This is a genomic window from Burkholderia sp. AU31624 (assembly GCF_020420065.1).
GTDB lineage: Bacteria > Pseudomonadota > Gammaproteobacteria > Burkholderiales > Burkholderiaceae > Burkholderia.
In genome coordinates, this window is the sequence record NZ_JAIZRT010000008.1 from 228,400 (window position 1) to 341,029 (window position 112,630).

Annotated in this window: 102 protein-coding genes and 3 pseudogenes (2 of these 105 running past the window's edge); 56 read left to right on the forward strand and 49 right to left on the reverse strand. The window is 67.5% G+C overall.

The genetic code is table 11. The features are described 5' to 3' along the window. A protein-coding gene (locus LGM89_RS28040) for a CoA-acylating methylmalonate-semialdehyde dehydrogenase (RefSeq protein WP_226274637.1) crosses the window boundary here: on the forward strand, positions 1–772 show its 3' portion. 746 nt of this gene lie to the left of the window's left edge; the window shows 772 of its 1,518 coding nt (coding positions 747–1,518); its start codon lies beyond the left edge, outside the window; the stop codon is at positions 770–772. A 156-nt stretch (positions 773–928) separates the two neighbouring features. Here LGM89_RS28040 and LGM89_RS28045 read toward each other — a convergent pair whose 3' ends face one another. The 5 genes from LGM89_RS28045 to LGM89_RS28065 form a co-directional block, all read right to left on the reverse strand. Beyond that, positions 929–1,303 (reverse strand): hypothetical protein, encoded by a 375-nt coding sequence (locus LGM89_RS28045; RefSeq protein WP_089427567.1) that lies wholly within the window; start codon positions 1,301–1,303, stop codon positions 929–931. Positions 1,304–1,589: 286 nt separating this feature from the next. Further along, complete coding sequence (locus tag LGM89_RS28050) at positions 1,590–2,525, reverse strand: DMT family transporter (protein ID WP_089497040.1); 936 nt, start codon at positions 2,523–2,525, stop codon at positions 1,590–1,592. Between the two features lie 125 nt (positions 2,526–2,650). Continuing rightward, entirely contained in the window at positions 2,651–3,583 is a 933-nt protein-coding gene (locus tag LGM89_RS28055) for an AEC family transporter (protein WP_226274638.1), read from the reverse strand. A gap of 182 nt (positions 3,584–3,765) precedes the next feature. Next, positions 3,766–4,650: a LysR substrate-binding domain-containing protein gene (locus LGM89_RS28060; protein WP_226274639.1), complete on the reverse strand. Its 885-nt coding sequence runs from the start codon at positions 4,648–4,650 to the stop codon at positions 3,766–3,768. 139 nt (positions 4,651–4,789) lie between these two features. Continuing rightward, entirely contained in the window at positions 4,790–5,725 is a 936-nt protein-coding gene (locus tag LGM89_RS28065) for an AraC family transcriptional regulator (RefSeq protein WP_226203450.1), read from the reverse strand. Between the two features lie 87 nt (positions 5,726–5,812). Between LGM89_RS28065 and LGM89_RS28070 the strand changes: the two genes are divergently transcribed. Together LGM89_RS28070 and LGM89_RS28075 are read left to right on the forward strand one after the other, a co-directional pair. Next, entirely contained in the window at positions 5,813–7,243 is a 1,431-nt protein-coding gene (locus LGM89_RS28070; RefSeq protein WP_226274640.1) for a cytochrome P450, read from the forward strand. A 233-nt stretch (positions 7,244–7,476) separates the two neighbouring features. After that, positions 7,477–7,794, forward strand: a complete 318-nt coding sequence (locus LGM89_RS28075; RefSeq protein WP_089442549.1) for a panthothenate synthetase — start codon at positions 7,477–7,479, stop codon at positions 7,792–7,794. A gap of 75 nt (positions 7,795–7,869) precedes the next feature. Here LGM89_RS28075 and LGM89_RS28080 read toward each other — a convergent pair whose 3' ends face one another. Continuing rightward, entirely contained in the window at positions 7,870–8,253 is a 384-nt protein-coding gene (locus tag LGM89_RS28080) for a hypothetical protein (protein ID WP_226274641.1), read from the reverse strand. A gap of 138 nt (positions 8,254–8,391) precedes the next feature. Beyond that, a complete protein-coding gene (locus tag LGM89_RS28085; protein WP_226274642.1) occupies positions 8,392–9,192 on the reverse strand; it encodes a helix-turn-helix transcriptional regulator in 801 nt (266 codons plus the stop codon). 141 nt (positions 9,193–9,333) lie between these two features. Between LGM89_RS28085 and LGM89_RS28090 the strand changes: the two genes are divergently transcribed. Continuing rightward, entirely contained in the window at positions 9,334–10,740 is a 1,407-nt protein-coding gene (locus LGM89_RS28090) for an APC family permease (protein WP_089497034.1), read from the forward strand. Between the two features lie 80 nt (positions 10,741–10,820). Then, positions 10,821–11,930, forward strand: coding sequence for a P1 family peptidase (locus LGM89_RS28095; RefSeq protein WP_226274643.1), 1,110 nt, complete (start codon positions 10,821–10,823; stop codon positions 11,928–11,930). Positions 11,931–12,074: 144 nt separating this feature from the next. Here LGM89_RS28095 and LGM89_RS28100 read toward each other — a convergent pair whose 3' ends face one another. Next, positions 12,075–12,287, reverse strand: coding sequence for a hypothetical protein (locus LGM89_RS28100; RefSeq protein ID WP_069251508.1), 213 nt, complete (start codon positions 12,285–12,287; stop codon positions 12,075–12,077). Between the two features lie 137 nt (positions 12,288–12,424). Beyond that, the gene (locus tag LGM89_RS28105; protein WP_226274644.1) at positions 12,425–14,608 is read right to left on the reverse strand and encodes an FUSC family protein; all 2,184 of its coding nucleotides are present in this window, start codon (positions 14,606–14,608) and stop codon (positions 12,425–12,427) included. 200 nt (positions 14,609–14,808) lie between these two features. Between LGM89_RS28105 and LGM89_RS28110 the strand changes: the two genes are divergently transcribed. Then, positions 14,809–15,756: a LysR family transcriptional regulator gene (locus LGM89_RS28110; RefSeq protein ID WP_089427555.1), complete on the forward strand. Its 948-nt coding sequence runs from the start codon at positions 14,809–14,811 to the stop codon at positions 15,754–15,756. A gap of 124 nt (positions 15,757–15,880) precedes the next feature. Here LGM89_RS28110 and LGM89_RS28115 read toward each other — a convergent pair whose 3' ends face one another. Beyond that, complete coding sequence (locus LGM89_RS28115) at positions 15,881–16,183, reverse strand: DUF4148 domain-containing protein (protein ID WP_226274645.1); 303 nt, start codon at positions 16,181–16,183, stop codon at positions 15,881–15,883. Positions 16,184–16,399: 216 nt separating this feature from the next. Then, positions 16,400–17,542 (reverse strand): porin, encoded by a 1,143-nt coding sequence (locus tag LGM89_RS28120; protein ID WP_226274646.1) that lies wholly within the window; start codon positions 17,540–17,542, stop codon positions 16,400–16,402. A gap of 258 nt (positions 17,543–17,800) precedes the next feature. On the opposite strand from LGM89_RS28120, the pseudogene LGM89_RS28125 reads away from it, so the two are divergent. The 3 genes and pseudogenes from LGM89_RS28125 to LGM89_RS28135 form a co-directional block, all read left to right on the forward strand. After that, a pseudogene (locus LGM89_RS28125) lies at positions 17,801–17,938 on the forward strand (cytosine deaminase); the annotation flags it as partial. 165 nt (positions 17,939–18,103) lie between these two features. Further along, positions 18,104–19,438, forward strand: a complete 1,335-nt coding sequence (locus LGM89_RS28130; RefSeq protein ID WP_089498134.1) for a chloride channel protein — start codon at positions 18,104–18,106, stop codon at positions 19,436–19,438. Between the two features lie 209 nt (positions 19,439–19,647). Next, positions 19,648–20,970 carry a TIGR00366 family protein gene (locus LGM89_RS28135; protein WP_039367294.1) on the forward strand — a complete coding sequence of 441 codons (1,323 nt, stop codon included), beginning with the start codon at positions 19,648–19,650 and terminating at the stop codon, positions 20,968–20,970. A gap of 65 nt (positions 20,971–21,035) precedes the next feature. Here the strand turns inward: LGM89_RS28135 and LGM89_RS28140 are convergent, their stop codons facing one another. From LGM89_RS28140 to LGM89_RS28160, 5 genes are all read right to left on the reverse strand, one after another. After that, on the reverse strand, positions 21,036–22,364 hold the full coding sequence (locus LGM89_RS28140) for an MFS transporter (RefSeq protein ID WP_226274647.1): 1,329 nt from the start codon (positions 22,362–22,364) through the stop codon (positions 21,036–21,038). A gap of 222 nt (positions 22,365–22,586) precedes the next feature. Continuing rightward, positions 22,587–23,519 carry a 3-keto-5-aminohexanoate cleavage protein gene (locus LGM89_RS28145; RefSeq protein ID WP_089497027.1) on the reverse strand — a complete coding sequence of 311 codons (933 nt, stop codon included), beginning with the start codon at positions 23,517–23,519 and terminating at the stop codon, positions 22,587–22,589. A 35-nt stretch (positions 23,520–23,554) separates the two neighbouring features. Beyond that, positions 23,555–24,361, reverse strand: coding sequence for an SDR family oxidoreductase (locus tag LGM89_RS28150; protein WP_089497026.1), 807 nt, complete (start codon positions 24,359–24,361; stop codon positions 23,555–23,557). Positions 24,362–24,433: 72 nt separating this feature from the next. Beyond that, the gene (locus LGM89_RS28155) at positions 24,434–25,144 is read right to left on the reverse strand and encodes a GntR family transcriptional regulator (protein WP_226274648.1); all 711 of its coding nucleotides are present in this window, start codon (positions 25,142–25,144) and stop codon (positions 24,434–24,436) included. A 274-nt stretch (positions 25,145–25,418) separates the two neighbouring features. Next, the gene (locus LGM89_RS28160) at positions 25,419–26,210 is read right to left on the reverse strand and encodes an IclR family transcriptional regulator (RefSeq protein ID WP_226274649.1); all 792 of its coding nucleotides are present in this window, start codon (positions 26,208–26,210) and stop codon (positions 25,419–25,421) included. Positions 26,211–26,371: 161 nt separating this feature from the next. Here LGM89_RS28160 and LGM89_RS28165 point away from each other — a divergent pair, with 161 nt between their 5' ends. The 5 genes from LGM89_RS28165 to LGM89_RS28185 all read left to right on the forward strand — a co-directional run bounded on the left by LGM89_RS28165 (position 26,372) and on the right by LGM89_RS28185 (position 30,764). Next, on the forward strand, positions 26,372–27,148 hold the full coding sequence (locus tag LGM89_RS28165) for an ABC transporter substrate-binding protein (RefSeq protein ID WP_226274650.1): 777 nt from the start codon (positions 26,372–26,374) through the stop codon (positions 27,146–27,148). An 88-nt stretch (positions 27,149–27,236) separates the two neighbouring features. Beyond that, positions 27,237–27,893: an amino acid ABC transporter permease gene (locus LGM89_RS28170; protein ID WP_046547751.1), complete on the forward strand. Its 657-nt coding sequence runs from the start codon at positions 27,237–27,239 to the stop codon at positions 27,891–27,893. Further along, positions 27,890–28,645 (forward strand): amino acid ABC transporter ATP-binding protein, encoded by a 756-nt coding sequence (locus LGM89_RS28175; protein WP_089442530.1) that lies wholly within the window; start codon positions 27,890–27,892, stop codon positions 28,643–28,645. Before LGM89_RS28170 ends, LGM89_RS28175 begins: the two co-directional genes overlap by 4 nt. Next, positions 28,642–29,952: an NAD(P)/FAD-dependent oxidoreductase gene (locus tag LGM89_RS28180; RefSeq protein ID WP_226274651.1), complete on the forward strand. Its 1,311-nt coding sequence runs from the start codon at positions 28,642–28,644 to the stop codon at positions 29,950–29,952. The genes LGM89_RS28175 and LGM89_RS28180 overlap by 4 nt, the downstream gene beginning before the upstream one ends. Positions 29,953–30,032: 80 nt before the next feature. Then, entirely contained in the window at positions 30,033–30,764 is a 732-nt protein-coding gene (locus LGM89_RS28185) for a class I SAM-dependent methyltransferase (protein WP_226274652.1), read from the forward strand. Positions 30,765–30,788: 24 nt separating this feature from the next. Here LGM89_RS28185 and LGM89_RS28190 read toward each other — a convergent pair whose 3' ends face one another. Both LGM89_RS28190 and LGM89_RS28195 read right to left on the reverse strand, forming a co-directional pair. After that, positions 30,789–32,210, reverse strand: coding sequence for a cytochrome-c peroxidase (locus tag LGM89_RS28190; protein WP_226274653.1), 1,422 nt, complete (start codon positions 32,208–32,210; stop codon positions 30,789–30,791). Between the two features lie 95 nt (positions 32,211–32,305). Beyond that, positions 32,306–33,979, reverse strand: coding sequence for a phospholipase C (locus tag LGM89_RS28195; RefSeq protein ID WP_226203427.1), 1,674 nt, complete (start codon positions 33,977–33,979; stop codon positions 32,306–32,308). 349 nt (positions 33,980–34,328) lie between these two features. Here LGM89_RS28195 and LGM89_RS28200 point away from each other — a divergent pair, with 349 nt between their 5' ends. Continuing rightward, entirely contained in the window at positions 34,329–35,240 is a 912-nt protein-coding gene (locus tag LGM89_RS28200; protein WP_226274654.1) for an EamA family transporter, read from the forward strand. A gap of 415 nt (positions 35,241–35,655) precedes the next feature. Here the strand turns inward: LGM89_RS28200 and LGM89_RS28205 are convergent, their stop codons facing one another. Both LGM89_RS28205 and LGM89_RS28210 read right to left on the reverse strand, forming a co-directional pair. After that, complete coding sequence (locus LGM89_RS28205) at positions 35,656–37,581, reverse strand: hypothetical protein (RefSeq protein WP_144023108.1); 1,926 nt, start codon at positions 37,579–37,581, stop codon at positions 35,656–35,658. Then, positions 37,578–41,078, reverse strand: a complete 3,501-nt coding sequence (locus LGM89_RS28210; protein WP_226274655.1) for a hypothetical protein — start codon at positions 41,076–41,078, stop codon at positions 37,578–37,580. The genes LGM89_RS28205 and LGM89_RS28210 overlap by 4 nt, the downstream gene beginning before the upstream one ends. 117 nt (positions 41,079–41,195) lie before the next feature. Here LGM89_RS28210 and LGM89_RS28215 point away from each other — a divergent pair, with 117 nt between their 5' ends. Next, entirely contained in the window at positions 41,196–41,624 is a 429-nt protein-coding gene (locus LGM89_RS28215; protein WP_226274656.1) for a hypothetical protein, read from the forward strand. A 379-nt stretch (positions 41,625–42,003) separates the two neighbouring features. On the opposite strand, the gene LGM89_RS28220 is transcribed toward LGM89_RS28215, so the two are convergent. Continuing rightward, a complete protein-coding gene (locus LGM89_RS28220) occupies positions 42,004–42,477 on the reverse strand; it encodes an Lrp/AsnC family transcriptional regulator (protein WP_039367332.1) in 474 nt (157 codons plus the stop codon). 319 nt (positions 42,478–42,796) lie between these two features. Between LGM89_RS28220 and LGM89_RS28225 the strand changes: the two genes are divergently transcribed. The 6 genes from LGM89_RS28225 (at position 42,797) to LGM89_RS28250 (ending at position 47,182) form a co-directional block, all read left to right on the forward strand. Next, a complete protein-coding gene (locus LGM89_RS28225; RefSeq protein WP_069251526.1) occupies positions 42,797–44,182 on the forward strand; it encodes an amino acid permease in 1,386 nt (461 codons plus the stop codon). A gap of 46 nt (positions 44,183–44,228) precedes the next feature. Then, positions 44,229–45,431, forward strand: coding sequence for an amino acid aminotransferase (locus tag LGM89_RS28230; RefSeq protein WP_226274657.1), 1,203 nt, complete (start codon positions 44,229–44,231; stop codon positions 45,429–45,431). A 162-nt stretch (positions 45,432–45,593) separates the two neighbouring features. Next, the gene (locus LGM89_RS28235) at positions 45,594–45,992 is read left to right on the forward strand and encodes a DUF488 domain-containing protein (RefSeq protein WP_226274658.1); all 399 of its coding nucleotides are present in this window, start codon (positions 45,594–45,596) and stop codon (positions 45,990–45,992) included. Between the two features lie 138 nt (positions 45,993–46,130). After that, complete coding sequence (locus tag LGM89_RS28240) at positions 46,131–46,421, forward strand: DUF1488 domain-containing protein (RefSeq protein ID WP_226274659.1); 291 nt, start codon at positions 46,131–46,133, stop codon at positions 46,419–46,421. Between the two features lie 16 nt (positions 46,422–46,437). Further along, entirely contained in the window at positions 46,438–46,677 is a 240-nt protein-coding gene (locus tag LGM89_RS28245) for a UDP-glucose 4-epimerase (protein WP_089497012.1), read from the forward strand. Between the two features lie 154 nt (positions 46,678–46,831). After that, entirely contained in the window at positions 46,832–47,182 is a 351-nt protein-coding gene (locus tag LGM89_RS28250; RefSeq protein ID WP_226274660.1) for a metal ABC transporter ATPase, read from the forward strand. Between the two features lie 45 nt (positions 47,183–47,227). Here LGM89_RS28250 and LGM89_RS28255 read toward each other — a convergent pair whose 3' ends face one another. The 3 genes from LGM89_RS28255 to lhpI form a co-directional block, all read right to left on the reverse strand. After that, positions 47,228–48,007, reverse strand: coding sequence for a helix-turn-helix domain-containing protein (locus tag LGM89_RS28255; RefSeq protein ID WP_226274661.1), 780 nt, complete (start codon positions 48,005–48,007; stop codon positions 47,228–47,230). A gap of 16 nt (positions 48,008–48,023) precedes the next feature. Next, positions 48,024–48,428, reverse strand: a complete 405-nt coding sequence (locus LGM89_RS28260) for a response regulator transcription factor (RefSeq protein WP_226274662.1) — start codon at positions 48,426–48,428, stop codon at positions 48,024–48,026. A 169-nt stretch (positions 48,429–48,597) separates the two neighbouring features. Next, positions 48,598–49,533, reverse strand: coding sequence for a bifunctional Delta(1)-pyrroline-2-carboxylate/Delta(1)-piperideine-2-carboxylate reductase (gene lhpI, locus LGM89_RS28265; RefSeq protein WP_226274663.1), 936 nt, complete (start codon positions 49,531–49,533; stop codon positions 48,598–48,600). Positions 49,534–49,795: 262 nt separating this feature from the next. Here lhpI and LGM89_RS28270 point away from each other — a divergent pair, with 262 nt between their 5' ends. From LGM89_RS28270 to LGM89_RS28295, 6 genes are all read left to right on the forward strand, one after another. Then, positions 49,796–50,533, forward strand: coding sequence for a FadR/GntR family transcriptional regulator (locus LGM89_RS28270; RefSeq protein ID WP_226203419.1), 738 nt, complete (start codon positions 49,796–49,798; stop codon positions 50,531–50,533). Between the two features lie 121 nt (positions 50,534–50,654). Then, entirely contained in the window at positions 50,655–51,776 is a 1,122-nt protein-coding gene (locus LGM89_RS28275) for a branched-chain amino acid ABC transporter substrate-binding protein (RefSeq protein WP_226274664.1), read from the forward strand. 65 nt (positions 51,777–51,841) lie between these two features. Then, positions 51,842–52,849 carry a trans-3-hydroxy-L-proline dehydratase gene (gene lhpH, locus LGM89_RS28280; protein ID WP_089432659.1) on the forward strand — a complete coding sequence of 336 codons (1,008 nt, stop codon included), beginning with the start codon at positions 51,842–51,844 and terminating at the stop codon, positions 52,847–52,849. 155 nt (positions 52,850–53,004) lie between these two features. Next, positions 53,005–55,593: a penicillin-binding protein 1A gene (locus LGM89_RS28285; RefSeq protein WP_226274665.1), complete on the forward strand. Its 2,589-nt coding sequence runs from the start codon at positions 53,005–53,007 to the stop codon at positions 55,591–55,593. A 79-nt stretch (positions 55,594–55,672) separates the two neighbouring features. Further along, positions 55,673–56,554: a PilZ domain-containing protein gene (locus LGM89_RS28290; protein WP_226274666.1), complete on the forward strand. Its 882-nt coding sequence runs from the start codon at positions 55,673–55,675 to the stop codon at positions 56,552–56,554. Between the two features lie 223 nt (positions 56,555–56,777). Continuing rightward, positions 56,778–57,107 carry a DUF4148 domain-containing protein gene (locus LGM89_RS28295; protein WP_069251539.1) on the forward strand — a complete coding sequence of 110 codons (330 nt, stop codon included), beginning with the start codon at positions 56,778–56,780 and terminating at the stop codon, positions 57,105–57,107. Between the two features lie 132 nt (positions 57,108–57,239). On the opposite strand, the gene LGM89_RS28300 is transcribed toward LGM89_RS28295, so the two are convergent. From LGM89_RS28300 to LGM89_RS28310, 3 genes are read right to left on the reverse strand one after another with little or no spacing between them, the layout of a single operon-like run. Next, complete coding sequence (locus tag LGM89_RS28300) at positions 57,240–58,133, reverse strand: DMT family transporter (protein WP_226274667.1); 894 nt, start codon at positions 58,131–58,133, stop codon at positions 57,240–57,242. Between the two features lie 8 nt (positions 58,134–58,141). Continuing rightward, positions 58,142–58,930: a DUF2182 domain-containing protein gene (locus tag LGM89_RS28305; RefSeq protein ID WP_089498132.1), complete on the reverse strand. Its 789-nt coding sequence runs from the start codon at positions 58,928–58,930 to the stop codon at positions 58,142–58,144. Positions 58,931–58,953: 23 nt separating this feature from the next. Beyond that, on the reverse strand, positions 58,954–59,556 hold the full coding sequence (locus tag LGM89_RS28310) for a DUF1326 domain-containing protein (RefSeq protein WP_089458173.1): 603 nt from the start codon (positions 59,554–59,556) through the stop codon (positions 58,954–58,956). 346 nt (positions 59,557–59,902) lie between these two features. On the opposite strand from LGM89_RS28310, the gene LGM89_RS28315 reads away from it, so the two are divergent. Then, positions 59,903–60,307 (forward strand): lysozyme inhibitor LprI family protein, encoded by a 405-nt coding sequence (locus LGM89_RS28315; RefSeq protein WP_226274668.1) that lies wholly within the window; start codon positions 59,903–59,905, stop codon positions 60,305–60,307. 96 nt (positions 60,308–60,403) lie between these two features. Here the strand turns inward: LGM89_RS28315 and LGM89_RS28320 are convergent, their stop codons facing one another. After that, positions 60,404–61,051 carry a response regulator transcription factor gene (locus LGM89_RS28320; RefSeq protein ID WP_006483707.1) on the reverse strand — a complete coding sequence of 216 codons (648 nt, stop codon included), beginning with the start codon at positions 61,049–61,051 and terminating at the stop codon, positions 60,404–60,406. Continuing rightward, positions 61,048–63,156: a PAS domain-containing sensor histidine kinase gene (locus LGM89_RS28325; protein ID WP_226274669.1), complete on the reverse strand. Its 2,109-nt coding sequence runs from the start codon at positions 63,154–63,156 to the stop codon at positions 61,048–61,050. The genes LGM89_RS28320 and LGM89_RS28325 overlap by 4 nt, the downstream gene beginning before the upstream one ends. A gap of 323 nt (positions 63,157–63,479) precedes the next feature. Between LGM89_RS28325 and LGM89_RS28330 the strand changes: the two genes are divergently transcribed. The 5 genes from LGM89_RS28330 to LGM89_RS28350 all read left to right on the forward strand — a co-directional run bounded on the left by LGM89_RS28330 (position 63,480) and on the right by LGM89_RS28350 (position 69,015). Continuing rightward, on the forward strand, positions 63,480–63,950 hold the full coding sequence (locus LGM89_RS28330; protein WP_226274670.1) for a universal stress protein: 471 nt from the start codon (positions 63,480–63,482) through the stop codon (positions 63,948–63,950). A 366-nt stretch (positions 63,951–64,316) separates the two neighbouring features. Continuing rightward, on the forward strand, positions 64,317–64,823 hold the full coding sequence (locus tag LGM89_RS28335) for a cupin domain-containing protein (RefSeq protein ID WP_226274671.1): 507 nt from the start codon (positions 64,317–64,319) through the stop codon (positions 64,821–64,823). Between the two features lie 186 nt (positions 64,824–65,009). Next, positions 65,010–66,035: a DedA family protein/thiosulfate sulfurtransferase GlpE gene (locus tag LGM89_RS28340; protein WP_041493311.1), complete on the forward strand. Its 1,026-nt coding sequence runs from the start codon at positions 65,010–65,012 to the stop codon at positions 66,033–66,035. 443 nt (positions 66,036–66,478) lie between these two features. Continuing rightward, a complete protein-coding gene (locus LGM89_RS28345) occupies positions 66,479–67,861 on the forward strand; it encodes an amino acid permease (protein WP_089496997.1) in 1,383 nt (460 codons plus the stop codon). A 218-nt stretch (positions 67,862–68,079) separates the two neighbouring features. Next, positions 68,080–69,015 carry a universal stress protein gene (locus LGM89_RS28350; RefSeq protein ID WP_089496996.1) on the forward strand — a complete coding sequence of 312 codons (936 nt, stop codon included), beginning with the start codon at positions 68,080–68,082 and terminating at the stop codon, positions 69,013–69,015. 553 nt (positions 69,016–69,568) lie between these two features. Here LGM89_RS28350 and LGM89_RS28355 read toward each other — a convergent pair. After that, a complete protein-coding gene (locus LGM89_RS28355) occupies positions 69,569–70,003 on the reverse strand; it encodes a hypothetical protein (protein WP_089496995.1) in 435 nt (144 codons plus the stop codon). Between the two features lie 525 nt (positions 70,004–70,528). Between LGM89_RS28355 and LGM89_RS28360 the strand changes: the two genes are divergently transcribed. Both LGM89_RS28360 and LGM89_RS28365 read left to right on the forward strand, forming a co-directional pair. After that, positions 70,529–70,780 carry a DUF3562 domain-containing protein gene (locus LGM89_RS28360; RefSeq protein WP_226274672.1) on the forward strand — a complete coding sequence of 84 codons (252 nt, stop codon included), beginning with the start codon at positions 70,529–70,531 and terminating at the stop codon, positions 70,778–70,780. A 348-nt stretch (positions 70,781–71,128) separates the two neighbouring features. Continuing rightward, on the forward strand, positions 71,129–72,928 hold the full coding sequence (locus LGM89_RS28365) for a methyl-accepting chemotaxis protein (protein ID WP_089496994.1): 1,800 nt from the start codon (positions 71,129–71,131) through the stop codon (positions 72,926–72,928). A 30-nt stretch (positions 72,929–72,958) separates the two neighbouring features. Here the strand turns inward: LGM89_RS28365 and LGM89_RS28370 are convergent. After that, a pseudogene (locus tag LGM89_RS28370) lies at positions 72,959–74,006 on the reverse strand (sigma-54 interaction domain-containing protein). A gap of 384 nt (positions 74,007–74,390) precedes the next feature. Here LGM89_RS28370 and LGM89_RS28375 point away from each other — a divergent pair. Both LGM89_RS28375 and LGM89_RS28380 read left to right on the forward strand, forming a co-directional pair. After that, positions 74,391–76,382: an ATP-binding protein gene (locus LGM89_RS28375; protein WP_089496992.1), complete on the forward strand. Its 1,992-nt coding sequence runs from the start codon at positions 74,391–74,393 to the stop codon at positions 76,380–76,382. Between the two features lie 105 nt (positions 76,383–76,487). Beyond that, positions 76,488–77,099: a DUF4142 domain-containing protein gene (locus tag LGM89_RS28380; protein ID WP_413227484.1), complete on the forward strand. Its 612-nt coding sequence runs from the start codon at positions 76,488–76,490 to the stop codon at positions 77,097–77,099. 13 nt (positions 77,100–77,112) lie between these two features. Here LGM89_RS28380 and LGM89_RS28385 read toward each other — a convergent pair whose 3' ends face one another. The 3 genes from LGM89_RS28385 to LGM89_RS28395 all read right to left on the reverse strand — a co-directional run bounded on the left by LGM89_RS28385 (position 77,113) and on the right by LGM89_RS28395 (position 78,708). Continuing rightward, the gene (locus tag LGM89_RS28385) at positions 77,113–77,628 is read right to left on the reverse strand and encodes a PRC-barrel domain-containing protein (RefSeq protein WP_226274673.1); all 516 of its coding nucleotides are present in this window, start codon (positions 77,626–77,628) and stop codon (positions 77,113–77,115) included. Between the two features lie 59 nt (positions 77,629–77,687). After that, a complete protein-coding gene (locus LGM89_RS28390) occupies positions 77,688–78,119 on the reverse strand; it encodes a CBS domain-containing protein (protein WP_089442497.1) in 432 nt (143 codons plus the stop codon). Positions 78,120–78,459: 340 nt separating this feature from the next. Next, positions 78,460–78,708, reverse strand: a complete 249-nt coding sequence (locus LGM89_RS28395; protein WP_089427509.1) for a hypothetical protein — start codon at positions 78,706–78,708, stop codon at positions 78,460–78,462. Positions 78,709–78,843: 135 nt separating this feature from the next. On the opposite strand from LGM89_RS28395, the gene LGM89_RS28400 reads away from it, so the two are divergent. From LGM89_RS28400 to LGM89_RS28420, 5 genes are all read left to right on the forward strand, one after another. Then, entirely contained in the window at positions 78,844–79,143 is a 300-nt protein-coding gene (locus LGM89_RS28400; RefSeq protein WP_226274674.1) for a hypothetical protein, read from the forward strand. A 323-nt stretch (positions 79,144–79,466) separates the two neighbouring features. Beyond that, complete coding sequence (locus tag LGM89_RS28405; protein ID WP_226203386.1) at positions 79,467–79,778, forward strand: hypothetical protein; 312 nt, start codon at positions 79,467–79,469, stop codon at positions 79,776–79,778. Between the two features lie 205 nt (positions 79,779–79,983). Further along, on the forward strand, positions 79,984–80,862 hold the full coding sequence (locus tag LGM89_RS28410; RefSeq protein ID WP_089496989.1) for a MipA/OmpV family protein: 879 nt from the start codon (positions 79,984–79,986) through the stop codon (positions 80,860–80,862). A gap of 96 nt (positions 80,863–80,958) precedes the next feature. Continuing rightward, complete coding sequence (locus LGM89_RS28415) at positions 80,959–82,653, forward strand: VRR-NUC domain-containing protein (RefSeq protein WP_089496988.1); 1,695 nt, start codon at positions 80,959–80,961, stop codon at positions 82,651–82,653. Continuing rightward, positions 82,650–84,950, forward strand: a complete 2,301-nt coding sequence (locus LGM89_RS28420; RefSeq protein WP_226274675.1) for an ATP-dependent DNA helicase — start codon at positions 82,650–82,652, stop codon at positions 84,948–84,950. The genes LGM89_RS28415 and LGM89_RS28420 overlap by 4 nt, the downstream gene beginning before the upstream one ends. A gap of 105 nt (positions 84,951–85,055) precedes the next feature. On the opposite strand, the gene LGM89_RS28425 is transcribed toward LGM89_RS28420, so the two are convergent. Beyond that, positions 85,056–85,826, reverse strand: coding sequence for an IclR family transcriptional regulator C-terminal domain-containing protein (locus LGM89_RS28425; protein ID WP_089458184.1), 771 nt, complete (start codon positions 85,824–85,826; stop codon positions 85,056–85,058). A gap of 165 nt (positions 85,827–85,991) precedes the next feature. On the opposite strand from LGM89_RS28425, the gene LGM89_RS28430 reads away from it, so the two are divergent. The 3 genes from LGM89_RS28430 (at position 85,992) to LGM89_RS28440 (ending at position 87,327) form a co-directional block, all read left to right on the forward strand. Next, complete coding sequence (locus LGM89_RS28430; protein WP_089462651.1) at positions 85,992–86,225, forward strand: AbrB/MazE/SpoVT family DNA-binding domain-containing protein; 234 nt, start codon at positions 85,992–85,994, stop codon at positions 86,223–86,225. After that, entirely contained in the window at positions 86,206–86,625 is a 420-nt protein-coding gene (locus tag LGM89_RS28435; RefSeq protein ID WP_413227486.1) for a PIN domain-containing protein, read from the forward strand. The genes LGM89_RS28430 and LGM89_RS28435 overlap by 20 nt, the downstream gene beginning before the upstream one ends. Positions 86,626–86,838: 213 nt before the next feature. After that, positions 86,839–87,327 carry a hypothetical protein gene (locus LGM89_RS28440; protein ID WP_226274677.1) on the forward strand — a complete coding sequence of 163 codons (489 nt, stop codon included), beginning with the start codon at positions 86,839–86,841 and terminating at the stop codon, positions 87,325–87,327. A gap of 87 nt (positions 87,328–87,414) precedes the next feature. Here LGM89_RS28440 and LGM89_RS28445 read toward each other — a convergent pair whose 3' ends face one another. Then, the gene (locus LGM89_RS28445; protein WP_089496984.1) at positions 87,415–88,716 is read right to left on the reverse strand and encodes a UDP-N-acetylglucosamine 1-carboxyvinyltransferase; all 1,302 of its coding nucleotides are present in this window, start codon (positions 88,714–88,716) and stop codon (positions 87,415–87,417) included. 217 nt (positions 88,717–88,933) lie between these two features. Next, entirely contained in the window at positions 88,934–90,241 is a 1,308-nt protein-coding gene (gene shiA / locus LGM89_RS28450) for a shikimate transporter (protein ID WP_089496983.1), read from the reverse strand. Positions 90,242–90,596: 355 nt separating this feature from the next. On the opposite strand from shiA, the gene LGM89_RS28455 reads away from it, so the two are divergent. Continuing rightward, a complete protein-coding gene (locus tag LGM89_RS28455; RefSeq protein WP_226274678.1) occupies positions 90,597–91,724 on the forward strand; it encodes a 4-hydroxyphenylpyruvate dioxygenase family protein in 1,128 nt (375 codons plus the stop codon). An 81-nt stretch (positions 91,725–91,805) separates the two neighbouring features. Here LGM89_RS28455 and LGM89_RS28460 read toward each other — a convergent pair whose 3' ends face one another. Next, positions 91,806–93,041 carry an NADH:flavin oxidoreductase gene (locus tag LGM89_RS28460; protein WP_226274679.1) on the reverse strand — a complete coding sequence of 412 codons (1,236 nt, stop codon included), beginning with the start codon at positions 93,039–93,041 and terminating at the stop codon, positions 91,806–91,808. A 220-nt stretch (positions 93,042–93,261) separates the two neighbouring features. On the opposite strand from LGM89_RS28460, the gene LGM89_RS28465 reads away from it, so the two are divergent. Then, positions 93,262–94,491: a DUF2252 family protein gene (locus LGM89_RS28465; protein WP_089496979.1), complete on the forward strand. Its 1,230-nt coding sequence runs from the start codon at positions 93,262–93,264 to the stop codon at positions 94,489–94,491. A 26-nt stretch (positions 94,492–94,517) separates the two neighbouring features. Here LGM89_RS28465 and LGM89_RS28470 read toward each other — a convergent pair. The 3 genes and pseudogenes from LGM89_RS28470 to LGM89_RS28480 all read right to left on the reverse strand — a co-directional run. Continuing rightward, positions 94,518–94,730 (reverse strand): annotated as a pseudogene (locus tag LGM89_RS28470) (type II toxin-antitoxin system HipA family toxin); the annotation flags it as partial. A 195-nt stretch (positions 94,731–94,925) separates the two neighbouring features. Continuing rightward, the gene (gene ribBA, locus LGM89_RS28475) at positions 94,926–96,050 is read right to left on the reverse strand and encodes a bifunctional 3,4-dihydroxy-2-butanone-4-phosphate synthase/GTP cyclohydrolase II (RefSeq protein ID WP_226274680.1); all 1,125 of its coding nucleotides are present in this window, start codon (positions 96,048–96,050) and stop codon (positions 94,926–94,928) included. Continuing rightward, positions 96,047–96,985 carry an alpha/beta hydrolase gene (locus LGM89_RS28480; RefSeq protein ID WP_226274681.1) on the reverse strand — a complete coding sequence of 313 codons (939 nt, stop codon included), beginning with the start codon at positions 96,983–96,985 and terminating at the stop codon, positions 96,047–96,049. The genes ribBA and LGM89_RS28480 overlap by 4 nt, the downstream gene beginning before the upstream one ends. A gap of 281 nt (positions 96,986–97,266) precedes the next feature. On the opposite strand from LGM89_RS28480, the gene LGM89_RS28485 reads away from it, so the two are divergent. Beyond that, positions 97,267–98,457: a helix-turn-helix transcriptional regulator gene (locus LGM89_RS28485; RefSeq protein ID WP_226274682.1), complete on the forward strand. Its 1,191-nt coding sequence runs from the start codon at positions 97,267–97,269 to the stop codon at positions 98,455–98,457. Between the two features lie 180 nt (positions 98,458–98,637). On the opposite strand, the gene LGM89_RS28490 is transcribed toward LGM89_RS28485, so the two are convergent. After that, on the reverse strand, positions 98,638–99,303 hold the full coding sequence (locus LGM89_RS28490; RefSeq protein WP_226274683.1) for a cation diffusion facilitator family transporter: 666 nt from the start codon (positions 99,301–99,303) through the stop codon (positions 98,638–98,640). 201 nt (positions 99,304–99,504) lie between these two features. Continuing rightward, complete coding sequence (locus LGM89_RS28495; RefSeq protein ID WP_144023107.1) at positions 99,505–100,035, reverse strand: hypothetical protein; 531 nt, start codon at positions 100,033–100,035, stop codon at positions 99,505–99,507. 428 nt (positions 100,036–100,463) lie between these two features. Between LGM89_RS28495 and LGM89_RS28500 the strand changes: the two genes are divergently transcribed. The 6 genes from LGM89_RS28500 (at position 100,464) to LGM89_RS28525 (ending at position 108,249) form a co-directional block, all read left to right on the forward strand. Next, a complete protein-coding gene (locus LGM89_RS28500) occupies positions 100,464–103,016 on the forward strand; it encodes a hypothetical protein (RefSeq protein WP_089496972.1) in 2,553 nt (850 codons plus the stop codon). Between the two features lie 237 nt (positions 103,017–103,253). Next, complete coding sequence (locus LGM89_RS28505; RefSeq protein ID WP_226274684.1) at positions 103,254–104,345, forward strand: hypothetical protein; 1,092 nt, start codon at positions 103,254–103,256, stop codon at positions 104,343–104,345. Between the two features lie 103 nt (positions 104,346–104,448). Then, entirely contained in the window at positions 104,449–104,922 is a 474-nt protein-coding gene (locus LGM89_RS28510; RefSeq protein WP_046548532.1) for a GNAT family N-acetyltransferase, read from the forward strand. A 679-nt stretch (positions 104,923–105,601) separates the two neighbouring features. Then, entirely contained in the window at positions 105,602–106,399 is a 798-nt protein-coding gene (locus tag LGM89_RS28515) for a response regulator transcription factor (RefSeq protein WP_089496970.1), read from the forward strand. 106 nt (positions 106,400–106,505) lie between these two features. Continuing rightward, positions 106,506–107,759, forward strand: a complete 1,254-nt coding sequence (locus tag LGM89_RS28520; protein WP_226274685.1) for a hypothetical protein — start codon at positions 106,506–106,508, stop codon at positions 107,757–107,759. 58 nt (positions 107,760–107,817) lie between these two features. Further along, positions 107,818–108,249 (forward strand): outer membrane protein assembly factor BamE, encoded by a 432-nt coding sequence (locus LGM89_RS28525; protein WP_179254895.1) that lies wholly within the window; start codon positions 107,818–107,820, stop codon positions 108,247–108,249. 37 nt (positions 108,250–108,286) lie between these two features. Here the strand turns inward: LGM89_RS28525 and LGM89_RS28530 are convergent, their stop codons facing one another. Beyond that, entirely contained in the window at positions 108,287–108,916 is a 630-nt protein-coding gene (locus LGM89_RS28530) for a GNAT family N-acetyltransferase (RefSeq protein WP_226203349.1), read from the reverse strand. A 223-nt stretch (positions 108,917–109,139) separates the two neighbouring features. On the opposite strand from LGM89_RS28530, the gene LGM89_RS28535 reads away from it, so the two are divergent. After that, positions 109,140–109,994, forward strand: coding sequence for a methionyl-tRNA formyltransferase (locus LGM89_RS28535; RefSeq protein WP_089458199.1), 855 nt, complete (start codon positions 109,140–109,142; stop codon positions 109,992–109,994). 49 nt (positions 109,995–110,043) lie between these two features. On the opposite strand, the gene LGM89_RS28540 is transcribed toward LGM89_RS28535, so the two are convergent. The 5 genes from LGM89_RS28540 to LGM89_RS28560 all read right to left on the reverse strand — a co-directional run. Then, positions 110,044–110,499: a CesT family type III secretion system chaperone gene (locus LGM89_RS28540; protein WP_046547806.1), complete on the reverse strand. Its 456-nt coding sequence runs from the start codon at positions 110,497–110,499 to the stop codon at positions 110,044–110,046. 123 nt (positions 110,500–110,622) lie between these two features. Continuing rightward, a complete protein-coding gene (locus LGM89_RS28545; protein WP_046547807.1) occupies positions 110,623–110,826 on the reverse strand; it encodes a hypothetical protein in 204 nt (67 codons plus the stop codon). 93 nt (positions 110,827–110,919) lie between these two features. Continuing rightward, entirely contained in the window at positions 110,920–111,150 is a 231-nt protein-coding gene (locus LGM89_RS28550; RefSeq protein ID WP_046547808.1) for a hypothetical protein, read from the reverse strand. A 30-nt stretch (positions 111,151–111,180) separates the two neighbouring features. Beyond that, positions 111,181–112,290 (reverse strand): secretion protein, encoded by a 1,110-nt coding sequence (locus LGM89_RS28555; protein WP_226274686.1) that lies wholly within the window; start codon positions 112,288–112,290, stop codon positions 111,181–111,183. Between the two features lie 164 nt (positions 112,291–112,454). Continuing rightward, positions 112,455–112,630: the 3' portion of a hypothetical protein gene (locus tag LGM89_RS28560; RefSeq protein ID WP_226274687.1), read on the reverse strand. 646 nt of this gene lie beyond the right edge of the window; only the last 176 of its 822 coding nucleotides appear in the window; the start codon falls outside the window, past its right edge; its stop codon occupies positions 112,455–112,457.

The following is a 112,630-nucleotide window of genomic DNA, read 5'->3' on the forward strand; positions in this document are numbered from 1 at the left end:
CGTGCAGGCGCTCGGCGGCGCGAAGAACTTCGCGGTCGTGATGCCGGACGCCGACATCGGCAACGCGGTGAACGCGCTGATGGGCGCCGCGTACGGTTCGTGCGGCGAGCGCTGCATGGCGATTCCGCTGGTCGTCGCGATCGGCGACGAGACGGGCGACCAGGTCGTCGCGGGCCTGAAAGCCGAAATCGAAAAGATGAAGGTCGGCCCGGGCAACGGCGCGGGCATCGACATGGGCCCGCTCGTCACGCAGCAGCATTTCGAGAAGGTGACGGGTTTCGTCGAAGCCGGTGTGGCAGCGGGCGCGACGCTCGTCGTCGACGGCCGCGGCGTGAAGGTCGACGGTCACGACGGCGGTTACTACCTCGGCCCGTGCCTGTTCGACAACGTGAAGCCCGGCATGCCGATCTACCAGCATGAGATCTTCGGGCCCGTGCTCGGCGTGATCCGCCTGAAGTCGCTCGACGAGGCGATGGCGCTGATCGACGCGCACGAGTACGGCAACGGCACCTGCCTGTTCACGCGCGACGGCGAGGCCGCGCGCTACTTCGGCGACAACATCCAGATCGGCATGGTCGGCATCAACGTGCCGCTGCCGGTGCCGGTCGCGTACCACTCGTTCGGAGGCTGGAAGCGTTCGCTGTTCGGCGATTTGCACGCGTACGGCCCGGACGCCGTGCGCTTCTACACGAAGCGCAAGACGATCACGCAGCGCTGGCCGTCGGCCGGCGTGCGCGAAGGCACCGTGTTCAGCTTCCCGTCGAACCGCTGACGCGCCACCCGGCTGCATGCGTCGTCCGCCTGCCTGACGGCGGGCAACGCCATGCAATGCGGCCGGCGTGACCGCGACAAGGCCCGCCCGGATCGACGATCCGCGCGGGCTTTTTCTACGTCCGCGCGGCGCGCGCGGAAGACGTCGGAAGGTCGGTTACGGCGCCACCACGTGCCACATGTTCTTGAAGTTGTCGCCGTTGCGGTCGCCCTGTTTCATGTCCTTCGAGAAGAAGTACAGCGGCTTGCCCTTGTACGCCCATTGCGGGCTGCCGTCATCGCGCTTGATGATCGTGTAGGGGCCGACCGGGACATCGGTCGCGCTGGCCTTGTAGGGCGGCCAGAAGGATTCGCATTGGCCGGTGCAGGCGCTGGTGCCGGCGTTGGGCTTGTCCTGGTCGAATGCGTAGACGGTCATCCCGTTTGCGGCGACGAGCGCGCCGTTTTCGACTTTCGTGATCGAGCCTTGGGCCGACGCCGAAGCGGATGCAATGGCGAGCAGGGCGGAACTGACGAGCAGCGCGGCTTTCATGAGGGCCTCCTGTAATCCGGTGGGCGGCCGCGATGGCGCACGGGCGAGCGTGCGCCGGGATCGCGATGAATGGTGCCGGAACGCGGTGCCGTTACCGCCGGTGCGAGCGACGCAGGGTCGAGTGGCGGTGAACGGGGCGCTCCATTCACGATAGGCGGTTTTTGGCGGGGCTGCGAGAACATCGGGGGCGTATCGGCCGCGCGTGGGCGTGACACAACGGCCGTCACGCTCCGGCGCCGGGATTCGACATCCGTCCCCTTGGGCGCGAGGAGCGCATGCCGATGCGTCAGCGCCTCGCGCGATTGGTCAACGCGACGCCCGCGATCACGAGCGCACCACCGGCCAGCATCGACGGCGACAACGGCTCGCCGAGCAGCGCGACCGACAGCAGCACGCCGAACACGGGGACCAGGTTGGTGAACACGGCCGCACGGGCCGGCCCGAGTTCGCGGATGCCCTGCGAATACCAGACGAACGCGACCACCGTGCCGATCGCGCCGAGGTAGAGCATCGACGCGACGGCCTGCCACGTCAGCGGCGTGCCGCTGACGGCGGGCGAGCCGAACAGGTGCGCGCCGATCAGCAGCGCGAGGCCCCACAGCGCCGCATACGTCGTGGCCGCGAGCGGCGACAGCCCGTCGAGCGCGCGTCGGCCGATCACCGTATAGGCGGCCCAGCTCAGCACCGCGCACAGCATGAAACGTTCGCCCGAGCCGAACGTGTCGCCGAGATCGGTCAGCACCCGCAGCAAGTCGCCGCGGCTGATCACGACCAGCGCGCCGAACAGCGCGACGGCGATGCCGGCCCAGCGCGACAGCGACAGGCGCTCCCCGCGCACGACGATCGACAGCAGCACGGCAGTGGCCACCGGGTTCAGCGCGACGAACAGCGCGGTGCGGCCCGCCGGCATCCGCGCCAGTGCCGCGAAAAAGCACACGTTGTACAGGAAGATGCCGGTCGCGCCGAGCCCGAAGGTCGTCAGGATCTGGCGGCCGCTCAGCTTCGGCAGCCCGCCTTCGATCTTCCACGTCAGCACGACCAGCAGCAGCGCGGCGATCGCGAAGCGGCCGGTGGCCGCGGCGGTCGCGGACATCGTTGCGGCCAGGATCCGACCTGCGATGAATGTGCCGCCCCAGAACAGCGCGACGAGCGTGAGCTTCACGTAGATGGCCGCATGCGGCCGGGGGGCGACGAGGGCGGCGGGCGGGGCGGGAGCGTTCATGTGAAGGGTTTCTCGGTGAGCGCCTGCGGCAACGCGTGAGCGACCGCGCGCGGCCGACGATGCGGAATCGCGCGATGGCCGGCTGGCAGTCTGGATTCAGGGGGAAGGAGGGAGGCGCTGCGTCGTCAGCGAAACGCGGGCGCCGACGCGAGCGCGCTCAGCACGACCGGCATCGCGAGCGCCGCGGCGACCGTCTGGAACGCGGTGATGCCGGCCATCAGCGGTGCATCGCCGCCGAGCTGGCGCGCCATGATGTAGGACGCCGACGACGTCGGCAGCGCCTGGAACAGCAGCGCGACCGTCAGCGCCGCATCGCCGAGCCCGAACAGCCGGCCGGCGGCGAGCGTGATGAGCGGCATCGCCATGAACTTGAATGCCGACGCGACACACACCGGCTGCAGCCACGCACGCGCCGCATCGAATCTCAGTGCCGCGCCCACGCACAGCAGGCCGAGCGGCATCGACGCGACGCCGAGCGCGCGCACGGCCGGCGCGACGGCCGCGGGGAACGAGACGCCGCCGGCCTGCATCGCGATCCCGAGCGCGCACGCGACGACCAGCGGATTCGACAGGATCTGGCGCACGAGTGCCGCCGCGCCGAGCCGCGTGTCGCCGTAGCGTGCGAACACCAGCACGCACATCAGGTTGACGGTCGGGACGATCGCCGCGACGCATACGGCCGCGAGCGCGATGCCTTTTGCGCCGAACAGGCCGGCCGCGAGCGCGGTGCCGACATAGTTGTTGAAGCGCACGGCGCCCTGGAATACCGACGTGAAGCCGGCGCCGTCGACCCGCACGAACCGGCGGACCAGCAGGAGAAGCGCCGCGGCGAGTGCGGTCGAACCGACCAGCGCCGCCGCGAGCGGTAAAACGGGCAGTGATTGCAGCCGTGCGTTCGCGAGACTGTCCGTGAACAGCGCGGGCAGCAGCACGTAGTAGCACAGCCGCTCGGCCTGCGGCCAGAACGCATCGCCGATGAAGCCGGAGCGCCGCAGGCCGTGGCCTAACGCGACCAGCAGCGCAACCGGTGCCAGCGCGAGCAGGATTGGGCCGATCATCGACACGCCTTCACGCGAGCCGTGCGGGCGGTGCGGGCCGCCGCGAGCGGCTGGCACGCAAAACGGCGGAACGAGGCGGGAATCCATCCGGCGGGCACCATGGCGACACGCAATCGAAAGAGTGACGATGCCGCCAAGTTAACACGCGCAAGCAACAGGAATAATGGTTAATTATCGGGTGTTCAATGAGCAATTCTCATCGATGACGCGGTGACTTCGGCGGCCAGTGCACGTGCGAAACGCTCGGCCGGACGCGACTGGTGTTCGAGCAGGACGACCGCGCGCCCCATTTGCGGCTGTCCGAACGGCAAGCGCGTGACGGGCGGCAGCCGCGCGAGCGTCGAATCGGGGAGCGCGACGATCGCCGCGCCGAGCCCTCGCGCGACCATGCGCGCGATCGTTTCCGCGCTGTCCAGCACCATCTCCTCGCGCACGCGCACGCCGATGCGGCGCAGCTCGGCGGCGATCATGCGCCCGGCCCATGCCTGCGCATCGAAGCGGATGAACGGCAGCGAATCGAGCAGCGTGACCGCGTCGCGTTCCGCATGGTCGGGCGGCGCGAGCAGCCAGAAGCGATCCTCGTACAGCGTGGTCCACGTCAGTTCCGCCGGATGCGGGCGCACGGGGCGCGTCGTGATCGCCGCATCGAGTTCGCCGGCCGCGACGCGGTTCGCGAGTTCGGCCGACATCCCGGCCGACACGTGCACGCGCAGCCGCGGGTGCGCCGCGCGCAGCGCGAGCAGCGCGTCGGGCAGCGGGCCGGACAGCGCGGTCTGGATCGCACCGATCCGCAGGCGGCCGACCAGCTTCTTCTCGTCGCTGAGCGCGTCGGGAATCCGGTCGACCATTGCGAGCACCTGCTCGGCCTGGGCCAGCAGGATGTTGCCGGCCTCGGTGAGCACCGGCTGCCGGCGCGAGCGATCGAACAACTGCACGTTGTATTCGCTTTCGAGCGTCTTGATCTGCAGGCTCACCGCCGATTGCGTGAGGCCGATGGCTTCGCCGGCGCGTGCGAATGTACGGTGTCGGGCGATGGCGACCAGCGTTCTGAATGCGCGTAATGACATGGGTGAAGTCACATGAGGGGCGGGATGGACCGCGGACGACAGGCATGCGCAGGGTCCGCGCCCATCGTGCCCGCTCGGGTTGGATCGGGCAACCGGGAACCGGTACGGCAACGGCGGCCGAAGCGCGATCGCCGGCGCCTTACACCCACAGCCGGTACATCCAGAACGATTCGTCGTCGATGAAGCGTTGCGTGAATTCGCTCGGCGAGAACCCCGTGATGCGCTTGACCTCGCGGCTCAGGTGCGCCTGGTCGGCGAACCCTTCGTCCAGCGCCAGCGTGGCCCAGTTGAACGCGGCGCCGGCTTCGTACCGGTCGCGCGCCGCGAAGAACGCGCTTTCCGTCCTGACGAGCGTTTGCCATTCGCGCAGCGATCGGCCGCTGTAGGTCTTGATCCGCCGCTCGACCTGGCGCGGGCTGTGGGTATCCCGCCATTCGCGCGCCTGCAGCGCGAGGCGCTCGACCCAACTGCGTCCCGCATTACGTAGCGATGACAGCGGCGTCGTGGGCCGCAACGCCTGCCAGCGAGATGCAAGATGACGTTCGATCGCCGCCAGCGCATCGGCATCGCGGTCCGCGCCGGCCAGCGCATCGAGCAGCGGGTGCCAGTCGTCGCCGAGGCACGCATGGGCGTCGAGCACGCGATCGTGGATGTCCGCGAGCGCGATGCCGAACAGCGCCCGCGCCGCATCGGCGGTGAAGCAGATCATGCCGATTCGTCCGCCCGTCGGCGCCCAGGCCACGGTAGGGGCCGAATGGCTGCCCGACAGCGTCACGGCGGCACCGAAGGGGCGCCACCGGGGCCCGTCGGCCGTGGGTTCGACGAAGCCCACGTCGAGATCCCGATACCACGACACGCACACGAGCGGCGTGGCCGGAAAATGCGAGAGCCGCTGCGCGTCGCTCAAGGCGACCCCGCGCGTATCGTGCAACACGATCGCGACCACCGCGCCCTGCAGGGCAGCCGGCGCGGGGTACAGCCGTCCACGCGGCGCTCGCCCGTCGCTCGGCGCGCGAGGGGCGCGCGCCAGCGGATCGGGGCACGACGGCGGGATCGATGACGGGTCGGAGAACATGACGCTGGAGTATAGGGAGCGGCCCGACGCGTGTCGATGTCGTTTGCGTTCAAGACCGCCGCCATGCCGGTGCGGACAATCCGGCCCATGAACACGCGATCCACATCCTCATGTCCATTCCATACGGGCGCTGCTGCTGCGGCGCCCGTGCTTCACCCGCCCGGCGTATGGCCGCCGGGGCCGCCTGCCGGCCTGACGGGTTGGGGGCTGCTGCGCGCGATGTCGCGCGACCTGCTCGGCACGCTGGCCGGCTGGCAGCGCGCATACGGTGACGTCGTGCACGTGCGCGTGTGGCCCGAGCATGCGGTGGTCGTGACCGATCCCGCGCTCGTGCGCGAACTCCTGGTCACGCATCACGATGCGCTCGGGCGCTGGGAGCGTGCCGTCCGCGTGTTTGCGGAGGTCCACGGCCATAGCGTGCTGATCGCCGAAGGCGACGCGTGGCGCGGCAAGCGGCAGGCGTTGCAGCCGAATTTCATGCCGAAGGCGGTGCAGACGTTCGTGCCGTCGATCGCGGCGACGGCCGGACATGCGCTCGCGCAGTGGCCCGCGCGCGATCCGGACTGGCCGATCGAAAGCGCGCTGACGTCGCTGGCGATGGACGTGATCATGCGCACGATGTTCTCCGACGCGATCGGCGACGACGCACGTGCGGCCGAGGAAGCCGTGCGCGCGGTGAGCGCGGCGGCCAACGCCGATTTTTACTGGCCCGCGAGCACGCCGGACTGGGTGCCGTGGAAGCGCGGCAAGGCACGGGCGATGGCCGTGCTGAACGGGCTGATCGACCGGCAACTGCATGCGCGTCTCGACCTGCCGGCGCGTGCGTGGCCCGACGATCTGCTGTCGCGTCTGTTGCGGCTGCATCGGGACGACGCGCGGCGATGGCCGTTGCAGGCCGTGCACGACGAATGCATGACCGCGTTCCTCGCGGGCCACGAGACGACGGCTGGGGCACTGACCTGGTGGGCGTGGTGCATGGCGACGAATCCGGCGGCGCAGGCCGCCGCGCGCGATGAAGTGTCGCGCGTGCTGGGCGGTTGCGCACCGTCCGCCGAGACGCGAGCGTCGCTACGCTACCTGACGCACACGCTCGAGGAAACGCTGCGCCTGTATCCGTCCGCGCCGATGCTGATCAGCCGCCGCGCGTCGCGGCCGATCGTGCTGGGGCCGTGGCAGTTTCCCGCGCGGACGCTGTTCATGCTGCCGCTGCAACTCATGCAGCGCGATGCGAGATGGTTCGACGCACCCGACGTATTTCGCCCCGAGCGTTTTGCCGACGACGCGCCGGCCGCACCGCGCGGAACCTACATGCCGTTCGGCACGGGCCCGCGCGTGTGTCTCGGGCAGCATCTGGCGATGACGGAAATGACGGTCGTCGCGGCGATGATCCTGCAGCGCTACGCGTTGTCGGCGCCGCCCGGCAGGGTGCCGCCGCGGCCGGTGCTGAACGTGACGCTGCGGCCGGACCGGCCGCTGCATCTCGCGATCGCGCCGGCGGCGGATGGGTGTTCCGCGTGATGTGGTCGGCGTGGCCGGGCGAGCGTGCCGCTGAGTCGACGGCAGATATCGAACGCGACGGCAGGCTCGGCTGATTCGCGCGTCGCGAACGCTTGCCGTTCGCGACACACAACGCAATCGAATCGTCGGAATGTGAATGCGTGCCGGCCGCTGCCTTCGACGCCGCTGGCGCGGCATCGCGCAGCACCTATGCTTGAAGGGCCCAGGTCGGGCTCAGCTCAAGGAGGCGGGTCATGCGCATGCTTCTCAACATACGAATCCCTCACGAGCCGTTCAACACGCTGGTGCGCGACGGCAGCGTCGGCGACGTGATCGGGCGAATACTCGAAGCGGTCAAGCCCGAGGCCGTGTATTTCACGGAGCAGAACGGCGGGCGCGGGGCGGTCGTGATCGTCGACCTGAATGATCCGTCACAGATCCCGGCGCTCGCGGAGCCGTGGTTCCTGATGCTGAATGCGGATTGCGAGTTCCGCGTGGTGATGTTGCCGGACGATCTCAAGAACGCCGGGCTCGCGCAGATCGGCGCGACGTGGAAGTCGACACAGACGTAGCGGGAATCGGCGCATGACGATCCCCCTGCTCGAGACCCGGGCAGGCGGTTTGTTGCGCCGTCGTTCGCGTACCGGCTATCGCGCAGGCTTCGACGGTTCGGCGTTCGCTGTTTGCCCGTCCTTCGGCCGCACCAGCAACAGCAGGCCGCTCAGTGCCGCGGCAGCGACGAACACGAAAAAGCACTGTTCGTTCCATCGGCGCAGGCTGTCGGACGCCACGCCGCCGTGACTCCCGGCCGAGGCGCCGGCCTCTAGCAGGAACGTGAAGACGGCCGGCACCGGCGCTGAACCGAGATAGGCCAGGAACGCGAACTGCAGCCGGCCGCGGGTCAGGATCGACCAGACGTGCTTGCCCATCAGGCAAGCGACCAGCACCACCGGCGGGATGAGCACGATCGATGCGGCACTGATCGCGCACAGCAGCAGCCAGCCAAGTCCGATGATCGGAATGAGCGACATGAATCGGGGCTCCTGTTGTCGGGCAATCCTGTTGTCGACGGTGCATCCGCATCGGCCTTACCGGATGACCGCGGCATGCGGCGTTTCACGGAGTGTGCCCGATTCCACGCCGGTTGCCCTCCGTCGGCACCGATGCCGTCATCCGGCCGCGTCTTCCCCCAGCGCCTGGATGAAGCGCGAAAACAGCTCGGGCTGCGACGCAATCCCGAGCTTCGCGTACAAATGCCGCCGGTGCACCTTCACCGTTTCGGGGGAGATCGCCAGCCGCTCGGCAATCGCCTTCGACGAATTGCCGCGCAGCACCATTCGCGCGATCGACATCTCGCGATCGGTCAGCACGCCCGCGCCGAAGCGGGCAAGCGCCTGCTCGACCCGCGCACCGAGATCGGCATCGGGCGTCGCGCGCGCCGCGTCGCCCACGAGCCGCCAGTGCTGCCGGATCGCCGCGAGCACCCACGGCATCGCGGCCGTCAGCTTGCCGAGCGGCTCGACGTCGAACCGCGTGCCCGCACCGAGCGACAGCGACAGCAGCGTGTCGGCGTTCGGCCGCACGAGGATCTGGATCTCGTCGTCGCCGACCGCATCGCGGAAGTAGCTCAGGAAATATTCGCTCTGCCGGAACAGGTCGGGCGCGACTTCCTCGAGCCGGTAGCAGCCGTCGGCGAGCCCGTCGTGCGCGGCCTGCAGGAACGGGTCGAGCAGATACAAGCCGTTCAGGTAGAGCGGCACCGGCGATGCGACATCGGTGCCGCCGGTGTCGTATTCGTCGAGCACGAGCGGCACGCCGTCGCGGCCGATCGCGGTCGCGAGCGCGTTGTCGAACGGCACCATTTCATTGAGCAGCAGCACCAGGAACCGCCAGAAGCGCGGCTGGCCGAGATGATCGATTGCGCGGCCGAGCGCCTGGTGCATCGCGATTTCGGAAAAGAGACGATCCATACCACCACCGGAAGGGCGTAACACGAAGGGGGAATAGCGGTCCTGAAATTGGCTTCCTAGACTGCCACGCAATCAATCGGGCCCGAGTATGGGCGTTCAAAAAAAAGTGGCAAAGGATTGGCCCAAGCACAGGAGAACGAAATGGCGATGATGTCGGAATCGACGGGCACGCTGCAAGCGGCGCCTGCAACGGAAGACGCGCCGCGCGCGCTGTCGCAGACGCTCAGCGTGCGCGATGCGGTGATGATCACCGTCTCGGGCGTGACGCCCGCGAGCTCGATCTTCGTGATCGCGCCGTTCGCGATCCAGCAGGCCGGCAGCGGCGCCGTGCTGTCGTTCCTGCTCGGCGGCGTGCTCGCGCTGGCGTTCGCGCTCTGCTATGCGGAGCTCAGCGCCGCGCACCGCAGCGCCGGCGGCGAGTACGTGATGGCCAAGCGTGTGTTCGGCACGCTGCCCGGCTACCTGACCTTCATCACGGTGCTGTCCGTCAGCGTGTTCATCCCCGCCGTGCTCGCGAGCGGCGCCGCGCCCTACCTGAACAACGCGCTCGGCACGCATTTCAGCAACCAATCGGTCGCGCTGACGATCGTGCTGCTCAGCTACCTGCTCGGCATGCTGAACATCAAGACGAACGCGTGGATCACGGGCGCGTTTCTCGTCGTCGAGATCGGCGTGCTGATGCTGATCGCGGGCCTCGGCTTCGGTTCGCCGCATCGCGGCGCCGACGCGCTGATCGCGCCGGTCGTCGCGAGCGGCAACGCGCTCGTGCCGGCGACGCTGGCCGCGATCGTCCCGGCGATCGGCACCGCGATCTTCTGCTACAACGGCTTCGGCTCGGCCGCCTATCTCGCGGAAGACCTGCGCGGCGGCAACCGCAATGTCGCGAAGGCGGTGATCTACTCGCTGCTCGTGATCCTCGTCGTCGAACTGATTCCGCTCACCGCGATCGTGCTCGGTGCGCCGTCGCTGACGGAGCTGACGAAGAGCGCCGACCCGATCGGCTATGTCGTGCGTTCGCTGAGCAACCCGGCCGTGTCGCGCGTGGTCAGCGGCGGAATCTTCCTGTCGGTGTTCAACGCGATCATCGCGATCGTGATCACGATGGGCCGGCTGCTGTACAGCAGCGGCCGGCACGCGCTCTGGTCGCGCACCTGCAACCGCGCCTTCTCGACGATTCACCCGCGCTTCGAATCGCCGTGGCTCGCGACGATCGCGCTCGCGGTGCCGTCGGCGGGGCTCGTGTTCGTGTCGAGCCTCGACGAGCTGACCGCGTTCACGGTCGACCTGCTGCTGCTGATCTATCTGGTCGTCGGACTGGCCGCGCTCGCGAGCCGCTTCGTGCGCCGTGACGTCGAACATCATTACCGGATGCCGTTGTGGCCCGTGACGCCGCTCGTGGCGGTAATCGGCGCCGCGTATACGCTCTACACCACGCTCGCAACGGCCACGAAGCCGACCGACCTGATCATCATCGCGGGGCTGCTGGTCGCCGCGCTCGTGATGTATGCGGTCTGGGCGCGCCACAGCGAAGCCTTCCGCGCGCTCTGAGCGCGGGATCGAAAGCTTGCCGTACCGAAACATCGAAACACTGAATCATCGAACTACTGAAAGACTGGAGGAATTGCATCATGCGCACGAGGGATCTCGGCATCCGCATCGGACTCGGCACGCCGGGCCGCTTCAACGCGATCACGGACGTTCCGGGCGTGCGGGTCGGACATTGCACGCTGAACGTCGAGAATGGCGACGCGTCGATCCGCACCGGCGTCACCGTCATCGAGCCGCGCGCGGGCGCGGCGCACGATTCGCCGTGCTTCGCGGGCGTGCACGTGCTGAACGGCAACGGCGACGCGACGGGGCTCGAATGGATCCGCGAGGCCGGCCTGCTGACCACGCCGATCGCCTATACGAACACGCACAGCGTCGGCGCGGTGCGCGATGCGCTCGTCGCGAACGAGCGCGAAGCGGCGGCCGGCCGCGTGTACTGGTGCATGCCGGTCGTGATGGAAACCTACGACGGGCTGCTGAACGACATCTGGGGCCAGCACGTGAGCGCCGCGCATGTGCAGCGCGCGCTGGCCGCCGCGCAGTCGGGGCCGGTTGCCGAAGGCGGCGTGGGTGGCGGCACGGGGATGATCTGCCACGAGTTCAAGGGCGGCATCGGCACCGCGTCGCGCGTGCTCGCGGCCGATGCGGGCGGCTGGACCGTCGGCGCGCTCGTGCAGGCGAACTACGGCGTGCGCGAGATGCTGCGCGTGGCGGGTTATCCGGTCGGCGAAGTGCTGCGGCACGTGCCGTCGCCGTTCCGCGCGCCAGGCGCGCAAGGCGAGGCCGGGATGGGCTCGATCGTCGTGACGATCGCGACCGACGCGCCGCTGCTGCCGCACCAGTGCACGCGTCTTGCCCAGCGCGCGAGCGTCGGGCTGGCGCGGGCAGGCGGCGGTACGGAGGATTCGAGCGGCGACATCTTCCTGGCGTTCGCATCAGGCAACGACGGCCTGCCGGCGGCGAACTACGGCAGCAAGGGCGCGCCGACCACCGGCGTGAAGATGGTCAACAACGACCATATTTCCGCGCTGTTCGTCGCGGCGGCGGAAGCGGTGGAGGAAGCGATCGTGAATGCGCTCGTCGCGGGCGGCGACGTCGAGTCGCGCGGGGCGCGGGTCGAAGGGCTGGGGCAGGCGCGCTTGCTGGATGCGTTGCGCGAGGTGGGCTGGCGGCCGGGGCGCGGCGCCTGAAACGGCATGCGCCGCTTCAATCGAAGCGGCGCGGAAGGGAGCGGCGATGCGGCGATCGGCCGGGCCGCGATCGGCCGGGCCGCCGCTCGCCCATGGATGCAACGCGGGCGGTGCGGGCCTGGCCGTGACGACGCGGCGTCATGCTCAACTGCCGAAGTAGATGTTGCAGAAGCTGACGGGGCCGACACACGCGTTCGGGTCTTCCTGCTTCGATTGCGAACGATCGACACGACCGGCGGCCTTCACGGCTTCAGCGCGGTTCGCCGGTTGCTGTGCGACGTCTGCCGGTGCCGGCTGTGCGTGAGCAACAGCAGCGGTGAGCGACAGGGCAACGAGGGCGAGGTGCAGCGGCTTCATTTGGGTTTCTCCTGGGTGGGTGCCAGTCTCGCTGGCAGTGAGGACACTATAGGCTCGCACTGCTTAAAGATTAATCACCGCGGCTGTAGAGCTTATTTCCATCCGGAACAAGGATCCCGTTGCGCGCGCACCGATCGTCAATGGCGGTGCCGGTTGAACGGCGCATCCTTGTCGAGCAGCGCGCTGCGCATGAAGTGCAAGCAGCCGACGATGCGCTGCATCCGGTGCCGCTCGTCGGGCACCGCATACCACGCCTCTAGCGTGTGCTGCGCCGCGCGGATCGCCAGGTTCACCGATTTCAGCGTGCGCGCGTGGTGGCCGGGCGTCGGGTCGTCGAAGAAGCGCGGCAACTCGTGCAGCACCGCGTCGATCGAGCCGGTCCAGCGCAGCGTTTGCGGCGGTTTCGATGCGCAGAACGCGTTCAGTTCGTCGCGCAGGTCGATCACCGCGTGGCCGACCTCGAGCGTCGACAGCATCCAGCGCAGCGCGTCGCGATGCTGTCGCGTGCGCCGCACGAGCAGCGTGCGCAGTTGCGCCATCAGGTCGTGCGTGCTCGACTGGAAGCGCTGCGCGAGGCGCTCCGTCGGCCCTTCGCACGCCAGCGTGACCTGACGGCGCAGGTCGTGCGCGATGCGGCCCGTGAGCCATGGCATGTGGGTAGGAAAGACGACCGCGAACACGAGCGAGCACGCGAGCATCGCGACGACGATCGCCAGCCCGTTGTTGATCAGCAGCTCGGGCGTATAGGCGATCACGTTGTCGGGCCCCGCGAGCAGGCAGAAGAACACCGCGAAGCCGATCCCGTAGCCGGACAAGCCCGGCCGCATCGCGAGAAACGCGCCGAGGCCGAGCACCGGCGCGAGCGCGGCGCACAGCAGCGGGAACCCTTCGATGTTCGGATACACGTAGCACAGGTACACGTAGCCGACCGCGGTCGCGAACGCCGCGCCGACGCTCATCTGCGCGACGAACTTCGGCGCGCGCGGCGACGTCGAGCTGAGCGCGCACGCAATCGCGGTGGCGATCACGGCGAGCGGTCCGCTCGGCCATTCGGACGCGAGCCAGAATGCGCTCATCGCGCCGACGGCGACGATCGTGCGCAGGAACGCGAACCCGACGAAGAACGAATTGGTCTTCACCGCGTAGTGCGTGACCGAGCGTTCGAATGCATGATCGTCCTGGTCGAGCGACGCATAGGTGTCGGCGTAGCCGAGATATTCGCCGATGAAGCGGTACAGCAGCTCGATCGCGGTATCGAAGTCGAGCAGGCCGCCGGCCGCATGCGCCTCGATGGTTCGCCGCGACGCGCGGGCCGCTTTCGGCAACGCGCTGTGGAAGCGGCGCAGCTCGAGCAGTGCGTCGGCGGCCGGCGCGATGCCGCGCTGCTGCTCGTCGCGCAGCGCGGCGAAGCGTTGCGCAAGCGCATCGACGTGCGGCGCCAGCGCATCGAGCACCGCGTCGGAGCCATTGGCGCGCAATCGCTTGACGAGCTGATGCAGCGCATGCAGCCGCGTGCACGCGTTCATGAACTCGCTGTTCAGCCGCGCGAGGCGGCGGCTGCGCGCGCGAATGTGCGGATCCTCGAACGACGCGAACGCGCGGTTGGCCTCGAAGCCGACGATGTCGTCGACAAAATCGGCGAAGCGCCGCTCGAAATCGCCGCGCGCGACGTCGCCGGCGAGTGCGCCGGCCGTGAATGCCGCGAACGTCGCATGACGGGTGCCCAGCGAACGCATCAATGCCTTCGCGGAGCTGAGCGGCAGGATCAGCGCGCTGACCGCGCCCGAGCACGCGATGCCGAGTGCGACTTCCGCGGCGCGGGTCAGCGCGGACTGGAACAGCGTCTGCGGGGTCATCACGGACGGCAGGCCGATCAGCGCGGCCGTATAGCCGGCCAGCACGAAGCCGTACCAGCGGAAGTGGCGGTTGCGCACCGCGAGCGCGATGCAGGTGCCGATCCACAGCGTGATGCCGGCCATGTACAGCTCGGGCTGCTGCGCGAACAGACCGCCGAGCGCGAGCGCGGCGACGAGGCCGGCCGCCGTGCCGAGCACGCGGTAGAAGCTCTTCGCGAACACCATCCCCGACAGCGGCTGCATCAGCACGAACACGGTCGTCATCGCCGTGCGCGGCTGCGACATCTCCAGGCGCATCGCGATGCCCATCGCGAGGAGCGCCGCGAACACGGTTTTCGCGAGGTGCAGCCAGATCAGCCCGTCGCTCGCGGCCCAGTCGCGCGCCGCGTCGCCGAGTGGATCGAGCCAGGTTCTCCATCGTGCCGGTTCGATGGAAGGGCGCTCGATCGCAGGTTGTGGCTTCATGAAAAGGGGGGGGGCGGTACGGGGCCGGCACGGTGCGCGGCGCGTCCGAACGGGTCCGTTCGACTGTTGAGGCGCCGATTGTAGGAGGGCGGCGCCCGCGCATTAACGCAGCTTCGGGGAAACGATAGTTGCAGCCGGAGTAACAATCTGTCGCATCCCGTGGAGGAAAATAGCGGCTCCGCTACAGGTTGCTCACAGGAATGGATACCCTACAAAACATGCGGGTGTTTTCGCGCGTCGTCGAGACGGGCAGTTTCACCGCCGCCGCGCAATCGCTGAATTCGACGACGGGCGCGATGTCGCGCGCGGTGTCGGAGCTCGAGGCGCGCCTGCGCACCCGTCTGATGAATCGTTCGACGCGCCGTCTCGCGCTCACGTCGGCCGGCGAAAGCTATCTGCGGCGCTGCCGCCAGATCCTCGCCGACGTCGACCGCGCGGAAGAAGAGGCGAGCTGCGCGCACGAACGGCCGGCCGGCGTGCTGCGCATGCACAGCTTCGCGAGCGTCGGCCATCACTATGTGTTGCCCGCGCTGACGCGCTATCACGCGCAGTTCCCGGACGTGTCGATCGAACTGTCGTTGTCGCAGCGCATGCCCGACCTGTTCGACGGCACGAGCGACATGGCCGTCGTGACCGCGTCGTCGCTGCCCGATTCGGAACTCGTGTCGCACCTGCTCGGCTCGACCTTCAGCATCCTGTGTGCGTCGCCCGATTACGTGAAACGCCACGGCGCGCCGGTACGCCCGCAGGATCTCGCCGCGCACGCGTGCCTGACGTTGTGCACGCCGGCGTTCCCGACGCACGAATGGGTGCTCGAAGGGCCGGAAGGCGTCGAGCAGATCCACGTCGCGGGGCCGGTGCAGACCAATACGGCCGAATCGCTTGCCCTTGCCATCCGCGACGGCATCGGGATCGGCATGCTGCCGCTGTACTCGGCGATCGACGCGCTGCGCGACGGCACGCTCGTCCGCGTGCTGCCCGCGCATATCCTGCAGAAGATGAACGTGTATGCGCTGTATCCGTCGCGCCGCTTCGTCGATGCGAAGGTGCGGACCTGGGTCGAGATGCTGCGGGCCCAGGTGCCGGGGATGATCGCGCGCGACGTCGAGATGCTGAACGCGATCGATCGCGAACCGCAGGCCGCCTGAGCGGCAGGCGCGTACCGGCGCATTGCCGCACCGCCGGTGTCTTCTCTTCAAGCCAATCGAGCGAACGCAACCGCGCCGCGCCTGCATGACATCGTTCACGCGGGCGCGGCGCTTCGTCATGCCGTTACAGCGCGGGCTTGGCCGCCACGCCCGATTCCGTCGCCGGTGCGCCGGCGTGGCCGTAGGCGGCCTGCGCGGCCTTCTGTTCCGCGAGACGCTTTTCGTGGAGTCGTTCCTGCGCCGCCATGATGTCGTCCGGATAGTTGTTGATCTCGCCGCGCGCCGGGTTGTAGCCGACCGACTCGAGATCGATCAGCTCCTGCAGCACTTGCGCGCGCGTGACAGGCGACTGGGCCGACTGGGCGAAAGACAGGGCCGGTGCAACGAGCAGGACGGCAGCGGCGGCGGTAACGACGAGCGATTTCACGAGGTTCTCCTGGGGACGGGGTGGGCGGCCGGTTCGACGCGCGATGCGTGACCCCGACCTTTGCAGGCAGTCTACGCAGCGCCCCCGCGCGCAAAAACCCCGATTCCAGGCAGGCTGCCTTCCAGATGGCACAACATTGATCGACGCCGCCCGCGGCCGGCGAACCCGCGTGCGAACGCGGGTTCGTGGCCGGCGGGCGGCGACGCATCGCGCCGGTCAGAAGCGCGTGCGCATGCCGATCGTGCCGACGATCTGGTTCGCCGTGCTCGATGCGCCGCCCGAGCCGTTGATGAACGCCTGGTAGCCGCGGCCCGCTGCGTGCTGATACATCGCTTCCGCGTAGACGTCCGTGCGGCGCGACAGCTTGTAGACGGCCTGCAGGTCGACCTGGTGCCATTTCGGATCGGTGCCGTGCTTGCTGTCGGGGTTCGACACGCTGGCGTCCGTGTACACGTAGGCCGCGCCGAGGCTGACGGCCGGCGTCACCGCATAGCGCACGTTCACGTCGTAGTTGTTGAACGCGACCTGGCCGGTCGAGCCGAACGAGCCCGTGTTGTCGTACTGCGAACGCGTATAGACGAAGCCGACGGTGGCCGGGCCGAACCCGTAGCTGATGCCGCCGCCGTACGAACGCATGCGGTCCGAGCCGATCGACCAGCCGCCCTGGTTCAGGCTCTTCGCTTCGGCCGCATCGGTCGCGCCGGGGCTCGCGCTCGTCGAGCCCTTCGTGCCGTTCATCTGCAGGTACGCGCCGGCCAGCTTCAACGGGCCGTTCGTGTAGCTCGCCGCGACGCTGTACGCGCGGTTCGCGCCGAAGTTGGTCGCGTTCGAGAACGCGACCATCGCGCCGACCTTGAAGCCCGCATAGGTCTCGCTCGTGTACTTGACCGCGTTGTTGATGCGCAGCGAGTGGTTCAGGTTGTCGTTGTCGAACGGATGCGCGAAGCTCGCGTCGCCGAAATCGCCGGCCGTGGCCGACAGCGGCGCGACGAAGTCGACCATCGTGTCGTACTGGCGGCCGAGCGTCAGCGTGCCGAAGCCGTTCTGGCTCAGGCCGACGTACGCGTGGCGGCCGAACAGCTTGCCGTCCTGCCCGAGCCCGCCGTTGTTCACGTTGAAGCCGTTCTCGAGCACGAACAGCGCCTTCAGGCCGCCGCCGAGATCCTCGGTGCCGCGAAACCCGACGCGGCTGCCGTTGACGGTGCCGCTGTTCAGGCGCCACAGCGACGCGCCGTTGGCGTTGTTGGTGTAGACGATGCCGGCGTCGATCAGGCCGTACAGCGTGACCGAACTCTGTGCGTGAGCGAGCGGGGCGAACAGGGCGGCGGTGCATGCGCCGGCGATGAGGGTTTTTTTCAAGTCAGGGCTCCTGCGTGTGGGACTGGGAACGAAAGTTCGGCGCAAGTGTAGGGGCGCATCGCGCGCGCAAGGCCGCCGGGGCGGCGAGCGCACCTTTCCGGATCCCGCAAGAGTCCTTCACAAAACTGACACGATGTGCCGCGCGCGCGTGACGCCGGCGGTTTTTGCGTGATCGTGTGCGGGCGGCAGCCGTTCATCGAGGCGCGCCTGTCGCGTCGTTGCAACATGCGCGCCGTGCGGTACGGCGGTTGATCGGCGCGTCCGGCGAATCCCGTCGTGCTTGATGCGGACAGCGACGACGAAGCGGTGCGGCGACAGGCCAAGGCCACGCTGTCGATCTGTCAAGGGAGGGCGATCCTGCGGTGCGAACCTGAGCGCGTCATATATCCGGATTGAGGTGAACGGCGGGCGATTTGGGCCCGTCAGACGCCATGTATTCACAAAATGCATCAGTCAATTCGAAAAATACGTTTGTCTCATGATGGGACGCCGGCCTACGATGCGGTCCTGACGGCGGCGTGCATGTTGCGCGCCGTCTTTTCGATTCCATTCGCCGATCCCATGCGCCCCGATCTCCCATCCGCCCCCGCATCCTCCTCGCCGGCCGCCAGCCCGTTCGCGCGCGTGGCCGTCGTCGCGATCCTGACCGGCGTCGGCGCGGGCCTCGGCGGCATGCTGCTCGCACTGCTGCTGCATGCGATCCAGCACGTCGCGTACGGCTACAGCGTCGCGCACGTGATCGGCCCCGAGAGCTTCCTCACCGGCGTGACCGGCGCCGATCCGCTGCGCCGCCTCGCGGTGCTGGTCGTCTGCGGGATCGTCGCCGGCGGCGGCTGGTGGGCGTTGTACCGGTATGGCCGGCCGCTCGTCAGTATTCGCCGCGCAGTGCGTGCAGCCGATCCGCGGATGCCGGTCGTCAGCACGACGGTTCACGCGCTGCTGCAGATCGTCACCGTCGCGCTCGGCTCGCCGCTCGGCCGCGAAGTCGCGCCGCGCGAGATCGGTTCGCTGCTTGCCGGGCGGTTTGCGCACGCGGCGGGGCTCACGCCCGACGACTGCCGGCTGATGGTCGCGTGCGGTGCCGGTGCGGGGCTCGCGGCCGTCTATAACGTGCCGCTCGGCGGGGCGATCTTCGTGCTCGAAGTGCTGCTCGGCACGTTCGAACTGCGTGCGCTGGTCGTGGCGGTCGCGACGTCGGCGATCGCCGCGGCCGTTGCGTGGATCGGCCTCGGCAACGAGCACCAGTACACGGTGCCGCCGTTCGTGCTGAGCACGCCGCTGGTGGCGTGGTCGATCGTCTGCGGTCCGCTGTTCGGCCTTGCCGCGTACGGCTTCGTGCGGCTCACCACACGTGCCCGGGCGAACGCGCCGAAAGACGGGCGGTTGCCGGTGCTCGCACTGATCAACTTCGCGATGATCGGCGTGCTCGCGATGGGGTTTCCGTCATTGCTCGGCAACGGCAAGGGCCCGGCGTCGCTGGGCTTCGACGGCACGTTGACGATCGGCCTCGCCGCGGCGCTGCTCGTGCTGAAGGTGCTGATCGAGGCCGGCAGCCTGCGGGCGGGTGCGGAAGGGGGGCTGCTGACACCGGGCCTCGCGAACGGTGCGCTGCTCGGCGTCGTGCTCGGCGGGTTGTGGAGCCTTGTATGGCCGGGCGCGTCGATCGGCGGATGCGCACTGATCGGTGCGACCGCGTTTCTCGCCGCGTCGATGCAGATGCCGATCACGGCGGTCGTGCTGCTGCTCGAATTCACGCGCGCGGATCACGACAGCCTCGTGCCGATGCTGCTTGCGGTGGCCGGCTCGCTCGTTGCGTACCGGTTCGCGCAGCGGCTGGCGGAGCGGCGGGCGAATCCGGTTGCAACCATGAGCACACCTGCGACCGCCGTGCGCTGACGCACACGCTTCCGTCCTTTTCACCGGCGGTGCCGATCGCACCGCCGGTCGCTGTTTTCCTCTCCCGTTTCCCCATCCGCGCCAGCACGCGATCGTAGCCGCGTGCTCCAAAGCGCGTGCGCCGGTTCTGTGCAAGAATCCGCGCGTTTCCGCGCCTCAACCAACAACGACACGCGCGGACGTCCCTATCAGGAAACGAGGAGCTCAAGTTGATACAGCGCATTTCCCAATTCTTCACGCAGGTGGTCCACCGCGTGTTGCCCGACCCGTTGATTTTCGCGATCCTGCTGACGATCGTCACGTTCGCGCTCGCGTTCGGCCTCACGCCGAATACGCCCGTGCAACTCACGACGATGTGGGGTTCGGGTTTCTGGAACCTGCTCGCGTTCTCGATGCAAATGGTCATGATCCTCGTCACCGGTCACGCACTTGCGAGTTCGCCGCCCGTGAAGCGCATGCTCGTCGCGCTCGCGAGCACCGCGCGCACGCCGGGGCAGGGCGTGATGCTCGTTGCATTCGTCGGCGCGCTCGCGTGCGCAATCAACTGGGGCTTCGGCCTCGTGCTCGGCGCGATGCTCGCACGCGAAGTGGCGCGCCGTGTCGCCGGCAGCGATTACCGGCTGCTCGTTGCGTCCGCCTACATGGGCTTCCTGAGCTGGCACGGCGGCTTGTCGGGCTCGGTCCCGCTCGTCGCGGCCACGAAGGGCAATCCGATGGAGAAAACCATCGGGCTGATTCCCGTGTCGGAGACGATCTTCACCGGCTACAACGCGTTCATCACGATCGGCCTGATCGTGATGCTGCCGTTCCTCGCGCGCATGATGATGCCGAAGCCGGGTGACGTCGTCAGCGTCGATCCGGCGCTGCTGGCCGAACCGCCGAGCGTCGAGCGCCAGCTCGGGCCCGATGCGACGTTTGCGGAACGGCTGGAGGAAAGCCGCCTGCTGTCGGTTTTCGTCGCGGCGCTGTGTGCGGCGTTCCTCGTGCTGAAATTCGTGCAGAAGGGCTTCGCGCTCGACATCGACACCGTGAACCTCGCGTTCCTCGCGGCCGGCATCCTGCTGCACCGTACGCCGATGGCCTATGCGCGCGCGGTGGCCGGCGCGGCGCGCGGCGCATCGGGGATCATGATCCAGTTTCCGTTTTACGCGGGCATCCAGGCGCTGATGGATCACTCGGGGCTCGCGGGCGTGATCACGAAGTGGTTCGTCGATATCGCGAACGTGCATACGTTCCCGCTGCTCGCGTTCCTGAGCTCGGCCGTGATCAATTTCGCGGTGCCGTCCGGCGGCGGCCACTGGGTCGTGCAGGGTCCGTTCGTGATGCCGGCGGCCCAGGCGCTCGGCGCGGATCTCGGCAAGGCCGCGATGGCGATTGCGTACGGCGAGGCCTGGACCAACATGGCGCAGCCGTTCTGGGCGCTGCCCGCGCTGGCGATCGCCGGGCTCGGCGTGCGCGACATCATGGGGTATTGCGTGACGACGCTGCTGTTCTCGGGCGTCGTGTTCGTCGCGGGGATGTATCTGTTCTGACGGGGCGACGCGAGAGACGGGCGGCGTACACGTCCGCCTCTCGCGATCCCGAATCCGGCCGGCCGTCAGCCGTGCGACCGCGCGTCCGGCCGCTCGTGTCCGTGCCGCAACGCGAGGCTGGCGAACGCCGCGATGACGAGCGCGGCCGCCAGCAGCGTCAACCCGTTCTTCGCATTGCCGGTTGCCTGCTCGATCGCACCGACGACGGTCGGTCCGACGAAACCGCCGAGCAACCCGCACGTATTCACTAGTCCGAGTCCGCCGGCCAGTGCGTTACCGGCGAGCCGCGACGCGGGAAACGTGAAGACGATCGACTGAACGACGAAGAACATGAATGCGGCCACGCACACGCACAGGAGCCCCGCGGCAGGCGACGCATGCGCGGCGCCGACCATCCCGGCCGCCATCACGACCAGCCCCGCACACAGCATCCGGCGCGAATGCCGCGACTCGCGCGCAAAGCGCGGCAGCGTGGCGGCGCCGCACGCGGCGGCGAGCCAGGGCAGCGCGGTCAACAACCCGACCGCGAACGGCGAGAAGCGTCCCGATGCGCCGATGATGCCCGGCAGGAAGAAAATCACCGTGTAGATGGTCAACTGGTGGCAGAAGTACGCGAAGATCGCGAGCCAGATCTGCGGATCGCGCAGCGCGGCGCCGAACGTATGGCCGCCGTGCGCGCCGGCGCCCGCATCCTGCTCGGCGGCCAGCGTGCGTTCGAGTGCACGCCCGGTTTCCGGGGAGAGCCACGGCGCGGTGCTCGGACGATCCGGCAGCCGTGTCCACACGACGAATGCGAGCAGGATCGCCGGAATGCCTTCGACGACGAACAGCCATTGCCAGCCGCGGAAGCCGAGCGTGCCGTCGAGCTCGATCAGCGCGCCGGCCAGCGGCCCGCCGACGATGTTTGCGATGCACACGCCCAGCAGGAAATAGCCGGTTGCGCGCGCACGCTCCTCGCGGCCGAACCAGTACGTCAGGTACAGCATCACGCCGGGAAACAGGCCGGCTTCGGCGGCCCCGAGCAGCAGGCGCATCACGTAGAACGACGTCTCGCCGCTGACGAATGCCATCGCGACCGACAGTGCACCCCACGTGATCATGATCCGCGTGATCCAGAAGCGCGCGCCGACGCGATGCATGATCAGGTTGCTCGGAATTTCGAAGAGCGCATAGGTTAGGAAGAACAGCCCCGCGCCGAGTCCGTACGCGGCCGACGAAATGCCGAGATCGACCCCCATCGAATGTTTGGCGAACGCGATGTTGGTGCGGTCGAGGAAGCTGATCACATACGCGGCGATCAGCAGCGGCAGGAGTTTGCGGAACAGCAGCCGGTTCAGCGACGCGCTCGCGTCGCCGGCGGCGGAAGACAGGGCCTGGGCCTGATGAGTGGACATGCGGACGACTCCGGTAAGGGCGAACCGGCGCGCACGGCAAGCACGGTGCGCCGCGTTCGGCAGATGCCGCTGCGATGCATGCAGCGGATGGGCAGACGACGGAGCCGCGCCGGCAGCGCTCGAACGGAGCGGGGCGATGATGGGCGTCCTGGCGCCGGCCGGCTCGGGCCGGCGCCTTGTCACTGCGCTTGCGGATTCTGGTGTTGGGGCGCTACCCGGCGATCAGAAATTCACCGCGTCGCCGCCCTTGAGTGCGAGCATCGTGCGCGCCTCGGCCGGTGTCGCGATCTCGAGCGACAGGCCTTCAAGCACCTGTCGCATTTTCAGGACCTGCGCGGCGCTCGATTCCGCGAGCTTGCCCGGCGCGATCCACAGCGAATCCTCGAGCCCGACACGCACGTTCGCGCCCTGGGCCGCCCCGATCGTCGCCAGCGGAATCTGGTTGCGGCCTGCGCCGAGGATCGACCACACGTAATCGTTGCCGAACAGGCGGTCGGCCGTGCGGCGCATGTGCATCAGGTCTTCCGGGTGTGCGCCGATCCCGCCGAGCAGGCCGAACACACTTTGCACGAAGAACGGCGGCTTCGCGAGCCCGCGGTCGACAAAATGCGCAAGGTTGTACAGGTGCGAGATGTCGTAGCACTCGAATTCGAAGCGCGTGCCGTTCGCCCCGCAGCGCGTGAGGATCGTTTCGATATCGGCGAATGTGTTCTTGAACACGAGGTCGCGGCTCTTCTCGAGATGTTCGCGTTCCCACGGATGCCTCAGCTCGCGAAAGCGCTCGAGCATCGGGTACAGCCCGAAGTTCATCGAGCCCATGTTCAGCGATGCGACTTCGGGCTGGAAATGCAGCGCGGGCTGGAGGCGTTCGTCGACCGTCATGTGCGGGCTGCCGCCCGACGTGAGGTTGATCACCGCGTCGGTTTGCGCCTTGATGCGCGGCAGGAATTCGGCGAACACGGCCGGATCCTGGGTCGGCTTGCCGTCGGACGGATTGCGTGCGTGGAGATGCAGGATCGCTGCGCCGGCCTCGGCGGCCGCGACGGCGGCCGTTTCGATCTCGTGCGGCGTGACGGGCAGGTACGGCGACATCGACGGCGTATGGATCGCGCCGGTCGGCGCACAGGTGATGATGACTTTGCGAGCGTTGGCCACGGATGGATTCCTTTCGGTGATCGATGCAGGGTGCGTCAGAGCACTTCGACGTTGCCGCAGACGGAGATCGCCTGCCCGGTGATGCCATGCCCGCCCGGCGAGCACAGGAACAGCGCGGTCGCGGCGATCTCGGCCGGGTCGGTCATGCGCCGCAGCGAGATCTTCTCGAGATAGCGCGTCTCCATTTCGTCGTAACCGATGCCGAGCTGCTGCGCACGGGCCTGGATCACGCGGCGCATCCGCGGGCCGCGCACGATGCCGGGTTGAATGGCGTTCACGCGAATGCCGAGCGGGCCGAGTTCGATCGCGAGGCTCTTCACGAGGCCGACCACGGCCCATTTGGTTGCCGCATACGGCGTGCGGAACGCGTAACCGAGCCGGCCAGCGACCGACGACAGCGCGATGATCGCGCCGCCGTGTTTCGCGTCGCGCAGCAGCGGCACCGCGCGGCGCGCGAACTGGAATTGCGCGGTCAGGTTGATCGCGACGGTTTGTTCCCACTGCACCGGGTCGATTTCGTCGATGCCGCCGGTCGGACCGGCGATGCCGGCATTGTTGACGAGCACGTCGAGGCCGCCGAGCGTGGCCGATACGTCGGCGAACACGCGTTCGACGGCGGCCGGATCGGATACGTCGGCCAGCGTCGCGCTGATCGCGCCGGCTCCGGCGCGCGGCGGCCGGTCGGCGAGCGCTGCAATCGCGGCTTGTGACGCGTCGCATACATGCACGTGTGCGCCGCATTCGGCGAAGGCGTCCGCGATTTCAAGACCGATGCCCGATGCGCCGCCCGTCACGAGGACGCGCAGGCCGTCAAAGGGTTTCAGCAGGTCGGAAGCTGTCATACCGGGTTGTCTCCATCGTTGATGTAGTCGGATCGCGGACGCTCGCGACCGGGCGCCCGCGGCAGGCGGCCGCTACGGCTTCGCGTTCACGGTCCGCGGGGTCTGTTCCGCCCGCAGCGTCTCGGCGAGATCGTGTGCCGCGCCGCCGATGTCGAGCGCGATGCCTGCGCGCACGCCTGCGCCGTCGCGCCGTTCGAGCGCATCGACGATGGCGCGGTGCGCATCCATCGAGCGCCGCATGTGCGGGATGTCGAGCGCGACCATGTTGAGGAAGGGGCCGACGCGCATCCACAGGTTCTCGACGATCGCGAGCGTGCTTTCGCTTGCGCCGTGCGTGTAGATCCCGCTGTGGAACGCGAAATTGCTTTGCAGGTAAGCGCGCGAGCGGCCTGCCTCGGCGTGCGCCTGCATCGTCTCGCAGGTCTTGCGCACGGCCGCGATCTGCGCGCCGCTCATGCGTGCGCACGCGCGTTCGGCGATGCAGCCTTCGAGTGCGATACGCACGTCGCGCAACTCGTCGAGCATGTCGAGCGTCATCGGCGGCACGACGAGCGCGCGATTCGGGCCGTCGACCAGCGCGCGCTCGGCGTGCAGCCGGGTGAGTGCTGCGCGCACGGGCATCGTCGACGAGCCGACCGCCTCGGCGACGCTGCGCAGGCTCAGCGCCTGACCGGGCGCGAAACGGCCGCTCATCAGCGCTTCGCGCAGTTGCTGGTAGACCTTGTCGGCCATCGTTTCCTGTTCAACGGCTTTCAGTGCGGGCGTGACGATACGAGGCGCCAAGACGGGGTTCTCCGAGGTTTGATCTGTGATGTGTGATCACACTTGCAATGTGCAAAGTGTTGACGATCGAAGGCATCGAGTCAAGGCGAACGGGATCGGGGAAAACGCGGAGGAGGGTGGTTGAAGCGGTGGCCAGGCCGGCACCACGACGGGCCCGGCTACCGCGTACGAGCAGGCGCCCGGCGCGGGCAAGGCTATTGGCAGCGGCACGCGCGCGTCGTGCAACCCGGCGTGCCGCGACAGGGCGCACGCGGTGTCTGCCATGTGGCGCGTGCTACTCGAGCGTCCGGATCGAATTGCTGATGCCGCGCGCGCAGTCGATCACGGCCGGCGCGAGCTTGCGGCGCGCGTCGTCGAACGTCCAGCGGCTCGTCGGCGCCACCACGTGCACGGCGGCCACCGGCTGCCCCTGGCTGCCGAGCACGGGCGCGGCAATCGACATGTCGCCGATGAACAGCTCCTCCTGGTTGGTGGCATAGCCTTCGAGCCGCGCGCTGTCGAGCAGCGCGACGAGTTCGTCGAGCGCCGTGACCGTGTGCGGCGTGTGCAGCGGACGCGCCATGCCGTCGAGACGCGCGCGCGCGTCGCCGGGCGGCAGCGCGCTCAGGAATGCGCGGCCGGAACCGGTGCAATACATCGGGATGCGGCTGCCGATCGGCATGTGGATCGGCACGAACTTCGTCGACACGAAACGCGCGACGTACACCATCTCGTCCTCGTCCGGCTCGGTGAGGTTGGTGGTTTCGCCGGTCAGGTTCGTGAGTTCGGACAGAAACGGATTCGCCACGTCGATCAGCGTATCGGCCGCGAGATAGTTGAAGCCGATCCGCATCACGTGCGGCGTGAGCTGGTAGCGCCGCGTCACTGGATGCTTGCGGATGTAACCGAGCTTCTCGAGCGTATAGACCATCCTCTGCGCCGAGCTTTTCGTCATGCCGGCCGCGTCGGCGACTTCCGCCAGCGTCATCGTGCGCCGCTTCGCGCTGAACGCGCGCAACACGTTCAGCCCTTTCTCCAGCGACTGGTTGAACAGCAGGTCGTTTGACTGATCGGGCGACGTTTCCATGTGCAAGGGGCCGAAGCGATTCGATATCGCATCATACCGTATCGCATATCGATACTCAAAAATCTTTTTACGATATTTTTGATTCGTTTTAAGATCGAGTCATCGTCGCAGTGTCGATCCGCGACCGGCCGGCGCACCGAAGTATTCGAGAAGGAGACATCATGGTTTCGTTCATCAAGCGGTTCGGCGCACTGGCCGCCGGTTTCGCCATCTGCATCGCTTTCTGCACGGCATCGGCCGGCGCCGGTGCGGCCGAGCCCACGCTGAAGGTCGGCGCGACGGCCACCGGCGTGCCGTTCACGTTTCTCGACGTCAAGAGCAATTCGATCCAGGGGATGATGGTCGATGCGATCACCGCGGCCGGGAATTCGGCCGGGTTTCGCGTCGACGTGCAGCAGACCGTGTTCTCGGCGCTGATCCCGTCGCTCACCACGCAGAAGATCGACATCATCTCGGCCGCGATGCTGAAAACGCCGGCGCGCCAGCAGGTCGTCGACTTCTCGGACACGGTCTATACGTTCGGCGAAGGCCTGATCGTGAAGGCGGACGACCCCGGCCGCTATACGTCGATGGACGATTTCAAGGACCAGGTGGTCGGCGCGCAGGTCGGCACGGCGTTCGTCGATGCGCTCAACAAGAAGGGCATCTTCAAGGAAGTCCGGACCTACGATTCGATCGCCGACATCATGCGCGACGTCGCGCTCGGCCGCATCAAGGCCGGCTTCGCCGACCAGCCGATCGTCGCGTACCAGATCGAACACGGCGTCAACCGCCAGGTCCGGCTCGTGCCCGAATACCAGAGCGTCGTGAAGGGGCAGGTGTGCTTCATCGTGCGCAAGGGCGACACGGCGACGCTCGAACAGCTCAACGGCGCGATCCGCAAGATGAAGAGCGACGGCACGCTGCAGCAGATCCTGCAGAAGTGGCACATGAGCTGAGCGCGCGCCCGGGATTCCCGAGCGGTATCGCCCGCGCATCGCGGGCACCCACTGCGATGTGCCGCAGGGTCGTCGCATAGGAGACCTCATGTTTTTTCAGAACGCGATCGATTTCCTGCCGATCCTGCTGAAGGGGGCGGTGGTCACGATCGAGATCACGGCATGCGCGTTCGTGCTCAGCTCGGTGCTCGGGCTGATCCTCGCGTTGCTGAAGGTGTCGCCCAACCGTGCCGTGTCGACGGTCGGGAGCACGGTCGTCAACGTGATTCGCGGCCTGCCGATCATCGTGCAGCTGTTCTACATGTACTTCGTATTACCCGATCTCGGCATCCAGCTGTCGGCATTCCAGGCCGGGGTGCTCGGCCTCGGCATCGCGTATTCGGCCTACCAGGCGGAAAACTTCCGCGCGGGCATCGAGGCGATCGACCGCGGCCAGATCGAAGCCGCGCACGCGATCGGCATGCGCGGGCCGATGATCATGCGGCGCGTGGTGCTGCCGCAGGCGTTCCGCATCGCGCTGCCGCCTTACGGCAACACGCTGGTGATGCTGCTGAAGGATTCATCGGTCGCGTCGACGATCACGGTCGCGGAGATCACGCGCGCCGGCCAGCTGATCGCGTCGTCGACGTTCCAGAACATGAGCGTCTATACGCTCGTCGCGTTGCTGTATCTGGCGCTCGGCCTGCCGCTGATGTTCGGCGTGAACCGGCTCGGCAAGCGACTCTCGCTGAGGAGAAGCGCATGATCCGGATCGATGCGATACACAAGCGCTTTCAGCAGCACGCGGTGCTGAAGGGCGTCAGCCTCGACGTGCAGCAAGGTGAGGTCGTGTGCCTGATCGGGCCGTCCGGCTCGGGCAAATCGACCGTGCTGCGCTGTATCAACGGCTTCGAGACTTACGACGAAGGATCGATCACGATCGACGGCGTGAAGGTCGACGCGCATTCGAAACGGATCCACGAGCTGCGGATGCGGGTCGGCATGGTGTTCCAGCGCTTCAACCTGTTCTCGCATCGCACGGCGCTCGAGAACGTGATGGAAGGGCCGGTCCACGTGCGGCGCACGCCGGCCGCGCAAGCGCGCGAGCAGGCCCGCGCGCTGCTCGACAAGGTCGGGCTCGCGCACCGGATGAATGCGTACCCGTCCGAGCTGTCGGGCGGGCAGCAGCAGCGCGTCGCGATCGCACGCGCGCTCGCGATGGAGCCGCAGGCGATCCTGTTCGACGAACCGACGTCGGCGCTCGACCCCGAACTCGTCGGCGAAGTGCTCGGCGTGATGCGCGGCCTCGCGCGCGACGGCATGACCATGGTGGTCGTCACGCACGAAATGGCATTCGCGCGCGAGGTGGCCGATCGCGTGTGTTTCCTGCACGACGGCACCATCTGCGAAAGCGGATCCGCGCGCGACGTGCTCACGCAGCCGAAGCATCCCCGCACGCAGGAATTCCTGCGTCGACTGCTGGCGTCGGACGACGCCGCCAACCCGGATCGAACATGAGTGCAAGGAACGCGGCACCCGGATGGCCCGACGCCCAGTGGCCGGATTCGCTGTGGGCGGCGACCGCCGCGCCGGCGCCCGAAACGCCCGCGCTCGAAGCTTCCGCGTCGTGCGACGTGGCGATCGTCGGCGCCGGCTTTACGGGACTGTCGACCGCGCTTCACCTGGCCGAACGTGGCGTGAGCGTGCGCGTGATCGACGGCGCGCAGCCGGGCTGGGGCGCGTCCGGCCGCAACGGCGGGCAAGTGATCCCCGGCCTGAAATACGACCCCGACGAATTGATCCGCCGGTTCGGCGACGAAGCCGGCGAGCAGCTTGCCGCCGTGGTCGGCGGTGCGGCCGACACGGTATTCGACCTGATCGCGCGGCACGCGATCGACTGCGATGCGCGGCGCCACGGCTGGATCCAGCCGGCGCCGACCGCCGCGATGCTCGACACGGTCGCCCGGCGTGCGCGGCAATGGGCCGCGCGCGGCGCACCGGTCGAACTGCTCGGTCGCGACGAGGTCGCGCGCCGGCTCGGCACGCGTGCGTATGCGGGCGGCTGGATCGATCGCCGCGCGGGCAGCGTGCAGCCGCTCAGCTATACGCGCGGCCTCGTGCGCGCCGCGCAGGCGAGCGGGGCGATCGTGCACGGGCTGACGCGCGCCGTCGGGCTGACGCGTGCCGACGGACGCTGGCAGGTCGCGACGGCTGGCGGCGCGACGATATCGGCGGACCGCGTCGTGATCGCGACCAACGGGTACACGGACGGGCTGTGGCCGGGTTTGCGCCAGTCGGTGATCGCCGCGAACAGCTTCATCGTCGCGACGCAACCGCTCGCGCCGGAACTCGGTCGCGACATCCTCGCCGGCGGCGAGGTCGCATCGGATGCACGGCGCCTGTTGCTGTACTTCCGGCGAGATGCTGCGGGACGCCTGCTGATGGGCGGCCGCGGCCCGTTCGCGGAACCGCGTGCGACGAGCGACTGGCGCCATCTCGAGCGTGCGACGACGCTGCTGTATCCGCAACTGAAGGGGGTCCGGTTCGAGTACCGGTGGGCCGGGCGCGTTGCGATCACCGCGGATTTCATGCCCCACGTGCACGAGCCCGCGCCGGGCGTGACGATCGCGCTCGGCTACAACGGGCGCGGCATCGCGATGGCGACGACGCTCGGCAAGCATCTGGCCGCGCACCTGTCGGGCGATGCGCAACTGCCTCTGCCGTTCCGGCGCACGCCGATCCGGCCCATTCCGTTTCACGGGCTGCAGCGCTTCTACATTGCGGCCGGCGTGGCCTGGTATCGGCTGCTCGACAGCCTGTCGTGAGGCAGGCGAGACGTCGAGTCGCCACCCGCCGGCGGATCAGGCAGAATCGGCTCCCCCCAGTTTCTATCGACGGAGTCCGCATGACCGATCCGAACGAACCACCCGGCCGCCAGGCATACGCGAGCTTCGCGCAACGCTACGCCGACATCGCGCCGACGAAGGCGCACAACGCGCTCTACGAACGCCCGGCAACGATGGCGCTGCTCGGCGACGTCGACGGCCTGACGGTGCTCGACGCCGGCTGCGGGCCCGGGATCTGCAGCGAACACCTCGCACGCCTGGGCGCGACTGTGCATGCGTTCGACGTCACGCCGGAGATGGTCGCGCTGGCGAGAACGCGCTGCGAGGGCCTCGCGGTCGACGTCGTGGAGGGCGATCTGGAGGGGCCGCTCACGTGGTTGCCCGACGAAGCGTTCGACAAGATCGTCTGTTCGCTTGCGTTCGACTACGTGCGCGACCTTGCGCCGACGCTGCGCGAATTCCGGCGCGTCGCACGGCCGGGCGCCACGCTCGTGTTTTCGATGGCGCATCCGATGCGCGACTGGATGGACGAACGCACGCGCGGCGAGGGCACCTATTTCGATACGTCCCGCTTCGGCTTCCACTGGTCGGGTTTCGGCGAACCGAAACCCTATGTCGAAGCGTGGCGGCGGCCGCTCGCCGACATCCTGAACGCCGTGGCCGACAGCGGCTGGCGGCTCGACCGGTTCGTCGAGCCGAAGCCGCTGCCGGAGATGAAGGCCGCATCGGGGCGGCTTCATGCGGAGCTGTCGCTGGCCCCGGCGTTCCTCTGCATCCGCGCGCGCCGCTGATACGACGCGGCGGTCATCCCGCACTCAATGCCGAACCGGCTCGTCGTTCAGCGTGCCGAGGAACGCTTCGATATCCTTGATGTCCTGCGCCGTCATCGCGGGCTGGTCGCCCGGCTTGCGGTCGAACGGCGCATCGGTCACGTCCACGTTCGCGCGATATTTCGGCGGGATGTCGTCGTACTCGTCGACCTTGCCGTCCGCGCTGCGCGAATAGAACTTCTGCGGCGAGATGCTGCGCTCGTTGTAGAACGCCATCACCTGGTCGAGCGTATGGAACACGCCGTTGTGGAAGAACACGTGGCGCGTCGCCGAATTGCGCAGCGTCGGCGTCAGGAACATCCCGCAATACTGCGTCTGGTCCTTCAGGTCGTCGCGGAACGGCCCGCACACGCCGAGATCGTAGAACGCCGGGTTGCGGTTCTGCGCCAGCTCCTTGTTGCGCGGCGCGCCGAGCGCCTCGTACTGGTAATCGGTCAACATCGGCGGCAGCCCGTCCTTGCCGGGTTTCGACAGATGGCAGCCCGCGCAATTCGCCTTGTCCGGATCGTTGAACAGGCGCAGCCCGCGCAGTTCGGCCTGCGTGAAGCGCGCACGGCCTTCGAGCCAGCGGTCGTACTTGCTGTTGTACGGATGGAACGACGGATCTTCCACCTGGTAGCGCGCGATCGCGAACATCGCCTCCGACACCGCGAGCTGCGGGCTGTCGAACACGCGCGGGCCGAACAGTTGCTCGAGCTTCGCGCGGTGCGACGACTGCTTGAGCTTGCGCGCGACGTCGGCGACGCTCGCGTTCGCCATCTCGACCGGATTCAGCAGCGGGCCGAACGCCTGTTGCTGCAGCGTATCGGCGCGGCCATCCCAGAACAACCCGCCCTGCGGCACGAGTTGCGGCGCGGCCGACGTGCCGGCCACCTTCTGCGCCTTCACGACGCCGGCCGCGGATGCAGCCTGCTGCGCGACGCTCGGCGCGGCGTCGTTTTCACCGGCATCGGGGCCGATGCTGAAGTTCGGCTGACGGTACAGGTACATCAGCGACGGCGGCGGGCGATAGCCCTGCTGCGTCATCGCGAGGCCGCCCGGCTGCACGTCGAGCGCATTCGGCGGGCCATACGCATGATCCGGGCTGTGGCACGACGCGCACGACTGCTTGCCCGACGCGGACAGCGACGGATCGGCGAACAGCGCGCGGCCGAGCTGCGCGACCGCCGACAGCGGTTGCGCAGCGGGCCGCTGCAGCACGACCGGATGCGGGTTCGCGCCCGTCCAGTCGGCGACCACGGTGCCGATCGCCGCGGGCACCTGCGCGGGGAACGCGATCGCGAACGCGCCGTAGCCGAGCACGGCGGCGCCGATCACGAACGCCGCGCGGCGCAGCAGGCGGGAAGGGGCACGCGGCGTAGGTGTGCCGGCGGCATCGGGAGACGGAAACGCGGGGCGGGCTGTCATGCTGTCGGTCGAAAAACGGGCGTCGCACGAAGCGACGCGTTGAAATGGAAACGGCCGGCGCGTGCTGCGCCGGCCATGCGGTCACGACGTCCCGGTCAGATCGCCGGTGCCGAGCTCAATACGGTGCCGAGCGTCGGGTCGAGGTACAGCGGCGTCGTGTTCGGCTTCGACGTGAAGTCGAACAATGCGCGCAGGTCGCCCGCCGTCGCATCGAACGAGCCGCCGCCGATGCGCTGGCCGCCGAGCCAGTTGTCCTCGATGAAGCGCACGACGGACGCCTGGTCGAGCATCGTGTGGTCGACGTAGTTCTGCTTCGCGTACGGCGAGATCACGACGAGCGGAATGCGCACGCCCGGGCCGCAGCGGCCGTTCACGGTCGCGCCGTTCACGCCGGTGGTGCCGCCCGTGCCGCACTTGCCGCTGCCGTTGACCTGGTCGACCGGGTCCGACGATGCGTGCGTCGGCGCCGTGTAGACGTGGTCGTACCAGCCGTCCGAGTCGTCATAGGTGACGATCACGGCCGTGTTCTGCCAGTCCGGCTGCTGTTGCAGGAAGTTGACCACCTTCGTCACGAACGCCTGCTCGTCGAGCGGATCCGAATAGCCCGCATGCCCGTCCTGCGCGGCCGGCGCCTTCAGGTAGCTGACCGACGGGAAGTTGCCGGCCTTCACGGCGGCGAAGAAGTCGTCCGTGTCGTACTGGTGGTTCGCCGGTTCGGCGGTCTTGCCGTCGGTCTGGAAGCTCGAACCGATCGCGGCGACCGAGCTCGGGCGCGTGTGCTGCGGGTTCGCGGTCGACGCGTAGTACTGGAACCAGTTGTGGTGCGGGATGTAGTCGGCCGTCGCGGCGTTCACGGCGGTGGCGACCGTGCTGCGCGCGCAGCCCGTGGTGCCGTTGCCGTTCGTCGTCGACAGGTTGAAGCCGCCCATGAAGCCGCCCCACGTGATCTTCGCGCCGTTCAGCAGGTCGCCGATGTTCTTGCCCGTCATCATCGCCTGGTCGGTCGTGCTCGAGCACACGTCGAAGCCCGGGTCGACGTCGTTGATCATCGTGAAGCCGCCCTGGCCGTCGTTGATGTAGTACGAGGTCGCGGCGAGCGTCGACGGCTGCTTCGACGTCTTGACGATCTGCATCCCGTTGGTCTGGCCCGACACGACGTTCAGCGCGCCCGGCGTCGACGGGCCGTAGACCGTCGTGAACGTGTTGTCGCTCATCGCGAAGCGCTGCGCGTAGTTCCACAGTGCCGTCACGGTGTTGCCGTCGAAGTAGCCCATCACCTGGCCCTTCGTGCCGAACGCGCCGGCGCCGCCGGACGAGCCCTTGCCGGTGTATTTCGGGAACAGGTCGGCGAGGCCGTTGTCCTCGGCCTGCTGCTCGGCCGTGTACGCGTGGTTCTGGTCGGCGGTCGCGGCCTGCGTGCGGTCGAGGCGGAACGGGTTCGCCGCGTCGGTGCCGTTGGCCGTGTTCGTGAAGTTCGGGTTCGCGGTGAGCAGCGTGCCGGTCAGCCCGTTGATCGTCGGCGTGCCGGACTGGGCGGTGAACGCCGGTTCGCCCGACGGGTTCGTCGCGTTCGGGTAGGTGCCGAAGTAATGGTCGAACGAGATGTTTTCGCCGTAGATCACGACGACGTGCTTGATCGGCGTGGCGGTCTGCAGCGCATCCTGCGACGACACGGCAGGCGTCGACGTGGGATCGTCGCTGCCGCCGCAGGCGAACAGCGCCAGCGCCGCGGCTGCGCAGGCGGTGACGAGCAAGGCTTGACGGAACATCGGGAAACTCCAGGTAAGGTCTTCGATGGTGGAGAGCGGCCCCGTCGCCGTGTCGGTTCGGCGCGAAGCTCTTGAGCGAGCACGCGCATTGGAACAGCCCCATATGAAGATATGGGGACGGAGTGGTTTCGTCGCGATTGCGTTGCGGTATCGATTTCATTACGACGGAATGCGACGCGAAAGCCAACGGAAAGGGGTGGACCGCATGCCACCTTCACGTCACATCTCGCGGCGCATGGGCCGGTTGCCGCGGATGCCGCGCGGGGCGGGCGAAAGCGCGTCGTCGACCGGTTGGCGCACGATGCGGTGCAGCGCCCGTTTTTTGACAATCGGATGACGTATTCCTACGATGAACGCCCTGCGGCGACGATTTCGCGTGGCCGACCGTCAGCGAGTATTCACCGTGCCGATCCCCGTTCTGTTTGCCGTCCTCTGTGCGGCGTTCCTGCACGCGTCGTGGAATGCGCTCGTCCGCAGCAGCGGCGACCGGCTGCGGTCGGCCACGGTGCTGCAGATCGCGATCGGGCTGTTCGCGCTGCTGTTCCTGCCGGCCGCGGCGCCGATCACGCCCGCGAGCTGGGCGTGCGTCGTCGCGTCGGCCGTGCTGCACGTCGTCTATACGCTGCTGCTGGTGCGCGCATACGAGCACGGCGACCTCACCGTCGCGTATCCGGTCGCACGCGGCACCGCGCCGCTGCTCGTCACGCTCGGTGCGGCGGCGTTCGCGGGCGAGCGGCTGAACCCGGGCGCTCAGGCAGGGCTCGTGCTGATCTGCGCGGGCATCCTGGCGATCGGCCTGGAGCGCGGGCGCGGCGCGAAGCACCGGATGATGCAGGTGCTGCCGACCGCGTTCGCGACCGGCGTGTCGATCGCGGCCTACAGCGTGGTCGACGGGATCGGCGTGCGGGAGAGCGGCAATACGGTCGGCTATACCGCGTGGATGTTCGTGCTGACGGGCGCGATGATGGCGGCCTACTACCGGCTGCGGGCGGGGCCGCTGCGGCTGACGCAGGAGGTCGGCGAAACGGCGAAGGCCGCGTGCGGCGGCGTGTTCGCGGCGCTCGCGTACGGCATCGTGATCTGGGCGATGGATCGCGCGCCGATGGGGCCGGTGTCGGCGCTGCGCGAAACGAGCGTGGTGTTCGCGGCGCTGATCGCGCGCGTGTATCTCGGTGAGCGGCTGACGCCGCGCCGGGCGGCCGGTTGCATGGTGATCGCGGCGGGGGCGTTGCTGATCAGTGCGTTCGAAGCGGTGCGGTGAGTCGATGCGAAAGCCGTTGGTTTCGGCGAGTGCGAGAGTAATCGTTGCACGCGCAGCACGGTGGACTGTCGCTGATGGAGACTGTTGACGGAAACCGGGATGCGCTGGTGACGAGCAAGCCCCAAATGAATCCGACAAAGGCGGCAGCCAGTCGTTTCACTCAATTTCCCAGAAAAGGATTTCTGTCGAATCGACCAGATCCAAGTACCAATTTCCGCGTCGACCCCGAAGATAATCGAGCGGGTTGATCATGGACCGCACGCTGATGCGAAACCGCCAGAATGACGTGGCAGAGGGCGTGAGTGTGCACTCGGGGTAGAGCGATTCGTGACCCGATGAGGTTCATGGCCGGCATGGCGCGTCACGATCACGAAGATCGCGCCATGAAATCGCATCGGGTACGAGCGTAGTCAACTTACTTTCCGGCTATCAAACCGAAGCTCGCGTGAGCTTGCCCACAAGTCCCCCATAGCTCTGGCACGAGATGGCACATGGTTTGCACATGCGACTGCAAAGTGTCGGCGTCTTCCGCTGATAAGTCTTGTAGCGAAAGCTCAGTCAGAAATTGACCAACGTGCGTAGCCCAATCGGCCAAATCAGCATGGGCTGCACATCCCAATATTCCTACCCGAAACGTTTCATCAGCAGTAAGTCGCCCGGGGGCGACACGCCAATTGACGCGCAGTGTCGTTCGGATAGCCTCGCACAGCTTTGTGCTACGGCTGACAGCCGCAACCGAGGCTAAGCCTAGAAGGCAGGCGGGCAGGGTGACATGTTCGTCAGCCTGAATTTGGTAGTGGTAGCGCTCAAGAGCGTCAGCTACGAGACCAGCTAGATGATCGGGGATATGAAACCACAGGGACGCGTTGATCAAGCTGATGAATGTCGCGGTGTCGATCGCTCCTTTCAGCGACTCCGCTAGCCGAGCTGTTACCTCTGGCGAAAGTTCAATCTGTGAGCGAGTTCCGCCCTCGAGCGGGCCTGGTAGATGTGCCGCCGCGCGATCGATCTGATGTGTAATGACCTGTGCGACATCTCCAATGAGTCGTTCTTCCAGTCCTAAGTCTTTGGCAGCCTCCGGCGCACAATTCGCGGCCGTCCAGACTCGACCCAACAATTCGTTTTTCCATTGTTCGGCTGAACCAAGCTCCGGAAACCAACGTGGCTCAATCCGCATGTCGAGCAGAGTCTGGATTACGAAATACCTATCGCTCACGTTCTGCAGCCAGCGGACGAGTTCGGTTCGGTCCGCGACTAGTGTCAGAAAGTGGTTGCCGATCCAACTCGCGTGCGCGATAGCTGCCAGTCGGCGAGCGAAGGGTGGCCATGTCGCAAGGATGCGGCGTTTGGCCATTTGGGCGTAGATGCAGGTGAACAGGGCTGAATGGAGTCCGAACGTGTCTATCTCGTCAGTTGGTTCGCCGTCGAGAAACGCATTGATCAACGCTGCTAGCGGCTGCGTCAGTGTTGGGTGTTTTTGTACCCTCCGCAGGCCAACTTCGATTGCGCCAGTGCGGCTTATAGGATCGCCACTTTCAGCCAGTCGCAAGATTTCAGTGACTAGGACTTGCTCGTCGCCTTTCCACTCTCGTTCAATCAGCGGGCTGATAGATTGGTGGGAGCAGAGAGGCCACGCTAAGCTCAATGCTCGTCGATGACCGCCGGCGAGTAGTTTTGCTAGGAACGGAGCAGTCACCTCGGCAACATATTCTTCTAGCGTAATGGCGCCACCGATGCCGCCAACCAGCTGGCGGTAGTAGGCCTCATCTCGGGGTACAAGGGTATCAAGCGATAGATTTCCGGCTTCTAGGCTTTCGCGAATGGCTTCGGCTACTCGAATAGGTGTGTTTTGAAGCTCATCTCGGAGTGCAGTAATCTCGCGGTCCGTCGGTACTCTCTGCTCAAGCAGTACGCGCCAGCGATCTATCACATCACTTGGGAGCTGGTTATGGTCGGCAATCTGTTCGAGAGCATGAAGGCGCATCTTAACTTCAGGCGCAAGCAGAGCGAACTGGGCAACAATGAACCGTTTGTCGCCTTGCACGAGCGCAACGTTGGGCGGCTGAGATTCGCCAACAAACACGATTATCCATTCATCACCGGTGACAGTCTTAACGGTTGGAGTAGAGACTCGGTCATAGGCCGAAGCAATGGCTGGGAAAAGCTGGGATCGTAAAAACGACAAATCTTCCGAACCGAGTGTGATCGTTGCATCTGTCTCGATTTCATCCTGATCAAGAATGTCGGGCCTTGATAGCAGTTCGTGCCTGAGCAGCGGTGCGTAGCTATTGGCGAAGACCATGACACGAGCTGCCCGGAGGTATTTATCTTCGGCGATCATTTGCCGTTCTCCCAATTTTCCTTCACTACTTCACCGAATAACTCTGCCGCTGATGCGACAACTTGACGAAAGATCTCCGGTTCAGTTTCTTTGATTTCTCTGAAAATTCGCTCGTCGATCCACTGATGATAGGCGCTGTTCTTTTGCTTCAGGGCAATTGTCGGAGCGCAACAAAGTGCGTGAAGTATTCCCGCGTAGCTCATCACGGAGAACTGCGTAGCGGCACGTGGGTCAGCAATCGACGCCCACCCGCGAACGTCAAGTTGCCCAAGTAGCCATTCGCAACGGGCTTCCGCGACCTTTGGATCGTTTTCTCCGTCCCACACCGAGCTCACGGCTTGAATCAGGGCGACGATGTACTGATTGAGCCATGCGAGCTCGGTGGGAGCTTGGAGCACCTTTGCCAGCCTCAAACGCTGGGCGGCTTCTCGTATCGCCCGAAGTTCTGCGGTTTCAATCAGTGATCCATTTTCGAGCGGCGCCTGCATCACGTGATGTGCCAGCTCATCGTTAAGCACGGGTACAAAGGTGTACCCGGATCTTCTGAGTGTCGTTCGGTGCTCTCGCCCCTCATCTACACTGAGGTAGCCAGAAGCGACTAGATGTTCCACTACATCCAGGCTGGTCAGAATGGGGGTCTGTTGGTCGCCACGCGTCATATGAAGATAGCGATTTACGAAGCGATCATCGACGACAAAAGCATCAACTAACTTATCTGTAGCTAGGAAATTCAGTTGGGCTTGTGGCCGAGAATCTTCTCTATCGCGATCGGGAGACGCGATCGTTTCGATCTGGCGATCTGCTATTGCGGGGGCCAGTATCGCCCGGATGTTCTCGATGACGGCGAGTTGTTCATCGGCAAAACTTTCGTAAGCCAGAAGTTCATTGTCTCGATCATCTAGCGACTTCGTAACGTAGACCGTGAAACCTGAACCCTTTAGTTTCCCGAGGACGCCCGCTGTCCGTAGATAGCTTGTCGATAGATCGTCCAAATAGAGGCTAGCGCCGTCTCGGATGCGTGGTTCGCTCGGCCAGCGCTTCTCATGGAGTTTGAGATGCGAAAGGGCTCGTTGCTCTTCGGCTGCTGTGATCATTCCTTTTAAGCGGAGTGCCTCGACTACCGCATGACAACTGCACAAACGCGCCTCGTATTGTGTAAGGTCGACCTCCTCTTCCATTACGCTGCCAAGGCGCCGAACCGGTGTGGGGCGGACGACGTAGGCATGGTTCGGCGATTGAGTCGCGGTTTCTAGCATAGACGCCAGGTCAACTCCCACCTCTTGGACGAGGAAGGGGTTCGCCGACACTTCAGATTCAAAGATTTTCAGAGAATTGTTCGCGAGTAAGCGCTTCAGGGCCTGCGCGTCCTTGACGCGGCTAGGTTGATGGAAAGCGACGCGCTGGCGTTCCTGAAATAACCATACCAACAGTTGATCTGGAATGAGCACGCGCTCAAAGTGATCGATGACTTTCTGCAAAATGCTGAGCTGCGCGAAGGTAAAGATCGCCGTGAGATCAAGCGCTATGCGCTTCGGCTCCGTTTGGACCGTTGGCGGTCGTGCCCCGCTGAAGGCATATACAACACTGCGCCGCCGCGCGTCGGACTCCAGTCGATTGGCCGCTGGGCGCAGCAGACAATTTTCGATCATCGATTGATTTAGGGCGTAGGCCGCACCGGAAATCGTGATCTCACCGGCCCTTAACGCCGTTGAGAAATGAGTCTGGCGACGATCCCAATTTGGCTTCATCTCGTCAAACAGTTCTCTCATCGTGACCGATTTCAGAGGACCGTGATCGTCTGACTTTGCAGCCGCGCGCAGCAGCCAATCGCTGACCATCGAATCACTTTCCCATCCAGCATTTGACGCGTGGAAGTATGCCGGAGCCAAAATGTGGGGATTTTCAGGGTCAGCTTCTGTTGATGCAATGATTAGATCCTTCGCATGGGGAGAATTCACTGCCTGAGCCAATTGACCCGCATTCAGCAATTCCGCTGCAGTACGATCGCCTTTGTGTTCCCACTCGCGCGTCGCATGTTCGACCAGCGTGTTCCATTGACCAGATGCGATAGCAAGGTTGACGAAAAGAGCGCGGTCGTTGATGTGATCTCGCTCAGTGCGCAAGAGTGTCAGAATCTCTGACGCCTTGCTAAATTGGCCATCGTGATAGAGCGCCCAAGCGAGTAGCGATTGCAGATCGTTATCCTGATCAACAATGTCAGGAATATTTTCCAAGAACCCCAGAGCACGCTTATGCTCGCCGGCGCCATTAAAAGCGCGGGTTGCGCGCAACGCGTTTTGGACCGAGTGCGTCTGATTGAATAGCACCTCGACCAACGGGCATAGGTCCTGCCACGCACTCTCTTCTTCAAGAGTGTCGACGAGGTTCACGAGATCGCGTAGTTCGCCAGTCTTCTCGTATAGTTTCCGGCGCTCGGAAGCCGGGTCGGCTCCGTCCGCCTCGGCGATCATGCGTTGCAAGCGCTGATATTCCAGCGCGCCTATCTCTATCGGCATCAATTGAGCTAGAGCTGTTTTCGCTGTGTTGACCTGCCCCGATTTGCACAGTAGTTCGATTTCTATGGCGAGGAGTGGTGTGCGCTTGAGAAACTCGCTTAGCTGGCTGCGGTGTGCGGCGATGTATTCGACGGCCGCCGCGGGGGTTCCTTTCGTCATTGCGAGCGCCAGTCGAGCTAAGGCTTCGTCGGCAGTGCCTTTGCCGGTCAGTGCAACCCGCTCATTTATGCGGCGTTCTACTGTTTCGAGATCGATTTTGAGGCCGAACTGCGCGGCAAGTGGAAAGCGCCTGATCATCAGCGCATCGTTAGACATGTTTTCGCGCAAAGCTGCCAAAGCAAGATCATGAAGCTCGGGGTCGCGAAGGCGAAGCCACAAAGCCATGTCAGAACTCAGCTGCGCAGCTTCGTTGGCTCCGAATTCCTTGGCGACGGTCGCTTGCTTCTCATAGAATTCTATGGCGCAGCGTCGATCGTGCAGCGCTTGCCGATTATCTGCAATGGGGAAGTGTGCGGCATTGAGCGGAACTTGTGAGAGCGCCTGTGTCCGCAATTCCTCGGGAACGATTTGAGCGAGATGGGCTTGAGCGGCTGCATAGTTCAATACTGGCGTCTCTTCAAAGTCGGCGGCAGTAAGTAATTGAACATTCGCATACGCGTCGCTCCAGCACCCAGCAAGCTCTTGGTTCATGATGAGTGTCAGTTTGCCGTCACCACTGAAAGAGGTGAGGCTTAAGCCAGCGCTTCGTACCCAGTCAAGCGAGCCCTCGTGTCCTCTCTCATTGCTGACGATACGCAACATGACGGATCGGGATTCAGATGTTCCCAGCGGTGCAAGCAGCGCTAGGCCGGCGGTGCTCGACGAGGACTCAGCGGCCACGATACATGCGTTGGCAATGTCGGTTTCCGGAGATCCCCCAAGATCACGCGACTTCGCCAGCAGTTCCTTGGCGCGCGCGAGATTCTCATCCTGGGTGAGCATCCTGGCACACCAGGCTAATGCTCGGGCTCTAACTTCCTTGGAGCCACCGGCAAGCTCGGTGCTCTCAACACTCGCCGCTAGAGCGCGGGCTTTGTCAACGCTGGAATATCCTGCGAGATGTCGAGCTTGCCGGATACGGCGTACCTCTGCGTCGATTTGCTGATCCGTAAGCGCCACGGTGAAGGCGAATTGCTGAACTTGTTCTTGGCGATGTATGGCCTCAGCAGTGTCTCTCTGGAATTTTGCCTCGTGGTCCCGTTTCCACTGCCTCAAAAGGTCAGCGGGGTAGTTCTGATATTGGGTATCCACCATTGGATGATGGAACCCGCACAAGAGGATCAGATTGTCAGGGCTGTTCCGTTCTTCGTCGCTGAGACCGGGCTGTCCTCGTGGGCCGTTATCGGAAGCGGCATATATATGGCAGATTTGGCCCAATACAGCGTCATGAGACTGCTCAGTCCCAGAAACTATGACAGGATTTGTGCAATCGGGATGAGCGCATTGGTTGCCGCTGCTGCCGAACAAGACTTTGATGGTCTTGAGTGAATATGAACGATTTGCCATGGGGTATCTTAGCTTCCGGCAAAGGCATTAGCGCCTAGGGTGCCGTCGATCGCCTGTGGGCGATTCGCGGTGAGCGTCCACCGCGATGCGCGTTAAGGCCAATTGCGATAAAGGTTGCTGCACATTCTGCCACTCACCACATCGGGATGAATTGCCGCCAATATTTTTTTTATCGTCGGTCCCAGGCGCATTAAGGAGTGGACGACGATCGCCCATAGAAAACAAGTCGCCTATTAGACTTGTACGATTTTTCGAGAAATCTGCCAACGATTTTTGGGCGTCTTGTTAATTATTGATATGGGCAAGGACGGAGCCGACCACGTTTTCCGAGCAATCGTTGATCGCAGCCGGCGCGCTGGCGTTACGCCTCGACCGGCATCGCACTCGTGCACTTGATCTCGTCGAGGCACACGCTCGAATGCACGCCGCTCACGCCGGGAATGCGCATCAGCGTCTCGAGCAGGAACCGCGACAAGCCTTTCAGGTCGTGCGCGACGACCTTCAACACGTAGTCGATGTCGCCCGTCACCGAGAAGCACTCCTGGATCTGCGCGAGATCGGACACCAGTTTCTGGAACTTCGACAGGTCGCGAATATGCCCGCGCTCCATCGTCACGTGCACGAAAGCGGTCACGCCGAAACCGAGCGTGTCGGGGCACAGCCGGGTTTCATAGCGACGGATCGCACCGATTTCCTCCAGCCGCCGGTGGCGGCGCAGCGTCTGCGCGGGTGACAGGCCGACGGCCTTCGCCAGGTCGAGGTTCGACGCGCGGCCGTTCTCCTGCAGGATCGCGAGCAAGTGGCGATCAAGGCGATCCAGAACCGGTTCATGCATTTTTATTTCCTCATCCGTCTCCCAGATGCAATCTTATCTCATAATGTAGGGTTTGCATGAACGGGTTACGAAACCCGATTTCGCCGTCGCGACGCTAAACTGACGCCGGATTTTCGTGTGCGAGCGCAGCAAGGCGGGCGCGGCGACGGTCGGCGGCCGGTCTGGCGGGCACGCCGACGCGAATCGGGCGCCGCCACGCGAAGATTGCAGTCCCCAACCCGGCGGCTCCACGAACGGCCCCGGCACACCAAAACAGCGCCCGGCACACCGAGGCGCGCCGCACCCCGCTGCAGGCGGGCGCGGACAGAGTGGAGAAGACATGGTTTCTGGAAACGAGAGCGACGGCCTGAAGCGCGGGCTGAAGAACCGGCACATCCAGCTGATTGCGCTCGGCGGCGCGCTCGGCACGGGGCTGTTCCTCGGCATCGCGCAGACGATCAAGATGGCGGGCCCGTCCGTGCTGCTCGGCTACGCGGTGGCCGGCATCGTCGCGTTCTTCATCATGCGCCAGCTCGGCGAGATGGTCGTCGACGAGCCCGTCGCCGGCTCGTTCAGCTACTTCGCCAACAAGTACGTCGGCCACTTCACCGGCTTCCTGTCGGGCTGGAACTACTGGGTGCTGTACATCCTCGTCAGCATGGCCGAGCTGTCGGCCGTCGGGATCTACGTGCAGTACTGGTGGCCGGGCGTGCCGACCTGGGTGTCGGCGCTGGTCTTCTTCGTCGCGATCAACCTGCTCAACCTGGCCAGCGTGAAGTCGTACGGCGAGACGGAATTCTGGTTCTCGATCATCAAGGTCGCCGCGATCGTCGGCATGATCGGCTTCGGCGGCTGGCTGCTCGCGAGCGGCCATGCGGGGCCGGAGGCGAGTGTCCGGAACCTGTGGCAGCACGGCGGCTTCTTCCCGAACGGCGTGTCGGGGCTCGTGATGTCGATGGCGGCGATCATGTTCTCGTTCGGCGGGCTCGAGCTGATCGGCATCACCGCGGCCGAGGCCGACGATCCGAAGCGCAGCATTCCGCGCGCGACCAACCAGGTGATCTATCGCATCCTGATCTTCTACATCGGCGCACTCGCCGTGCTGCTGTCGCTGTATCCGTGGGAAAAGGTCGTCACCGGCGGCAGCCCGTTCGTGCTGATCTTCCACGCGCTGAGCAGCAACCTGGTGGCCAACGTGCTGAACGTGGTCGTGCTGACGGCCGCGCTGTCGGTCTACAACAGCGGCGTGTACAGCAACAGCCGGATGCTGTTCGGCCTCGCGAAGCAGGGCAATGCGCCGAAGGTGCTGTGCTCGGTGAACAAGCGCGGCATTCCGCTCGCCGCGCTCGGCGCGTCGGCGCTCGCGACCGGCGTGTGCGTGCTGGTCAACTACTTCATGCCGGGCAAGGCGTTCGAGGTGCTGATGGGCCTCGTCGTGTCGGCGCTGATCATCAACTGGGCGATGATCACGCTGATCCACCTGAAGTTCCGCCAGGCCAAGCGCGCGGCCGGGGAGGAGACTTCCTTCCGCAGTCTGGGCTATCCTTTCACGAATTACCTGTGCCTGGCATTCATGGCCGGCATTCTCGTCGTGATGTACCTGACGCCGGATCTCCGTCTGTCGGTGTACCTGATCCCGGTATGGCTCGCGGTGCTCGCGGTCGGGTATCGCTTCCGTCAGAAGAATGCAGGCTATGCGGTGCACGACGGCGCATCCGCACGCTGATACAGGCCACGACCGACCATTCTTCCAAACGAGACCGACTCAAGCCATGTTCGAACACATCGACGCGTACCCGGGCGACCCGATCCTGACGCTCAACGAGAACTTCCAGAAAGATCCGCGCGACCAGAAGGTCAACCTGAGCATCGGGATCTACTTCGACGCCGAAGGCCGGATTCCGGTGATGGGCGCCGTGCGCGAAGCCGAAATCGCGCTGCAGCGCGACAGCGGCGCGAAGCCGTACCTGCCGATGGTCGGCCTGGCCGCGTATCGCGACGCCGTGCAGGCGCTCGTGTTCGGCGCCGATCACCCGGCCCGCGCGGCCGGCCGCATCGCGACGCTGCAGACGCTCGGCGGCTCCGGCGCACTGAAGGTGGGCGCCGATTTCCTGAAGCGCTATTTCCCGGAATCGCAGGTGTGGCTCAGCGATCCGAGCTGGGAAAACCACCGCTTCATCTTCGAGCGGGCCGGCTTCACGGTGAACACGTATCCGTACTACGACGAAGCGACGGGCGGCCTGAAGTTCGACGCGATGCTCGCGGCGATCGACGCGCTGCCGGCGCGCAGCATCGTGCTGCTGCACGCGTGCTGCCACAACCCGACCGGCGTCGACCTCGATGAAGGCCAGTGGGAGAAGCTGATCGACGTGATCGAGGCGCGCGGGCTGCTGCCGTTCGTCGACATGGCGTACCAGGGCTTCGGCGCGGGCCTCGACGCGGATGCGTTCGCGGTGCGCGAACTGGCCCGCCGTGGCGTGCCGGCGCTGGTCGCGAACTCGTTCTCGAAGAACTTCTCGCTGTACGGCGAGCGCGTGGGCGGCCTGAGCGTCGTCTGCGAGGATGCCGCCGCGGCCGACCGCGTGCTCGGCCAGCTGGCCGGCGCGGTGCGCTCGAACTACAGCAACCCGCAAACCTACGGCGCGAAGGTCGTGGCAACCGTGCTCGGCACGCCCGCGCTGCGCAAGCAGTGGGAAGAGGAACTGGCGGCGATGTGCCGCCGCATCGCGCGGATGCGCCAGTCGATCCATGACGGCCTGCGCGACCACGTCAGCGGCGAGGCACTGACGCGCTACGTGAAGCAGCGCGGGATGTTCACGTACACGGGCCTGACCGAATCGCAGGTCGACGCGCTGCGCGAAGTGCACGGCGTGTACGTCCTGCGTTCGGGCCGGATGTGTGTCGCGGGCCTGAACGACTCGAACGTCGCCATCGTCGCGGATGCCATCGGCAAGGTGCTGAAGAGCGGCGTCTGAGCGCGGCGCGCTCCGGCGCGCCACGCGGCTGGCCGAACCGGCTGTCTCCGCAAGGGGGCAGCCGGTTTTTCGTTGCGCGGCCGCAATGTGCGCCACCCGGCTGACGCGGGGGCACGCACGGCGGTACGATCACGGCATCCCACGCAACTCGGAAGGAAGCACATGGGCATCCGGATCATCCAGCTCGGCACGCCGCGCGCGGCCGGCGAGGGCCTGCGGATCGGCACGGTGCGGCGGCCGCCGCGCGGCGTGCCGAAGGCGGAATTCGCGTCGCGCAACTACTATGATGTATGGCTGCCGACGTTGTCGCCGAGCCCCGAACTCGTCGCCCAGGCGCAGGCCGCCGAAACCGATGCCGAATGGAACGCGTTCCGGCGTCACTTCCGCGCGGAGATGGCGCATGGCGATGCGCCGAAGGTGCTCGACCTGCTGGCGGCGCTGTCGGCGACCACCGCGTTTTCGATCGGCTGCTATTGCGACGACGAGCGCCATTGCCACCGCGGCGTGCTGCGCGAGCTGCTCGCGGAGCGCGGCGCGGCGATCGAGCCCGACGCGGGCTGAAAGCCGTTTGCAGCGGCATCGCGCAGCCGCGCCGGCACGCCGCCGCGCCGTTATCGTGCGGCGCAGCGAACCGGTTGACGTGGGTCAAGCGTGCGGGCGCGCGCGCCACTATGCTCTTGTCATGGAGCCATCACGACGATGACAGGCCGACAGATGCAGATTGTTTTCCCGCCGGAACCCCCCGAATATTGCGCACGCGACCTGGTCGTGGCGTTTTCGGCGCTGGTCGACGGACAGTGCGTGCAGTGCGCGGTCACGGCCGAGGCGCTGGAGGATCATTTCGGCGCGCCGTCGCTGCTCGAACGCGATCTGCTGGCCGCATTCGACGCGCACCGGTCGGCGATCGAGGCGATGGCACGACGCATGCTCGAGGAAATCGGCGGCCGGCCGGTGCTGCTGCACAGCGGGCACTTCCGGCTCGGAGACTGATACCGCAGGAGGGCGCATGACACTGCAGGGCAACATTCACGAACGCGACTGGTCCGTCGAAGTCGAGACGCGCCCGTGCGAATCGGGCGAATTCCGCTGCCGCGTGTCGGTCGAGCACGGCAGCGGCGCGGCGCGTTTTCATCATACGTTCGAGCACAGCCATGCGTATCCGACCGAACGCGAGGCGATGATCGAAGGGCTGCGGGCCGGCATGACGTGGATCGAGATGAAGACGTCGCAGACCTTCAACGTATGAACGGACCCGCGCCGGCGACGGCGCGGGCAGACTATCGGCCGGCAGCGATCGCAGAAATCGCGCCGTGCCACGGGCAACGCGTGCCGCCGCCTTTCGGTGGGGGCGGCACATGCAAGGCGGTCGACGAGCGGGCGGCCCCGTCAGGAGACACGACATGGGCGTGGGCATGCAGATCGCCTGCCTGGGATTCGCGGGGACCGCCGCGGTCGAAGCCGAAGCCGGCGCGCAGTTGGTGCGGCTCGAACGGTTTCGCACGCTGCTCGACGGCTGTCACCTCGCCATTGAAGCGAGCGCCGACGCCGATGGCGCACGCGTGTACGACGTACGACTCGACCTCGTGATGCACGACACCGCGCGCTGGCCGCTGCCGCCGTGCGTCGGCGGCAACCTGGACGACGCGCTGCGCCGCGCGTTCATGCAGGCCGAACAGGCGCTGCTCGCGTGCCAGGCGGCCGGTGCAAGGGTGGGGCTGCGCAACGCGGCGGCCGATGGCGCGGTGCGATGATGCACCGCGCGCGGCGCCGCCAGGCGCGGCCTGGGTTCCGGGTTGTCAGACCCGTGCGAGCGCTTGCGAATCGATGATGCGCACGCGCTTGCCGCGCGTTTCGACCAGCGCTTCGCGATGGAACCGCGAGAACATCCGGCTCACGGTTTCGAGCTTCATCCCGAGATAGCAGCCGATTTCCTCGCGCGTCATCCGCAGGTTGAATTCCGTCGCCGAATAGCCGCGCGCCTCGAAGCGCGACGACAGGTTCAGCAGGAAATGCGCGACGCGCTGCTCGGCCGACATCGTGCCGAGCAGCAGCATCTGGCTCGATTCGCGGACGATCTCGCTGCTCAGCATCTGGTAGAGGAAGTGCTGCATCGGCTTGATCTCGCGGCACGCCGCTTCGAGCGCACCGAACGGGATGATGCACACGACGCTGTCCTCGAGCGCGATCGCGTCGCAGCAATGCTGGCCACCGCCGATGCCGTCCATCCCGAGCGTTTCACCGGCGATCTGGAAGCCCGTCACGTGTTCGCGGCCGTCGCGATGCATCATCACCGTCTTGAACGAACCCGCACGTACCGCATAGATGCTCTGGAACGGATCGTCGGTGCGGAACAGCGCGTCGCCCTGGCGCACCTGCCGGGTCGTGCAGATGATCGAGTCGAGGCGGCCGTATTCGGCCGCGGTCAGGTGCGGCGGCAGGCACATCGAGCGCATCGCGCACACCGAGCAGCGCGCGGCGGGATGTTTGGCGGCGTCGGCGCGCGTGACCGCGCGAAGCGGAATCGTCGGCCGAGGCGCGATGGATACGTCGGCGGCGCAGGGGGTGGCTGTGGACATGAGTCACTCCGGCTCGTCAGGGTTGGTGCACGCGAGCGTGCGCCAGGGATTCGATGACCTGGCATGCGGCGTCGAATTCGACGGTCTTGTCGAAGAAGTAGTCGGCTCCGGCCAACGCGCATGCCTCTCTGAATGCCGGCGCCGAGTGATTCGTCAGCACGATCGTGACGATGCGCGGCGCGGCCTTCGACAGCGTCCCGATCAGCTCGAGGCCGCTGCCGTCCGCCAGCCGCAGGTCGACGATCACCACGTCCGCCTGGCTGCTGCGGATATGGGCCCACGCGTCCTGGCCGTCTTCCGCTTCGCCGACGACGGCGACACCGCGGATCGCGCCGACGAGCAGCGCGATCCGCTGCCGGACGGCAGCGGCGTGATCGACGAGAAACACCCGGAGCGCGGCGGGTAACGGGCTGGCATTCATGCGGGCAGTATCGTGTTGCGCCGCCGAAAATGAAATCGGCCGAATTGGAAGTTGATGTAGGCCGCTGCGACGCGTTGTAGGGCGATTCCTACAACGCGTACGGGAAATCGCCGGCGCGGCTGCGAGGGGGCGATGCCGCGAGCGCGGCCGAAGGGGGGGCGTTGCCGGGTCAGCCGGCCTGGCGCGCAGCCAGCGCATCGCGCGCCGTGCGGCATGCGGCGAGATCCCACGCCGCACAGCCGACGCTCTTGAACAGCAGCGGCCCGGTGCGGTCGAATGCGCCGCCCAGCACGTCGGCGAGCGATGCGACGTGCTGCCAGTCGACCTGCGCGACGATCAGGTCGCCGGCCTCGTGGCGCGCGCCGGCCGGATCGTCGACGACCAGCCGGCTGGCGCGCACCGTGTTCGCGTCGATCTCGGCCGCGTCCGCGGTGAACGCGCCGACGCCGACCACGAGCCGGCCTGCGCGCGCGGCTTCGCGATAGACGGGCGTGCGGCTCGTCGTCAGCGTGACGACCACGTCGATCGCAGCGGGAATCGCGTCGCCGTCGAGCGGTACGAGACGCGGCGCCTGCGCGCGGTGCGCGGCACAGAATGCCGCTGCGCTGTCGGCGCGCGTGCCGCGCACGTGAAGGCGCGCTTCGGGAAAGATCGCGGCGAGCGCTTCCGCGTGATTGGCCGCCTGCTTGCCGGTGCCGATCAGCACGATGTCCTGCGGCGCGGCGCCATGCAGCGCCTGGATGCCGAGCGCGGTGATGGCCGCCGTGCGGCGCCCGGTGACCGTCGGGCCGTCGAGCGCGAAGCGCATCTCGCCGGTGGTCGCGTCGTAGGCGGTGACCTGGCCGAGGATCGTCGGCAGCCCGCGCAGGCCGTTGCCCGGGCACACGTTCACGAGCTTGTGGGTCGCGAGGTCGGGTGCGCTCGACGGCATCGACAGCATCACGCCGCCTGCCTGCAGCGGCACGACCAGGCGTTCGGGGCTGACGATCTCGCCCGCCGCATAGTCGGCGACGGCCTGCCTGAGCGTGGCGAGCAGCGCCGGGTAGTCGAGCAGCGCGGCCGTGTCGGCCGCATCGAAAACGGGAATCGGGGAAAGAGCGGTCATCGTGTACGTCGCATGCGTCGGTGAGCGTGGACGACGGGCGCATGCCGCGCCCGCCAAGAGCTGCCGGATACCGTGACACAGGGCAGTGTGGATCGAATCTATACCACTTGCTGGCCCACCTGCAACCCAGAAAATAAAGCGCCTCGCCGGTTTTGGTTCTAATATCTGTCCAGAAGGGCCGCCATGGCCTCGATGCCGGCGCGCTCCGGTATAGTGCGAACCCATTCCCGATTCACGCCCTCGACCGGGCAGGAGCCATACGATGATGTCCGCGCGTCCCGACACACTCGAAGGCGGTTTCAGGCCGCTGCAGATCTACGAGCAGGTGGCCGAGAAGATCCGCGACGAAATCCGCGCGGGGCGCTATGCCGCCGAGTCGCGGCTGCCGTCCGAGCGCGAGCTCGCAGGGCTGTTCCAGGTCGGCCGGCCGGCCGTGCGCGAGGCGCTCGGCGCACTGCAGAACGAAGGGCTCGTGTTCACGAAGCGCAATTCGGGCACCTACGTCGTCGCGTCGCCGCTCGACGTGCTCGCGGCGCGCGGCGACACGCACCGGGCGGCCGAACCCGATTTCAGCCCGACGTCGACGCTCGACGTGCGGCTGATCCTGGAGCCCGCGATCGCGCGCCTCGCGGCTGCGCACGGCCGCGCCGACCCCGGTGCCGAACGCTATCTGGCCCAGATGGAGACCATTACCGATGTCGACGATCCGCATCAGCGCGCGCTGTGGAACGAGAGCGACCGGCTGTTCCACCGCCAGCTGGCGTTGATGACCGGCGACGCGCTGATCGTGAAGATCGCGGACGAAGTCGCGAAGACGATGGACCAGCCGCTGTGGAAGCGGCTGAAGGACGACGGCATCTACGATGCGGGCCGGATCCGGCTGTACGTGTCCGAACACCGGCTGATCTACGAGGCGATCGTGTCCGGCGATGCCGATGCGGCGGCGTTCTATGTCGAGCAGCACATCCGCCGCGTGCGGCGCGACATCACGCCCAAGTGACCGTGCTGGGCTCGTTCTGGTCTGAAAAATGACCAGAATCGACATTTTTATTTTGAAATTGCTTGCATGGTAACCACGCGTATCCTACATTGGTTTCACACAAAACCAATCAGGAGACATCATGCGACACCTCGTTACCGCGCTCTCGGTGGCCATCGCCGCCGGCGCGCTGACTTCCGCGCAGGCGCAGGAAGCGGTCATGATCGGCCATTCGGCGCCGCTGACCGGTCCGCAGGCCGCGAACGGCAAGGACAATGAAAACGGCGCACGCCTGGCCGTCGACGAACTCAACAAGGCCGGCATCAAGGTCGCCGGCAAGACCGTCACCTTCAAACTGGTCTCCGACGACGACCAGGCCGATCCGAAGGCCGGCGTACAGGTGGCGCAGAACCTCGTCGACAAGGGCGTCGTCGCGGTGCTCGGGCCGTACAACTCGGGCGTCGCGATTCCCGCCTCGCGCGTGTACTCGACTGCCGGCGTGCCGATGCTGCCGGTCGCGTCGAACCCGGCACTGACCAAGCAGGGCTTCAAGAACATCTTCCGGATCGGCGCGAGCGACGAACAGCTCGGCGGCACGATGGCGACCTTCGCCGCGAAGACGCTGAACGCGAAGACCGCCGCCGTGATCGACGATCGCACCGCGTACGGGCAGGGCGTGGCCGAGCAGTTCATGAACGTCGCGAAGGCGAACGGGATCAAGATCGTCGACCAGGAATTCACGAGTTCGTCGGCCACCGATTTCCTCGGCATTCTCACCAAGATCAAGGCCAGCAACCCCGACGTGATCTTCCTCGGCGGCTATGCGGCACAGGGCGCGCCGATGGCCAAGCAGATGAAGCAGCGCGGCCTGCGCGCGAAGCTGCTCGGCGGCGACGGCATCTGCTCGGCCGACATGGGCAAGGTCGCGGGCGATGCGGCGTCGATCGTCTACTGCGCGCAGGGCGGCGTCGCGCTCGAGAAGACGGCGGCCGGGCGCGAATTCCTGAAGAAGTACCACGACACGTATCACACCGATACGCAGGTCTATGGCGTGAACTACTACGACGGGATGAAGCTGCTCGCCGACGCGATGGTCAAGGCCGGCACGACCACCGACAAGGCGAAGCTGATCGCGCAACTGGCGAAATCGAACTACACGGGCGTCGCCGGCACCTATTCGTTCGACGCGAACGGCGACCTGAAGGGCGCGCCGACCACCGTCTACGTGATCCGCAACGGCCTGCCGGAACCGTACGCGAAGTAACGGCCAGCCTGCCATCGGACGGCGGCGCGGCCGCCGTTCTTCGTTTCAACGCTTCCGATTCCCCCATGAAAATTTCCCGATCCCTTTCCACCGTCGAAGTCCATACGGGCGGTGAAGCGTTCCGCATCGTCACGAGCGGGCTGCCGCGCGCGCCCGGCGACACGATCGTCCAGCGCCGCGCGTGGCTCAAGGACAACGCCGACGAGATCCGCCGCGCGCTGATGTTCGAACCGCGCGGCCACGCCGACATGTACGGCGGCTACCTGACCGAGCCGGTGTCGCCGAACGCGGATTTCGGCGTGATCTTCGTGCACAACGAAGGCTACAGCGACCATTGCGGACACGGCGTGATCGCGCTGTCGACCGCGGCGGTCGAGCTCGGCTGGGTGCAGCGCACGGTGCCGGAAACGCGGGTCGGCATCGACGCGCCGTGCGGCTTCATCGAGGCGTTCGTCAAATGGGACGGCGAGCATGCGGGGCCGGTGCGCTTCGTCAACGTGCCGTCGTTCATCTGGCAGCGCGACGTGTCGGTCGAGACGCCGTCGTTCGGCACCGTGACCGGTGACATCGCGTACGGCGGCGCGTTCTATTTCTACGTCGACGGTGCGCCGTTCGACCTGCCGGTGCGCGAAGCGGCGGTGGAACGGCTGATCCGCTTCGGCGCGGAAGTGAAGGCCGCCGCGAACGCGAAGTACCCGGTCGTGCATCCGGAGATCCCGGAAATCAACCACATCTACGGCACGATCATCGCGAATGCGCCGCGCCACCCGGGATCGACGCAGGCGAACTGCTGCGTGTTCGCGGATCGCGAGGTCGACCGTTCGCCGACGGGTTCCGGCACCGGCGGCCGGGTCGCGCAGCTCTACCAGCGCGGGCTGCTCGCGGCCGGCGACACGCTCGTCAACGAATCGATCGTCGGCACGGTCTTCAAGGGGCGCGTGCTGCGCGAAACGACGGTCGGCGACATCCCGGCCGTGATTCCGGAAGTCGAAGGCAGCGCCCATATCTGCGGGTTCGCGAACTGGATCGTCGACGAGCGCGATCCGCTGACCTACGGTTTTCTCGTGCGCTGAGTCGCGGCGCGGCCGCCCGTTTGTCGTACCAGGCTTGGCGCGTCGTTCCCGTTGCGGGGCGCGCGCCTTTTTTGCGTGCGGACCGCCCGCGCAGCCGCCCCGGGTAGGTCGCCACCGGGCCATCGCCGTCCGGCGGCCCGCGCGAGTTTGGTACGATGCACCCTTTTCAGCCGAGCTCCACCCGCGTGAATCGCCGAAACGTGTCGTCAGTGCGTGCCTTCTGTGCCAGATGGGTCGCGCGCGCCCAACCCGTCGCGGCTGCCGCCGTCGCGCGGGTCAAGCCTCTCGCCGCCACCGCGTGGCGCCATGTCCGTCACCCGACGCGCCGCGGCGTACTGCTCGCCGGCGCCGCCGTGCCGGCGCTGTTCGTGGTGTACGTGGTCGTGCTCATCCCGTTCACGCCGGGCATCGGCGACATCCGCAAGGCGCGCGTCGACCAGCCCGCGCAGGTGCTGTCCGCCGACGGCAAGCTGCTGGCCGAATTCAAGCCGTCGAACCGCGAGTGGGTTCCGCTCAAGCAGATCTCGCCGCACATGGTCGACGCACTGATCGCGACCGAGGATCACCGTTTCTACGAGCACCACGGCCTCGACTGGAAGCGCACGGCGTCGGCCGCGCTCCACACGTTCTCGGGCAGCCGCCAGGGCGGCTCGACGATCACGCAGCAACTCGCGCGCAACTTGTATCCGGACGAGATCGGCCGTGCGCCGACGCTCACGCGCAAGGTGAAGGAGGCGATCACCGCGCTGAAGATCGAGGCGGTCTACAGCAAGGACCAGATCCTCGAGACCTACCTGAACACGGTGCCGTTCCTGTACAACGCGTACGGCGTCGAGATGGCCGCGCGCACCTATTTCGACAAGTCGGCCGACGAGCTCGACGTGCTCGACAGCGCGACGCTGGTCGGGATGCTGAAGGGCAACAGTTACTACAACCCGGTGCTGAACCCCGAGCGCGCGCTGCAGCGGCGCAATACGGTGCTCGGCCAGATGGTGAAGTACGGCAAGCTGTCGCCCGCGCAGTTTGCGCAGTTGCAGCGCCGGCCGCTGCGGATCGACTTCGAGCGCCAGAAGGAGCCGCCGGGGCCGGCGCCGCACTTCGCGCAGCAGCTGCGCAAATGGCTGATCGCGTGGGCCGACCGCAACGACTACAACATCTACTCGGACGGGCTGATCGTGCGCACGACGATCGACGCGCGGCTGCAGCAGATGGCGACGCAGGCGCTCACGCTGCAGGGCAACCAGCTGCAGGGCATCGCGAACAGCGCGTGGAGCGGCCGCGACGGCTGCGGCACCGACAACGAGGTGTTCCGCACCTTCATGCGCGAGTCGCCCGAGTACAAGGCCGCGCAGGACGCCGGCAAGGACGACGCGGCCGCGATGAAGCTGCTCGCGGCCGACCGTGGTTTCATGCGCGCGCTGTGCAAGACGAAGACCGACGTGCAGGCCGGCTTCCTCGCGATCGATCCGCGCGACGGGCAGATCCGCGCGTGGGTCGGCAGCCGCGACTTCACCCACGAGCCGTTCGACCACGTCGCGCAGGCGCGGCGCCAGCCGGGTTCGACGTTCAAGCCGTTCGTCTATGGCGTCGCGTTCGCGAACGGGATGAAGCCGGACGATACCTTCATCGACCAGCCGGTCGAGATCCCGTTGAAGGGCGGCGAGATCTGGCGGCCGAATGACGACGTGCCGCCCACCGGCAAGCCGATGACGCTGCGCGACGCGGTCGCGCTGTCGCGCAACCGGATCACCGCGCAGGTGATGGAGAAGGTCGGGCCGGCTGCCGTGGCCCGACTCGCACGGGACATGGGCGTGCGCGAAAGCCCGCTCGAACGCGTGCCGTCGCTGGCGCTCGGCACGAGCCCGGTCACGCTGAAGGAGATGGTCGCGTCGTACGCGACGATCGCGAACGGCGGGTTGTATGTCGAGCCGCAGATGGTGACGCGCATCGAGAACCGCCAGGGCGACGTGCTTGCCGAATACGCGCCGGCGCCGCCCGAGCGCGCGCTCGACGCCGAAACCGACAAGACGCTGCTCAGCGTGATGCGCGACGTCGTGACGCGCGGCACGGGCGGCAGCATCCGCACGCGCTTCGGGATCCGTGGCGACGTGGCCGGCAAGACCGGCACGACGCAGGACAACGCGGACGGCTGGTTCATCCTGATGCAGCCCGGCCTCGTCGCCGGTGCGTGGGTCGGTTTCGACGACGGCCGCGTGACGCTGCGCAGCGACTACTGGGGGCAGGGCGCGCACAGTGCGCTGCCGATCGTCGGCGATTTCTTCCAGCGTGCGCAGCGCGCCCGGCTCGTCGATACGAAGGCGAAATTCGATACCGAGCCGTCGCCGGGCTGGTTCGCGTCGCTGCGCGAACGCGCGACGGACCTGTTCGACACGTGGTTCCCGCCCGACGCGAAGAAGGCGCCCGCACCGGTCAGGACGCAGCGGGTGGAGCGGGCGCCCGAGGCGGATACCGACGAGGCGTCGGCCGCCTCGGCTGCCTCGGCGCCCGAAGCGGCATCCGGGGGCATCGTCGAGGAATGGGTGCCGGCGTCCGAAGTGGCCGCGTCGGCCGCCGCGCTGTCGGCGGGCGCGTCGCAGCCGCCACCCGCGCAGCCGCCCGCGGGGGCGAGCGCGGCCGGCGGAGGCAGCGCGGGCCTCGGCGCCGCACCGGCTGCCGCCCCTTCGACCGCACCGTCCCAGGCGCCGGCACCGGCCGCGCCCGACGCGACCGGCGCATCGCAGTAACGGAGCCGTTCAGAATTCGCGCGATGCTGCCGTAATCATGTTGTCATGACAGCTCGCGCGGTCGCTCCGCGCCGCCCCGATGAGGCTATCTACCGATTACGTCCCGCTCACGCGCGACGATCTCGCCGCCGGCGTCCCGCTCGGTTTCGATCTCTACGATGCCGACGGCGCCGCGCTACTGCCGGCCGGCACGACGCTGCGCGATGCCGCGCAGCATGCCTTCCTGTTCGACCATTTCCGGCCGGTACGGCGGCGCGACGACGCCGAAGCCGCGGCCGAGCCGCGCGCGCCTGACGCGGTGCCTCACGCGCCGCGGATGGGGTTGTCGGCGGGCGCTTCGATCGGCATCCGCCGCCGGGTCGGCACGACCCGCGGGCTGCAGCGCTGCCGGCTGATCGGCATCGCCGCGTCGGGCGCGCTGTTCGTCGAGCCGCAGCCGGCGGCCGCCCTCGACTTCGTACGGGGCGACGACATCGAGGCCGTGGCGATCGGCCGTGCCGCGGTGTCGCGGTTCGGTGCGACGGTCGAGTCGGTGCAGGCGGCGGGTGCCGCGCGGTTCCTGGTGCTGTCGCCGCCCGGCTTCGTCGACCGGCTGCGCACGCGTGCGGAGCCGCGCGTGCCGGTGCGGATCGCCGCCTGTTGCGCGGGCGGGTCGGAGGGCGCGGAAGGCCTCGGGATGGTGCACGACATCAGCTTGAGCGGCCTGTCGATTGCCGTCGACCGGCCGATCGCCGCAACCGGCGAACCCTTGCGCGTGCAGCTTCCGTACGCGGCGGGCGACCGGGTCGAGCTGCTGGCGCTCGACGGCACGGTGCGGGCCGTCCATGCCGACCCGGCCGCGCCCGCGCTGACGCTGCATCACGCGGCGTTCGGCGAGACCGGCGCCGACGACCTGATCCGCCTCAAGGCGCTGCTGTTCGACCGGCTCATGGCGCCGTCGGAAACCGACCGGCGGCGCTGATGCACGGCCGGACGCACGGGGCGCCGCGCCACGGTATTCAGCACGTGAATGCCGATAATCATCTGACGATTCGACGTATTCCGTGGCGATTGTCTGGTTTCCGTCAACAGTGAATTCGCGATTTAAGTATTTACCCTGATAGCGTCGCCTCCTAGACTTCTACTCATGCGCAACGACCCCGAGTCCGAAGCGCCTGACAAAACAATTCTGGAGGTAACCCATCATGAAATCGCTGATCAAGGCAGTTGCACTGGCCGCCCTGGTGGCCGCACCGGTCGTCTCGTTCGCCCAATCGAATCAGCAGCCGCTGACGCGCGCGCAAGTGCGCGCCGAGCTGGTCCAGCTCGAGAAGGCCGGCTACAACCCGAACGACTGGATGAACTACCCGGAGAACATCCAGGCCGCCCAGGCAAAGATCGCCGCCGCACAGAACACCGGCGCGCAAGCTGATGCAACGGGCTACGGTTCGAACCCGGCCGCGGCGTCGCAATCGGGCCAGCGCGTGGTCGTGCCGGCCGCCACCGACCGTTCGTCGGTGTTCTTCGGCCACTAAGCCAGGCAGCGCCCGCCAGGGCGCCCGGTTTGCCGTTTCATCCGAAACCCGTGCACGGTATCCGTGTACGGGTTTTGCATTTGGGCCGCTGGAATGGGCGGGGCTGCGTGAGCGTGCCGCGCCTGACGGGCATCACCGCGTGCTGCCCGCCCGCCGCGCCCGCGTCGCGAGCACGGTCGCGACGCCGCCGAGGATCGCGGCCGATGCGAGCGCGAGCCGCCAGGTCGGCTGTTCGGACAGGAGCAGCACGGCGCCGCACGCGGCGATGGGCGGGACGGACAACTGAACCGCCGCGGCGCGCATCGCCGTGAGGTGCCGTAGCGCGGCATACCAGACCACGTAGCCGAGGCCCGACGTCAGCGCACCGGAAAGCGCGGCGAGCGCGATGCCGGCCGGCGTGACGTGCACGCGCGCGGCGAGTGCGACACTCAGCGCGAGCGCCAGCGGCGCGGCGCGCAGGAAGTTGCCGGCGGTGGCCGCGACCGGATCGACGGGCCGACGGCCACGGATCGAATAGATCCCCCATGCGATGCCGGCTGCCGTCATCAGCGCGGCGCCGCGCGGCGTCGGCGCGGCGAGCCCGGGCGACACGAGATAGACCAGCCCGCCGAGCGCCGCGCCGAACCCGGCCCAGCCGGTCGCGGCAAACCGCTCGCCGGCATGCCATCCCGCCGCGAACATCGTCAGTTGCACCGCGCCGAACAGGATCAGCGCGCCGGTGGCCGCGCTGACGGTCAGATACGCAAACGAGAAGCACGTGACGTACACGAACAGCATCGCCGCAGCCGGCCAGTCGGCGGGCGGGGCGGACCGTCGTGCCCCCGCACGCGCGACGATCGCGAGCATCAGCGCGCCCGATACGAGGCGCAGGCTGCCGAAGCTGGCCGCGTCGATCCGTCCGGCCTGCAGCGCGAGCCGGCACAGCAGCGAATTCGATGCGAAAGCGAGCATCGCGATCGACGTCAGCGCGACGGCGCGCATGCCCGGCCGGACATGCCGCGCGAGGGCGGAGGCGGGCGGTCGCATCGCGGGCCTCACGCGTGGCTGGCGACGATCAGCACGGCCGCGCCGAACAACGCGGCGCCGAGCGGCGCGGTGAGCGCCTGCCCCCATGATGCGTTCTTCTCGAGGGCCATCAACGCGGCGAGCGCCAGCATCCAGCCGAGACTGCCGGCGCCGACGACGAACATCAGCAGCATCAGCGCCCAGCAGCAGCCGACGCAGAAGAGCCCATGGCTGACGCCCAATGCAAACGCGTGACGCATCGGCGTGCGGCCGCGCCAGCGGCTGATCACGAAACTGAAGGGGGTGCGGCACCGGTCGAGGCAGTGCGTCTTCAGTCCGCTGAACTGGAACGCGCCGGCGAGCGCGAAGACCGCCGCGCCGATCAACCAGCCGCGCCACGCGAGCGCCGGCACCCGCGCGACACCGGTCAGCAGCAGCCCGTGCAGCCCATGCGCGACGAGGCCGAAGCCGCTCCACGTGGCGACGTAGCCGATGCCGACGAGCGCGAGCAGGCGCGTCTGGTCGGGGCGGCTGGCGACGACGCGGGCGAACGCGTCGAACAGCGACAGCGTCGTCGGCAGCATCATCGCGAGGATCATCAGCGTCCAGCCGGCCGCGGTGAACGCGGCCGGCAGCCATAGCGCGCCGCCGGGCAGCGCGCGGCAAAGCGCGTTGAACGGTTCGGCCAACGTGCCGTCGCCGTGGTCGAGGTAGCGCCCGTAAGGACTGCGCGTCCACGCCCACAGGGTGAGCCAGGCGAACGCGACGAGACTCGCGAGCACGAGCGGAAACAGGCGCCGGTGCAGCGATGCGGCCATGACCGTGGGCGTGCGATCGCGCGTCACGCGTCGAACCGGAACGTGCTCTGCAGCGCGTTGTGATTCTTCAGGTCGACGTCGATGCCGATCGCCGCATTCTTCGACCGGTAGACGGGCGCCTTGCCGACGAACACCGGCGCGCCGGGCACCGTCGAGAACACGGTGTCGGTCAGCGTCGTCTGCGCGCCGCTCGGGCCGAGGTACGGCTCGAGTTCCGCGTGGTAGTCGGTGCCGATCGACAGCGTGCCGCGAGCCCCCTCGACATTGAACGTGATGGGCGCGCGTTCGATCGACACGACCGTGCCGATCAGTTTCGCGAGTTCGGCGATGGGGCCGCCGGCCTGGCCCGTGTAGACCCTGAGGAGCGCCTGCTCCTGCGCTTCGGACGCCGTGTCGCTGACGTAGATCGCAGCCGTCCAGTTGCCTTCGAGGATGTTGCCGGGCACCCGGCACACGGCGGCGATCGTGTTGCCGCCCACGTCGACGCCGTCGACGGTGCCCTTGTCGACATGCCACGCGACGATCGTGTCGCAGACGCCGAAATCGGGATCCTCGCCGATCCAGCACGGGCAGAGTACGCGACAGTTGCAGACCTCGAGCAGACGGCCTTCAAGGTGATAACTCATGATTCCCTCCAGGGGGCGACGGCGAAGGCACGTCGGGCCGGGGGGAGGAGGCTGGCAGACGAATCGTCACCCCGCTCGGCGATGCGAACGCGAAATGCGCTGAGGAATGCGCGGAAGCGGAGACGGGATGGATGCGATAGCGCGGGCCTGAAGCGGCGTATCGATTTTCAAGTGTAGGTGCGAAGGGGCGATATGCAAGCCGTCGCGGGCTGCGACACCGGCTGACAAGCCGGCGCGCGTGCGCTAGCATCGCGATCGGTGTCGCCCCGAGACGGCGGCCGATGCGCGACCGCGCGGCAAGCCCGGCACCGGGTTCCACGACTTCAACGAACAACAAGGAGCATCCATGCGTGTCTTGACCGGTCTGCTGTGCTCGCTCGCACTGGCGGCGAACCTCGCCCACGCGCAGGCGAATTGTGCCGACGCGACGGATCAGGGGGCGATGACGGCGTGCGCCGATCGCGCGTACAAGAAAACCGACGGGGAACTGAACCGGACGTACCAGGCCGTCACCGCGCGCCTGCGCGATACGCGGCCGCTCGCCGACAAACTCGTGAATGCGCAGCGTGCGTGGATCGCGTACCGCGATGCCGAATGCAGCTTCTCCAGCGCGAACGCCGAGGGCGGCAGCGTGTATCCGATGGTCGTGTCGACCTGCCTCGACGATCTGACGAAAGCCCGTACCGAAACGCTGAAGGGCTATCTGTCGTGCGAGGAAGGCGATCTCGCGTGCCCCGTGCCGGCGAAGTAAGCGGGTAAGCGGGGTGCTCCGCCCGGCTGCAGGCCGTGCGGCCGGCGGCACCTGAGATCCAGGCGGGGCCGGGCGTCGTCCGTTACACGTCGTCCGCTACACGTCGTCCGTTTCGTCGAGCAGCTTGTGCCGCATCGCGTAACGCACCAGCGCCGCTTCGTGCGGCATCTGCATCTTTTCCAGGATCCGCGTCTTGTAGGTGCTGACCGTCTTCGCGCTCACGCACAGCGCGTTGGCGATCTCCGTCAGCGTCTGGCCGGCGGCGATCCGCCGGAACACGTCGAATTCGCGGTCGGACAGCCGCTGGTGCGGCAGCGTCTCGGCCGGCTCGTTCAGGCTCTGCGCGAACTGCTCGGCCATCGCGAGGCTCACGTAGACGCCGCCTGACGCGACCTTCGTGACCGCGCCGACCAGTTCGGCGCTCGCGCTTTCCTTCGTCAGATACCCGGACGCGCCGGCGCGGAACGCGCGCACCGCGTACTGCTGCTCCGCGTGCATGGTCAGCACGAGGACGCGCAGCGCGGGCTTCTCGTCCTTGATCTGCTTGATCAGCTCGACGCCGTTGCGGCCCGGCATCGACAGGTCGAGCACGAGCACCTGCGCGGGCGTGGCGCGCACGAGCGCGATCGTCGACGGGCCGTCGCAGGCTTCGCCGGCCACCTCGAATCCGGTGGCGTTCTGGAGGATGTGCCGCAGACCGTCGCGTACGAGCGTATGGTCGTCGGCGATGAGCACCTTGATCATGTGATGAGCGTTTCCTGTTGGACGGTACTGAGCGGGAGCGCGACGGTGATCGAGAAACCGCGCGCGAGCGCGGTGTCGATCGTCACGCTGCCGCCCAGCATGTGGGCGCGTTCGCGAATGCCGATCAGGCCGAACGATTTGTCTTCATGGGCCGGGCCGCCGGGCGCCGAGCCGCGGCCGTTGTCCGCGACACGCAACACGCAGAAGCCTTCCTCGACGTCGAGCCGCAGCGCGACGCGCGTCGCATCCGCGTGGCGCGCGACGTTCGTCAGCGCTTCCTGGACGATCCGGAACAACGTGGTCGCGCCCGCGCTGGTGAACGTGAGCCCGCCGGTTTCGATGTGCCGCTCGACATCGATCCCGTAGCGGTTCGTGAAATCGTTCGCGAGCCATTCGATCGCCGGCACGAGGCCGAGATCGTCTAGCATCACGGGCCGCAGGTCGGCCGCGATGCGCCGCACCGACGCGACCGTCGCGTCGATCAGCCGTCGCATGCCCTGCAGGTGCGTCTGCACGTCTTCGTCGGGTTGCGTGCGACCCGGCACGCGCAGCTGCTGTTCGACCACCGACAGATCCATCTTCAGCGCGGTGAGCTGCTGGCCGAGGTCGTCGTGCAGTTCGCGCGCGATGCGGGTTTTTTCCTCTTCGCGCACGTTCTGCAGGTTCGCCGACAGTTCGCGCAATTCCTCGCGCGACTGCTTGAGCGCGTTATCGGCGCGCTGCCGCTCGGTGATGTCGCGCAGCATCACCGTATAGAGCTTGCCCGACGCGTCGCGGATCTGCGAGATCGACGCCTCGATGGGGAATTCCTCGCCGTTGGCGCGCAACCCGAACAGCACCCGCTGGCGGCCCATCTGGCGCTCGGACACGCCCGTCACGCCGAACTGGTCGACGTGCTTGGCGTGCGCGGCGCGGAACCGCTCGGGGATGAAGCGCGACAGCGGCGCACCGATCGCCTCCATCGCGGATACGCCGAACACCTGCTCGGCCATCGGATTGAAGATCACGACCGTCTGTTTTTCGTCGATCGTGATGATCGCTTCCATCGACGAACGGATGATGCCCATCATCCGCGCCTCGTTGAGGATGCCGCGGCTGCTCGCGCCCGGATCGGCGGCGGAGCGGCCGCGCAGCAGCGCATGGATCAGCACCGCGAACGCGATCGACGCGATCAGGCCCGCGGCGAGCACGGTGCCGGCCGCGCGCTGCGCGCCGGTGGCGCTCGGGCGGCCGTCCGCGGAATACGCGAGCGTCAGCACGGTACCGCCGAAATTCAGCTCGTCGGTGCGCCGCATCAGGTCGGGCGATGCCGACGCCTCGTCGGTCGTCGTTTCGACGCTGACGATCGCGCGCCGATCGCCGCCGGCGGCGATCCACACGTCGATCCCGCGTTCCGCGTCGAGCGCACGCTCGACCAGGCGCCGCGGGCTCAACGCCGCGAACAGCACGCCGTCGGCGCCGGTTTCGCGCAGGCCGGGCGGTGCGGCGGCCGCATGCGGCGACGCGGCGACCGGCAGGAACAGCGTGAAGGTGCGGGCGTCGCGGGACGTGTCGTCGTCGGCCGGGTGGACGCCGAGCGCGACGTCGCCCGTCTGCAGCGCGCGCGTGAGCGGCGCCGCATCGGACGCGCCGAAGCGTACGACCGGTGAATTCGACGCCGGTGCGCTGAGCGCGGCGGTCGCGAGCGTGCCGGCCGGCATCGGCTTCGCGCCGGCGAGGGCCGTGCGCGTCGCGGGCGGCAGCGGGGCATAGCCGATCTGGCGAACCGGCGAGCGCCCGCTGTCGAGGTCGAGCATCTCAGCATACCGGCGCCATTGTTCGGGCGTCATGCCCGGGACGAGGTTGAACGCGCCGCGCGCGCCTTCGAGCACGGCCGCGCTGGATTGCAGCTCATGGCGGAGCATCGCCGTCACATGCGTCGTGCGGCGTTCGAAACGCGTATGGACGGCGCCTTGCCACTGCTCGCGCACGAGCAGCGCGACGCCGAGCGACAGCACGGCGCCGGCGCACAGGGCAACGACGCTGGACGCGAGCGGCTGGCGTAACATGGTCTGGAGGCGCGTGGGCCCTCGGGTGTCACGCGTCGGGGTTCCACTTGCGGTCATTCGATTGGCATTCTGTTGTCAGGGGCCGCCCCCTGGCACCGGGAGCAGCACAGCAAGACCGGGCGAAACTCGCACCGGCTGCGCGCAACGTCTAATTTCAAGATGAAATTGTGCGCGATTTACATGTTTTTTGTAATGGGGTCACTGGAAATTGCGGCAACCGGCGTGAAGCAGCGGGCGCGCCGGCCGCGCTTGACGCGCATCAACGGGCGCGTCGGCACGTGGGGCAGACTGTTCGGCAGGCCATCCGGCATCGGGCCGGGTGGCGATGACGGGCCGCCGTCGCGCGACGCGCGATGCGTGCCCGGTCGGAGGGACGGACCATGTACAAGCGGATTTTCGTCGGGCTCGACGGCAGCCCGAGCGCGCGTCTCGCGCTGAACGAGGCGATCCGGATCGCGGCGGCGTCCGGCGGCGACGTGACCTGCGCGTATGTCGTCGAGCACCGGCCGCAGCTCGTCGACGTCGATGCGGGCTTCGCGGCCGCGCGCGAGGGCGAGGCGGCCGCGACCGATGCCGTGACGCCGGCGCTCGACGACGCGAAGGCCGTGCTCGCGCAGGCGCATGTATCGGGCACCGTGCGCGCGCTCGACGCGTACGGCGAGGATGTCGCCACCGTGCTGATGCGCACGGCGGCCGAAGCCGATGCCGACCTGATCGTGATGGGCACGAGCGGGCGGCATGGCCTGCGCCGGCTGCTGCTCGGCAGTGTCGCCGAATCGCTGCTGCGCGCGGCCGACCGGCCCGTGCTGCTGGTGCGGCACAGCGAGACCGGCACGTCGGCGGCTGCGTGACGCACGCGGCAACGCACCGACGTTGACGCACGCACGGTCGCGGGCGGCGGTCGTCTCGCGCATTCGTAGGATGACGGCCTGATGAAACGGAAACGCCCCGCGCACGGCGGGTGAGCGCGACTGCCGCTGCCGACACATCGACCGCGCGAGGGCGGCACGCCCGGTGTCCCCCCGCGCGATCGCGTGCCGGCGGTTGCATCCCGACATGCAGTTCTGGCAGCATCGACCGGTGTCCGCTTGTTCGCCGCGCGCATGGCCGCGGCGATCGACGCAGCAGCATCCGGCGATAGGCGACCGCGTTCGCGATGAGCGAGGCGACGCCGTCCGCCGGGTGCCCGGTTCCTTACCTTACCGACGTCATCCGCCATGCCGATATCCGCGACCGACCTGATTCGCCAGTTCGACCTGCAGCCGCATCCCGAAGGCGGCTATTTCCGCGAAACCTACCGTGCGGCCGATTCGGTCGTGCGTCCGGCCGACGGCGCGCCACGCGCCGCGTCGACCGCGATCTATTACCTGTTGTGCGACGGCGCATATTCGTCGTGGCACCGGATCCGTTCCGACGAAGTCTGGCATTTCTACGCGGGTGACCCGATCGAAGTGTGGGTGCTCGACGAGCGCGACGGGCTGACGATCCACCGGCTCGGCAACCCGCTCACGCATCCGGGCACCGTGTTCCAGGCGGTCGTGCGGGCCGGGAGCTGGTTCGGCGCGCGCTGCGCGTTGCCGGAGCATGTCGCGCTCGTCGGCTGCACGGTGGCGCCGGGCTTCGAGTTCGCGGAATTCGAGCTGGCCGACGCGGCCGCGCTGGCCGCCGCGTTTCCCGATTACTCGGAACACGTCGGGCAGCTTGCCCAGCGCACCGACATGTGACTGTCACGGCGGCGCCACCCCGGGGCGCGAAGCCCGTGCCGATGGTGCGTGTTCCGCGCGGCCGCGGCCAAACCCGTTTAGAATGCCGTGGTGCATCGGGTCGGCCGCGGGCGTGCCGCGGCGGCCGTTGCCCAGCGGTGCCGACGGCCCTCGTCGCACGGCTGCATGCCTTCCAGGAGCGCCGCCGTGTGGCACTTTCCCATTGCTATTCCATCGTCGCTCGGCCCCTGGGCCGTGTTCGCGAGCGTGTTGATCACGCAGCTCGGCGTGCCGGTGCCGGCCGTGCCGATGCTGATTCTCGGCGGCACGATGGCGGCAATGGGGCAGGCGTCCTGGGTCAGCATGTTCGCGGCGGCGATCGGCGCGACGATGCTGGCCGATTCGCTGTGGTTCTTCATGGGCCGCACGCGCGGCCGGCGCCTGCTGAATGGCCTCGTGCGCTTCTCGCTGTCGCTCGACACGACGCTGCGTTTCGCACGTAACGTCTTCGAAAGATACGGCGCGCCGCTGCTGGTGCTGTCCAAATTCCTGCCGGGCCTCGGCCTCGTGTCGGCGCCGCTGCTCGGCACGACCGCGATCGGCGTCGGCGTGTTCCTGTTCTGGGACCTGGCCGGCGCATCGCTGTGGGCCGCGTTCTGGCTGGTCGGCGGTGCGGCCATTCACGACCAGATCGTCCAGTTCGTGCTGTGGGTGCGCGCGAGCGGCGGCACGATCCTCGATGCATTCCTCGCGATCTTCATCACGTTCCTGCTGTACCGCTGGGTGCGTCGCGTGCAGTTCCGCCGCTATCTCGCGCAAGTGCGCATCTCGCCGCCGCAGCTCGTCGAAATGATGACGTCGGACGAGCCGCCGCTGATCTTCGACGCGCGGCCAAAAGCGATCCGCGAGCGCGAACCGTACCGGATCGCCGGCGCGGTGCCGGTCGATCTCGATTCGCCGGACCTGCTCGATCCGGAGATGCTGAAGCGGCCGATCGTCGTGTATTGCGTGTGCCCGAACGAAGCCACCGCGAAGCGCCTGATCGCGAAGATGCAGCGCAAGAAGATGATCCACAACATCCGCGCGCTGAAGGGCGGCCTCGATGCGTGGGAAAAGCACGGCTATCCGGTCGAGCCGATGCCGGCCGATCTCGATGCGTCGCGGTATTTCGTGCGGCCGGATCACGGTGCGATCGAAGGCGAATATACGGTGCGCGCGACACTGTCGAAATAAATCCAAGTGCGAGCGTCGCGCGCATTCGAATTCCATTACCGGTTTCACGCCCCGCGATTTTTACGAAAATCGGCTGGCGTGAAACGGCTTATCCTCCCTATAATCCCGCCTGCATAATGCGTGCGCCTGATCGCGCACCTTCGACGCGTGTTCGTTCGCGCCGAAAGCGATTGATCCCGTCGCCGTCCGTTACGCGCACAGCCGCGTTGAACGGGCCGCGCGGGCGTATTCCGTGAAAGGCCCGATCCGTTTTCCGGATTGTTTCGGAACATACGGATAATCGGCGGCGATTCCCATCGGATTGACGCAACATCCGTGTCGTTTCTAATTCAGAAAACGACGGCGGAGATTATTTCGTTTTCGGCATGCCGGGATCGGCATGAACGGTCGCGCATTGATATCGACAATGACGGCGGCCCATTCGCGGTTGCCAGGAGACGGACTTGAAACAACCAGAAGACCAGTTGCATCGAGGGCTGGAAGAGCGGCACATCAACCTGATGGCGCTCGGCGCGACGATCGGCGTCGGCCTGTTCCTCGGCTCGGCCACCGCGATCCGCGTCGCCGGCCCGGCCATCCTGCTGACCTACCTGCTGGGCGGCATCGCGATTTTCCTGATCATGCGCGCGCTCGGCGAGATGGCGATTGCCAATCCCGTCGCCGGCGCGTTCAGCCGCTACGCGCGCGACTACCTCGGGCCGCTCGCCGGCTACCTGACCGGCTGGACCTACTGGTTCGTATGGATCGTCACCTGCATGGCGGAGATCACGGCCGTCGGCGTCTACATGCACATGTGGTTCCCCGGCGTGCCGAACTGGATCTGGGCGCTCGCGGCGCTCATGGCGATGGGCTCGGTGAACTTCATCGCGGTCAAGCTGTACGGGGAATTCGAGTTCTGGTTCGCGCTGATCAAGATCGTCACGATCGTGCTGATGATCATCGGCGGCGGGTTGATGATCGCGTTCGGCATCGGCAACGGCGGTGTCGCGATCGGCCTGTCGAACCTGTGGGCGCACGGCGGTTTCATGCCGAACGGCCTGAACGGCGTGGTCGCCGCGTTGCCGATCGTGATGTTCGCGTATCTCGGCGTCGAGATGCTCGGCCTCACCGCCGGCGAGGCGCGCAACCCGGAGAAGTCGCTGACGAAGGCCGTGAACTCGGTGTTCTGGCGCGTGCTGATTTTCTACATCGGTGCGCTGTTCGTGATCATGTCGCTGTATCCGTGGGACCAGATCGGCACCCAGGGCAGCCCGTTCGTGATGACGTTCTCGCGGCTCGGCATCCCGGCGGCGGCCGGCATCATCAACTTCGTCGTGCTGACCGCGGCGCTGTCGTCGTGCAACAGCGGCCTGTTCAGCACCGCGCGGATGCTCTACAACCTCGCGCAGCAGGGCCAGGCGCCGAGCAAGCTCGGCCAGGTCAATCGCAACGGCGTGCCGGTGTACGGCGTGATCGTGTCGGTCGCGCTGCTGCTGATCGGCGTGCTGCTCAACTATCTCGCGCCGCAGCACGTGTTCACGTGGCTCACGTCGGTGTCGACGTTCGGCGCGATCTGGACGTGGTGCGTGATCCTGATCGCGCAGATGCGCTTTCGCCGCACGCTGTCGGCCGACAAGATCGCGCGCCTGCCGATCCGCGTGCCGTTCTATCCGCTCGGTTCGTTCGTCGCGCTCGGCTTTCTCGTGCTGGTCGTCGTGCTGATGGCGTTCACGCCCGACACACGCGTCGCGCTCGTGATCGGGCCGGTCTGGATCGTCCTGCTCGGCATCACGTATGCGCTGTTCTACGCGAACCGTCCGGCGGCATCGGTGCCGACGAAGTCGTAAGCCGCACGGGCAGGGGCCCGCGCGACCCTTGATCACGATCATGCACGCGCGGGCCGGACGACCTATGCTGAACGAATCGATTGTCCGCGTTTCGCGTGGCAACCCGCCGATCCCCGTGACCGCCGCGACCGCGGCGGTGGCCCGGCCGCCGTGCGCCGCTTCCGCGCGAAGCTCCCGTCGTCGTTCCGCGGCGACGCGCACGCACGGAGGCCTTCGCCATGCAGCCTGCCCAGCCCATCCCGACGCTTGCGCGGATCGCGCTGGCCGTCGATCCGACGCCCGAATCGCTGTCCGCCGCGCGCTATGCGCGCACGCTGCTGCGCCCCGGCATGCGATTGCGCATCGTCTGCGCCATCGACAACCCGCGCCTCGTGTTGCCCGACATCCCGCGCATCGACGCACTGCTGACGTCCGCGCGCGAGGACCTGATGCGCGACGCGCAAGCCATCAACGAACGGATCGCGGCGATGTTCGCCGGCAGCGGTGTCGAGGTCGAGCAGGCCATCATCGATACGTCGGTGACGGGCGGCTCGGTGGCCGATGCCTTGGTGAGCGATACGTCGGCATGGAACGCGGACGTGCTGATGGTCGGCGCGAATCCGCATCACGGGCTGCTGCGGCTCGTCGAAGGCGCGATGTCGGACACGTTGACGACACGCGTGCGCTGCGCGTTGCTGATCGTGCCGGCAGCCTACGTACGGCCGTCGGACGGCGGCCTGCAGCGGCTGATGTTCGCGGTCGACGGCAGCGAGCCGTCGCTGCACGCGGTGCGCGTCGGGCTCGGCTTCGCGACGCCGACGACGTTGCTGTATGCGGCCTACGTGATCGATCGCGCGGTTCGTCTGACGGATATCGTGCCGGTGCGCGCGCTCGAGGATGCCTATCGCGCGGAGGGCGAGGATGCGCTCGCGAAGATCGGCCCGCTGTTCCATGCGACCGGGAACCCGAGCAAGCGCGGTGTCGTCGAAACCCGCCCGACCAGCGACGACGTCGCTCATGCGCTGATGCGCGACGCCGTGCACTGGCGCGCCGAACTGCTGGTGGTCGGCACGCATGGCAGGCGCGGCATCGCCGCCTGGCTGATCGGCAGCGTGGCGCGCCGCATAGCGCATCTCGCACAGGTGCCGGTCCTCCTCGTGCGCGGTGCCGAATAAATCGTGCGATGTCGAGAGCGAAGCAGGCTTGGCTTGACCTGCATCAGAAACGGCGTGCCTCGCGCGTGAGACATTGAAGGAACGTCCGGCGACACCGCCGGTCTGTCGTGCATGTACCGCGCAGCCACGCTGCAACACGCGTGTTGATGGCGGTGATCGACGGTGCATTCACAGCCGTGACATCAATTTCCGGAGCCGCACCGTGCGATGCACGGCGCGTCATCCGACCGAGAACTCTCTGGCACGAGGGTAGGCAGCCACGGTTGCCTTGGAGGACGGGCGGGGTGCAAGTCACCCCGTCCGCTTTCCGCGTTCGTGTTGTAGTTGGCCCCGTCTGGATTGCTTTCCCCGCAGGAATCGTCGTCATGGCCGCCGCGTCGAACGGCGCGTCATGAGGCGTGATGGCGCGCGGTGGCGCCGATGCGGATCGGTGAGGATCGCGGCAGGTGCGCCGCTCGCTGTAGTACAGGCGCGGCGTGCGTCAGGCGCTGCGACGTCGTGAGACATTCAGCCGTTGCACGGCCCCCGCGCCGCCCAACGGCTGCCTGCATGCTCAGGTGAAGCGAACCATCGACCGCAGGTCGTGCCGTCGGCCGGGAGCGCGGCGCACCCGCGGACGCTGACGCCCGACATGCAGCGGCGCGCACGCGCTGCACATGCGGTTGCGCAGGCGGTTCGCGTGCGGCCAGCCGGGGCGCGCCTTGCGACGTGGCTCGGCATCGGCCGGCGCGTCGGGTGCGGCCCGCGCGCAGAGTGCCGCGGCGAACCGTTGCAACGCGAGCACCGAGCCCGCGACGCTCTGGTACTTTTCGCGGCCGATCTGCCCGTCGAGCGTGACGAGCAATCCGGCCTCGCGCGCCAGCGCAAGCAAGGTGTCGATATTGTCGGACGGAAGGTTGCCCGCCGACACGGGCTGGGCAGGCAGGGCGCGCGCTTTGCCCGACGCGCGCCGCTGGCCGTCCCGGCCCGGTAAGTTGCGATGTGCCATGATTGGTCTCCTGCGCCAGGCCCCGCATGCCGGCTCGACGGCCGGCTGAGCGATGACCCGTATGAACGTTTCGTCCATGTCACCAGTATCGTGTCGCGCCCGTGCGCTGCCAAGCAGCGCGCGCTGAAGTCGCTGTCAGGTAATGCGCGGCACCTATAGGAATCCGCTGACACGCCGGCCCGTTCGTTCGGACGAATGGGGAGCGCGCGGAGGGGATCGCTTGACGCATGATTTCGGCCGGTCTAACTTGGCCAGTGCATCGGCGTCGGGCAACGTTCCATCGTTGGCCTGTGTCAGCCGGTGCCGCGCCCCGGGGTGGCGTGGCAGGGTTTCCAGTCTCGTTCGCGGGCAGTTTGCGCCGCGAATCTTGCGCGGCCGGTTCGGGGACGGATCGGCACGGCGGCACGCAACGTGCCGTTGATCGCGCACAAACATGCGCCGGCGCATCGCACGCCGCGCCGCCGTTCAGTCTTTAAGCTTCCGGTACCTTCTTCTTTTCGTTCCTCGACCGTCAGGAGTCCGTCGATGTCCAAGGACAGTTTGCTCGATTCACTCAAGGAAGCCGCCAAACAGCGTGCGATCGGTTCGGATCAGTTGCGCGCGATGCTCGACGACGAAGTCCGCGCGCTGTCGTCCGACGCGCGGGTGCACGACTACATCCACGTATTCGCGATCCGGCACCTGCGCGAACGGATGCGCCGACAGGACGATCTCCACGACGACACGCGTGCAGATGTGCCCGCGGACGCCGATCCGCGTCCGAGCCATCGCCTGTGACGGGCGAGCGCCGCGGCGGATGCGCGGACGTGACACGATCCGTGGCCGTGGCCAGGGCCAGGGCCGGATCCTGATCGACATTCATACGTTGATCGACAGCGAACCGGCCCGTTCCAGCGCGCTTCTTTATCGCCGTGCCCGGGATCGACGGGGCCGTCGTCGCTTCCGCAGGCGGTGCGCACACGGCGCCGCACAGCACAGTCATCCTGACGATCCGCTAACAACCCGCCTTACGTTTCGTCATACTTTCACTGAATTGTCACAGCGGTCTCAAGTAAGTGGCGCGATTGCCGTTTACCCGGTGAATTCGTCCACCGGGCGTTCGCGCTCCCTTACCGAGTCGTTGCCATGCTCTCGTCCATCCGCGCCCGCATCCTTGCCGCGTGCGTTGCCATCGTCGTATTCGCGCTGGTCGCCACCACGCTCATCAACTATTTCATCGCGCGCTCGTACAACGACGACGCGATCGACCGCAACCTGACCTCCGTCGCCAGCGGCCACGTGGTCGGGATCGCCGACTGGGTCGCCACCCGGAGCCGGATGATCGCGTCGCTGCAGGATGCCGCGCTGACGCCCGATCCGCTGCCGGTGTTCAAGCAGATGGCCACGGCCGGCGGTTTCACGAACGTCTACGCGGGCTACGCCGACAAGGCGTTCCACTTCTCCGACCCGACCGGCATTCCGCCCGACTACGATCCGACCGGCCGCCCGTGGTACAAGCAGGCCGCGCAGGCCGGCAAGCCGGTCGTCACGCCGCCGTACGTCGACGCCGGCACGGGCAACCTCGTCGTCACGTTCGCGGTGCCGATCCTGCGCGATGGCGCGGTCAAGGGCGTCGTCGCGGCGGACGTCTCGATGGACACCGTGATCGCGAACGTGAAGACGATCCACCCGACGCCCGCGAGCTTCGGGATGTTGATCGACAGCAGCGGCCACGTGGTTGCCCACCCGGACGCGAAGCTCACGCTGAAGCCGGTCGCCGACGTGTCGCCCGAACTCGGCGCGACGAACGGCGCGACGATCGCGGCCGCGGCCGCGCCCGTCGAGGTGACGGTCGGCGGCGACGCGAAGCTGGTGCGCGCGCGCCCCGTGCCGGGCACGGACTGGTACGCGCTGGTGCTGCTCGACAAGAACGAAGCGACGGCCGGGATGCGCTCGCTGCTGACCGCGTCGCTGATCACGCTGCTCGTGATCGTCGGCGTGGCGTCGCTGATCATCGGCGCGATCACCGCGACCGCGTTCCGCCGCCTGTCGCAAGTGCGCCAGGCCATGGCCGCGATCGGCTCGGGCGCCGGCGACCTGACGCAGCGCCTGCCGGCCGACGGACGTGACGAAGTGGCCGACATCGCCCGCTCGTTCAACAGCTTCGTCGACAAGCTGAACGACGTGATGCGCCAGATCCGCGATGCGAGCGAATCGGTGCGCACGGCCGCGAACGAGATCGCGGCGGGCAACCAGGACCTGTCGTCGCGCACCGAATCGGCGGCGGCGAGCCTCGAGGAAACGGCCGCGTCGATGGAAGAAATCACCGCGACGGTGGGCCAATCGGCCGCCGCCGCCGGCCAGGCCGACGAACGCGCGGCGGCCGCGTCGCGGATCGCGTCGCACGGCGGCGTGGTCGTGTCGGACGTCGTTGCGACGATGGAGAAGATCGAGGAAGCCTCGGGCCGCATCGGCGACATCATCGGCGTGATCGACGGGATCGCGTTCCAGACCAACATCCTTGCGCTGAACGCGGCCGTCGAAGCGGCGCGCGCGGGCGAGCAGGGCCGCGGCTTCGCGGTCGTCGCGCAGGAAGTGCGCAGCCTCGCGCAACGCAGCGCGCAGGCCGCACGCGAAGTGAAGGTGCTGGTCGAATCGACGGTCGCGAGCGTGTCGGCCGGGTCCGGGCAGGTGCGCCAGGCGGGCGACACGATGCGCGAGATCGTGTCCAACGTATCGAACGTGACGACGATCATCTCCGAGATCACGCACGCCGCGAACGAGCAGACGCGTGGCATCCAGGAAGTGAATCGCGCGGTCACGCAGCTCGACGAAATGGTGCAGCAGAACGCGGCGCTCGTCGAACAGTCGACCGCCGCCGCGACCGCGCTGCAGTCGCAGGCGAACGCGCTGGCGACCACGGTCGGGCGGTTCAAGGTCGCTTGACGCGGCGCGCGGGAAAGACGGCCGCGCCGCTCAGGAGCGGCCGTTGTCGCGCATCAGCGCGAGCCGGTTGTAGAGCGTTTTCAGGCTGATCCCGAGCGCTTTCGCGGCGCGCGGCTTGTTGCCGTCGAAGTGGCGCAGCGTCGCCGCGATGAAGCGCTGCTGCGCATGGTGCAAGGTCGCGCCGAGCGGCAGCGCCATCGTGTTCTCCGACAGGCGCTCGGGCGGCATCGCCGGCTTCGGCAGCGTGACGTCGATGCCTTCGTCCGCCAGGATGTACGCGCGCTCGATCGTGTTGTGCAGCTCGCGGACGTTGCCGGGCCACGAATACGCGCGCAGTGCGGCGATCGCCGCGTCGGTCAGCCGCTTGTGCGCATGGTGCCGCGCGTTGAGCGCGTCGACGAATTCCAGTGCGATCGTCTCGATGTCGCTGTCGCGCTGGCGCAGCGGCGGCACGTACAGCGCGAACGCGGCGAGACGATAGAACAGGTCCTCGCGCAGCCGGCCGTCGCGCACGGCTTCGGCCGGGTTGTGGCGCGTGGCCGACACGATGCGCACGTCGAGCGCAATCGGCTCGGTGCCGCCCACTCGCACGATCACGTTCGATTCGATCGCCCGCAGCAGCTTCACCTGCAATGACGCGGGCATTTCCGCGATCTCGTCGAGCAGCAGCGTGCCGCCGCGCGCGGCTTCGAAGAACCCTTCGCGCTGCGCAATGGCACCCGTGAAGCTGCCTTTCTCGTGCCCGAACAATTGCGATTCCGCGATATCGGGCGGAATCGCGCCGCAGTTCACGGGGACGAACGGGCCGTCGCAGCGGGCACTGAGATCATGCAGCCGGCGTGCGACGATATCCTTGCCGACCCCGCTTTCGCCGGCAATCATCACGCTGGCGCGGGTCGGGGCGATCTTCTCGATGCGGCCGAGCAGCGTGCGCATCGCGGTGGACCGGCCGGACAACCGGCGGCCGTCCGCACGTTGCTTCGACCGGTTTGCGGTTTCTCCCATTGGCATGGATCGGCATGGGTGGGGCCGTTTTGAAAATCGGCACCACGCGCTCCGTTGATTGCAATATTTTCATCGACAGCGAAACGACCACGAAGGTGCCGCAAAATAGAAATTTCCAATGTACGCGGCGGGGACGGAAGAAACAGGCCATCGAGTCCTGACGCGCATCGCGGCACTCCTGTGCCATCCGGGGTCGTATCGGTGCTTTTTTACAGAATTTCGATGAAAAAGCTGGTCATGACCAACGTGCGTTGATGCAGCGCGCGACACCGGCCGGTGCTCAACCGGTTACGGCACACCCGACAGACGGAGTCAGGCAGGCAGCCATCCTGCGATACGCGCCGGGCATGCCGCTTGCGGATGCCATCAGGCTCGCCCGGCACGCTCGACGGCAGGCCGGATGGTCGACTTGCAGCATGACGCCGTGCGACCGGAGCCGGCGCGAGGCAAGGATGCAATGAGGACCCTGACCCGTGAGCTGTTACGGCAGGGTGCATGGATCGTGCTGGCCGTCGGGCTGGCGTCCGCGCTGCAGGCGTGGGCGGTTCGCGTCGTCGGCGAGCACGCGCCATTTGCGCCGCTGCCCTTTTATGCAGGCGTTGCGGCTGCCGCCTGGCTGACGTCGTTCGGCGGGGGGCTGGTCGCGGCCGCGTTGAGCGTGGCCGTGATCGGCACGCTGTGGTGGCGCGATGCGCCGCTGGCCGCGCTGCTCGTACAAGCCGGTGCGTTCGTCGCGATCAGCTTCGTCGAGTGCGTGCTCGTGATGGCCGTGAAGCCGCTGCTCGCGAACGATCGCCTGCGCGAACCCGATGACAGCGGCAACGCCGACGCCCGCGAGCCGCATCGCGAACCGGCGCCGGTCGCACCTGTGCCGGTACCCGACGACCGCCTGCTGCGCCGTGTGGTCGACGCTTCGCCCGACGCGATCGTCGGGGTCGATGCCGCACGCCGGATCACGAGCTGGAATCCGGCCGCGCGCCGGATCTTCGGCATCGACGCGGCGCAGGCCGCCGGGCGCGACGTCGCCGCGATGATCGCGCCGCGCTGGTTGCGCCGCCATCCGTTGCCCGCATCGTTCGCGAACCTGCACGCGCCGGTCGGTCCGCTCGACGTGCTGTGCGTGCGACGCGACGGGAGCCGTTTTCGGGCGACCTTCGCCGCCTCGCCGATGGTCGATGCGCAGGGCAACTGCACGGGCCTGTCGATGACGCTGCGCGACGCGCACGAACGACGCCGCGACGAGCGGCGCAACCTGCGCTCGCTGCGCGGCGCACGCGACGCACGCGCCCAGGCGGACACGTCGAACCGGCTGAAGGACGAACTGCTGGCCACGGTGTCGCACGAGCTGCGCACGCCGCTGAACGTGATCTACGGCTGGGTCGAGGTGCTGCGCAACATCGACGGCCAGGGGCTCGCGCAACAGGCCGTCGACGCGATCGATCGCAGCGCGCGGTCGCTGTCGCACATGGTGGCCGACCTGCTCGACGCGTCGTCGCTCGCGACCGGCCGGTTGCGCCTCGAGCGCGTGCCGGTCGATCTCGTGCGGATCGTGCGCGATGCCACGCGTGAACTCGACGCAACGGCACGGGCGAGCGGGCTCGAGCTGTCGACCCACTACGCGATGCCGACCTGCGTGATTCCGGCGGACCGCGAGCGCGTGCGCCAGCTCCTGTCGAACCTGTTGTCGAATGCGATCAAGTTCACGCCGCCGGGCGGGCGCATCGTCGTGGCGCTGGCCCGGGCAGGCGAGCGCGTGCGGCTGTCGGTCGCCGATACGGGGCAGGGCATTGCGCCGGAATACCTGCCGCACCTGTTCGAGACGTTCAGCCGGCCCGAACGCGCATTCGCGTCGCCGGAGCGCGGCCTCGGGCTCGGCCTGTCGATCGTGCGCCACATCGCGCAGCTGCACGGCGGCGATGTCGTGGCGACGAGCGCGGGCACGGGGCGCGGGACGACCGTCACGGTCACGCTGCCGGCTGGCTGGGACATCGACGATCCGGCCGACAACCTGCTGCACGCGGCGGCCACGCCGGAGCCGGTGACGCTCGACGGCCAGCGCGTGCTCGTCGTCGACGACGACGCGACATCGCGCGCGAGCCTCGCCGCGGCCCTCGAAACGATGGGCGCGCAGGTATCGACCGCGCAGTCGGGACACGACGCGCTCGACGCGGTGGAGCGGCAGGCGCCGAACGTCGTGCTGTCGGATCTCGCCATGCCGGACGGTGACGGCTTCTGGCTGCTCGACCGCATCCGTCATTTGCCGGGCAGCAGCGGGCATCTGCCCGTCGTCGCGGTCACGGCCCACGCCGGCAACGCCGACCGGCACCGCGTGATGGCGGCCGGGTTCGACGCGTATCTGCGCAAGCCGGTGGACATGCCGACGCTGGCGAGCGTGATCGCCGATGTCGCGCCGGACGCCGCGCACGATCGGAAAGGGCGCGGCCGCTAGCAGCCGGCGTGGCGGCTCGCCCGGTCATGACGAAGGGAGGCGGCGCGATGGGCGCAACGGCGCCCGCGCGGCCGGCCCGCTCCGTCGCGACACACGGAGGTCCGGATGAACACGAATCGAATTCATCGGCCGGCGGCGATCATGCTGGCCGCGAGCGTCGGCGCATCGATCGCCGTACTCGCTCATGCGCAGGCGTTACCCGCTTCGTCGGCCCAGGTCGCGCCGGGCGTCATCCGCCCCGGCACGACGCCCGACGAGGCCGGCATGACCCAGCGGCCGACCGGCATCGATGTCGAATTCATCGACAAGGCCGGCATGATCGGCAAGGTGGAGCGGCAGGCCAGCCAGCTCGCGCTCGATCGCTCGTCGAACCCCAACGTGAAGGCGTTCGCGCGCCGGATGGTCGACGATCACGAAGGGCTCGCAGCCGAATTGCGGGAGCTTGGCGCGACCAAGGGCGTACCGGTCCAGTCGCGGATGCTCGTCGATCCGGCCGTGACCGCGTTGCGAACCAAGGAAGGTCATGCGTTCGACACGGCCTATGTCGCGCTGGCGGGCCCGCGCGCGCATGAAGAAGCGATCCGGCTCTACGAAACAGAGGCGCGCAACGGCCGCGATCCGCAGCTTCGCGCGTTCGCGGCCAACGCGTTGCCGACGCTGAAGGCGCACCTGACCGCCGCCCGGCAACTCGCGCAGACGGTGGCGGCCGCACACTGAGCGCCGATCCGCGTTACCGCTTGCCGCCGTCAGGGCTTTCCGGCGCTTCGGGGCCGCCCGGCGACGCCTCGTACGGCGGCGAGTCGAGCGCCGTTTCGCCTTCCTCGATCAGCCAGTACGGCGAACTGCCGTAGTACGCATGCAGCGCCTCGGCCCACGCCGGATCGGCCATGGCGGGCCAGCGGTCCCTGTCGAAGCCGGGGGCTTCGCGCACGCGTTCGGTGGCGACGGGCAACACGAAGCAGCGGCGCTCGACGTCGAGCACGAGCACGTTCCACGGCACCGCGAGCAGCTTGTCGCCGCTCCCGGGCGGGCTGCCCGCCGACACGACCGCGTACGCGATCCGGCCGGAGCGCACGTCGAGCATGATGTCGGCGATCTGGCCGATGTCGTCGCCGTCCATCGTCAGCACGCGATCGCCTTCGAGCGTGCGGGCGGCCATCACGTCGGGCCCCGGCCCGCCGCCGGTCGTGCGGCGATTGCCGCCGACGATGCGCGTGTCGTCACGCGACGGTCTGTCCGTTGTCATCGAACACCTCCTGGTCGAAGCGGCACCCGGGCGGGCCACGCGGTATCAACGGGCGCCGGTCAACGCCGGCGCGGCAGCGACACGTCCTCGAGCGTATTGGCCAGCTCGTCGCGCTCGGGGCCGCCGGCGCGCGTCGCGATGTCGCCGAGCGACACGATGCCGACGAGCCGCCGGTTGCGGTCGAGCACCGGCATCCGATGCAACTGCACGTCGGCCATCCGCTGCTGGACGTCGCCGACACCGTCGTCCTCGACGCACCACTGCACGGGTTGGGACGCGACCGCCTGCACGGGCGTATCGGACGAATGGCCGTGCGACAGTCCGCGCACCGCGAGGTCGCGGTCGGTCACGATCGCGACGAGTTCGGCGCCGTCGCAAACGGGCAGCACGCCGATATCGAAGCGCCGCATCAGTTCGGCCGCGTGGCGAATCGTGTCGGTCGGCGCGACGCACACCACGTCGCGCGACATGATCTCGGTGACGCGATACATGAACGTCTCCTTCGTGAGCAAGACTATCGGGGAGCAGAAGGCGTGCCGCGCGCGGGCCGCACACGCCGGGCCTGGCCGGCGAGGCGACGGAGAAATTTGCCAGCCCGCTTGTACATCTTCCACGGCGACAGCCGCGAGCGGGCGGGGCAGGACCTCAGTGGCCGATGCCCGTCATCGCGACGATCGCGAGCACCACCGCGCTTTCGATCGCCGCCAGCGCGGCGACGCCGGCGGCGCCGCTGACTTCATGCCATCTGCGTTCAAGGCGTTTCATCAGATCAACTCCAGATTGCTCCGGCACGCGGCTGCGCCGCCGCGCAGCGCGGGCCGGTTGCCGCCGTCAGCCGTGATCGCGGGGCGGTGAAGGGACGTCCGGCGAGCGGCGTTCGTGCTTGCCGGATGGCTTGGCAGGATCGATACGGGTCGCGCCGCCCACGGCGGGCGGGTCGCTGGCCGGAAACGTCTCCTCGAGGCCCTCGTCGATGCGTTCCTCCGTCTTGTCTTTGGACGGCGGACGCGACGTGGCGAGCCAGAGCAGTCCGGCAGCCGGTGACACGGCGTCGTGGCGGCCGGGGGCGTGAACGGTCATGGTCGAACCTCCTTGGTCATGGATAGAGGCGCAAGCGCCATGCCTGCGCGGGCCGACGGCACGACGGTTGCGCGTTGGCGAAACCGCACGCTGCGCAGCCACGCGCGCCGTCGGCGTGGACGAGAGGACATCGTGATGAATGCATCCAGGGAAAGAATACGTTACGACGCGAACGTATGCGGCGGCGATTTCGCCCATGTGCGCGAGCGTTTCGACACATGGAAGCGCGAGTCGCGGGTCTATCGGCCCGAGCGGCGCATGTTCGACGGCAAGGACGAGGTTCGCGAACTGAACGACACCGTCTACGACGGCCCCGAGCGTGCGCAGCGGGCGCTCGTCGCGGAATGCACGCCGTCCGACCGGTTCGCGCTCGCGGCGCGGCTGACCGCGGAAGGCCGCACGATGTGGCTGGTGATGGCGGCCTACGACGACTGAGTGCGCGGCAGCGTCCAACCGGAGCGGGCAACCGGGCGCGCAGGAGCGGGCACGCCGCTTGCGCGCGATGCCGGCGCCATCGAGATGCGCGCGCCGTCGCGCAGGAGAGACATGAATACGCCATCCAGGCTGCACCGCCCCGAGCCGACGACGCCCGATGTCGACCCGGATCCGCCGCCGCCCGGGCACGACGATCCCGTCGATCCGCCCGTGCCAGACGGGCCGCCGCAGGGCGACCCGCCGTCGCAGCCGCCACCGATGCGGATGCCGGGAGGCGGTGCGTCACAACCGTCCGCGCGAACACTGAAAAAAGGAGGACCCTCATGGACATTCACGTGCAATCGCCAGACAAGCGCGCGATCGCTCAGGTGCTGGGCCGCTACTTCGAATCGCGCTCGTTGCGCTATCACATCGAGGAATTGCCGGGCGGCGTGCTGCAGATCGGCTTCCGCGCCAGCGGCCGCCCGGCTGCCGTCACCGTGTCGTTCGACGATGCCGCGTACGACGCCTATACGCACTGGGATGCGAGCCAGAAGCAGCTTGCGCTCGGTCGGCTCGCCGACGGCTTCTCGCGGATGATGTCGACGCGCAGCCCGGCCGCGCTGGCCGGTGACTATCACGTCGAGCGATTCTGATTCCATCCCGCTTCACCGGACTGTCCCGCGTACGGCAAAGTGCCCGCACGCAGCGGGCGCTTTGCGTCCGCGCGCGTGTCGCGTAGGATGTCCGTTAATTCAGCGCACGCTACGTTCGCGCCGCAGGCTGCCAGCCGCTGCAGCCGAAGAGGCGCAATGCGCTTCTTCACTTCGGGTTCGTTTCGCGCAACCGACGGGGACCTTGATGACTGTTGCTCGCCCTTTGCTGTCACCCGGCGCACGCCGGTTCGTTTCCGGGGTGTCGGCCTGCGCGGCGCTCGCCGCGGCCGGCGCCCGCGACGCGTCGGCCCAGACGCCTTCACCGCTCGGCGAGTGGCAATACTCGGCGGGCGTGCCGCTCCAGAAGCTGTTCGAGCCGAATGTCTCCACCTGGGATATCAGCATGGGCGCCGCGATGACACTGCAGCCGCGCTATGCGGGCTCCGATCGCTATCGCGTGATGGGCGGCCCGACGGTCGATATCCGCTATCGCGACCTGTTCTTCCTGTCGACCGGCGAAGGGCTCGGCGCGAACGTGCTGCGCGGGCCGAACTGGCGCGTGAGCCTGTCCGTCGGTTACGACCTCGGGCGCCGCTCGGCCGACGACATCCAGCACCTGAACGGCCTCGACAACATCAACGCGGCACCGGTGATGAAACTGGCGGCCGATTACGTGATCTCGAAGGAATTTCCGCTCGTGCTGCGCGCGGATATCCGGCGCAGCATCGGCGGCTCGAATGGGTGGGTCGGCGATTTCTCCGCATACATGCCGTTGCCGGGCAGCAACGAGCATTTCTTCTGGTTCGCGGGGCCGACCGTGTCGTTCGCCGATTCGCGCTACATGAACAGCTGGTTCGGCGTGAGCCAGGGCGCCGCCGCGCGTTCCGGGTTGCCGGCCTATTCGTCGGGGGCCGGGCTCAAGTCGGTCGGCGCGGGCGTGACGATGGCCTGGTTCGTGAACAAGCACTGGTTCGTGACGATCGACGGCGCGCTCGAGCAGCTCGTCGGCCGCGCCGCGCACAGCCCGATCACGCAGCAGAAGACCAACGGCGTGTTCGACATGTCGGTGAATTACCAGTTCTGAGCGGGGCCGGGAAGCCGATCGCCGACGGGGCGTGCGGCAGTTGCCGTCACATTTGATATGATTCCGACCTGTACAAATGTACAGTGATCGATCCCCGTGACGCCTGCATCGCCGACGCCCCCGGCGTTTTACTACCTGACCAATTTCGAACGCGCGCTGGCCTGGCTCGGCGCGCGTTACGCCGACCTGTTCGACGCACACGAGCACGCGTTCGTCCGCCAGTTCACGACGCTGCCGCAGGCGTCGCGCGCGCTGCTCGTGCGGATGCTGATGCGCAACGGGTCCGACTTCCGCGCCAGCAAGCTCGTCTACGACGAAATCGGCTGCGCGCTCGACGCGGTCGCGCCGCTCGTCACCCTCGGCTGGGTCGATCCGGCGCCTGCGCTGACGCTCGACGAACTGTTCGCGCTGTCGACCAAGGCCGATCTGCTGCGCATCTTTCCGGCACTCGCCGCGCATGCGGGCGAGCGCAAGCCCGACTGGCTCGAGCGGCTGCGGCCCGCGCACGACGTCGCGCAACCGCTCGACGCGTGGTGCGCGCAGGCCGGCGACCGCGTGCTGCGCGTGACGGTCGGCGCGCTGTGCGACCGGCTGCGCCTGATGTTCTTCGGCAATCTCCATCAGGACTGGAGCGAGTTCGTGCTCGCCGATCTCGGCGTGTTCCAGTATGAAAGCGTGCCGATCGCGCCGTCGTCGCGTGCGTTCCAGCAGCGCGGCGACGTCGATGCGTACCTCGCGCTGCAGATGTGTCGCGACGCGCTCGACGCGTGGCCCGACGATCTGCCGTTCGACGACCTGATGCGCGCCATCGACGCGGTTGGCTGCACCCAGCCGTGGCTTGCGACGCGTCGCGCGAAGCTGCTGTTCGCGCTCGGGCAGACGTGTGAGCGCCGGGCCGACTGGGACGGCGCGCTCGACGCGTATGCACGCAGCGCATGGCCCGGCAGCCGCCATCGGCGCATCCGCGTGCTCGAACGCTGCGGGCGTGACGACGAGGCGCTCGCGCTGGCGCTCGCCGCGCGCGGCGGCTTCGAGAGCGACGAGGAGCGCCAGCGTGTCGAGCGCATGCTGCCGCGCCTGCAGCGCCGGCTCGGCCAGCGCGTCGAACGTGCTGCCGCGGTCGCAGACGTGCCGCGCGAGACGCTCCTGATCGCGCGCCCCGATGCGTTCGTCAGTGTCGAATTCGCGGTGCGCGACCATCTTGCGCAGCCGGCTTCGCCGGTCCATTACGTCGAAAACACGCTGATCAATTCGCTGTTCGGGCTGCTGTGCTGGGAGCCCGTGTTCGCCGCGGTGCCCGGCGCGTTCTTCCACCCGTTCCAGCGCGGCCCGGCCGATCTGCACGCACCCGATTTCGTCGCGCGTCGTGCGGAAGCGTTCGCCGCGTGCTTTGCGCAGCTCGATTCGGGCGCCTATCGCGACACGATCCGCCGGCATTTCGCGACGAAGGCCGGGCTGCAATCGCCGTTCGTGTTCTGGGGCGTGCTGACGGACGCGTTGCTCGACGAGGCGCTCGCATGCCTGCCGCCCGAGCACTTGCGGCTGTGGTTCACGCGCCTGCTCGCGGATATCCGCAGCAACCGCTCGGGGTTGCCCGATCTCGTCCGCTTCTGGCCCGGCGAGCGCCGCTACGAGCTGATCGAGGTGAAAGGCCCCGGCGACCGCCTGCAGGACAACCAGACGCGCTGGCTCGCGTACTGCGTCGCGCACGGCATCCCGGTGCGCGTGATCGATGTCGAGTGGGCCGGCGAGGGCGTCGCGCACGCCGAAGCGGCGGGACTGTCCGCATGAGCTACGTCGTCGCGGTGCGGGCGATGTGCGAGTTCACCGCGCGACGCGGCGACCTCGACCTGCGCTTCACGCCCGCACCGACCGCGCTCGAAGGCATCGCCGGCCACGGCGCGGTCACGTCGAACCGCGGCGCCCGCTACGAAACCGAGATCGCGCTGACGGGCACCTGGGGCACGCTCACCGTGCGCGGCCGCGCGGACGGCTACGACCCGGTGGCGAACCGTCTCGAGGAGATCAAGACTTATCGCGGCAGCCTCGATGCGATGCCCGACAACCACCGCGCGCTGCACTGGGCGCAGGCGAAGGTCTACGCGCACCTGATGTGCGACGCGCGCAGCCTCCCGGAAATCGACGTCGCGCTCGTCTATTTCGACATCGTGTCCGAGCGCGAGACGGTGCTGACGCAAACGCTGGGCGCGGCCGAGCTTGCGACGTTCTTTGCCGAGCAGTGCGCGTGCTTCGTCGGCTGGGCCGAGCGCGAGACGGCCCATCGGGCGGCGCGCGATGCGGCGCTGCGCGCGCTGGCGTTTCCGCACGAGCAGTTCCGCAGCGGCCAGCGCGAGCTGGCGGTGGCCGTCTATCGCGCCGCACGCGACGAGCGGTGCCTGATGGCGCAGGCGCCGACCGGCATCGGCAAGACGCTCGGCACCGTGTTTCCGCTGCTGAAGGCCTGCGGCGAGGGCGAGCTCGATCATGTGTACTTCCTGACCGCGAAAACGCCCGGCCGCGCGCTCGCGCTCGAAGCGGCGACGACGCTCGGCGCCGGCACGCCCGTGCTGCCGCTGCGCGTGCTGGAACTCGTCGCGCGCGACAAGGCGTGCGAGCATCCGGACAGCGCATGCCACGGCGAATCGTGTCCGCTCGCGAAAGGCTTCTACGACCGGCTGCCGGCCGCGCGCGATGCGGCGATCGAGGCCGGGCTGCTCGACCGCGAGACCGTGCGCGCAGCGGCGCTCGCGCACGACGTGTGCCCGTACTACCTGTCGCAGGAGCTCGCGCGCTGGTCCGACATGGTGATCGGCGACTACAACTACTACTACGACGGCAGCGCAATGCTGCACACGCTCGCGCAGCAGAACCAGTGGCGCGTCGGCGTGCTCGTCGACGAAGCGCACAACCTGCTCGATCGCGCGAGGAAGATGTACAGCGCATCGCTCGATCCGTTCGCGTTCGCGGCGGCCCGCGAGATTGCGCCCGCGGCGCTGCGCAAGGCGTTCGACCGGCTCGCCCGCGCCTGGGGCTCGGTCAGCCGCGCGCAGGCCGAGCGCTATGCCGCGTATCCGGAGATCCCGGGCCCGATCGTGTCGGCCGTGCAGAACCTCGTTGCAGCAATCGGCGAACACCTGGCCGACGCGCCGCGCGCGAACGGCGATGCACTGCTGCGGTTTCATTTCGAGGCGATCCAGTTCGGCGTGCTGGCCGAAGCGTTCGACAGCGCGTCGATCTTCGACGCGACGCTGCACGGCGAACCGATGCCGCGCCAGCCGGCGCTGGACGGCGTGGCGTCGGCCGGCCGCCGGCGCCGCGTCCAGTCGACGCTGTGCGTGCGCAACGTGATTCCAGCCGGCTTTCTTGCGCCGCGCTACGAAGCCGCGTGCGCGACCGTGCTGTTCTCGGGCACGCTGAGCCCGTTTCATTTCTATCGCGACACGCTCGGGTTGCCCGGCGACACGGGCTGGCTCGACGTCGACGGGCCGTTCCGCGCCGAGCAACTGACGGTGCGCGTCGCGAGCCACGTGTCGACGCGCTGGCGCGACCGCGATCGTTCGCTCGAACCGATCGCCGACCTGATCGCCGCGCAATACGCGACACGGCCCGGCAACTATCTCGGCTTCCTGAGCAGCTTCGACTACCTGGGGCGCGTGGTCGCGCTGATGCAGACGCGGCATCCGGACGTGCCCGTCTGGGCGCAGGCGCCCGGCATGGCGGAAAGCGAGCGCGACGCCTTTCTCGCCCGCTTCGACGCTGGCGGTCGTGGCGTCGGCTTCGCGGTGCTGGGCGGGGCATTCTCGGAAGGTGTGGACCTGGTCGGCGAGCGCCTGATCGGCGCGTTCATCGCGACGCTCGGGTTGCCGCAGGTCAACGACGTCAACGAGCAGATGCGGCGTGCGATGGACGCGCGCTTCGGCAACGGCTACGACTACATGTACCTGTACCCGGGCTTGCAGAAGGTCGTGCAGGCGGCCGGGCGCGTGATCCGCACCGAGCACGACGAAGGCGTCGTGCACCTGATCGACGACCGTTACCGGCGGCGCGAAGTGCGCGACCTGCTGCCGCGGTGGTGGCGGATCGGGTGAGACGGACGAAGCGCTGCCGGCAGACTGCCGATTCCGGCAGGTGAGCGCCATCCGTCGCGTAGCGAGATCGGGCGGCCGCGGACGCGGCCTCGGTGAGTGCTGCCGCTACAGCACATTCAGCATCGCGAGCGCGGTTTCCTGCAGATGCGGCAGGACGCGCCGCACGGCCGCGTCGGTCGTCTCCGCGCCGATCGGCATGTTGGTGCTCAGCGCGGCGACCACTTCACCGTGACGGTTCTTCAGCGGCACCGCGATGCCGCGCACGCCGACCTGCAATTGCTGTTCGATCGCCGCGAAACCGGCGTCGCGTGCCTGGTCGACCTGTTCGAGCAGGCGCGCCTTGTTGGTGATCGTGTGCGGCGTGAACGGCGGCAGTTCGGTGTCGTCGAGCCACGCGCGCACGGCTTCGCGATCCGGATGATGGGCGAGCAGCACGACGCCGGGCGACGTCAGCGGCGCCGGCACGCGCGCGCCGAGCACGAAGCCGGTCGTCATCACGCGCGACACGCCGTTGCGCGCGATGAACACGAGCTCCCAGTCGTCGAGCACGCTCACGTACGCCGACTCGTTCAGCGATGCGCTCAATTGCTGCAGATAGGGCTGGACCGTGCGCGGCAGGCGGGCCGAATCGAAGTACGACCAGCCGACCCGCAGCACGCGCGGCGTGAGACCGTACAGCTTGCCGTCGGTGTACACGTAGCCGAGTGATTCGAGCGTCAGCAGGTAGCGCCGCGCGGCCGTGCGCGTGAGGCCGGTGCGCGCGGCGGCCTGGGTGGGCGTCATGCGCGCATGCTGGCTGTCGAACGCCTCGAGGATCGCCAGGCCTTTTTCGAGGCCGGCAATCCAGTCGCGTCGGTCGAGTTCGGGCTTTTTCATCGTCGTGAGCAGGCGTCGGAATGCGCGGTCATCGCGCGTGAATGGGCGATTATCGCGCACCTTTTTAGGTGGATGGCGTGCGGAGGACGGGATCCCCCATTTGGCCAGCTTTGCCGACGGGAGACTGGGATATACAATTGAAGACGTATATCCAAGGAGGTCCATATGCAGGTTGCAAAGTGGGGCAATAGTCTGGCCGTCCGCCTTCCGGCCAGTGTGGTCGACGCTCTGGAGCTTCGCGAAGGTGACGACATCGAAATCGTGGTCGATAGCCCTCGCGTTTTCGCCGTGAGTCGCAAGCCCAGGCCCGAAGAGCTTCTGCAGCGGTTGCGGCGTTTCCGTGGCAAGTTGCCCGCCGATTTCAAGTTCAGCCGGGATGATGCGAATGAGCGGGACTGATGCGACGCACTCGTTCGTCGACAGCAACGTCGTGCTTTACCTGTTGTCCGAGGACGATACCAAGGCGAACCTGGCCGAGTCGCTCCTGCTTCGGCGGCCGACCATCAGTGTCCAGGTATTGAACGAGGTAGCCAGTGTCTGCAGTCGCAAATTGCGGATGCCGTGGATCGACGTGGGGCAGTTTCTGGAGCCGATCAGGGGTTTGTGCCGTGTCGTGCCGATCTCGGTCGATACACACGACCTGGGGCGAAAGCTGGCGGAGCGGCACGGCTTGTCGTTTTACGACGCGTGTATCGTTGCAAGCGCTTCGATCGAGGGCTGTGAATACCTCTACACCGAGGACATGCACGACGGCTTGTGTGTGGAGGGCGGGCCGGTGCTGAAAAATCCGTTCGCGTGAGTACCGACGGTTTCAGTTGCCCGCCCCGCGCGTCTGTCAGCGCAGGCGAACATGACATCGGGCCAAACCCGGCATCGACTTGAACTGGACATGAAAATCCGACAATCCCTGTTTATCGCGTACGCCGCGTTCGCGCCGTTACTTGCCGCTGCCAACTCCTCGGCTGACACGTCATTGCCGCGTCCGGCCGCCGACATCCGCGCGTGGCCGCGCATGACGTCACCGAAATTCGGCTGCTACGTCGAAACGGCCTTTGGCTACCGTGACAAGCGCTTCAATTGCGCGCTGAAGCAGTACCGGAACACCGGCGACGCGTGCAAGAACACGAAGGCCTACTACGAGGGCCCGGCGTTCCCCGACCGGCTCGCGGCCAGCGTGCATCCGCTCGCGACGAAGGTGGATCTCGACTGGGAGCAAGGCAGGCTGCAGATGGTCACCGTCACGCTGAAGGGGACGTGGAACGAAGCGGACGTGCGCAAGGCGTTCGGGCTGCCGCGCGCGGAAGGGAGCAAGCTGACCGAAGCGGAGCTGCGCTCGGAGCCGGGCAACCTGATGGACACGAGTGTCCAGTATCCGTCGTCTCCGCTCGATGAAGGCCTGGCGAAACGCCCGAGCAACCCCGCGCGCGGCACGACGGCCGTGATGCTCTACGGGTTCGACCACATGGGCGGCGGCGATGTCGATTGCGGGGGAGGCGAGTAACGCGGGAGGGCGCGGCCGGCGCAGGCGCCGGCCGGGTGGGGAGGATGGTACGGTTGTTCGCCGGGCGTGCGCCGTACCGTCAGTGCTTTATTCGCTGCTCGTCCATTCGACGTTCGCGCCGACCGAGCGCAGGTTCTCGACGAAGTGCGGGTGAGCACGGCGGATCGGCAGCGCGTTCATGATTTCCGAGCGGCCTTCGATACTCGCGGCCACCATCAGCAGCGCGATCGCGACGCGGATGATGTACGGGCTCTCGACGCGCGCCGGCGTCAGCTGCAGCCCGCCGAACGTGATCAGCCGGTGCGGATCGGACAGCAGCACGTGCGCGCCGAACTTCGACAGTTCGCCGGACCAGCCGAGCGCGCCGTCGTACACCTTGTTCCAGAACATCGCGCTGCCTTCCGCACGCACGCCGAGTGCGATGAAGATCGGCAGCAGGTCGACCGGCAGGTACGGCCACGGCGCGGCTTCGACCTTGGTGAGGATGTTCTGCGTGAACGGCCGGCGCACGCGCAGCGGGCCGTCGCGTTCCGCGCGCGACCAGCCGTCGCGGTGCGTGACGGTCACGCCGAACTTCGCGAACGTGCGGTCGATCAGCGGGAAATGTTCGGGCGACGAGTTGCGCACCGTGATGTCGCCGCCGGTGATCGCGCCGAGCGCGAGGAACGTCGCGATCTCGTGGAAATCCTCCGCGAAGCGGAACTCGCCGCCGCCGAGCTTGCGGCCGCCCGTCACGCACAGCCGCGACGTACCGATGCCCTCGATCGCGACGCCGATCATCGCGAGGAACTGGCAGAACTCCTGCACGTGCGGCTCGGACGCGGCGTTCATCAGCGTCGACGTGCCGTTGGCGGCTGTCGCGCAGAGCGCGAAGTTCTCGGTGGTCGTGACCGACGCGTAGTCGAGCCAGTGGTCGTTGGCCGTCAACGGGCCGTCGGTACGGACGATCAGCGAATCGGGCGTGCGCTCGATGTGCGCGCCGAAGCGCTCGAATACCTCGACGTGCGGATCGATCTCGCGCACGCCGAGCGTACAGCCCTTCACGTCGTTCTCGAGGCGCGCGACGCCGAAGCGCGCGAGCAGCGGCGGGATCAGCATGATCGACGAGCGCATCGCTTCCGGCAGCCGGTGAACGGCCGGATCGAATTTCGTGTTGCGATGGTGGAGTTCGAGCAGGCCCGTCGTGAAGTCGACCGACACGTCGCTGCCGAGCGTGCGGAAGATGTCGAGGATCTTGCGCACGTCGGTGATGTCCGGCACGCCGATGAGGCGCAGCGGCTGATCGGTCAACAGGGTGGCGCACAGAATCGGCAGGACGGCGTTCTTGTTCGCGGACGGCTTGATGTCCCCGCGCAGCGGAGTGCCGCCGTGGACGATGAGATTCGACATGATATGGGGGCGTATCGGTGACTGACGTAGGCCCATATGATGCCATTGGTCGGCACGCGGCGTGGCATGTTCAGCGGGGAAAAGGGCGAATCGACGCGTGTAACTGACAGTGTTTGACGTCGTGCGCTCGAACGCGAGGCAGTGGCGCCATTGCAGGTCATCGTCGAGCCACGCGGGATGGCCGGCCGCGCATCGGGCCGGCCATCCGGTCAGCGTGTTACTGCGCCGCCCGCATCCGCGCGGCGACCACCAGCGAGATCAGGCAGCCCACCGCGAGATAACCGGCGACGAGGTGCCACGAGCCGCCGGCCACGCTGACGAGGCCGACCGCGATGAACGGCGTGAACCCGCCGCCGACCACGCTCGCGAACTGGTAGCCGACGCCCGCGCCGCTATAGCGGTACTCGGCGCCGAACAGCTCGGTGAACAGCGGCTGCTGGACGCTCACGACCATGTCGTGCGCGGCGTTAGCGAGCAGGATCGAGAAGATCACGATCCATGCGAGCGACCGCGCTTCCAGCGCGACGAAGAACGGCACCGCGGACGCGAGGCCGATCAGCGCGCCGATCAGGTAGATGCGGCGCAGGCCGTAGCGGTCGGCCAGCCACGCGAAGCACGGGATCGTCACGCAGCTCACCGCGCCCACCAGCAGGCCGATGTTCAGGAACAGGTCGCGCGACATGCCGAGGTTCGTCGTCGAATAGCTGAGCGCGAACGCGGTGACGATATACATCGTGAACAGTTCGGCCAGGCGCAGCGCGATGATCAGCAGGAATGCCTTCGGATGACGCGTGAGCGCTTCCAGCACCGGCAGGCGCAACTTGCGGTTGCCGTGTTCGACCTTCTCGACGAACTCCTGCGATTCGTCCATGTTCTTGCGTACCCACAGCCCGATCAGCACGAGCACGATGCTGAACACGAACGGCAGGCGCCAGCCCCACGACTTGAACGCGGCCTCGCCGAGCGTGTGGCTCAGGATCGACACGATGCCCGTGGCCAGCACGAGGCCGACGCCGTAACCGACCTGCACGCCGCTGCTGTAGAACGCCTTCTTCTGCTTCGGCGCGCTCTCGACGGCCATCAGCGCCGCGCCGCCCCATTCGCCGCCGACCGCGAAACCCTGGATCGCGCGCATCAGCACCAGCAGCACGGGCGCCCACCAGCCGATCGTCGAGAACGCCGGCAGCAGGCCGATCGCGACCGTCGACAGCCCCATCAGCATCACGGTCAGCACCAGCATCCGCTTGCGGCCGAGCCGGTCGCCGTAGTGGCCGAACACGACGCCGCCGAGCGGCCGGAACAGGAAGCCGACGCCGAAGGTCGCGAACGCCGCGAGCGTGCCCATCGTCGGGCTGACTTTCGGGAAGAACTCGGAATTGAATACCAGCGCGGCGACGATCCCGTACAGCAGGAAGTCGTACCAGTCGACGACGGCGCCCACGAAGCTGCCGATCGCGGCCTTGCGGGCCTGGCTGCGTATGCGGGCGCCGGCTGCGGCGTCGAGGGTGTCGAAGGTTGGGGTCATGGCGATGTCTCCTGGCACGGCGCATCGTGGAATCGTGGCGGCGCCGCGTCCGATGCTGCATTGAAGTCGATGAGTGAACGGAGAATAGGGCGCGCGCCGCACGGCGGCAATTGGCCAATCGGATAGAGTGCGCGATTAGCGTTCAAGTCCGTGCGATTATCGAACGCTTTTCGGGTTTGCACTAGGCGGCGTGACGATATCCCGTTTGGCCAGGGTGTGCCGCCGTGAACGAACTGGTTAAAATTGGCGCATTGAAAACTCGCCTGTTCGGAGCGGACGCGCGGTCGCCACCCTGGCCGCGCCTTCCGCACGCAACGAGCGCCATCCCCATCGACGCATGCCCCCGGAGACTGGAATGCCCGGCAATTCCCACCCCCTGTCCTGCGATACGCCGCCCGCTGCCGATCCGGCTGCCAATCCGCTCGGGATGGCCGGCCTCGAGTTCGTCGAGTTCGCGGCGCCGGTGCCGGAAGCGCTCGCGCAGCGCTTCGAGCAGCTCGGCTTCAAGGCGATCGCACGCCACGTCAGCAAGAACGTCACGCTCTACCGGCAAGGGCAGATGCACTTCCTGATCAACGCCGAGCCCGACTCGTTCGCCGCGCGCTACGCGGAGGAATACGGGATGGGCGTCTGCGCGATCGGGCTGCGCGTGGCCAGCGCCCGGCGCGCGTTCGAGCGGGCGATCGAACTCGGCGCGTGGGCGTTCGAGGGCGAGAAGGTCGGCGTCGGCGAGCTGAAGATTCCGGCGATCCAGGGCATCGGCGATTCGCACCTCTATTTCGTCGACCGCTGGCGCGGGCGTGACGGCCAGCGCGGCGGCGTCGGCGATATTTCCATCTTCGACATCGATTTCCGGCCGATCGACATCGCAACCGCGCATACCGACCTCGACTGCGTGGGTGTCGGGCTGCAGCAAGTCGATCATTTCACGCAGACCGTCGGCGCAGGGCGCATGCAGGAGTGGCTGGATTTCTACCACGACCTGCTGCATTTTCGCGAGATCCACGAAATCGACGCGCACTGGCATGTGTCCGAGGAATCGCGTGTGATGGTGTCGCCGTGCGGCGCGGTGCGGATTCCGGTCTATGAGGAAGGCACGCGGCGCACCGAGCTGATGCATGCGTACCTGCCCGACCACCCCGGTGAGGGCGTGCAGCACGTCGCGCTGGCCACCGACGACATCCTGTCCTGCGTCGATGCGCTGCGGGCGAACGGCGTCGAATTCGTCGAGCCGCCGGCCCGCTATTACGACGACGTCGACGCACGGCTGCCGGGGCACGGCGTCGACCTCGATGCGCTGCGCCGCCGCGCGGTGCTGGTCGACGGGGAGATCGGCAGCGACGGCGTGCCGCGCCTGTTCTTCCAGACCTTCGTCAAGCGCCGGCCCGGCGAGATCTTCTTCGAAATCGTGCAGCGCAAGGGGCACCACGGGTTCGGCGAAGGGAATCTCGCGGCACTCGCCCGCGCACGCGACGCCGGCTGAGCGGCCGCGGCGCCCGCATCAGGCATCAGGCATCAGGCGTCGGGCATCAGGCGTCGGGCATCACGCGTTACACGTCAAACCTCAGATGCCTGCGGCCGGCACGCGGTTCGGCGTGGGGTCGTTCGGCTCGCGCAGCACGCACGCGGTGCCGCCCGGCGTGTACATCGACACGACACAACGGTTGCACGACGTGCAGCCCGACTGCGCGAGCCGGCCGTCGCGCAGCCCGTTGACGAAATCCGGTTCGAACACGAGCGCACGTGCGAGCGCCACCGCGTCGAACCCTTCGCGCATCGCCCGCTCGACGTTCCCGCGTGAACGCACGCCGCCGAGGTAAGCGAGCGGCATCCTGACGGCCGCGCGCACCTTCCTCGAGTGCTCGAGGAAATACATCTCCCGAAACTCACCCATCTTTGGCTCGGTGAGCTTCTGCAGCGCCATTGCCGCGCGCACGATCGCGTTGTCGGCATTCGCGCGCGCGTCGCCCGGCAACGGGCTGCCGAACAGCTGCCACACCGATTCGACGTTCATCCCGCCGCTGAGCACGAGCAGGTGCGCGCCTTCGGCTTCGAGCCGCCGCGCGACTTCGCAAGCGTCGTCGGCCGTGCCACCGCCGCGCACGCCTTCGGTCACGCCGATCTTGCAGACGACGGCGAGGTCGCGGCCCACCGCATCGAGCACGCGGCGCAGCACCTCGGCCGGGAACGCGGCACACCGCGCCGCGTCGCCGCCATACGCATCGCGGCGGCGGTTGTACAGCGGCGACAGGAACTGGCTGAGCAGATAGCCGTGCCCCATGTGGATCTCGACTGCGTCGAAGCCGGCGTCGCGCGCATGGCGTGCGGCCTGCGCGAATTCGTCGGCGATGATCGACATCTGGTCACGCGTCATCGCCTGCTTCAGGAAGCGGCCGCTCATCACGCCGACCTTGTTGAAGCCGCCCGACGCGCTCAATGGCCGCTTGGTCGACAGCGACGGCAGGAACGTGAAGCAGCCGCCGTGCGTGATCTGCGCGGATGCGGCGGCGCCGTGGCGATGGACGGCGTCGGTCAGCGCGCGGAACTGGCGGACCGTCGGCGCGTCGAGCCGCGCCTGGTCGACGAACGTGCGGCCGTCGTCGCTGATCGCGCAGTACGCGACGGTCGTCAGCGCGGCGCCGCCTTCGGAGATGCGTTCGTGAAAGCGGACGAGCGCGCGCGACGGCACGCCGTTCGGCGTCATGCCCTCGTTGGTGGCGGACTTGATCAGGCGGTTGCGCAGCGTCAGCGGGCCGATCTGCAGAGGGCTGAACGCGGGAGACAGTTCGGTGGGTTCCATGTCGGGAAGACGTCGGGAATGGGTTCGACGGTCATTGTGCGCAACCCGCACCGGCGCGCATCGTCCAGGTGGATGGCCCCGATCCGGCCGAATGAAGCATGAGACGGCAGGCCGGGGGTTCGGACTTTGGCGACGCTGCCGGTTTGCAGAATGGCATCGATCAATGGCATCGTGACGAAGCGGCATGCCGCACACACGACAGGAACATCCGGAGAACCGAATGAGCAGCCAGTCACAGCCGAAGCAGAAACAAAAGCAGAAGCGCATGCCGAAACCCGCCGGGCGCCAGGCGATCCTCACCGAACAGCGCCGCCGGAAGATGGCGCGTTCACCCCACGCGTACGTGCGCGGCAATACGGCGCGTTTCTACGAATGGCTCGTCGAAACCAACGGCAGCGCGCTGCCGCACGGGCCGTCGATCTGGATCTGCGGCGACTGCCATACCGGCAATCTCGGCCCGGTCGCGAACAGCGAAGGGAAGGTCGACGTGCAGATCCGGGATCTCGACCAGACGGTCATCGGCAATCCCGTTCACGACCTGATCCGCCTCGGGCTTTCGCTGGCGACGGCCGCGCGCGGGTCCGCACTGGCGGGCCTGACGATCGTGCACATGATGGAGGCGATGACGGCGGGTTATACGTCGGCATTCGGCAGCCGCCACGCGAAGCTGCCCGAACGCCCCGAACCCGTGCACCTCGTGATGAAGCAGGCCATGCGCCGCTCGTGGCGGCAACTCGCGGTCGAACGGATCGAAGGGCTCGCGCCGACGATTCCGCTTGGCCGTCGCTTCTGGCCGCTGAGTGCGAAGGAATCCCGTGCGATCGGCAAGCTGTTTGGCGACGAGGCGATCGCGTCACTCGCGACGAGCCTCAAGGGCCGCAAGGACGGGGGCAAGGTCGACGTGCTCGACGCGGCGTACTGGGTGAAGGGCTGCAGTTCGCTGGGACGGCTGCGCTACGCGGTGCTGCTCGACATCGACGGCGACGTGAGCGACGGCGACGACCTGTGTCTGATGGACATCAAGGAGGGCGTGACGGCCGCTGCACCGCGCGACGAAACGGCCGCGATGCCGCGCGACAACGCCGAGCGCGTCGTGGAAGGCGCACGGCATCTGTCGCCGGCCCTCGGCGAGCGGATGCGGGCTGCCCGCCTGCTCGATCGCGCGGTCGTGATCCGCGAACTGCTGCCGCAGGACCTGAAGCTCGACATCGATCTGCTCGCCGAGGACGATGCGCGTGACGTCGCGCGCTATCTCGGTGCGGTGGTCGGCGTGGCCCACGCGCGCCAGATGGACAAGCCGACACGCGCGGCGTGGCGCACCGAACTCGGCCGCAACCGCGCGAAGACGATCGATGCCCCGATGTGGCTGTGGAACAGCATCGTCCAGCTCGTGAGCAGCCATGAAGCGGGGTATCTGGAGCATTGCCGGCGCTTCGCCGCCGGCGCGTAGCGTATCGCCGCGGGCGACGGCCGAGGCTACCCGGCCGCGCCCAGCTTGCGGGCCTGCCGTCGCATGCCCTCGAAGATCGCATCCGCCACGTCCGCCGGAAACGCCGCCGGGATCTGCGCTGCAGCCTCGGTGATCGCGGGTTCCGTGCGCGCGACGACGGCTGCCATCGCGGCGTGCACGTCGTCTTCGGTCAGGCCGACACGCCGGCCTTGCGCAATCCAGTGGCGCGGCTGGATCTCTTCGCCCTATGCGCGCCGAGCCGTGCTCAGCACCTTGAAACGCTGATCGATGCCGGCTCCGACGGGGGCGCACGATTGCTGCGTGACGCCGGTCGGTCAGCAGGCGTTGTCAAAATACAAACCAAAGACTGTATCCGCCAAAAACAAGCGATAGCCTGTCAGGCGTAAAGCCGACCTGCCATCCCGAGTCAACCATCACGCCGCCCGCAGCGGATTCGCCTGCACGCTCCGTGCGCTTTCCGGATCGTCGTCGCCGAGCGGAATGAACGCCATGATTTCCAGGTCGTGCCCCGACAGCGCCGGCAGCCGGAACGGACTCGACAGCACGTTCAGCCGCCGCACGCCGAGCTCGCGCAGGATCTGCGAGCCGATCCCCGTCACGCGTCCGTCGCGGCGCGCATGGCCGGTCGGCACCCGCGTCGCGTCGCCACGCATGTCGCAGTCGAGCAGCACCGCCACCCCGCAGCCGGCCGCGTCGATCCGTTGCAGCGCGGCGTGCAGCGGCCACGAGTGCGCGGACGGCTCCGCATCGAGCAGGTCGAGCAGCGAATGGCATTCGTGCACGCGCGTCAGCACCGGCGTCGACGGATCGGGCTCGCCGCGCACGAGCGCGAGATGCGGCGCGCCGTGCACCGTATCGCGATACTCGATCGCGCGGAATCGTCCCCAAGGCGTATGCAGCGGCCGCTCGCCGATGCGTTCGACGAGCGATTCGTGTTCGCGCCGGTAATGGATCAGGTCGGCGATCGTACCGATCTTCAGCCCGTGATGCGCGGCGAACGCCTTCAGCTCGGGCAGCCGCGCCGTCGTGCCGTCGTCGTTCATCACCTCGCAGATCACCGACGCGGGCGTGAGCCCCGCGAGCGCCGCGAGATCGCAGCCGGCCTCGGTGTGTCCCGCACGCACGAGCACGCCGCCGGGGCGCGCGGCGATCGGGAACACGTGGCCGGGCTGCACGAGGTCGTCCGGGCGGGCGCCGGCCCGCACCGCCGCACGGATCGTGTGGGCCCGATCGGCCGCCGAAATGCCGGTCGTCACGCCTTCGGCCGCCTCGATGCTGACGGTGAACGCGGTGCCGAACGGCGTGCCGTTGCGATCGGCCATCGGCGGCAGCTTCAGCTGCTCGCAGCGCTCGGCGGTCAGCGTGAGGCAGATCAGCCCGCGCCCGAAGCGCGCCATGAAATTGATCGCGTCGGGCGTGACGTGATCGGCCGCGATCACGAGATCGCCTTCGTTCTCGCGATCCTCTTCGTCGACGAGCAGGACCATCCGGCCCGCGCGCAGTTCGTCGACGATCTCCAGCGTGCCGGCGAGCGTCATCGTGCCTCCGTCACATCGAACGCGCGGCGCAGCGCATCGGCGCCGAAGGTCAGCGCGCGGTCGGCTGCATCGATCGCGCCGAGCATGCTCGCGAAACCGTGAAGCTGGCCCGGCCAGCGCACGAGCGTCACCGGGGTGCCGGCCTGCGCGAGACGCAGCGCATAGGCTTCGGCCTCGTCGCGCAACGGATCGAATTCGGCGCTGATGATCGTCGCCGGCGCCACGCCTGCGACGTCCGGCGCGGCGAGCGGGCTCGCGAGCGGCGACGCGCGATCGGCGCCGTCGTCGAAATAGTGGTGCTTGAACCAGCGCATCGCGTCCGCCGTCAGGAAATAGCCGTTGCCGAGCGTTTCGTACGACGGATGCTCGGTCGCGCAATCGATGACCGGATACAGCAGCAACTGGTGCGCGATCGCGATGCCCGAGCCGCGCAACTGCAGCACGGCGACGGCCGCGAGATTGCCGCCGGCGCTGTCGCCGGCCACGGCGATCGCGCCGGCGCGCGCGCCGAGATCGCGCGCACTGGCGGCGGCCCAGCGCACCGCGTCGCATGCGTCGTGCGCGGCCGCCGGGAAGCGCGCCTCGGGCGCAAGACGGTAGTCGACCGACAGCACGAGCGTGCGCGCCCGGGTTGCAAGGCTGCGGCACAGGTTCGCATGTGTATCGATTCCGCACGACACGAAGCCGCCGCCGTGGAAGAACACGGTCAGCGGCAACGGCCCATCGGCGGCGGGTCGATACAGCCGTGCGGACAACTGACGGCCCGACAGCGGAATCCGCCAGTCCTCTTCGGCGGCGACGGCATCGCCCGGGGCAAACGCGCCGCCGGCGGCAAGGCTCGCGCGGTACGCGGGAACGGTCAACTGCGCGAAATCGATCGCGGGTGCCTGGGCAAACGCGGCGAGCAGCGCCTGCGCCTGTGGGTCGAGCGGCATGGGGACTCCTGTCTGAATCGGATGCGTTTTGAATCAGGTAAACCCGTGTCGCGGTTTTCCCTGAGTCCGCGCCGGACGCTTGCCGGCACGGCCTGACGGGCATTCCAGCGCAGCGGGCAGGGCGCCACATCATCCGATCGGACGATGGTTCGTTCGCCCGGATAGCCAATTCTCACCATTCAGTGAATCTCCCGATGACGCCGGAATTTAGACGCGTCTTAATCATGGCGGCGCGGTTGGGTCGCGCCGGAAACATGCCGTATGGAGGATGGAGCGTGCTGATGGAGACGAGATGGGCTCCGCAAGAGAGCCAGGCAACCAGTGACGAGGCCGACATCGGCGTCGCGGATTTCAGCGAACTGATGGCGCGCATCTACCAGGGGCCGCTGGAGACGCCGCCGTGGGCCGGTGCGCTCGAACTGGTCCGGCGCTGGCTGCAGGCGAACTACGTGACGCTGATCCTGCGCGCCGCCGCGAGCGACCGCCGCGCGCCGCTGTCCGTGCACGCGTCGGAATTCGGCCCGGTGGTGCCGGGCGACGGCGAGGCGTCGTACAACAACTACTACTATTCGCTCGACCCGTTCGTCGGCCTGCCGGCCGATCGCGTGGTCACGGTCGACGACGTGTTCGGCGACACCGGCTGGCTGTCGAGCGAGTTGTACAAGCAGTTCCTGAAGCCGCAGGACGTGCGCTATATCCTCGGCGCCGACCTGCGCACGGCGTCGGGCGTCGAGTGCCGCTTCCGCGTGTGCCGCAACCATGCGTCGAAGCAGTTTTCCGCGCGCGACAAGGCGATCTGCGCGCTGCTGCTGCCGCACCTGAAACGCGCGGTGGAATTGCATTCGCGGCTCGACACGGCCGAGGTCGAACGCTCGATCTATGCGAATGCGATCAACCGGATGCAGATCGGCACGATCACGCTCGACGAGAACGGCACGATCATCGACCTGAACAGCGTGGCCGACGAGATCCTCAAGCAGAACAACGGTCTGACGATTGCGCGCGGCACGATCGAGGCGACCGATGCGCAGGAGAACCGCACGCTGAAACGGCTGATCCGCCATGCGGTGATGGGGCACCACGGCACGGCCGTGGCGACCGTCGAGGCGATGCCGATCACGCGCAGCTTCGACAAGCCGCGCCTCGGGCTGCTGGTGCGCACGGTGCTGCTGTCCGACTGGTCGGAGGACAACAAGCGGCGGCCGGCCGTCACGCTGTTCCTGCGCGACCCCGACCGCAAGCCGCAGGGCGCGCAGGAGATCATCCGCAAGCTGTTCGACCTGACGCCCGCCGAGACGTCGCTCGCGCTGCTGCTGACGAACGGGCTGACGCTCGAGGAAGCCGCGGAGGAATCGGGGATCAGCAAGAACACGGCGCGCACCCATCTGCGCGCGATCTTCTCGAAGACGGGTGTCACGCGCCAGGCGACGCTCGTGCGGATTCTGCTCGGGAGTGTCGTGCCGCTCGGGTAAGCGAAGCTGGGCCGATCCATCGGAACCGGCCGCATTCGTCTGGCGATACATCGACAGGGAGCGACGTGTCGCGTATAGCACGATGAGGGCGGCGACCTCATGCAAAAGAGGCTCGCACCGCGCGAGCCTCTTCTTCATTCATCGCCGATAGCGGCTAATGCAGGGCGACGCCCGCTGCGTTCACGAGCCGCGCGTCGACCGATCGGCCCATGCCGACAGCGCCGGCCACTGCGCACAGCCGCGCCGGATGAAACCCACACCCGTGCGGATCACGAGTGCGCCGATCGCCAGCGCGGCCAGATCGTCGAGACGACCGAAGCCGACCCATGCCGCGCTCATCGCGAGCGTCGCCAGCAACGACGACAGCGCATCGGTCCGCACATGCCAGCCGCTCGCCTCGAGCAGCGCGGAGCCAGTCTCGCGCGCCTTGCGCAGCATCCAGTGCGACAGCCCGGCCTTGCCGGCGAGCGTGAGCGCGACGAGCGCGAGTGTCGTCGCGCCCGGCTGCACGACGGGCGGCAGCGCGAACCGGTTCGCCGCGTGCCAGATCATCTGCGCGCCGGTCGCAACGAGCAACGCGCCGAGGCCCGCGAGCGCGAGCGGTTCGTAGGTCGGGCGCCGCGCCGGCGGCAGGCGCGCGTCGAGCCGGCACGCAATGAGGATCAGTGCATCGGCCGCGAGATCGATCGCCGCGTGGGCGACGTCCGCGAGCAGCCCCGACGAATGCGCGGACCACGCCGCGACCGTCTCCACGGTGAGCAGCAGCAGGTTGATCGCGAGGCTGACGGCGAGGGCGCGGGACGTGGCCGCATAAACGTGGGGCGTGGCGCGCAATGTGCGCTGCATGGCGGATTCGTCTGTCGATAGCGTGGGTCAGCCCCGAACGCTACCGGTCGACGGTGGCAGATCGGTGACAGCGGTGCAATCGCGGGAACGCCCACGCGCAACGGTGTTGCCGTGTGTCAGGCGCGTCGCCGTCAACGCGCCGATCTGCTCGCCGGCGCTGCCCGACCGGATCGGGCAGGGAACCGGTTGCCGGTACGCGGCTTACTTGTCGTACCAGGTGTGGATTTTCGATGCGCCCTGTTGCTGCAGGTATTGCTGAAGCTCCTGCTCGTTGCGGACCGATGTGGTCTGGTTGATTTGACGGTCGGTGATGTCGAGACGGTCGCCGACCCGTTTCGCGGACACCAGGTGACCGATGCCCGAATCGCGTTGCATGCCGAGCGCGAACTGGTGACCTTCGGGGAATTGCGCGAGCCCCTTGACGAGATCGTCGGCGGTGCCCTGACGATGCTCGACGTTGCCGTTGTTGATGTGCTTGAACGCAGCGGTCACCGTATCGGGCTGCATGCCGTGCGCGCTGATGTCTTTCACGTCCTGCTCCGACAGCCCGAGCTTCTGCACCACGGTGGGTTCGGACCAGCCGGTGAGGGACGCGATGGTATGCAGGCCGCAATCGTTCTGCGTGCCGGCGTGAAACGGCGTCGTGCCGTTGTCCGCGCCCATCGTGGCACCCGTTGCACCTGCGCCGCGCTTCGGGCGCGCCATCGACGACAAGTCGGATAGCTTTCCCAACGATGCTGCAGGCGCCCGCGGCTTTCCCGCGGAAGGCTCGATCGGGCTGTCCTGCGTGTGTTCGGAAACGGCACCGTTGCGGGCAGACGAAATTTTCATGGTGGAAATGCTCCAGGGAGAATCGGGAGGACGCCGGCGGCCCCGGTCAGGCAACGGTGTTCCGGGGAAGATGCGACGGTCGCCGGACAGGTCGAATCGAGTGTAGTGGATGCGTCATGCCTGAAACCGTGACGCATTCGGATCCCCGAACGTCTTTTCGCATTCACCGCGCAACGCGCAACGCGCAGCGCGCAGCGCCGCTGTCGGCATCCGTGCGCGGACGAGCCTGAACGGCCTTCGCGAAAGTGGCGCTCGCTTCGTATCGCTGCCGGATCCGCGCCCGCACTATGCCAACGTAGCGCGCAATACGATCCTGCCGCGAGATCCCCATGTTCCGAAAGATCAGCAATGCCGTGCTCGAGCGGCGGCAGCCCGAGCCCTCGACGACGTCCGGCGAACGCAAGGCGCCGGAAACCGGCAAGCAGAAGGCTCCTCCGGTCGCGACGCCGCCACCGCAGCTTGCCGGGCTGGATACGCGCTCGCCCAGGAAGTCGGCGGAGACGCCGCGGGAATCGCCGTCCGACTGGGGCGCGGAAACGCTGAAGGCGCTGGATGGCGTCGCGCGGCCCGGCGCGCTGCCGGGCAGCGAGCGCGCGACGGGCTTCACCGTCAGGAAATCGCCGTCGCTACGCTCGAACACGTCGCTCGCTTCGCTGAAATCGAAAAGCCGGCCCGCATCGATCACGGACAAGACGAGCGAGGTCGAACCGTCCGAGCCCCGGCATGTGCCGGCCGTCGTCGCGGCCACGCTGCACGAGACGGAGACCGGGACGACACCGGTCGCGAAGGCCGCCAAGACGGCCGAGACCGCCGATCCGCCTGCAACGGGCGACCATGTGGCGCGTCTCGGTCGCGTATTCGACACGTATTTCGGCGAAGCCGGCGACGTCGACACGCCGGCCGTCACGCCGCCGTCCGTCAAACCGCCTTCCGGCAAGGACAAGCACACGCCGGTGGTCGCCGATGTGCCGCAGGCAGCGCGCAACGCACAACTCGACGCGACTCGCGCGTCCAACGAGCGCTTCGAGCGGTCGCTTGCCGGTCAGGACATGCAGCCGATCCGCAACAGCGGCCGCGACAACAACTGCTCGATTTACGCGCTCGTGCAGTGCGCGAGGCCGGACCTCGACGGTCCGGCGCTGGACCAGGCGGTGAGCGAGATCCGCGCCGGCTTCGACGCGCAGCACCCGGACGAGAGAGGCAGGATGCTGCTGCTGGACACCAACGAAGGCGGACACGGCGCGGCACTCGTCTCGCTCGTGAACGAGAAGTTCGGGGTCGACATGCAGGTCGGTGTCGTGCAGGCGGGGGTCGACGACACGCATCCGGTCACGACGCTCGGCCAGTTTCACGGCAGCCAGCATCGCGCGGGACAGGTGCCGACGCACCGTGTCGTCGTCTGGGACCAGCACGGGCACTTCGAGGCGATTACCAGTACACCGGGCAAGGCAGCCGGCAGCGGGATCGACGCGACGAAACCGAAGCCGGCGTCGCCGACCCCGACCGTCACGACCCCGCCGCCGGCCGACCTGGCCACGGGCAAGCGCGCCGACGACCCACCCAAAAAGACGGACGGAACGACGAACACCGGCAAGAAGGAAGCCGCGCCGCGCCCGCATGGCGAAGCACTGGGCCAGCTCGTGCCGAACGCCTCCGTCGGCGCGAAGGCGCTACGCAGATTCGGGCGATGGATCAAGGTCGACAACGAGAACGCGCTTCCCCAACTGCTGAACAGGACGAAACCGGAAGGCGGGATCGTGCAGGGGCTGACGAAGGCGCATCTGACCGCCTCGCCGGCGTCCGCGCTGGCCCTGGCGCACGAAGGCGTGAATACGGTCTACGCAGCGCAGGAGCTGGGCTCGTCCGCGCTGCGCAAGAGCCGCTACCAGAAGCAGCTGGGGAACTGGCCGGCTTCCGCCGACGAGCCGAAGGTCGCGACGGGCGGCCACGAGGTGCCGTTGTCGGAAGTCGCGGGAAAGACCGACTTCCAGTCCCGCTACGATCTCAAGGTGGCGATCCTGAATCAGCCCGAGGGCCCCCAGCGGGAGAAGATGCTCGACGTGCTGACCGGGCGCTACATCGCCGAGGTCCAGGGCAAGAACCGCGTGGTCCGGTCAGCGATCAAGACGACCATGTCGGCCGTGGGGATCGGGGCCGGCGTCGGTCTCGCGGTCGGCACGCATGGCGCCGCGCCGGCGGCGATCGCAGGCGGCGCGATCCTGTCGGGGCGCGACCTGCTCGACAACCGCAAAGCCGCCCACTCGCTCAAGCAGCACTACCGCGACAAGAAGATGGCGGCCATCGCCGATGGCGCGATGCGCAACCGGCTGGAGAAACAGTTCGACGGCGAGCCGGGCGCGACGGAAAAGGGCGATTGGGACGGCATTCGCGACACCGTCAACCAGCAGCGCATCGGGCGCTTCCTGCCGCTCAAGTTCGACCTGTTCGACGAGAACAAGTCGACCGACAACAAGAAGCAGGAAGTCGACCTCGTGAAGAAGCATGCGGCCGCGCGCGTGGTCGGCATGCTGGAGGAAAGCCACGGGCGCCAGTCGCTGGCGCCCGCCTATCTGCAGGCGAGCGGCGGCGTGCGTCACAAGGAGTTGAAGGCGTTCTATCGCAAGGCGGTCGACGACGACCGGCGAGCCGACGGCGGCAGCGACATCGCATCGGCATTGCAACTGATGCGCGATCTCGGGATGTCGAAGATGGAGGCGATCGCCCACCTGCGGACCGCGGCCGGCGGTGTCGCGCAGAAGCCGCTCGACGAGGATCAGGCCAAGCAGATGAAGGACGATCCCGATCCGATCGTCAGGCTGATGGCGCAGTCGCCAACCGACCGTCTCGAATCGGCACTCGGTTCAGCGATGGGGCGGCGCTAGCGGCGCGGCAATCGCCGGCGATCGGCGAAGAAGCCGGTAATTGCAGAGGGAGCGGTCAATTTTTCATGATCGCGATTTTGAGTCAGGTAATTATGACGCGTTGCAATCGATATTTCGCTTCGTATTTATGCGCGTCGATACGTGCCGGTTCCCGTGTCGGGTCATCCACTCACCTATATTGACCGCACGAAATGCAAGCCGGGTAAATACTTCCAATCAAAGACAGGAGTGTCCGATATGGCCGCGAATATCACGATTACCGTCAGTCCGTCGACGACCACGCCGACCGACTTCGGCAATTCAGGCGCCAATGGTGCATCGTCGGCGAATCAGCCGGTGAACCTCACGCTGGACGCCGGTTCGCTGGCCGCGCTCCTGAAGCCGCCGGCCGGCGGTAACTGTGGCGTGAACGGCCTCGGTGGCGCGGGCCAGGGGCTGCACAACGTCAAGCTGAGCTCGGACAAGGGTACCGTGCAGGTGCAGATGGACAGCCAGGGCAACCTCTACGACAAGAGCGGCAAGAGCATCGGCAAGCAGAACCCGGACGGCTCGTTCACCTTCGACAGCGGCAAGAGCCCCGAGGCCGAAATCCTGAATACCGGCTCGGCGAACGGCAAGCACCAGCCGCAAGGCCGTGAAACGATGGATGCGTCCGACGTCAGCGTGTCGGCGGGCGATCTCCGCGGCCCGAACGGCAACGGAAACGGCAGCCCGGACGCCGGTTCGACGATCCCGGTGAGCTACCCGCAAAATAACGGCGGGTACAACGCGAACGGCGGCAACAGCGTGCCCGGTGGCGGCCAGAACGCCAACTTCGGCATGGGCAATGCGCCGACCGGCGGCCAGACCATCACGATCACGCTCGGCGACGGCGCGTCGCCGAATGGCAGCGTGCCGCCATCGGGCAACTCGCCGTATGCGAACGGCGGGCTACCGGTCGGCCTGGGCGGCTCCGGGCAGGCCGGCCAGGGGCTGCACAACGTGAAGCTGAGCACCGACAAGGGCACGGTGCAGGTGCAGATGGACGATCAGGGCAATATCTACGACAAGAGCGGCAAGAGCATCGGCAAGCAGAACGCGGACGGCTCGGTCACGTTCGACAGCGGCAAGAGCACCGCAGCCGAGATCCTGAACACCGGCTCGACGAACGGGAAGCATCAGCCGCAGGGCCGCGAAACGATCGACGCGTCCGATGTCAGCGTGTCGGCGGGCGACCTGCGCGGCAGCCAGGGCGAAGCGCAGGATGCGGCGACCGGCAAGGAAGTCGAAAAACTCAGCCAGTTGGGGCTGGGACCGGTGGATCCGCAGGGGCAGACGGTCACCGTCTGACGCAGCGGGCACGGCCGGACCGGCAGCGGCAATCCGCCGGCCCGGATACGACGGACGACGCGGCGGGCGCGACGCGCCTCGCCGCATGGCACTCGCAATTGGCATGAGACGGCTCATTCTGGATCGAAGCGAGGACGTGATGCAGTTCGTGGCGTCCTTGACGGGGGAAGCGCGTTACCCCAACTACGACGACGCGATCGGCCTCGAGAAAGATGGCCGACTCGTGGCCGGCGTCGTGTATCAGGCCTACAACGGCCCAAACGTGGCGATGCATTTCGCGGTGGCCGGCTCGCCGCACGTCATCACGCCCGGATTCGTCTGCGCGGCGTTCCGCTTCCCGTTCATCCTGTTGCGCTGCAACCGGATCAGCGGCTACGTCCGCGCCGACAACCCGGCCGCGCAGCGGCTCGACGAAAATCTCGGCTTCCGGCGCGAAGGGGTGATTCGCGAGGGGGCGTCCGACCGGACCGACTTCATCCTCTACGGCATGCTGAAACACGAGTGCCGGTTCCTCGACGGCCGCTACCTGGCGGCGATGAACCGCGACCTCGCACAACCGGAAGCGGTCGTGCCTTGAAACGGGTGAACCGATACCATCAATCGACGCGCGATGAATGGAAGGCGCACTTCATGAAAAATCGGCATAAATCGACACAATGGAATCATTGCGGATTTAATCGAATCGACATAAAAGATTGTCGCCAGCGCAATCGGTCGATATTAATTTGTTTACACATCAAGATAAACAAATCAAGGCGAAATAAGCAAGAGAAGCCTCATTGACAATTCGTTACAGATAAGCGCAATACGAAAGTTTGCCGGATGCAGCATAATCTCATCGCATTGCGGTTTTCCTGGGGTCCGCACAACAATTTGCGCGACACGATCAACTCATTTTTCATTGATTTGTTTACCGATTAAGCTAAACGAATTCAAGCGAATTCAATGATGGGAATGGCATTGAAAATCAATACCAATGTTTCCCCCGTGGCTATTTTTCAGGTGACGCCATTTGCGTATAGCTGCGGCGTATTCCGCTGATTTCGCCTGACATTCTCCGTTTACCGATCCGGCTCCCTTGCCCGGGGTCGTATGTAGCATTCATCGCATCCGCCTTCGACGATGCAGCCCGTCGCCGTCGCCGGAGCATCCAGTTGCCGCAGTCGGAACCATGACATCGCTCCTCGCATGAAGCCGCCCGCCGGCCGGCATGGACGACGCCTTTCCTGCCTGCTCATACAGGGAACGAGCTGATAATGAATCTTGCGGTTTTCTCCAAAGACATGACGCGGCGCGATGCAATCTGCAGCCATCTCGCCGCGAACGGCATCGCCGTCGACCGGTTCGACGACGAAACGACCTTCGCCCGCGCGCTCACGCGTCGCGAGTTCGATGCGATCCTGATCAGCATGGAGCGGGGCATCGATCCGCAGCATCCCGTGCTCGTCCATCGCGCGTGCCACGGCGTCCAGCGCGCGCCGCTGATCCTGATCTGCTCGCCGGGCGACAGCATGGACGCCGTGGACCTGCTGGATTACGAAACGGACGAGATCGTGCTCGCGCCGATCAGCCTGCCGGAACTGTTGCTGCGTCTGCGCCTGACCAGCCGCCGGCTCCAGTGCACGCGCAGCAGCGTGGACCGCGAACGCTTGACGTGCGGCCCGTACCGGCTGGATCGCCACGCGTCGGCGGTCAGCGTGGCCGGCGACGTGATCCGGCTCACGTCGCGCGAGTTCGCGATCGCGTGGATGCTGTTCTCGCAGTTCGACAAGTACGTCGCCCGCGGCGAGATCGCACGGACGGTGTGGGGCAGCCCGGAGGACGTCGTCAGCCGCTCGCTCGAACAGCACATCTACAAGCTGCGCAAGAAGCTCAGCCTGAACGGCGAGCACGGCGTCTACCTGCGCACGATGTATGCCGTCGGCTACCGCATCTTCATCCAGACGAGCGAACACCGCGTTGCGCCGGTACGGCAACGCACGACGATGCCGGTGCCGGCGTATGCCGACGACATCGATGCGCCGGTCGCGCGGCACGCGGCCGCCGGGCGCTGACGCATGACACGGGCACGCGCGACGATCGATCGAGCCGGGGCACGTTGCCTGCCGTGGCTTCGCCGGATGGAAGCGCTCGCCATCCCGTTCGCCCCGGTTCGCTCCCATGTCTTCGCACATTCCATCACACCGCACGGCAACTGAGGCCGCCCGGACCGACGACACGCGCGGGCCCGACGGCGTGACGCCGGATGCCGCGCGCGATACGGTGCAGCTCGACGGCGATGTCGTGCTGAGCCTGCTCGCGGTGATCGGCGGCGGGGGCGCGGAACTGAAGGACGCGGCCGGTGGCGGGCAGGGCCAGGGGCGGCCCGCGGACACGGCGCCCGCGCCGGCACGTGACGGCGTACCGTGGCCGCGCACGGCGTCCGGTGCGCCCGGTGCGCTTGGTGTGCCCGGCATACGCGGGGGCGCGACAGGGCCGGTGGCGCCCGGCACGGGCCCGGCACTCGCTGGAAGCGCGCAGGCAGGTGGCAACGCGGTATCGGGCATCGTGCCCGACGAAGGCGGCGACACGGCCCAGCGGCAGGAACCTGAGCTGGCCGCGCCCGAAGGCGCGCTGCCACTTCCGTCGGCACCGGAGGGCGACCTGTCTCCTCGGTCCGGTGCAGGTAACGCCGGGGCATCCGCGGCCGATACGCAGCCGGCGCTGCACACCGCAGGTCGGGACGACGTCGGGCCGCACGCCGGCGGCGCGGCCGGCGAAACGGTGCGGGGGCTGGCCGGAACGCCGGTTTTTGCCGGACCGGCAGGGCCACTCGCAACGCCACCGCGTGCCGGCGCCGTCGCGCAAAACGAGCCGTTCACTCCGGCACGCGGTCATGCACTGCCCGATACGCAACCGCGAGCGTCCACGCTGCCCGTCACCACCACCGCCACGACGCAAATGCCTACGGCGCGACGCGGCGAAGCGGCACCGACGGCCCGCTCCGCCCACGACGTCATCGCCGATGCAGCCGGCACGGCCGGCCGCTACGCGAGCGCGACCGTGCGCCGCGCAGGCACGCTCGCGGCCGCCACGGGACGTTCGCTGGCCGCGCACGGCGCGGCGCTGCCGGGCGTGCGCGCGCTGGAGGCCAACCTCGTCGAACGCGGGTGGCTCGCCCGTCGTACGCGGTCGTCCGTGCCATCGGACGAAGCCGGCATCGGTACCGGTGCCGGCACGGATGCGGGCGATCCGTCGTCCGTCGCGTCGGGCAACGAAGCCGCCGGCGTGGTGAACGTCGTGCGGTTCGTGGTGCAGGCACGCGAATGGCTGGACGAGCGACGCCCGCGCACGCCGGCGGCCGGCTGCCCGCATCGCCGCAGCCTGCGTTGCCGCTGGCACTGCCGCGCGGGATGCACACGGCGCGGCCCATGAGCGAGCACCGCCTCGTTCCTTTTCAACCGACCAACCGACGGGGATGACCCGCTTCGACATGAGAATCGACACGATGCAGGGCGCGGCGATCGCGCTGCTGGGCAGCATGCTGCTCGCGGGTTGCAGCACGCCCGCACCCTCCGCGGCAAACGGCACGCCGGTGTTCCCCGATCCGGGTGCGGCATGGGTGGCCGGCGGCGCCCGGGTCAGTGCGCGCGACCTGCGGCAGGTCGTGCCCGGCATCACCGAGAACCAGGTGTACCTGCTGATTCATGAACCGCATTTCAGCGAAGGCACGTACGGCGTCCGCGCGTGGAACTACCTCTTCAAGCTGCCGACCGGCCGCCCCGGCGAATACGCGACGTGTCAGTACCAGGTGCAATTCGACGCGCACCGGCTGGTCCAGGCGACGCACTGGAAAGACCCGGTGTGCGCGCAATACGCGACGCCGGGCGCGACCGCGGCGGCGATCCCGGCCGACGCGCCGTAGTGCGGCTCAGGCGGCGCGGCGGAGCGCACCGCCTGCGTCACAGGCGCGCGCGGCCGCCGGACGAATCGCGCAGCAAGTCGCGCAGCCAGGTGCCGGCATCGGGCGCCGGCGCGGCTGGACAAGCGTGCCGGGTCAACACGTAAAGCAGGCAGTCCGCTGCGTCCAGATCGCGATTCGGCTGCGGCTCGTGACGTTTCAGCACCGCTTCGCAGCGGAAACCCAGGCGCTCGATGCAGTGACCGGCCGGGCTGCCGGCCACGCAACGCGCATGGATCCGTTGCACGCCGCGCTGGCCGAGCAGCCAGCCGAGCAGTTCCTGCAGCGCCATCAGGCACGCGCGCCGGCGCCGTGTGCCGCCGCGCTTCGCGATCATCACCGACAGGCGAACCCCGGGCAGGTCGGGGGTGAGTTCGATCACGCCCGCGAGCTGCCCGGTGGCGCGGCACTCGCACACATAGCGGATCAGCGTCCGGTTACGCCAGCCGCGGCGGGCTTCGGCGATATACGCGTGGGTTTGCGCGAGATCGCCGTGACGCCCGATCGGCAGGTACTTCATCGTTTCGGGGTCGCTCAGCATCTGCTCGAAGAGCGCGGGCGCATCGCCGGGCACCAGCGGGCGAAGTATCAGCCATTCGGTTTCGAGGTGGGTCAACGGGGGCAGTCGCATGATGATCGCTCGTCATCGATCGGTCGGATCAGTGTTGCGCAAGGGCGTGCGCCGCGGCGCGAATGCGCGAACCTGCACGTGCGTCACGGAATGTCTTCGCATGGGTGGCGCCGGGTTCGTCGCACCGCACGGGTAGCGCGGTGCGTCGTGACATGCTGGCGGATGCGCGGCGCAGCGTGGCAGGCAGCACCGGCCGCCGCCGTTCCCTCGATGGAGATACCGCATGCGTTTCGCACTCGCAGGATTCGATCTGTTTCATGGGGTACTCGAGACATTCGCGAGCGCCGGATGGACACCCGTATCGCTGTTCAGCTTCGTGACCGACGACCGTGTGAATTCGAATGCGGAGATCGTGTCGCATGCGACGCGGCACGGGCTGCCGCTGCAGCTGTCGCGAATCGACGAAGCCGCGCTGCGCACGCTGCGCGATCTCGATTGCGACGTGCTGGTGGTGGCCGGGTATGGCTGGCGGATTCCGGACTGGACGCCGTACGTGCGGCACGCGATCAACTTCCATCCTTCGCTGCTGCCGCAGGCGCGCGGCCCGTACCCGCTGATGCGCGCGATCCTGGATGGCCATCGCGAATGGGGCGTGACCTGCCACCGGATCGCACCGGAATTCGACGCCGGCGAAATACTGGCCCAGGAGCGCTTCGCGCTCGCCGCCGACGAGTGCCACGAAAGCCTGCAGCTCAAGGTGCAGATGGCCGGCTGCCGGCTCGCGCAGCAGGTCGCGTACCGCTTCGACGCGCTGTGGGCCGCGCGCGTGCCGCAGGCGGGCGGCAGCCATTGGCCGATGCCGTCGCAAACCGACCGCACCCTCGATTTCACGCAGCCGGTGGATCGCGTGATGACGCAGGTCCGGGCCAACGGGCTGCACGAATGCATCGCGCACGTCGGCGGCAGCGTGCTCTACGTGCGGCGTGCGGTCGGCTGGCACGAACGGCATGCGTGGGAACCGGGCGCGATCGCGCACGTCAGCGGCCGCCGGTATGTGATCGCGGTGCCGGACGGTTTCGTCGCATTGCTCGAATGGAGCGCGCTGAGCCTGGCCCGTCGCGCGGACATCGGGCCGTGATCCGCTGCGCGCGGCGCGTACGGGCGGCGCGATTCGGCCGGTCACGGGGTCACGCCCGCAGCCAGAAGAATTCGCCGGAAGCGATGCCTTCGAACATCTCGTCGCTCGACTCGATGATGTTCTGCCGCCAGTAGCGGCCGTGGTCGGCATAGTGAACCAGCAGGTCCGCGAGATCGGCACCGCTGAAATCGGGATCGAAGGGCAGCCGCAGGATCAGGACGATCGAGCCCGTGTCCGCGTCGATGCCGAGTTGCGCCTGGTCCTGCGCGTAGATCAGCAGGTTGGCCTCGAGCATCAACCGGAAAATGTGCAGCGTGCGGCCCGCCGTGACGGTGCCGAAGTGGAAGTTCGCGTAGATCGCCTCCTGGTCGCGCTCGACGTGCTCGAGACGCACCTCGAACCCTTCGACCTCGACCGAACCGGTTTCCTGCACGTAGTCGACGTCGTGAAGCCCGACTACCGCGCAAAACTGGGCCACGAGTTCGAGATAGCGGGGATCGTTCATGAGCGGGACGACGCGACGAAAGCGGGAATGAGAAGAGGCCGGCGCGCCGGAGCCCGCCGGATGACCGGGTCGGGCTGGCCTGTCGCGCCGGCGGTGGCGCCGCGGTGCGGCGTGCGAAGCGCGTTACTGGTTCTTCGCGATGTCCTTGAGCGAACCGGTTGCCGAATTGGTGGCGTTGGCTGCCGCCGTCGCCGCATTCAGCTGGGCGTTGTTCGATGCCTGGGCGGTGGCTGCCGCCGAGCTCGCCTGCGTGATCGCGGTCTGTGCCGCCGTGGATTGTTCAATGCTCGCGACTGCTGCACCTGCACCTGCCAATGCGCCTGCCATGGTGATTCTCCTTGTGAAGTGACGACGGTTACTGCGGATAAACCGTTCTCGAGCGGCAAGGGCCGCAGCGGAACAGAACGGAAGCGGGGCGCGCTACGCCCGCCGGATCTGCTGGATCACACGCGTGGCGGCCAGCAGGCCGCGGTAAAGCGTCGCGCGATTCCGGTTGTCGATCTCGGCGCCCGGCGTGGCGTTGTTCACGTTCTCAGCGATCTCGGCGAGCGCGCGCTGGATCCCGTCGATCGTCGGCGCCGCGTTCGGATCCCTGACGACCGCGGAAAGATTGTCGAACTGCTTGGCGTAGGGCGTAATCGGTTCGTACATGTCGGTGGTCCTGTCGAGGTCGGTGGAAAGTCAGGAGTCCGGCGCAGCCGGGCGGGGCGCGGCATGCACCTGCTCCGCGCTGCGCACGATCGTGCTGCTGTCGACGGACGGCAGCGCCGGGCCGGAGGCGACCGGCACGCCGGACGCCGGCACCGGATCAGCCGGTGCGTCCGTCACGTAGATGTGCTTGACGCCGTCGGGCGTCTGCGTGTACTGCACCGTGTCCGACGACACGATCTCCGAATACTGTCCGGTCACGGGCGCGGCGTGGCCGGGATGCTCGACCGCCTGCACGACGAGCCGCCGGATGTTCGAATCGAGGTCGGCGCGCACGCGCGTGACGGCCTTGTCGAGCGCGTCCTTGCTGTCGACCGTGCCGGTGATCGCGAACTCGCCGTTGCCGAGGTACTTGACGCGCACGCCCGCGATGCCGAGTGAATCCTCGATGCTGTGCACCGCGTTCTGCGCGACGTCGTAGCTGCGCACGACGTCCTTCAATGCGATCTTCGCGAGCGTCGAGCGGACGAGCTGATCGTCGGCGAGATTGGCGACCATGCCCGTCACGACGCTCGTGTTCCCGACCGTGCGCACCTGCAGCTCGGTCATGTGCGCGGCCGCGAGCGCGTCCTGGATGCGGGTGGTCCGGTAGTCGGCGCCGTGTCGCAGCGCGGCCTCGCTGTCGGGCGCGGTGGTCAGCAGCACGGCGGTGCCCGCGACGATGCCGATCGCGATGCACGCGACGAGTGCGCCGTAGTAGCGTCGCCGCTTGCGCCGCTCGGCATCGACCCGCGCATCGGCAGGCCGGGTCAGCAGCGTCGACAGCAGGTCGAGATCCGACGGCCACGGCACGTCGTCAGGACCCACGCACAGGATCGTCTCGCCGAACCGCATCGGCACGAAATCGACCAGGATCACCGTTTCCGGTTCGGCCGCGGTATCCGCGGGCGTGGTTTCCGGCGCGTCGATACGCGTGATCGCACGCACGACGCCGGACGGATCGACGTCGAGCGTCACGTCCGGGCCGCTCCAGTCCGTCAGACGGATATCCGCATCGGCACCGCCATGAACCCGATGCTGACCCGGCGCGAGCTGCAGCATCGCGCCCGCATGGAATCCCGTCAGTATCCGTAGCTGTTTCATGAGCGAAGCGTTCAATCGATATCAGGTCCGTATGCCGAATCGGCGGTGCCGTGCACGACGGGCGCGCATCGTCCGTCTCGCTGTGAATGTAGAGGCTAAAAACGCGCTGCCGGCCCCGGATGCGAAGACTTCGCGTGTCGAACGAAGCATCGGGCGCCACCGCGCTACGGCATGCGCCGCAGCGCGCGCAACGTGTCGAGCGCGTCCGCGAACTGTCGCGGTGTGCGCGGGCGGTCGAACTGGCGCAGCAGCAGGCCGGCCAGCACGTTGAAGTCGCGTGCCGCTTCCGGCAGCGGTGCCGCCCCCCGCTGCGGCGGCTGCGTGCGCAGCATCTCGAGAT

Bases quoted from the DNA above. Each gene is read 5' to 3' on its own strand.
- LGM89_RS28070 (WP_226274640.1), top strand. From the start codon at position 5,813: ATGAACACGCGATCCACATCCTCATGTCCATTCCATACGGGCGCTGCT.
- LGM89_RS28480 (WP_226274681.1), bottom strand. From the start codon at position 96,985: ATGCCGCTCGACCCACAGGCGCAGGCGCTGCTCGCCGCGTTTGCCCAG.
- LGM89_RS28255 (WP_226274661.1), bottom strand. From the start codon at position 48,007: ATGTCCACAGCCACCCCCTGCGCCGCCGACGTATCCATCGCGCCTCGG.
- LGM89_RS28535 (WP_089458199.1), top strand. From the start codon at position 109,140: ATGCGTTTCGCACTCGCAGGATTCGATCTGTTTCATGGGGTACTCGAG.
- LGM89_RS28405 (WP_226203386.1), top strand. From the start codon at position 79,467: ATGGACATTCACGTGCAATCGCCAGACAAGCGCGCGATCGCTCAGGTG.
- ribBA (WP_226274680.1), bottom strand. From the start codon at position 96,050: ATGACGCTCGCCGGCACGCTGGAGATCGTCGACGAACTGCGCGCGGGC.
- LGM89_RS28310 (WP_089458173.1), bottom strand. From the start codon at position 59,556: ATGAGTTATCACCTTGAAGGCCGTCTGCTCGAGGTCTGCAACTGTCGC.
- LGM89_RS28275 (WP_226274664.1), top strand. From the start codon at position 50,655: ATGCGACACCTCGTTACCGCGCTCTCGGTGGCCATCGCCGCCGGCGCG.
- LGM89_RS28440 (WP_226274677.1), top strand. From the start codon at position 86,839: ATGACGTCACCGAAATTCGGCTGCTACGTCGAAACGGCCTTTGGCTAC.
- LGM89_RS28385 (WP_226274673.1), bottom strand. From the start codon at position 77,628: ATGACAACGGACAGACCGTCGCGTGACGACACGCGCATCGTCGGCGGC.
- LGM89_RS28465 (WP_089496979.1), top strand. From the start codon at position 93,262: ATGAGCAGCCAGTCACAGCCGAAGCAGAAACAAAAGCAGAAGCGCATG.
- LGM89_RS28550 (WP_046547808.1), bottom strand. From the start codon at position 111,150: ATGTACGAACCGATTACGCCCTACGCCAAGCAGTTCGACAATCTTTCC.
- LGM89_RS28090 (WP_089497034.1), top strand. From the start codon at position 9,334: ATGGCGATGATGTCGGAATCGACGGGCACGCTGCAAGCGGCGCCTGCA.
- LGM89_RS28050 (WP_089497040.1), bottom strand. From the start codon at position 2,525: ATGAACGCTCCCGCCCCGCCCGCCGCCCTCGTCGCCCCCCGGCCGCAT.
- LGM89_RS28485 (WP_226274682.1), top strand. From the start codon at position 97,267: ATGGAGACGAGATGGGCTCCGCAAGAGAGCCAGGCAACCAGTGACGAG.
- LGM89_RS28300 (WP_226274667.1), bottom strand. From the start codon at position 58,133: ATGCGACCGCCCGCCTCCGCCCTCGCGCGGCATGTCCGGCCGGGCATG.
- LGM89_RS28320 (WP_006483707.1), bottom strand. From the start codon at position 61,051: ATGATCAAGGTGCTCATCGCCGACGACCATACGCTCGTACGCGACGGT.
- LGM89_RS28445 (WP_089496984.1), bottom strand. From the start codon at position 88,716: ATGTCGAATCTCATCGTCCACGGCGGCACTCCGCTGCGCGGGGACATC.
- LGM89_RS28270 (WP_226203419.1), top strand. From the start codon at position 49,796: ATGATGTCCGCGCGTCCCGACACACTCGAAGGCGGTTTCAGGCCGCTG.
- LGM89_RS28530 (WP_226203349.1), bottom strand. From the start codon at position 108,916: ATGCGACTGCCCCCGTTGACCCACCTCGAAACCGAATGGCTGATACTT.
- LGM89_RS28460 (WP_226274679.1), bottom strand. From the start codon at position 93,041: ATGGAACCCACCGAACTGTCTCCCGCGTTCAGCCCTCTGCAGATCGGC.
- LGM89_RS28240 (WP_226274659.1), top strand. From the start codon at position 46,131: ATGACAGGCCGACAGATGCAGATTGTTTTCCCGCCGGAACCCCCCGAA.
- LGM89_RS28075 (WP_089442549.1), top strand. From the start codon at position 7,477: ATGCGCATGCTTCTCAACATACGAATCCCTCACGAGCCGTTCAACACG.
- LGM89_RS28190 (WP_226274653.1), bottom strand. From the start codon at position 32,210: ATGACAGCCCGCCCCGCGTTTCCGTCTCCCGATGCCGCCGGCACACCT.
- LGM89_RS28195 (WP_226203427.1), bottom strand. From the start codon at position 33,979: ATGTTCCGTCAAGCCTTGCTCGTCACCGCCTGCGCAGCCGCGGCGCTG.
- LGM89_RS28160 (WP_226274649.1), bottom strand. From the start codon at position 26,210: ATGGAAACGTCGCCCGATCAGTCAAACGACCTGCTGTTCAACCAGTCG.
- LGM89_RS28200 (WP_226274654.1), top strand. From the start codon at position 34,329: ATGAACGCCCTGCGGCGACGATTTCGCGTGGCCGACCGTCAGCGAGTA.
- LGM89_RS28045 (WP_089427567.1), bottom strand. From the start codon at position 1,303: ATGAAAGCCGCGCTGCTCGTCAGTTCCGCCCTGCTCGCCATTGCATCC.
- LGM89_RS28360 (WP_226274672.1), top strand. From the start codon at position 70,529: ATGTCCAAGGACAGTTTGCTCGATTCACTCAAGGAAGCCGCCAAACAG.
- LGM89_RS28260 (WP_226274662.1), bottom strand. From the start codon at position 48,428: ATGAATGCCAGCCCGTTACCCGCCGCGCTCCGGGTGTTTCTCGTCGAT.
- LGM89_RS28380 (WP_413227484.1), top strand. From the start codon at position 76,488: ATGAACACGAATCGAATTCATCGGCCGGCGGCGATCATGCTGGCCGCG.
- LGM89_RS28515 (WP_089496970.1), top strand. From the start codon at position 105,602: ATGAATCTTGCGGTTTTCTCCAAAGACATGACGCGGCGCGATGCAATC.
- LGM89_RS28055 (WP_226274638.1), bottom strand. From the start codon at position 3,583: ATGATCGGCCCAATCCTGCTCGCGCTGGCACCGGTTGCGCTGCTGGTC.
- LGM89_RS28435 (WP_413227486.1), top strand. From the start codon at position 86,206: ATGCGAATGAGCGGGACTGATGCGACGCACTCGTTCGTCGACAGCAAC.
- LGM89_RS28305 (WP_089498132.1), bottom strand. From the start codon at position 58,930: ATGGCCGCATCGCTGCACCGGCGCCTGTTTCCGCTCGTGCTCGCGAGT.
- LGM89_RS28520 (WP_226274685.1), top strand. From the start codon at position 106,506: ATGTCTTCGCACATTCCATCACACCGCACGGCAACTGAGGCCGCCCGG.
- LGM89_RS28225 (WP_069251526.1), top strand. From the start codon at position 42,797: ATGGTTTCTGGAAACGAGAGCGACGGCCTGAAGCGCGGGCTGAAGAAC.
- LGM89_RS28245 (WP_089497012.1), top strand. From the start codon at position 46,438: ATGACACTGCAGGGCAACATTCACGAACGCGACTGGTCCGTCGAAGTC.
- LGM89_RS28205 (WP_144023108.1), bottom strand. From the start codon at position 37,581: ATGATCGCCGAAGATAAATACCTCCGGGCAGCTCGTGTCATGGTCTTC.
- LGM89_RS28230 (WP_226274657.1), top strand. From the start codon at position 44,229: ATGTTCGAACACATCGACGCGTACCCGGGCGACCCGATCCTGACGCTC.
- LGM89_RS28350 (WP_089496996.1), top strand. From the start codon at position 68,080: ATGCAGCCTGCCCAGCCCATCCCGACGCTTGCGCGGATCGCGCTGGCC.
- LGM89_RS28500 (WP_089496972.1), top strand. From the start codon at position 100,464: ATGTTCCGAAAGATCAGCAATGCCGTGCTCGAGCGGCGGCAGCCCGAG.
- LGM89_RS28285 (WP_226274665.1), top strand. From the start codon at position 53,005: ATGCACCCTTTTCAGCCGAGCTCCACCCGCGTGAATCGCCGAAACGTG.
- LGM89_RS28235 (WP_226274658.1), top strand. From the start codon at position 45,594: ATGGGCATCCGGATCATCCAGCTCGGCACGCCGCGCGCGGCCGGCGAG.
- LGM89_RS28365 (WP_089496994.1), top strand. From the start codon at position 71,129: ATGCTCTCGTCCATCCGCGCCCGCATCCTTGCCGCGTGCGTTGCCATC.
- LGM89_RS28100 (WP_069251508.1), bottom strand. From the start codon at position 12,287: ATGAAGCCGCTGCACCTCGCCCTCGTTGCCCTGTCGCTCACCGCTGCT.
- LGM89_RS28185 (WP_226274652.1), top strand. From the start codon at position 30,033: ATGACCGATCCGAACGAACCACCCGGCCGCCAGGCATACGCGAGCTTC.
- LGM89_RS28220 (WP_039367332.1), bottom strand. From the start codon at position 42,477: ATGCATGAACCGGTTCTGGATCGCCTTGATCGCCACTTGCTCGCGATC.
- LGM89_RS28105 (WP_226274644.1), bottom strand. From the start codon at position 14,608: ATGAAGCCACAACCTGCGATCGAGCGCCCTTCCATCGAACCGGCACGA.
- LGM89_RS28525 (WP_179254895.1), top strand. From the start codon at position 107,818: ATGAGAATCGACACGATGCAGGGCGCGGCGATCGCGCTGCTGGGCAGC.
- LGM89_RS28545 (WP_046547807.1), bottom strand. From the start codon at position 110,826: ATGGCAGGCGCATTGGCAGGTGCAGGTGCAGCAGTCGCGAGCATTGAA.
- LGM89_RS28165 (WP_226274650.1), top strand. From the start codon at position 26,372: ATGGTTTCGTTCATCAAGCGGTTCGGCGCACTGGCCGCCGGTTTCGCC.
- LGM89_RS28325 (WP_226274669.1), bottom strand. From the start codon at position 63,156: ATGACCGCAAGTGGAACCCCGACGCGTGACACCCGAGGGCCCACGCGC.
- LGM89_RS28085 (WP_226274642.1), bottom strand. From the start codon at position 9,192: ATGGATCGTCTCTTTTCCGAAATCGCGATGCACCAGGCGCTCGGCCGC.
- LGM89_RS28250 (WP_226274660.1), top strand. From the start codon at position 46,832: ATGGGCGTGGGCATGCAGATCGCCTGCCTGGGATTCGCGGGGACCGCC.
- lhpH (WP_089432659.1), top strand. From the start codon at position 51,842: ATGAAAATTTCCCGATCCCTTTCCACCGTCGAAGTCCATACGGGCGGT.
- LGM89_RS28080 (WP_226274641.1), bottom strand. From the start codon at position 8,253: ATGTCGCTCATTCCGATCATCGGACTTGGCTGGCTGCTGCTGTGCGCG.
- LGM89_RS28330 (WP_226274670.1), top strand. From the start codon at position 63,480: ATGTACAAGCGGATTTTCGTCGGGCTCGACGGCAGCCCGAGCGCGCGT.
- lhpI (WP_226274663.1), bottom strand. From the start codon at position 49,533: ATGACCGCTCTTTCCCCGATTCCCGTTTTCGATGCGGCCGACACGGCC.
- LGM89_RS28290 (WP_226274666.1), top strand. From the start codon at position 55,673: ATGAGGCTATCTACCGATTACGTCCCGCTCACGCGCGACGATCTCGCC.
- LGM89_RS28410 (WP_089496989.1), top strand. From the start codon at position 79,984: ATGACTGTTGCTCGCCCTTTGCTGTCACCCGGCGCACGCCGGTTCGTT.
- LGM89_RS28510 (WP_046548532.1), top strand. From the start codon at position 104,449: ATGAGACGGCTCATTCTGGATCGAAGCGAGGACGTGATGCAGTTCGTG.
- LGM89_RS28355 (WP_089496995.1), bottom strand. From the start codon at position 70,003: ATGGCACATCGCAACTTACCGGGCCGGGACGGCCAGCGGCGCGCGTCG.
- LGM89_RS28390 (WP_089442497.1), bottom strand. From the start codon at position 78,119: ATGTATCGCGTCACCGAGATCATGTCGCGCGACGTGGTGTGCGTCGCG.
- LGM89_RS28130 (WP_089498134.1), top strand. From the start codon at position 18,104: ATGCGCCCCGATCTCCCATCCGCCCCCGCATCCTCCTCGCCGGCCGCC.
- LGM89_RS28180 (WP_226274651.1), top strand. From the start codon at position 28,642: ATGAGTGCAAGGAACGCGGCACCCGGATGGCCCGACGCCCAGTGGCCG.
- LGM89_RS28150 (WP_089497026.1), bottom strand. From the start codon at position 24,361: ATGACAGCTTCCGACCTGCTGAAACCCTTTGACGGCCTGCGCGTCCTC.
- LGM89_RS28140 (WP_226274647.1), bottom strand. From the start codon at position 22,364: ATGTCCACTCATCAGGCCCAGGCCCTGTCTTCCGCCGCCGGCGACGCG.
- LGM89_RS28400 (WP_226274674.1), top strand. From the start codon at position 78,844: ATGAATGCATCCAGGGAAAGAATACGTTACGACGCGAACGTATGCGGC.
- LGM89_RS28110 (WP_089427555.1), top strand. From the start codon at position 14,809: ATGGATACCCTACAAAACATGCGGGTGTTTTCGCGCGTCGTCGAGACG.
- shiA (WP_089496983.1), bottom strand. From the start codon at position 90,241: ATGACCCCAACCTTCGACACCCTCGACGCCGCAGCCGGCGCCCGCATA.
- LGM89_RS28175 (WP_089442530.1), top strand. From the start codon at position 27,890: ATGATCCGGATCGATGCGATACACAAGCGCTTTCAGCAGCACGCGGTG.
- LGM89_RS28455 (WP_226274678.1), top strand. From the start codon at position 90,597: ATGCCCGGCAATTCCCACCCCCTGTCCTGCGATACGCCGCCCGCTGCC.
- LGM89_RS28060 (WP_226274639.1), bottom strand. From the start codon at position 4,650: ATGTCATTACGCGCATTCAGAACGCTGGTCGCCATCGCCCGACACCGT.
- LGM89_RS28295 (WP_069251539.1), top strand. From the start codon at position 56,778: ATGAAATCGCTGATCAAGGCAGTTGCACTGGCCGCCCTGGTGGCCGCA.
- LGM89_RS28420 (WP_226274675.1), top strand. From the start codon at position 82,650: ATGAGCTACGTCGTCGCGGTGCGGGCGATGTGCGAGTTCACCGCGCGA.
- LGM89_RS28430 (WP_089462651.1), top strand. From the start codon at position 85,992: ATGCAGGTTGCAAAGTGGGGCAATAGTCTGGCCGTCCGCCTTCCGGCC.
- LGM89_RS28095 (WP_226274643.1), top strand. From the start codon at position 10,821: ATGCGCACGAGGGATCTCGGCATCCGCATCGGACTCGGCACGCCGGGC.
- LGM89_RS28505 (WP_226274684.1), top strand. From the start codon at position 103,254: ATGGCCGCGAATATCACGATTACCGTCAGTCCGTCGACGACCACGCCG.
- LGM89_RS28425 (WP_089458184.1), bottom strand. From the start codon at position 85,826: ATGAAAAAGCCCGAACTCGACCGACGCGACTGGATTGCCGGCCTCGAA.
- LGM89_RS28335 (WP_226274671.1), top strand. From the start codon at position 64,317: ATGCCGATATCCGCGACCGACCTGATTCGCCAGTTCGACCTGCAGCCG.
- LGM89_RS28210 (WP_226274655.1), bottom strand. From the start codon at position 41,078: ATGCTCACCCAGGATGAGAATCTCGCGCGCGCCAAGGAACTGCTGGCG.
- LGM89_RS28555 (WP_226274686.1), bottom strand. From the start codon at position 112,290: ATGAAACAGCTACGGATACTGACGGGATTCCATGCGGGCGCGATGCTG.
- LGM89_RS28395 (WP_089427509.1), bottom strand. From the start codon at position 78,708: ATGACCGTTCACGCCCCCGGCCGCCACGACGCCGTGTCACCGGCTGCC.
- LGM89_RS28375 (WP_089496992.1), top strand. From the start codon at position 74,391: ATGAGGACCCTGACCCGTGAGCTGTTACGGCAGGGTGCATGGATCGTG.
- LGM89_RS28170 (WP_046547751.1), top strand. From the start codon at position 27,237: ATGTTTTTTCAGAACGCGATCGATTTCCTGCCGATCCTGCTGAAGGGG.
- LGM89_RS28215 (WP_226274656.1), top strand. From the start codon at position 41,196: ATGTCGAGCTTGCCGGATACGGCGTACCTCTGCGTCGATTTGCTGATC.
- LGM89_RS28315 (WP_226274668.1), top strand. From the start codon at position 59,903: ATGCGTGTCTTGACCGGTCTGCTGTGCTCGCTCGCACTGGCGGCGAAC.
- LGM89_RS28540 (WP_046547806.1), bottom strand. From the start codon at position 110,499: ATGAACGATCCCCGCTATCTCGAACTCGTGGCCCAGTTTTGCGCGGTA.
- LGM89_RS28490 (WP_226274683.1), bottom strand. From the start codon at position 99,303: ATGCAGCGCACATTGCGCGCCACGCCCCACGTTTATGCGGCCACGTCC.
- LGM89_RS28065 (WP_226203450.1), bottom strand. From the start codon at position 5,725: ATGTTCTCCGACCCGTCATCGATCCCGCCGTCGTGCCCCGATCCGCTG.